The 90890-nt window shown below is 65.8% G+C and carries 93 protein-coding genes, 1 pseudogene and 1 riboswitch; of the genes and pseudogenes, 47 read left to right on the forward strand and 47 right to left on the reverse strand.

Annotated elements, in window-relative coordinates; genetic code table 11:
- Positions 1-709: flagellin (locus ACQR1B_RS31790; RefSeq protein ID WP_434875145.1), on the forward strand; the 709-nt coding region annotated here is incomplete at its 5' end.
- Between the two features lie 187 nt (positions 710-896).
- Here the strand turns inward: ACQR1B_RS31790 and flbT are convergent.
- Positions 897-1346, reverse strand: a complete 450-nt coding sequence (gene flbT / locus ACQR1B_RS31795) for a flagellar biosynthesis repressor FlbT (protein ID WP_434832333.1) — start codon at positions 1344-1346, stop codon at positions 897-899.
- 380 nt (positions 1347-1726) lie between these two features.
- On the opposite strand from flbT, the gene ACQR1B_RS31800 reads away from it, so the two are divergent.
- From ACQR1B_RS31800 to ACQR1B_RS31815, 4 genes are all read left to right on the forward strand, one after another.
- The gene (locus ACQR1B_RS31800; protein ID WP_434874903.1) at positions 1727-3274 is read left to right on the forward strand and encodes a flagellin; all 1548 of its coding nucleotides are present in this window, start codon (positions 1727-1729) and stop codon (positions 3272-3274) included.
- A gap of 228 nt (positions 3275-3502) precedes the next feature.
- Entirely contained in the window at positions 3503-5074 is a 1572-nt protein-coding gene (locus ACQR1B_RS31805) for a flagellin (protein ID WP_434837124.1), read from the forward strand.
- A gap of 331 nt (positions 5075-5405) precedes the next feature.
- A complete protein-coding gene (flaF, locus tag ACQR1B_RS31810) occupies positions 5406-5771 on the forward strand; it encodes a flagellar biosynthesis regulator FlaF (protein ID WP_434837129.1) in 366 nt (121 codons plus the stop codon).
- Positions 5772-5800: 29 nt separating this feature from the next.
- Complete coding sequence (locus tag ACQR1B_RS31815) at positions 5801-6166, forward strand: hypothetical protein (RefSeq protein WP_434837123.1); 366 nt, start codon at positions 5801-5803, stop codon at positions 6164-6166.
- A 76-nt stretch (positions 6167-6242) separates the two neighbouring features.
- On the opposite strand, the gene ACQR1B_RS31820 is transcribed toward ACQR1B_RS31815, so the two are convergent.
- From ACQR1B_RS31820 to ACQR1B_RS31835, 4 genes are all read right to left on the reverse strand, one after another.
- Complete coding sequence (locus ACQR1B_RS31820) at positions 6243-6629, reverse strand: hypothetical protein (protein WP_434837122.1); 387 nt, start codon at positions 6627-6629, stop codon at positions 6243-6245.
- A 218-nt stretch (positions 6630-6847) separates the two neighbouring features.
- Complete coding sequence (locus ACQR1B_RS31825) at positions 6848-7333, reverse strand: hypothetical protein (RefSeq protein ID WP_434837121.1); 486 nt, start codon at positions 7331-7333, stop codon at positions 6848-6850.
- Positions 7334-7384: 51 nt separating this feature from the next.
- Entirely contained in the window at positions 7385-7789 is a 405-nt protein-coding gene (flgJ, locus tag ACQR1B_RS31830) for a flagellar assembly peptidoglycan hydrolase FlgJ (protein WP_434837120.1), read from the reverse strand.
- Positions 7789-8913, reverse strand: coding sequence for a flagellar basal body P-ring protein FlgI (locus tag ACQR1B_RS31835; protein ID WP_434837119.1), 1125 nt, complete (start codon positions 8911-8913; stop codon positions 7789-7791). Before ACQR1B_RS31835 ends, flgJ begins: the two co-directional genes overlap by 1 nt.
- 269 nt (positions 8914-9182) lie before the next feature.
- On the opposite strand from ACQR1B_RS31835, the gene ACQR1B_RS31840 reads away from it, so the two are divergent.
- Positions 9183-9596, forward strand: a complete 414-nt coding sequence (locus ACQR1B_RS31840) for a flagellar assembly protein FliX (RefSeq protein WP_434837118.1) — start codon at positions 9183-9185, stop codon at positions 9594-9596.
- 16 nt (positions 9597-9612) lie between these two features.
- Here ACQR1B_RS31840 and ACQR1B_RS31845 read toward each other — a convergent pair whose 3' ends face one another.
- Entirely contained in the window at positions 9613-9987 is a 375-nt protein-coding gene (locus ACQR1B_RS31845) for a winged helix-turn-helix transcriptional regulator (RefSeq protein WP_434837117.1), read from the reverse strand.
- Between the two features lie 144 nt (positions 9988-10131).
- Here ACQR1B_RS31845 and ACQR1B_RS31850 point away from each other — a divergent pair, with 144 nt between their 5' ends.
- The 4 genes from ACQR1B_RS31850 (at position 10132) to ACQR1B_RS31865 (ending at position 14735) form a co-directional block, all read left to right on the forward strand.
- Positions 10132-10743 carry an NAD(P)-dependent oxidoreductase gene (locus ACQR1B_RS31850; RefSeq protein ID WP_434837116.1) on the forward strand — a complete coding sequence of 204 codons (612 nt, stop codon included), beginning with the start codon at positions 10132-10134 and terminating at the stop codon, positions 10741-10743.
- A gap of 228 nt (positions 10744-10971) precedes the next feature.
- Positions 10972-11337, forward strand: coding sequence for an RNA polymerase-binding protein DksA (dksA, locus tag ACQR1B_RS31855; protein ID WP_170323279.1), 366 nt, complete (start codon positions 10972-10974; stop codon positions 11335-11337).
- A gap of 352 nt (positions 11338-11689) precedes the next feature.
- Positions 11690-13762, forward strand: coding sequence for a sensor histidine kinase (locus ACQR1B_RS31860; protein WP_434837115.1), 2073 nt, complete (start codon positions 11690-11692; stop codon positions 13760-13762).
- A 181-nt stretch (positions 13763-13943) separates the two neighbouring features.
- Positions 13944-14735 carry a 2-keto-4-pentenoate hydratase gene (locus tag ACQR1B_RS31865; protein WP_434837114.1) on the forward strand — a complete coding sequence of 264 codons (792 nt, stop codon included), beginning with the start codon at positions 13944-13946 and terminating at the stop codon, positions 14733-14735.
- 38 nt (positions 14736-14773) lie between these two features.
- Here the strand turns inward: ACQR1B_RS31865 and ACQR1B_RS31870 are convergent, their stop codons facing one another.
- From ACQR1B_RS31870 to flgF, 7 genes are all read right to left on the reverse strand, one after another.
- On the reverse strand, positions 14774-14899 hold the full coding sequence (locus tag ACQR1B_RS31870; protein WP_434837113.1) for a hypothetical protein: 126 nt from the start codon (positions 14897-14899) through the stop codon (positions 14774-14776).
- Between the two features lie 152 nt (positions 14900-15051).
- A complete protein-coding gene (locus tag ACQR1B_RS31875; RefSeq protein ID WP_434837112.1) occupies positions 15052-15351 on the reverse strand; it encodes a helix-turn-helix domain-containing protein in 300 nt (99 codons plus the stop codon).
- Positions 15351-15551, reverse strand: coding sequence for a type II toxin-antitoxin system RelE/ParE family toxin (locus ACQR1B_RS31880; protein WP_434837111.1), 201 nt, complete (start codon positions 15549-15551; stop codon positions 15351-15353). Before ACQR1B_RS31880 ends, ACQR1B_RS31875 begins: the two co-directional genes overlap by 1 nt.
- A 602-nt stretch (positions 15552-16153) precedes the next feature.
- Entirely contained in the window at positions 16154-16933 is a 780-nt protein-coding gene (gene flgH, locus ACQR1B_RS31885) for a flagellar basal body L-ring protein FlgH (RefSeq protein WP_434837110.1), read from the reverse strand.
- Positions 16934-16938: 5 nt separating this feature from the next.
- The gene (flgA, locus tag ACQR1B_RS31890) at positions 16939-18003 is read right to left on the reverse strand and encodes a flagellar basal body P-ring formation chaperone FlgA (RefSeq protein WP_434837109.1); all 1065 of its coding nucleotides are present in this window, start codon (positions 18001-18003) and stop codon (positions 16939-16941) included.
- A 22-nt stretch (positions 18004-18025) separates the two neighbouring features.
- Positions 18026-18814: a flagellar basal-body rod protein FlgG gene (gene flgG / locus ACQR1B_RS31895; protein ID WP_434837108.1), complete on the reverse strand. Its 789-nt coding sequence runs from the start codon at positions 18812-18814 to the stop codon at positions 18026-18028.
- Between the two features lie 27 nt (positions 18815-18841).
- Positions 18842-19606, reverse strand: a complete 765-nt coding sequence (gene flgF, locus ACQR1B_RS31900; protein WP_434837107.1) for a flagellar basal-body rod protein FlgF — start codon at positions 19604-19606, stop codon at positions 18842-18844.
- 377 nt (positions 19607-19983) lie between these two features.
- On the opposite strand from flgF, the gene fliL reads away from it, so the two are divergent.
- The 5 genes from fliL to ACQR1B_RS31925 all read left to right on the forward strand — a co-directional run bounded on the left by fliL (position 19984) and on the right by ACQR1B_RS31925 (position 26764).
- Positions 19984-20478 (forward strand): flagellar basal body-associated protein FliL, encoded by a 495-nt coding sequence (gene fliL / locus ACQR1B_RS31905; RefSeq protein ID WP_434837106.1) that lies wholly within the window; start codon positions 19984-19986, stop codon positions 20476-20478.
- Between the two features lie 20 nt (positions 20479-20498).
- On the forward strand, positions 20499-21701 hold the full coding sequence (gene fliM / locus ACQR1B_RS31910; protein ID WP_434837105.1) for a flagellar motor switch protein FliM: 1203 nt from the start codon (positions 20499-20501) through the stop codon (positions 21699-21701).
- The gene (locus tag ACQR1B_RS31915; protein WP_434837104.1) at positions 21698-22171 is read left to right on the forward strand and encodes a DUF6468 domain-containing protein; all 474 of its coding nucleotides are present in this window, start codon (positions 21698-21700) and stop codon (positions 22169-22171) included. Before fliM ends, ACQR1B_RS31915 begins: the two co-directional genes overlap by 4 nt.
- Complete coding sequence (locus ACQR1B_RS31920; RefSeq protein WP_434837103.1) at positions 22168-22938, forward strand: MotE family protein; 771 nt, start codon at positions 22168-22170, stop codon at positions 22936-22938. The genes ACQR1B_RS31915 and ACQR1B_RS31920 overlap by 4 nt, the downstream gene beginning before the upstream one ends.
- Positions 22939-23041: 103 nt before the next feature.
- On the forward strand, positions 23042-26764 hold the full coding sequence (locus tag ACQR1B_RS31925; protein WP_434837102.1) for a tetratricopeptide repeat protein: 3723 nt from the start codon (positions 23042-23044) through the stop codon (positions 26762-26764).
- Between the two features lie 119 nt (positions 26765-26883).
- Here the strand turns inward: ACQR1B_RS31925 and ACQR1B_RS31930 are convergent, their stop codons facing one another.
- From ACQR1B_RS31930 to ACQR1B_RS31940, 3 genes are all read right to left on the reverse strand, one after another.
- Entirely contained in the window at positions 26884-27198 is a 315-nt protein-coding gene (locus tag ACQR1B_RS31930) for a hypothetical protein (RefSeq protein ID WP_434837101.1), read from the reverse strand.
- Positions 27199-27496: 298 nt separating this feature from the next.
- Positions 27497-28249, reverse strand: a complete 753-nt coding sequence (fliP, locus tag ACQR1B_RS31935; protein ID WP_434837100.1) for a flagellar type III secretion system pore protein FliP — start codon at positions 28247-28249, stop codon at positions 27497-27499.
- A complete protein-coding gene (locus tag ACQR1B_RS31940) occupies positions 28246-29355 on the reverse strand; it encodes a flagellar biosynthetic protein FliO (RefSeq protein WP_434837099.1) in 1110 nt (369 codons plus the stop codon). Before ACQR1B_RS31940 ends, fliP begins: the two co-directional genes overlap by 4 nt.
- Before the next feature lie 359 nt (positions 29356-29714).
- Between ACQR1B_RS31940 and flgB the strand changes: the two genes are divergently transcribed.
- The 10 genes from flgB to ACQR1B_RS31990 all read left to right on the forward strand — a co-directional run bounded on the left by flgB (position 29715) and on the right by ACQR1B_RS31990 (position 38918).
- Complete coding sequence (flgB, locus tag ACQR1B_RS31945) at positions 29715-30122, forward strand: flagellar basal body rod protein FlgB (protein ID WP_434837098.1); 408 nt, start codon at positions 29715-29717, stop codon at positions 30120-30122.
- A 29-nt stretch (positions 30123-30151) separates the two neighbouring features.
- Entirely contained in the window at positions 30152-30577 is a 426-nt protein-coding gene (flgC, locus tag ACQR1B_RS31950; RefSeq protein ID WP_434837097.1) for a flagellar basal body rod protein FlgC, read from the forward strand.
- Between the two features lie 16 nt (positions 30578-30593).
- Positions 30594-30950, forward strand: a complete 357-nt coding sequence (gene fliE / locus ACQR1B_RS31955) for a flagellar hook-basal body complex protein FliE (RefSeq protein ID WP_434837096.1) — start codon at positions 30594-30596, stop codon at positions 30948-30950.
- A gap of 135 nt (positions 30951-31085) precedes the next feature.
- Complete coding sequence (fliQ, locus tag ACQR1B_RS31960; protein ID WP_008965881.1) at positions 31086-31349, forward strand: flagellar biosynthesis protein FliQ; 264 nt, start codon at positions 31086-31088, stop codon at positions 31347-31349.
- A 263-nt stretch (positions 31350-31612) separates the two neighbouring features.
- Entirely contained in the window at positions 31613-32380 is a 768-nt protein-coding gene (gene fliR, locus ACQR1B_RS31965; protein ID WP_434837095.1) for a flagellar biosynthetic protein FliR, read from the forward strand.
- 12 nt (positions 32381-32392) lie between these two features.
- Complete coding sequence (gene flhB, locus ACQR1B_RS31970; protein ID WP_434837094.1) at positions 32393-33472, forward strand: flagellar biosynthesis protein FlhB; 1080 nt, start codon at positions 32393-32395, stop codon at positions 33470-33472.
- Positions 33473-33627: 155 nt separating this feature from the next.
- The gene (cckA, locus tag ACQR1B_RS31975) at positions 33628-36192 is read left to right on the forward strand and encodes a cell cycle histidine kinase CckA (protein WP_434837093.1); all 2565 of its coding nucleotides are present in this window, start codon (positions 33628-33630) and stop codon (positions 36190-36192) included.
- Positions 36193-36348: 156 nt separating this feature from the next.
- Positions 36349-37326: a Tim44 domain-containing protein gene (locus ACQR1B_RS31980; protein ID WP_434837128.1), complete on the forward strand. Its 978-nt coding sequence runs from the start codon at positions 36349-36351 to the stop codon at positions 37324-37326.
- 158 nt (positions 37327-37484) lie between these two features.
- Positions 37485-38156, forward strand: coding sequence for a lectin (locus tag ACQR1B_RS31985; protein WP_434837092.1), 672 nt, complete (start codon positions 37485-37487; stop codon positions 38154-38156).
- Positions 38157-38213: 57 nt separating this feature from the next.
- Positions 38214-38918, forward strand: coding sequence for a glutathione S-transferase (locus ACQR1B_RS31990; protein WP_434837091.1), 705 nt, complete (start codon positions 38214-38216; stop codon positions 38916-38918).
- Positions 38919-38987: 69 nt separating this feature from the next.
- On the opposite strand, the gene ACQR1B_RS31995 is transcribed toward ACQR1B_RS31990, so the two are convergent.
- Both ACQR1B_RS31995 and ACQR1B_RS32000 read right to left on the reverse strand, forming a co-directional pair.
- Complete coding sequence (locus ACQR1B_RS31995) at positions 38988-39200, reverse strand: hypothetical protein (RefSeq protein ID WP_434837090.1); 213 nt, start codon at positions 39198-39200, stop codon at positions 38988-38990.
- A gap of 162 nt (positions 39201-39362) precedes the next feature.
- Entirely contained in the window at positions 39363-39842 is a 480-nt protein-coding gene (locus tag ACQR1B_RS32000; RefSeq protein WP_434837089.1) for a hypothetical protein, read from the reverse strand.
- 152 nt (positions 39843-39994) lie between these two features.
- Between ACQR1B_RS32000 and ACQR1B_RS32005 the strand changes: the two genes are divergently transcribed.
- Positions 39995-40216 (forward strand): hypothetical protein, encoded by a 222-nt coding sequence (locus ACQR1B_RS32005; protein ID WP_434837088.1) that lies wholly within the window; start codon positions 39995-39997, stop codon positions 40214-40216.
- 7 nt (positions 40217-40223) lie between these two features.
- Positions 40224-40445, forward strand: coding sequence for a type II toxin-antitoxin system RelE/ParE family toxin (locus ACQR1B_RS32010; protein ID WP_434875146.1), 222 nt, complete (start codon positions 40224-40226; stop codon positions 40443-40445).
- A 23-nt stretch (positions 40446-40468) separates the two neighbouring features.
- On the opposite strand, the gene ACQR1B_RS32015 is transcribed toward ACQR1B_RS32010, so the two are convergent.
- A complete protein-coding gene (locus tag ACQR1B_RS32015; protein ID WP_434837086.1) occupies positions 40469-40666 on the reverse strand; it encodes a hypothetical protein in 198 nt (65 codons plus the stop codon).
- A 223-nt stretch (positions 40667-40889) separates the two neighbouring features.
- On the opposite strand from ACQR1B_RS32015, the gene ACQR1B_RS32020 reads away from it, so the two are divergent.
- From ACQR1B_RS32020 to ACQR1B_RS32035, 4 genes are all read left to right on the forward strand, one after another.
- The gene (locus tag ACQR1B_RS32020; protein ID WP_434837085.1) at positions 40890-41120 is read left to right on the forward strand and encodes a hypothetical protein; all 231 of its coding nucleotides are present in this window, start codon (positions 40890-40892) and stop codon (positions 41118-41120) included.
- Positions 41117-41401, forward strand: coding sequence for a type II toxin-antitoxin system RelE/ParE family toxin (locus tag ACQR1B_RS32025; RefSeq protein ID WP_434837084.1), 285 nt, complete (start codon positions 41117-41119; stop codon positions 41399-41401). Before ACQR1B_RS32020 ends, ACQR1B_RS32025 begins: the two co-directional genes overlap by 4 nt.
- Positions 41402-41564: 163 nt before the next feature.
- Complete coding sequence (locus ACQR1B_RS32030) at positions 41565-43220, forward strand: fumarate hydratase (RefSeq protein ID WP_434837083.1); 1656 nt, start codon at positions 41565-41567, stop codon at positions 43218-43220.
- A 320-nt stretch (positions 43221-43540) separates the two neighbouring features.
- Positions 43541-44221: a DUF429 domain-containing protein gene (locus ACQR1B_RS32035; RefSeq protein WP_434837082.1), complete on the forward strand. Its 681-nt coding sequence runs from the start codon at positions 43541-43543 to the stop codon at positions 44219-44221.
- Between the two features lie 866 nt (positions 44222-45087).
- On the opposite strand, the gene ACQR1B_RS32040 is transcribed toward ACQR1B_RS32035, so the two are convergent.
- From ACQR1B_RS32040 to ACQR1B_RS32055, 4 genes are all read right to left on the reverse strand, one after another.
- Complete coding sequence (locus ACQR1B_RS32040) at positions 45088-45384, reverse strand: hypothetical protein (RefSeq protein ID WP_434837081.1); 297 nt, start codon at positions 45382-45384, stop codon at positions 45088-45090.
- Between the two features lie 112 nt (positions 45385-45496).
- The gene (locus ACQR1B_RS32045) at positions 45497-46048 is read right to left on the reverse strand and encodes a septation protein IspZ (RefSeq protein ID WP_434837080.1); all 552 of its coding nucleotides are present in this window, start codon (positions 46046-46048) and stop codon (positions 45497-45499) included.
- A gap of 25 nt (positions 46049-46073) precedes the next feature.
- Positions 46074-46658 carry a hypothetical protein gene (locus ACQR1B_RS32050; RefSeq protein WP_434837079.1) on the reverse strand — a complete coding sequence of 195 codons (585 nt, stop codon included), beginning with the start codon at positions 46656-46658 and terminating at the stop codon, positions 46074-46076.
- Positions 46659-46781: 123 nt separating this feature from the next.
- Positions 46782-48209 (reverse strand): carotenoid oxygenase family protein, encoded by a 1428-nt coding sequence (locus tag ACQR1B_RS32055; protein ID WP_434837078.1) that lies wholly within the window; start codon positions 48207-48209, stop codon positions 46782-46784.
- 109 nt (positions 48210-48318) lie between these two features.
- Here ACQR1B_RS32055 and ACQR1B_RS32060 point away from each other — a divergent pair, with 109 nt between their 5' ends.
- From ACQR1B_RS32060 to ACQR1B_RS32070, 3 genes are all read left to right on the forward strand, one after another.
- Positions 48319-49041 carry a TetR/AcrR family transcriptional regulator gene (locus ACQR1B_RS32060; protein WP_434837077.1) on the forward strand — a complete coding sequence of 241 codons (723 nt, stop codon included), beginning with the start codon at positions 48319-48321 and terminating at the stop codon, positions 49039-49041.
- Positions 49042-49086: 45 nt separating this feature from the next.
- Positions 49087-49752 carry a DUF6321 domain-containing protein gene (locus ACQR1B_RS32065; RefSeq protein WP_434837076.1) on the forward strand — a complete coding sequence of 222 codons (666 nt, stop codon included), beginning with the start codon at positions 49087-49089 and terminating at the stop codon, positions 49750-49752.
- A 142-nt stretch (positions 49753-49894) separates the two neighbouring features.
- Positions 49895-50551, forward strand: a complete 657-nt coding sequence (locus tag ACQR1B_RS32070) for an SET domain-containing protein (protein WP_434837075.1) — start codon at positions 49895-49897, stop codon at positions 50549-50551.
- A 4-nt stretch (positions 50552-50555) separates the two neighbouring features.
- On the opposite strand, the gene ACQR1B_RS32075 is transcribed toward ACQR1B_RS32070, so the two are convergent.
- From ACQR1B_RS32075 to ACQR1B_RS32085, 3 genes are all read right to left on the reverse strand, one after another.
- A complete protein-coding gene (locus tag ACQR1B_RS32075) occupies positions 50556-51194 on the reverse strand; it encodes a class I SAM-dependent methyltransferase (RefSeq protein WP_434837074.1) in 639 nt (212 codons plus the stop codon).
- Positions 51195-51316: 122 nt separating this feature from the next.
- The gene (locus ACQR1B_RS32080; protein WP_434837073.1) at positions 51317-51715 is read right to left on the reverse strand and encodes a hypothetical protein; all 399 of its coding nucleotides are present in this window, start codon (positions 51713-51715) and stop codon (positions 51317-51319) included.
- Between the two features lie 33 nt (positions 51716-51748).
- Positions 51749-51973 (reverse strand): hypothetical protein, encoded by a 225-nt coding sequence (locus ACQR1B_RS32085; RefSeq protein ID WP_434837072.1) that lies wholly within the window; start codon positions 51971-51973, stop codon positions 51749-51751.
- A gap of 102 nt (positions 51974-52075) precedes the next feature.
- On the opposite strand from ACQR1B_RS32085, the gene ACQR1B_RS32090 reads away from it, so the two are divergent.
- Both ACQR1B_RS32090 and ACQR1B_RS32095 read left to right on the forward strand, forming a co-directional pair.
- Entirely contained in the window at positions 52076-52891 is an 816-nt protein-coding gene (locus tag ACQR1B_RS32090) for a helix-turn-helix domain-containing protein (protein ID WP_434837127.1), read from the forward strand.
- A gap of 68 nt (positions 52892-52959) precedes the next feature.
- Positions 52960-53625 (forward strand): DsbA family oxidoreductase, encoded by a 666-nt coding sequence (locus ACQR1B_RS32095; protein ID WP_434837071.1) that lies wholly within the window; start codon positions 52960-52962, stop codon positions 53623-53625.
- Here the strand turns inward: ACQR1B_RS32095 and ACQR1B_RS32100 are convergent.
- The 3 genes from ACQR1B_RS32100 to ACQR1B_RS32110 form a co-directional block, all read right to left on the reverse strand.
- Positions 53603-54838 carry a GNAT family N-acetyltransferase gene (locus tag ACQR1B_RS32100; RefSeq protein ID WP_434837070.1) on the reverse strand — a complete coding sequence of 412 codons (1236 nt, stop codon included), beginning with the start codon at positions 54836-54838 and terminating at the stop codon, positions 53603-53605. The genes ACQR1B_RS32095 and ACQR1B_RS32100 overlap by 23 nt on opposite strands.
- A 140-nt stretch (positions 54839-54978) precedes the next feature.
- Positions 54979-56025, reverse strand: coding sequence for an HD-GYP domain-containing protein (locus tag ACQR1B_RS32105; protein WP_434837069.1), 1047 nt, complete (start codon positions 56023-56025; stop codon positions 54979-54981).
- Positions 56026-56239: 214 nt separating this feature from the next.
- Positions 56240-56650, reverse strand: a complete 411-nt coding sequence (locus ACQR1B_RS32110; RefSeq protein WP_434837068.1) for a hypothetical protein — start codon at positions 56648-56650, stop codon at positions 56240-56242.
- 207 nt (positions 56651-56857) lie between these two features.
- Between ACQR1B_RS32110 and ACQR1B_RS32115 the strand changes: the two genes are divergently transcribed.
- Both ACQR1B_RS32115 and ACQR1B_RS32120 read left to right on the forward strand, forming a co-directional pair.
- Positions 56858-58372, forward strand: coding sequence for a caspase family protein (locus tag ACQR1B_RS32115; RefSeq protein ID WP_434837067.1), 1515 nt, complete (start codon positions 56858-56860; stop codon positions 58370-58372).
- Between the two features lie 226 nt (positions 58373-58598).
- Positions 58599-60638, forward strand: a complete 2040-nt coding sequence (locus tag ACQR1B_RS32120; protein ID WP_434837066.1) for a pyrroloquinoline quinone-dependent dehydrogenase — start codon at positions 58599-58601, stop codon at positions 60636-60638.
- 15 nt (positions 60639-60653) lie between these two features.
- Here the strand turns inward: ACQR1B_RS32120 and ACQR1B_RS32125 are convergent, their stop codons facing one another.
- The gene (locus ACQR1B_RS32125) at positions 60654-60905 is read right to left on the reverse strand and encodes a PilZ domain-containing protein (RefSeq protein WP_434837126.1); all 252 of its coding nucleotides are present in this window, start codon (positions 60903-60905) and stop codon (positions 60654-60656) included.
- A gap of 146 nt (positions 60906-61051) precedes the next feature.
- Positions 61052-61510 (reverse strand): PaaI family thioesterase, encoded by a 459-nt coding sequence (locus tag ACQR1B_RS32130; protein WP_434837065.1) that lies wholly within the window; start codon positions 61508-61510, stop codon positions 61052-61054.
- A gap of 325 nt (positions 61511-61835) precedes the next feature.
- Here ACQR1B_RS32130 and ACQR1B_RS32135 point away from each other — a divergent pair, with 325 nt between their 5' ends.
- Together ACQR1B_RS32135 and ACQR1B_RS32140 are read left to right on the forward strand one after the other, a co-directional pair.
- Positions 61836-62132: a hypothetical protein gene (locus ACQR1B_RS32135; RefSeq protein WP_434837064.1), complete on the forward strand. Its 297-nt coding sequence runs from the start codon at positions 61836-61838 to the stop codon at positions 62130-62132.
- 111 nt (positions 62133-62243) lie between these two features.
- Positions 62244-62474 (forward strand): hypothetical protein, encoded by a 231-nt coding sequence (locus tag ACQR1B_RS32140; protein ID WP_434837063.1) that lies wholly within the window; start codon positions 62244-62246, stop codon positions 62472-62474.
- Positions 62475-62489: 15 nt separating this feature from the next.
- Here ACQR1B_RS32140 and ACQR1B_RS32145 read toward each other — a convergent pair whose 3' ends face one another.
- The 4 genes and pseudogenes from ACQR1B_RS32145 to ACQR1B_RS32160 form a co-directional block, all read right to left on the reverse strand.
- Positions 62490-62663 (reverse strand): hypothetical protein, encoded by a 174-nt coding sequence (locus ACQR1B_RS32145; protein WP_434837062.1) that lies wholly within the window; start codon positions 62661-62663, stop codon positions 62490-62492.
- 150 nt (positions 62664-62813) lie between these two features.
- Positions 62814-63053 (reverse strand): DUF6894 family protein, encoded by a 240-nt coding sequence (locus tag ACQR1B_RS32150; protein WP_434837061.1) that lies wholly within the window; start codon positions 63051-63053, stop codon positions 62814-62816.
- 787 nt (positions 63054-63840) lie between these two features.
- Positions 63841-63993: a hypothetical protein gene (locus ACQR1B_RS32155; protein ID WP_434837060.1), complete on the reverse strand. Its 153-nt coding sequence runs from the start codon at positions 63991-63993 to the stop codon at positions 63841-63843.
- A 192-nt stretch (positions 63994-64185) separates the two neighbouring features.
- A pseudogene (locus tag ACQR1B_RS32160) lies at positions 64186-64462 on the reverse strand (hypothetical protein).
- Between the two features lie 446 nt (positions 64463-64908).
- Between ACQR1B_RS32160 and recA the strand changes: the two are divergent.
- Together recA and ACQR1B_RS32170 are read left to right on the forward strand one after the other, a co-directional pair.
- Positions 64909-65997, forward strand: coding sequence for a recombinase RecA (gene recA / locus ACQR1B_RS32165; protein WP_315739908.1), 1089 nt, complete (start codon positions 64909-64911; stop codon positions 65995-65997).
- A 334-nt stretch (positions 65998-66331) separates the two neighbouring features.
- Positions 66332-67408: a DUF1835 domain-containing protein gene (locus tag ACQR1B_RS32170; protein ID WP_434837059.1), complete on the forward strand. Its 1077-nt coding sequence runs from the start codon at positions 66332-66334 to the stop codon at positions 67406-67408.
- On the opposite strand, the gene gcvP is transcribed toward ACQR1B_RS32170, so the two are convergent.
- From gcvP to gcvT, 3 genes are all read right to left on the reverse strand, one after another.
- Positions 67387-70260, reverse strand: coding sequence for an aminomethyl-transferring glycine dehydrogenase (gene gcvP, locus ACQR1B_RS32175; RefSeq protein ID WP_434837058.1), 2874 nt, complete (start codon positions 70258-70260; stop codon positions 67387-67389). The genes ACQR1B_RS32170 and gcvP overlap by 22 nt on opposite strands.
- 147 nt (positions 70261-70407) lie before the next feature.
- Positions 70408-70773: a glycine cleavage system protein GcvH gene (gcvH, locus tag ACQR1B_RS32180; RefSeq protein ID WP_434837057.1), complete on the reverse strand. Its 366-nt coding sequence runs from the start codon at positions 70771-70773 to the stop codon at positions 70408-70410.
- Between the two features lie 24 nt (positions 70774-70797).
- Positions 70798-71952: a glycine cleavage system aminomethyltransferase GcvT gene (gcvT, locus tag ACQR1B_RS32185; RefSeq protein WP_434837056.1), complete on the reverse strand. Its 1155-nt coding sequence runs from the start codon at positions 71950-71952 to the stop codon at positions 70798-70800.
- A gap of 145 nt (positions 71953-72097) precedes the next feature.
- A riboswitch (glycine riboswitch) is annotated at positions 72098-72208 on the reverse strand.
- Positions 72209-72388: 180 nt separating this feature from the next.
- Here gcvT and alaS point away from each other — a divergent pair.
- The 3 genes from alaS (at position 72389) to ACQR1B_RS32200 (ending at position 77520) form a co-directional block, all read left to right on the forward strand.
- Positions 72389-75067, forward strand: a complete 2679-nt coding sequence (alaS, locus tag ACQR1B_RS32190; RefSeq protein WP_434837055.1) for an alanine--tRNA ligase — start codon at positions 72389-72391, stop codon at positions 75065-75067.
- Between the two features lie 2 nt (positions 75068-75069).
- Positions 75070-76299 (forward strand): cyclic nucleotide-gated ion channel, encoded by a 1230-nt coding sequence (locus ACQR1B_RS32195; protein WP_434837054.1) that lies wholly within the window; start codon positions 75070-75072, stop codon positions 76297-76299.
- 969 nt (positions 76300-77268) lie between these two features.
- On the forward strand, positions 77269-77520 hold the full coding sequence (locus tag ACQR1B_RS32200; protein ID WP_434837053.1) for a hypothetical protein: 252 nt from the start codon (positions 77269-77271) through the stop codon (positions 77518-77520).
- A 91-nt stretch (positions 77521-77611) separates the two neighbouring features.
- Here ACQR1B_RS32200 and ACQR1B_RS32205 read toward each other — a convergent pair whose 3' ends face one another.
- Positions 77612-77932: a CU044_2847 family protein gene (locus ACQR1B_RS32205; protein WP_434837052.1), complete on the reverse strand. Its 321-nt coding sequence runs from the start codon at positions 77930-77932 to the stop codon at positions 77612-77614.
- Positions 77933-77953: 21 nt separating this feature from the next.
- Here ACQR1B_RS32205 and ACQR1B_RS32210 point away from each other — a divergent pair, with 21 nt between their 5' ends.
- Positions 77954-80038, forward strand: coding sequence for a hypothetical protein (locus ACQR1B_RS32210; protein WP_434875040.1), 2085 nt, complete (start codon positions 77954-77956; stop codon positions 80036-80038).
- Positions 80039-80304: 266 nt separating this feature from the next.
- On the opposite strand, the gene ACQR1B_RS32215 is transcribed toward ACQR1B_RS32210, so the two are convergent.
- Genes ACQR1B_RS32215 through ACQR1B_RS32235 form a run of 5 tightly spaced genes read right to left on the reverse strand, consistent with a single transcriptional unit; the run spans position 80305 to position 86320 of the window.
- The gene (locus ACQR1B_RS32215) at positions 80305-80547 is read right to left on the reverse strand and encodes a formate dehydrogenase subunit delta (RefSeq protein WP_434837610.1); all 243 of its coding nucleotides are present in this window, start codon (positions 80545-80547) and stop codon (positions 80305-80307) included.
- On the reverse strand, positions 80537-81385 hold the full coding sequence (gene fdhD / locus ACQR1B_RS32220) for a formate dehydrogenase accessory sulfurtransferase FdhD (RefSeq protein WP_434837609.1): 849 nt from the start codon (positions 81383-81385) through the stop codon (positions 80537-80539). Before fdhD ends, ACQR1B_RS32215 begins: the two co-directional genes overlap by 11 nt.
- A gap of 1 nt (position 81386) precedes the next feature.
- Positions 81387-84266: a formate dehydrogenase subunit alpha gene (gene fdhF / locus ACQR1B_RS32225; RefSeq protein WP_434837608.1), complete on the reverse strand. Its 2880-nt coding sequence runs from the start codon at positions 84264-84266 to the stop codon at positions 81387-81389.
- A 24-nt stretch (positions 84267-84290) separates the two neighbouring features.
- Positions 84291-85847: a formate dehydrogenase beta subunit gene (locus ACQR1B_RS32230; RefSeq protein WP_434837607.1), complete on the reverse strand. Its 1557-nt coding sequence runs from the start codon at positions 85845-85847 to the stop codon at positions 84291-84293.
- Entirely contained in the window at positions 85844-86320 is a 477-nt protein-coding gene (locus ACQR1B_RS32235) for a formate dehydrogenase subunit gamma (protein ID WP_434837606.1), read from the reverse strand. Before ACQR1B_RS32235 ends, ACQR1B_RS32230 begins: the two co-directional genes overlap by 4 nt.
- Positions 86321-86585: 265 nt before the next feature.
- On the opposite strand from ACQR1B_RS32235, the gene ACQR1B_RS32240 reads away from it, so the two are divergent.
- Positions 86586-87479: a LysR family transcriptional regulator gene (locus ACQR1B_RS32240; protein ID WP_434837612.1), complete on the forward strand. Its 894-nt coding sequence runs from the start codon at positions 86586-86588 to the stop codon at positions 87477-87479.
- 89 nt (positions 87480-87568) lie between these two features.
- On the opposite strand, the gene ACQR1B_RS32245 is transcribed toward ACQR1B_RS32240, so the two are convergent.
- From ACQR1B_RS32245 to ACQR1B_RS32255, 3 genes are all read right to left on the reverse strand, one after another.
- A complete protein-coding gene (locus tag ACQR1B_RS32245; protein WP_434837605.1) occupies positions 87569-89515 on the reverse strand; it encodes a nitrate- and nitrite sensing domain-containing protein in 1947 nt (648 codons plus the stop codon).
- 279 nt (positions 89516-89794) lie between these two features.
- Positions 89795-90109 carry an antibiotic biosynthesis monooxygenase gene (locus ACQR1B_RS32250; RefSeq protein ID WP_434837611.1) on the reverse strand — a complete coding sequence of 105 codons (315 nt, stop codon included), beginning with the start codon at positions 90107-90109 and terminating at the stop codon, positions 89795-89797.
- A gap of 110 nt (positions 90110-90219) precedes the next feature.
- On the reverse strand, positions 90220-90771 hold the full coding sequence (locus ACQR1B_RS32255; protein ID WP_434837604.1) for an isoprenylcysteine carboxyl methyltransferase family protein: 552 nt from the start codon (positions 90769-90771) through the stop codon (positions 90220-90222).
- Positions 90772-90890 lie beyond the last annotated feature (119 nt).

The following is a 90890-nucleotide window of genomic DNA, read 5'->3' on the forward strand; positions in this document are numbered from 1 at the left end:
CAAATCGCTCAACGATCTCAACGCCAAGCTCGCGGCGAACAACCTCCAGGCCTCGATCGATACGACCGGCAAGATCACGATCTCCACCACGAACGACGCGGCGTCCGCCACGATCGGCGCGATCACTGGCACCGCGACAGCGTCCAGCCAGTCCTTCAACGGCCTGACGGCAGCGGCTCCGGTGGCTGATACGACCGCTCAGACGCAGCGGGCGAGCCTGGTCTCGCAGTACAACAACGTGCTGGCGCAGATCAATCTGACCGCGGCAGACGCCTCGTTCAACGGCGTCAACCTGTTGAACGGCGATACGCTGAAGCTGACCTTCAACGAGAACGGCAAGTCGACGCTGTCGATCACCGGTGTGACCTTCAACACCGGCGGTCTCGGTCTGTCGACCCTGACCACGGGCACCGACTTCCTCGACAACAACTCGGCGAACAAGGTGATCGGCGTGCTCAACTCGGCGAGCTCCACGCTGCGCAACGAGGCGTCGACGCTCGGTTCGAACCTGTCGGTCGTGCAGGTCCGTCAGGACTTCAACAAGAACCTGATCAACGTGCTGCAGACCGGTTCGTCGAACCTGACCCTGGCCGACACCAACGAGGAAGCGGCCAACAGCCAGGCGCTGTCGACCCGCCAGTCGATCGCGGTGTCTGCGCTGTCGCTCGCCAACCAGTCGCAGGCGAGCGTGCTGCAGCTGCTGCGCTGATCCGCACGCATCGTCATCTCGAGATCGAGGGCGGCGGGGGCAACCCCGCCGCTTTCGCGTCGGGGGAACAGGACGAGGCTCGCCGCGGCGTTGCCGGCTTGCGTCGCTCGGCGCCCGTACCATCAACGAAGAGCCCGGCTCTGCCTGCGCAGAGCCGGGCTCTTCGTTGCGGCCGGCGCCGCGGAGGTCAGGCGGCGGAGCTGACCGGCTTCGCCGACTCGTCGCCGTGCTGTTCGGCTTGTTGTTCAGCTTGGGCCTGCTCGAGCAGCTTCTTCTCGAAGGCGACGAGCTTCTTGGCTTCCTTCAGCGCCTGATAGAGATCGCCGTTGAGGATGTGGCCGTTGATGGCTTCGATGATCGGCCAGGCGCTCGGCACGGTCGTGATGATGTCGCGCAGCAGGTTGAAATAGGTGCCGTGATCCGCATCCGCGCCGGGCGAGATGTACATCAGCTGGACGGCGAGATAGACGAGCTTGGCCGGCGTGTCGGCCGTCTCCGGCGTGAGAATGTCCTTTTCGCGCAGGATCGGAATGTTGTCGCCGTCGATCAGCAGCCGCGCCCGCTGGTCGGTATTGGTGATCACGCACGAGCCGATGATGATGCGCTCATGCGGCTTCAGTTCGACTTTCAGGGCCATTCTCGTCCTCCGTTGCCGCGATCGGCGCAGTGCCGAACCTGCCCCGGCGAGGCCGGCGACCCATCGGGTGCCAGTCTAAATCGCGCGGACAGTCTGCGCCCGATCGATCGGCGCGCAGCGATCCTTTCCGAACATGGTTAACGATCGGTAAAGGGCCGTCTCGCGTGGTAAATGTTCGGTGTTTTCAACGTGATCGCTCGCGTGCGGCGGGAGCTCCGGGCGCGCCGGCGGTATCGAATGCAGCCGCCGCGGCGCGCATTTCACCGTTTGTTAGCCACTCCCTTTTACCTTGGCCGACGTCGCCCAGTCGCGAAGTCGACGCGGGCACAACCGATCCCCGAAGGGATCGGTCTGTTTGATCACACCAGAAGGGTATGAAAATGTCAGGCATTGTTCTCTCGGCGTCGGTGCGCCAGAATCTGCTTTCGCTGCAGTCCACGGCACAGCTCCTCGCCACCACCCAGAACAATCTCTCCACGGGCAAGAAGGTCAACTCGGCGCTCGACAATCCGACCAACTTCTTCACCGCCCAGGGTCTCGACAACCGCGCCTCCGACATCTCCAATCTGCTCGACGGCATCGGCAACGGCGTGCAGGTGCTGCAGGCCGCCAACACCGGCATCACCTCGCTGCAGAAGCTCGTCGACAGCGCCAAGTCGATCGCCAACCAGGTCCTGCAGAGCTCCGTCGGCTACTCCACCAAGTCGAGCGTGACCTCGACGGCGCTGACCGGCGCGACCGCCACCGACCTGCTGGCCTCCAGCGCGACCGCTGCCACCGGCACGGCCGTGCTGAACGACAACACCTCGACCGCGGTGGCGATCACCGGCTCGACCAAACTGTCGGGTACGGCGGGCACCGCCTCGAACAACCTGGCCACCGGCATCACCTCCGGTGAGACGCTGGTCGTCAACGGCACCACCTTCAGCTTCGTCACCGGCACCTCGTCGTCGGGCACCAGCATCGGCATCGGCGACAGCGTCACCAACCTGCTGTCGGCGATCCAGACGGCGACCGGCGTGACCGCGTCGATCACCGCCGGCGCGATCACCCTGACGCCGCCAGCGGCAGGATTGACGCTTTCAGGCAGCAGCGGCACCTTGGCCAAGCTCGGTCTCAGCGCGGTCGGCGACGGCCTCTCGGGGCAGACATTGACGATCGGCGCCACAGGAGGGGGCACTGCGACGAGCATCACCTTTGGTCTAGGGACAGGGCAGGTCAAATCGCTCAACGATCTCAACGCCAAGCTCGCGGCGAACAACCTCCAGGCCTCGATCGATACGACCGGCAAGATCAGCATCACCACCACGAACGACGCGGCGTCCGCCACGATCGGTACGATCGGTGGCACCGCGGCTGCGTCGAGCCAGTCCTTCAACGGCCTGACGGCGGCGGCTCCGGTGGCTGATGCGACCGCCCAGACGCAGCGGGCGAGCCTCGTGTCGCAGTACAACAACGTGCTGGCGCAGATCAACACGACGGCCGCCGACGCTTCGTTCAACGGCGTCAACCTGCTGAACGGCGATACGTTGAAGCTGACCTTCAACGAGAACGGCAAGTCGACGCTGTCGATCACCGGTGTGACCTTCAACACCGGCGGCCTCGGCCTGTCGAACCTGACGTCGGGCACCGACTTCCTCGACAACAACTCGGCGAACAGCGTGATCAGCGTGCTGAACTCGGCGAGCTCGACGCTGCGGTCGGAAGCCTCGACGCTCGGTTCGAACCTGTCGGTGGTGCAGATCCGTCAGGACTTCAACAAGAACCTGATCAACGTGCTGCAGACCGGTTCGTCGAACCTGACGCTCGCCGACACCAACGAGGAAGCGGCCAACAGCCAGGCGCTGTCGACCCGCCAGTCGATCGCGGTGTCCGCGCTGTCGCTCGCCAACCAGTCGCAGGCGAGCGTGCTGCAGCTGCTGCGCTGATCCGCAGCATCGTCATCTCGCGATCGAAGGCGGCGGGGGCAACCCCGCCGCTTTTTTGCGCCTGGTTCAAGGCGTTGGTCCGTATCAATACTGGTTTGGAAAGCACGGGGAGACCACGGCCAGCGCCGTAACCAGGCGTTAAGCAACAAATTTAAAGCGCCATTAACCATGTTTTAAAAGTACCTGTTCTAGAACCGCCTGGTGAATAACTAGGAAGGTTTCACAAACATGTCCGGTATCGTTCTTTCGGCTTCGGTTCGCCAAAACCTGCTGGCGCTGCAAAACACCGCATCGCTGCTGGCCACCACTCAAAACAACCTGGCCACCGGCAACAAGGTCAACACGGCGCTCGATAACCCCACCGAATTCTTCACCGCGCAGTCGCTCAACAACCGGGCGAGCGACATCGCCAATCTGCTCGACAGCATCGGCAACGGCGTCCAGGTTCTGCAGGCGGCGAATACCGGTCTGACCTCGCTCCAGAAGCTGGTCGACAGCGCGAAGTCGATCGCGAGCCAGGTGCTCCAGGCGCCGACCGGCTACACCACCAAGTCGAGCGTCACCTCCGCGGTGATTCCGGGCGCCACGGCGAACAACCTGCTGGGCAGTTCGTCGAACAATTTCGTCGTCGGCAGCGCCGTCAACAATGACAATCTCAGCTCGGCCGTCGCGATCACCGGCTCGACCAGGTTGTCGGGCACCGCGAGTTCGACCTCGAACGATCTGGCGACGAGCATCACGACCGGCGATACGCTGACGGTCAATGGCGTGGTGTTCACCTTCGTGGCCGGCTCGGTCTCGGCCGGCACCAACATCGGCGTCGGCGACACCGTCAGCAACCTTCTGGCTGCGATCGATTCGGTCACCGGCGCGACCGCCACGCCGTCCACGGTCACAGGCGGCCAGATATCCCTTGCGACCGGCACTGCGCAGAACCTGACCGTATCCGGAACGGCGTTGGCCAAGCTCGGATTGACCGCCGCGACTACGGCCCGAAACCCGCCGGCCTTGAGCGGGCAGACATTGACCATCACCTCGACAGGAGGCGGCGTCGCGACCAACATCACCTTCGGCACCGGTGCCTCACAGATCTCGACCTTGGCGCAGCTCAACACCGCGCTGGCCGCGAACAACCTGCAGGCAAGCCTGAGCACCACCGGTCAGCTGACGATTCTCACCACCAACGAAGCTGCGTCGTCGACGATCGGAACGGTTGCCGGATCGTCGACGGCCGCCAGCCAGGCCTTCAACGGCGTGACGGCATCGACTCCGGTGGCTGACACCAACTCGCAGACGACGCGCGCCGGGCTGATCGCGCAGTACAACAACGTGCTGGCGCAGATCGACACGACGGCACAGGACGCCTCCTTCAACGGCATCAACCTGCTCAATGGTGACACGCTGAAGCTGGTGTTCAACGAAACCGGCCGCTCGACGCTGAACATCACCGGCGTGACGTTCAACAGCACCGGTCTCGGCCTGTCCTCGCTCGTCGTCGGAACCGATTTCCTCGACAGCAATTCGGCGAACAGGGTGCTCGCCACCTTGAACAGCGCGTCGACGTCGCTCCGCTCCGAAGCGTCGTCGCTCGGTTCGAACCTCTCGATCGTGCAGATCCGCCAGGACTTCAACAAGAACCTGATCAACGTGCTGCAGACCGGCTCGTCGAACCTGACCTTGGCCGATACCAACGAGGAAGCGGCCAACAGCCAGGCGCTGTCGACGCGGCAGTCGATTGCGGTCTCCGCCCTGGCGCTGGCCAACCAGTCGCAGGCGAGCGTGCTGCAGCTGCTGCGCTGAGCGCGATGGCGCTCGAGCGGATTTCGGCGAAGCGGCGGGCCTTGCCCGCCGCTTCCGCTTTTGCGCCTGCATCTTCGCGGCTCGGCCGGCATCGCCCCGCATGCGCCGCTCCGCCGGCCGTCGATGCCGGCGAAAGCGCGCCGAATTTTTTCCTGCAATTCGAATCGCGGCGTTCGCGCCAAATTAAGGTGTCTCGCAGGCACGGTTGTTTTCGGCCTCCACTGATGCCAAGAGGCGAAATGCGCTAACACCCGCTAACCATATTTTAAATGCACGCAACGTACAAAAACTGAGCATTTGTTGGTGTCCCAGCGTCAGTCCGGAGTACTTGATGTCATATGCCGCTCAAGCCTATGCACGCACGTCGCAAACGACGGCATCACCACGGGAGATCGAAGCTCAAGCATTGCTGAAAGCGGCGCGGCAGCTGCAGGAAGTCCAGGCGAATTGGAACGGTCCCGATCGCACCATGTACAAGGCGCTGCTGTTCAACCGTCGCCTCTGGACGATCTTCATGAGCGCGATGGAAATGGACGACAACCCGAATTCGCTCGACGTCAGACAGAACATCGCCAATATCGGCGTCTTCGTCATGAAGCAGACGATCGAAATGCAGATGGATCCCGATCCGGCGAAGTTGAAGTCGCTGATCGACATCAACTGCCACATCGCGGCGGGGCTGTCCGGACGCAGTTGATCGTCTCGCAGGCGGGAAGGGGCACCATCATGGCCGGCATCACCAGCATCCTGTCTGCGTCCTACAAGTCGAACGTGCTCAGCACGGCCCGCAGCAACAGCAAGTACGTGGCGGTCGATCCGACGCTTTATCGGGGCGACTGGAGCGGAAAATATGCCAACGGCAAGTCGTTTACGGTCTCGGTGTCCGACGTCGAGGGCTTTCGCGCCAAGGTTCGCTACCAGAGCGAGGGCGCGAGCAAGTATCAGGACGTTCTGATCAAGGACAGCGCGTTCCGGATCGGCGATACCAAGTTCACGTTGACGGGCAACGGCAAGGCCCAGATCAAGAACGTGGTCACCGACGCCGCCTCCGGTCAGACCTATCTCGATACCGCCTACGCCACCCGGAGCTGATCCTTCGACACGGCCGTTCGACACGGCAGTGGCCGCCCGCGGCGACCGGCCGGGTGTCCATCCCGACTCGATGAGGTCAGGCCGTGCGGTCGGTGGCCGCCACGCGCGGCACGTCCGCCTTCTGCTGATCCTTCTGCAGATCGAGCGTGTTGAAATAGGCGCGACGGCGCAGCACCGCCTCGTCCGGATACTGAGCCACCACCTGGTCGGTCTTGCGATTGACCACCTGGAACACCAGCGCGGCAGCGGCGCGATCGTAGTAGGCTTGGTGCGATACGGACAGGGCGTTGGCAATGTTGGGCTGGACGTCATTGCGCGCGGGCGTGCTCGCGTCGGCCGCGGTCACGGTCTGGCTCGGAGGAAGATCCGTAGGAACAGCGTTCGCCACCGCCTGACTCGACGGCTGAACGATCGGCACGGACGCTGGCGTCCCAACCGGTCTCACGCTGAAATCGGAACTCATGGCAGCCTCCTCATGGCCATCGAGTCAATTCCCAACCCATCCCGCTTGCAACTATGCTGATGACCAATCAACGTCATGTTAGGAAATAGGATGAACGGCGCGTTTTGATTCACCCGGGCCTTTTAAGATTATTCGAACGTTAAACGGCGAGAGCCGCGCGGCCCGTTCGGGGCGGCGCGGCTCTGTGACCCTGGTGGCTTTGCGGGCGGAGCGGAGGCTCAGAGCGTCCGGCTGACGGCGAGCGGGGTCAGGTGGCGCGCGCCGGGCGCGGCGCGGCGTCCGCCGGCAGTATAGGTGCTCGGGATGTTCTTGCGCTGAACCTCGGCATTGACGCCGCGCACGATCTTCTCCGAGATCGCATGCGCCGTCGCCAGAACGGTCAGGTTGACCTGCAGCAGCGCCCGGAACGTATCGTGGTGGCGGTGCAGGGTGGCGAGCAGTTCCGGCGCAGTCTGCTTCATGAAGTTCTGACTGGCCTTGAGGCGGCCGACCATCGTGATGTAGTGACGCGAGAGCTCGGTCTTCTTCGGTCCGAACGCCATGCCTTCGCTCAGCTTGCCGGCGCGGACCAGCTCGGTCTCCTGCTCGATGACCGCGATCAGCTCGCTCATGACACTGACCATCTCGTCGGCGAGCGCGCGCGCCTCCGCCGCGCTCGCGGCGGCCGCATAGGTCGTTTTCTTCGCCTGGCCCTGTGCGCTCATCTCGAAACTCCTGTCGGCGTGGGGCGGTACGAACCCCCGCGATGTCTACGCTTACGTTGACGGTGTGGCATTGCCAGAATTGCTGCTCGAATTGCTGCTCTTGGCCTGCTGCAGGATCAGGGTGCGGAAGACGTCGGCGGAAATGCCGACGCCGCCGGCCTTGGCGAAGTTCTTGGAATATTCCTCCGTGAGCATCGAGCGCCAGACGCCGGTGCCGGGCGTGTTGCCGAACGGGCCGTCGCCCTTCACGCCACTGGTCATCTGCGAGAACATCGAGTTGAGGAACATCGCCTCGAAATCGGTCGCGGTCGCCTTGGCTTTTGCCTGCGCCTTGGGGGAGACCTTGGTGAGCGCTTCAGCGAGATCGAAATCGGTGCGCGGGGCGGTCGCGGCGACCGCGTGCGGCGTGCTGAGCGGAATGCGGCCCGAATAGGAGTCGACGAAGGAGGTCGCCATCACATCACCTCGATGTCGGCTTCGATCGCGCCGGCCGCCTTGATGGCCTGCAGGATGCTGATCAGGTCGCGCGGGCCGATGCCGAGGCCGTTGAGGCCGTCGACCAGCTGCTGCAGCGATACGCCATCCTTGACGACCGCGAACTTCTTGCCGTCCTCCTGGACCCCGACGCTGGTGCGCGGCGTGACCACGGTCCGGCCGCGCGACAGCGGGTTGGGCTGGCTGACCTGCGGGCTCTCCGAGATGGTGACGGTGAGGTTGCCCTGGGCCACGGCCACGGTGGCGACGCGGACGTCGCGGCCCATCACGATGATGCCGGAGCGCTCGTCGATGACGATCTTGGCGGCGAGATCCGGGTCGACCTGTAGCTGCTCGATCTCGGTCAGGAAGGCGACGACGTTGCCCTTGAACTCCGCTGGAACGCTCAGCTGCACCGTCGAGGGATCGATCGGCTCGGCGGTCTTGACGCCCAGGAAATCGTTGATCGCGGCGGCAATCCGCTTCGCGGTGGTGAAGTCGGCGTTGCGCAGCGCCAGGCGAACATTGGGCAGCCGGTTCAGCGCGAACTCGATTTCGCGCTCGATGATCGCACCATTGGCGATGCGGCCGACGGTCGGCACGCCGCGCACGATCTTGGCGGCTTCGCCCTCGGCCTGGAAGCCGGAGATCGCCAGCGAGCCCTGGGCAACAGCGTACACATTGCCGTCGGCGCCGAGCAGCGGCGTGACGAGCAGGGTGCCGCCCTGCAGGTTCTTGGCGTCGCCGAGCGCCGACACCGTCACGTCCATGCGCGTGCCTTGCGTGGCGAACGGCGGCAGGTTGCCGGTGACCATCACGGCGGCGACGTTGCCGGTGCGGATGGTGGCGCCGCGGATGTTGACGCCCATGCGCTCGAGCATCGCCTGCAGCGACTGCTTGGTGAAGGGGATGTTGTTGAGCGTGTCGCCGGTGCCGTTGAGGCCGACCACGAGGCCGTAGCCGATCAACTGGTTCTGGCGCACGCCTTCGATGTTGGCGAGATCCTTGATCCGCGAGGTCGCGTTCGCAGACATGGCAGTCGCGGCCAGCGCCAGCATGGCGGCGCAGGCGACCTGAAACAGGCGCGTAAGTCGGACGCGTCGCATCCTATGCTCCCCTCGAACTCTGCAAGTGATCACTCGGCCACTCCCATGACCGCATGATCGGCGTTAACTATGCGAGGGCCGTGCCAGCGCGATGCTCCCTGCTAACTCATTGATAGAGTGTGAAATCAACCGCGGGCCTTGTCGCGATCCGGGGTTACCCCGGAGGAACGAAGCTGCCGCCCCGGCAGAATTTGCCGGGCCATTTACGCACCGTTAACCACGACGCGGCCAATCTCCCGCCGACACGCAAAAGCCTGCGGGAGCCATCGATGCGCATCTACGGACCGAACGGCACGACGCTGACGACGTCCACGACCTCCACGCGGAAGACCTCGTCCGGCGGCTTCAAGCTGCCCGACGCCGGCACGACGCAGGACACGCGCGCGACCCTGGCGCCGAAGCAGACCGCCAATATCGACGCGCTGCTGGCGCTGCAGGGCATCGAGGAGGATCCGGCGGAGCGCCGCAAGCGCTCGGTCCAGCGCGGCAAGCGGGCGCTCGACGTGCTCGACGATCTTAAACTCTCGCTCTTGTCCGGCAAGCTCGACACCGCGATGGCGCTCCGGCTGCGCGATGCGGCGGCCGACCTGAAGCAGACCTCCGGCGACGCGGGGCTGGACACGATCCTCTCCGAGATCGAACTGCGCGTCGAGGTCGAACTCGCCAAGGCGGGGCAGGGCTAGAGACCGCGGTCGAACCTCAGGCCGCCTTCGCGGTCTGCTGGGCGTCGTAGCGCCGCTGCGCCGCCGAGACCTCCTTCAGATGGCGTTCCGCCCAGTCGCGCAGCGGATCGACGGCGGCGGCCAGGGTCAGCCCGAGCGGCGTGATCGAATATTCGACCGTCACCGGCACGGTTGCGATCGCGCGCCGCCGCACCAGCCCGTCGCGCTCCAGGCTCTTCAACACCTGCGACAGCATCTTCTGCGAAATGCCTTCGATGGCCCGGCGCAACTGATTGAAGCGCAAGGGTTCGTTGCGCAACAGGATCAGGATCAGCACGGCCCATTTGTCGCCGACGCGATCGAGGATCTGACGGGTCGGACAGTCGGCCGAATAGACGTTCGCGGTTCTCATCGGTTACTCCGGCGTGACCTGGTGGTCTCAAAGTGCTCTCTTAACACCAGCATTCATTCAGCTATCTAGTTACTATCGGATACCATAGAGCGCCGTCCAGCGCCGTGGTCCGACCGAACGATCTCGAACCTAGGAGTTGCAGCAATGAAGATCGCCATCGCCGGCGCGTCCGGCCGTGCCGGGTCGCGGATTACCGCAGAGCTCGCCAATCGCGGCCATCAGGTCACCGGCATCGCCCGGAATCCGGACAAGATCGAGACGCACGCCAACGTCACCGCGGTGAAGGGCGACGCCAACGACCGCGCCGAACTGGCACGGCTCTGGGCCGGCCACGACGTCGCGATCAGCTCGATCCATTTCTCGGCCAGCGATGCCGAGACGCTGATCGGCGCGGCCCGGGATTCCGGCGTATCGCGTTACCTCGTGGTCGGCGGCGCCGGCTCGCTGGAGGTCGCCCCCGGGGTGCGGCTGGTGACGACGCCCGGGTTTCCGGCCGCGTACAAGGCCGAGGCCGAGAAAGGGGCGGCGTTCCTCGACCGGCTGCGCCAGGAGAAGGAGCTCGACTGGACCTTCCTGTCGCCCTCGGCGATGATCGATTTCGGCGCCCGGACCGCCAAGTTCCGGCTCGGAACGGATCAGCTGCTCGTCGATACCGACGGCAAGAGCTTCATCTCGTTCGAGGACTTCGCAGTTGCGATGGCAGACGAAATCGAGCGTCCGGCGCACCGGCGGGCCCGTTTCACGGTCGGTTACTGAGGCCGTGCCCTGGCGCCCCGCCGGGAAGGGCGGAATTGCCTGGGAAACGGCCCAGGCGGCGGGGCGCCCGTCTCGATGGAAATATTGTCTGTCACATGAGGCCGCTATATAACGCGGCCGCGAACGGGCGTATTCCGTCCGCCGGTGCCGAAACCGGCGCCAGCACGTACAGATGGGCTGACCTTGGAAAAGTTGAAGAACTATAAACCTTCCGAAAAAGAGCCTTTCATGAACGAACGCCAGCGCGACTATTTCCGCGCCAAGCTGCTGGCATGGAAGGAGGAGATCCTGCGCGAATCGAAGCTCACCCTGCAGGCTCTGCAGGAGGAGAACGTGAACCATCCCGACCTCGCCGACCGCGCGTCGTCGGAGACCGACCGGGCGATCGAGCTTCGCGCCCGTGACCGCCAGCGCAAGCTGATCTCCAAGATCGACGCCGCGCTCCAGCGCATCGAAGACAACACCTACGGCTATTGCGAGGAGACCGGCGAGCCGATTTCGCTGAAGCGGCTCGAGGCCCGGCCGATTGCAACGCTGTCGGTGGAGGCGCAGGAACGCCACGAGAAGCGTGAAAAGGTCTATCGCGACGAATAACGTCGCGAGGCCGACATGATGAGTGCCAGGACTGCGGCCGTTGGCTGGCAACGGCCGCATCTCTCTGGCTTGTCTGCGCGAGCCTGCTGTCGGCTGGATGTCTGTCGATCGGGCCAGGCCACCTATGCGTTGGTCAGGGCCGTGATGAGCTCTGTGCGTGAACCAAGTCGTGGTTCACCGGCCCGGGCTTACCGACGGCCGGCAAATCCGGCGCCGTGACCGATCATCCGCCTTACTTGCGCTGACCGCGGGAACTTTTTGGCGGGACGCGAGTTGATCGCGGTTCCATCGGGGGAACGAGCCGCGGGGGACTATGCGGAAGCCGGAGATATCGACAGGCGCGCTTGGAGGCGTGGCCGAGACCCTGCAGCGCTCCTATGGCAGTCTGAGCATCAAGGGGCGCCTGTTGTTGCTGGCAGGCATCCTGTTCCTCCCCTGCGTCGGCCTGATCGCCTATGTCATCGTGTCCATGGCGCAGTCCGCCGACGCCTCGATCCGCCGCGGTCTCCTCTATGCCGCCCAGACGATCTCCGGCGCGGTCGATGCCGAGGTGCGGCGCTACCTCGCATTGGCGGAGGTGCTGGCGAAATCTCCCGACCTGAACGCGGACAGCCTGACCGACTTCGAAGCGGAAGCGCGCCGGGTGGGGGCGGTGAGCGGGGACGCCCGGATCATCGTGTCCGATGCCGGCGGACGTTTGCTGTTCAACACGATGGCGCCTGCCGGCAAGCCGCTCGGCGAGCGCACCCCGGAAGGGTTGCGTTCGCAGGACCGCGCCTTTCAGTCGGGACGGCCGCACGTTTCGGACGTCTTCATCGATCCCGGCTCCGACGAGTGGGTGGCGACGGTGGACGTTCCCGTCTTCAAGAACGGCAGGCCGTTTCGTTGCCTCTCGATCGCCATGCCGGCCGCGAACTATACCCGCCTCCTGGCCCAGCAGCGCCTGCCGGCGGACTGGCTGGTCGGCATCATCGATGCAAGCGGCCGGTACGTCTCCCGCATTCCGAAGAATGCCACCACGACGGGCCAGCCTGCGTCGGCCGGCTGGCGAGCCCACGCCGCAGCGGAAGGGATCTCGGAGTTTCCCTCGATCGAAGGCGATCGCGTGATCAACGCCAATGCGCATCCCCAGCTCAACGGCTGGACCGTCGGGGTCGGCATCAAGCAGGGCGCGTTCGCCGAGGCGATATCGTCGACGGTCAAGACGGCGACGATCGCGGCAACGACGATCTGCGCCCTGGCGCTGCTGCTCGCGGCCGGCATCGGTCGCAGCATCGCCCGGCCGCTCGGCAGCATCGCGGTCGAGAGCGCCATTCCTGGCGTGGCCGCCCCGTCCGATCCCCCCGAAGTGCGGGCGCTCAACGCACGCTTGGCCGCCGCCAAGCAGGCGGAGGCCGAGAGCGCGTACGTCCTTCAGGAAAACTTCAGGCTCCTCGCCAGGGCAAGGGACGAGTCGTCGCGCACCGCCGAGCAGCTCAAGCTCGCCGCGAAATATGGGCAGCTCGGGACCTTCATCTGGGACAGCAGCGCCAACACCAGCCACTGGTCCGGCGAGATCGAGGAGCTCTATGGCCTCAAGCCCGGCACCTTCCCCGGGACCTATGACGACTGGCTGGCGCTGGTGCATCCCGAGGATCGGGCTCATGCCGACCGCGACAACAAGCAGGCGCTGATGACGGGGGAACTCAATTCGGGATGGCGGGTGCCGCTGCCGGACGGCAGCGTTCGCTGGATCGAGGCGCGCGCCCGCATGCTGCGCGCGGAAGGCGGCGGACCCCAACAGATGATCGGCGTCAACATCGACGTGACGGCGGCCAAGGAAGCCGATCGCAAGCGCGAACTGCTGGTGCATGAGCTGGCCCATCGCGTGAAGAACAGCCTCGCCGTGGTGCAGTCGCTGGCCCACCAGTTGCTGCCGCGGCACGACGCCAAGGTCCGCGATTTCACCGCGCGGCTGCATGCGCTGGCGACGGTCCACACCAGCCTTGCCGAGAACGACTGGCAGGGCGCCGATCTCGCCGCGCTCGTCGCCGGCCAGGTGGCGCCGTTCGCCGGCGCGCCCGATCAGCTCACGACCAGCGGTCCGACCGTCCTGGTCCCGGTCGAACTGACGACCCAACTGGCGCTGGTCATTCACGAGATGGCCTGCAACGCCAGCAAATACGGCGCGCTCACCACGCCCGACGGTCGCATCGCGGTCAGCTGGTCGCTCGGCCCAGACGTTCTGCGCGTCCGCTGGGAGGAGAGCGGCGGTCCGCCGGCGCGCGAGCCGCCCGTGCTCGGCTTCGGCAGCCGGCTGCTGACGCGCACGGTCAGGCATCTGCAGCGCAGCTTCGGCGAAAGCGGGCTGACCTGTCAGTTCGAGATGCCGTGGCTCGACACCCGCAGCGAGATCCCGGCCGCGGTCGTCGGCGAGGCGACGTGAGCGATCGCGGGCGCGCGACGGTCATGAAGTACGACGCGAGCGGCCGACCGTACCGCCTCGACTTGTTGATGAAGCTGAGACGAGCTTCCAATTCTCGTTTATAAACAATTCGTTCACCATAAATCCTGCGATGCCGGTTCGGGCCGCGGACAAGGAAAATTGCGAAGGGAGTCGAACGTCCATGGAAGCTGAGGCCGCAGCGGCTGCAGCCGCCATCATCGCGCAAGCGCGCGCGGCGCGGACCCTGCTCGGGCCGTTGCCGCTCGAGCTTCAGCCTGAAGATGAACTGGCCGGTTACGTCGTTCAGCGCGCCGCGCACGCGCTGGTCGCAGCCCGTCACGGCGCCCGCGTCGGCTACAAGATCGGCTGCACCAGCAAGGTGATGCAGGACTATCTGCAGATCCCGCATCCGTGTGCCGGGGGCGTCTTCGCACATGGTGTGCATGATGGCGGCGTCAGCCTGCCGGCGGCGGGCTTCATCCGTGTCGGCGTCGAATGCGAGATCGCGATGCGGCTCGCCCGCGACCTTGCGCCATCGGGAGCGCCATTCACCGCCGAAGACGTCGCGGCGGAGGTCGGCGCCTGCCACCCAGCGATCGAGATCGTCGACGACCGCTACGTGACATGGGAGACCCTGGGCGCGCCGACCCTGATCGCCGACGACTTCTTTGCGGCAGGCTGCGTGCTTGGGGCGGCAGTCGAGCGCGCGGCGCTGCCCGACCTGCGCGGCGTGCGCGGCCGGGCGCTCATCAACGGCGAGGTGGCGGGCGAGGGCACCGGCGCCGACGTGCTCGGCCATCCCTTCCAAGCGCTCGCCTGGCTCGCCAATCACCTCGCCGCCAACGGCGAGGGGCTGAAGGCCGGCGAACTGGTGCTGACCGGCAGCCTGGTCAAGACGGTCTGGCTCGGTGCCGGCGACCGGGTGCGGATGGAGCTCGACGGCCTCGGTGCGGTCGAGATGGCGTTCGTGTAACGGTACTCGGCGGTCAGCCGGAGCGCGATCGTGCAGCCTCAGGCTGGCACCGGACATTTGACGCTGCAAGGACGCTTGCGCACCTCGGCGAGGTCGTGGGCCACCTGCAGCTCGAGCCAAGTATCGGCCGTGCTGCAGATCGCCTTCTCGAGCTTCTCCGCCATCTCCGCCGTGACGCCGCTGCGTCCGGCGATTGATGTTGTGCAGCTGCTGCCTGCTCATCCCGAGGCCCTCGGCTGCGGCCGCGATGCTGACCCCGATCTCCCCGACTGTATGCCGAGCAGCTCGCCGGGGTGGGGGATTTTCATCGGCTCAGCTATACGAGCTCCATGCGCAAATGACGGCCGACGGCTCTCGCGGCCCGTGCCAGCGTCCCGAGCGTGACCGATTCATTGTCGGGATCGAGCAGCCGGTCGAGCTGCGCACGGCTGGTTTCCATCCGCCTGGCCAGCTCGGTCTTGGAAATGGCCTCGCGCCGCATCAGGTCTTCGAGCTGTCGCACCAGCACGCGCTTGATCGCGCGCGCCGTCAGGGTCTCGTAGAGGCCCTCCTCCTTCAGGAAGTCGTCGAAGGCGGAGCCCACTTTACCCTTGCCAGCCGTCGTGCGTGTTCGCATTACGAAATTACTTTCATGCGTTTGACGGCCAAGTCGATATCGGACGTCGGCGTCCTCTGGCTTTTCTTGATGAAGGCATGAAGCAGGATCATCTTGCCCTCCAGTTCGCAAAATATCACTCGGGCGATGCGCCCCCGCGTGAGGCTGCTGCGCACTTCCCAAAGTCCCATGGCCGGCAGAGCGGAAGCCCAATGGGCCACGCGAATTCGACATCCTTGATGTCTTCGCCGACGATCCGGCGATCCTCCGCGGGCAATTCCTTGAGCCAATCTCGAACCGGCTCTCTGCCAGACGGAAGCGCATAGAAGAACGCAGGCAGTCGCTTCATCTATATGTACCATTTTCGGTACATGCTGCAATGATGAAATCGTTCGGCATGTCCAAGCAGGTCCGGTTGAGGGACGCGTGATTTGCTCCAAGCCATTCGTCTATCGTTGAAACAAAATGAGAACATTTGGAATGGGCTGCGTCAAGGACGGCTGGCCATGCCGCTCTCCCGAAACGAACACGGCCTCCGGCAGGGGAGCTACCGGAGGCCGCGTATACATTGCCCGCCGCGCCTAGGTTCGCATTGGGCAATGTGGGAGCTCGTTGTCGGGAGAAGGGCGGCGGCTGCGGGCGGCATTTGCAATGACCCGTGTCGCGCTCGGCCAATCCCTTGCCCGACCCTCCCCGCGCGGGGAGGGATTTTCGTCGTCGTCGCTTTGGTCCTTTTCCAGACTGCCCCGCGACGTCGCGGCGGCGGCTTGTCCGTGACCGGGCGTGATGGAGTCCGCCCGGTCTTGCGTTGCTGATCGCCGCCTCAGAACGGCAGCAGGATGTCCATCACCTGCTGGCCATAGCGCGGCTGCTGGACGTCGGTGATCTGGCCGCGGCCGCCGTAGGAGATGCGGGCCTGGGCGATCTTGGTGGAGTCGATCGTGTTGTCGCTCTGGATGTCCTCGGGCCGGACGATGCCGGCGACGATCAGTTCGCGGATCTCGTAATTGACCCGGATCTCCTGCTTGCCCTCGACGACGAGATTGCCGTTCGGCAGCACCTGCGTCACGACGGCGGCGACGCTCGTGGTCAGCGATTCCGAGCGCTGGATGGTGCCCTTGCCGTCGGAGGACGAGGTGCCGTCGGCGGTGAGGATGCGGCCGGGCAGCACCTTCTGCGCCTGGGCCCCGAGCGTCTGCGAGCCGATGAAGTCGGTGATCCCCGAATCCTCCTTGTTGGTGCGGCTGCGCTGGGTCTCGTTGGCGATGTTGGCCTTGTCCGAGATGCTGACGGTGACGGTCAGGAGATCGCCGACCTGGCGCGCGCGCTGGTCCTTGAAGAAGGCGCGCGAACCGTTACGCCACAACGAGTTCGGTGCGTAGGACACGGCTTCCGGCTTCGGCATCGGCATCTGCACCGGCTTGTAGCCGGGCTGGGTGGTCGGGTTGTCGATCTCGGTCAGCTTCGGGCGCTCGCCGATCTGCGTCAGCCGGTCGATCGAGGAGCATCCCCCGGCCACCGACAGCACCGCGAACGACACCGAGATCAGCGCGGCCCTCCGCAGGCTCGATGCGCCCCGATCATCAAACTTGAACTTGGACATGAAACTTACTCGGCTTTCGTGGTGGCGGAGGTGGTCAGGCGGCTGGCGACGGCAACGGGGGCGGCGATGTCGGCTTCGGAGGTCTGCGCCGGCTTGGCAACGGCGATGTCGACCGAGACCTGGCCGCGTCCAGTGACGCGGCCGGTCACGGTGCGCTTGGACTGCAGGTTGAGCACGCTGACGACATCGCCCTCGGTGCCGGATTCCAGTGCCTTGCCGCGCGTGGTGAGGTAGATGCCGGCGGTCTGATAGATCAGCGTGACGGCCTGATCGCGCTGCACCAGGTCCGGCTTGGCGAGGTCGGTGGTCTTCAGCGCCTGGCCCGCGCGCACCGCGCGGCGCATCTGCATGCCCACGGCGAGTTCGCGGGAGGCGGGCTCGCCGCCGCCGAGTTCGGCGCGCGGCCGCCGCTCGACCTGCAGGTCGCCGGACCGGATCATCTCGTTGCGGTCGATGTTGCGGGTCAGCACGACGGCTTCGACCGTCTCGATCGCGGTGCCGGTGTAGCGCAGCTTGGTCGGGCTCGCGCCATTGGCATGGCCGAGCTCGAAGGTGATGTCGAAGCGGCCGCTGCGCGGGTCGAAGCGGACGCTGGTCGGCGCCAGTGCGCCGCTGTTGGAGGCGTCGAACTTCAGGTCCTGCACCGGCTGGTCGAAGCTGACGCTGAGGTTGCTGGCGTCGCCGAGCCCGTTGCGGTGATCGAGGGCCTGGGCGACCGCCGTGCTGATCTCCCTGGCATCGATGGCGCGGGCGAGCCGCGTGACCGCGACCTCCTTGACGTCGCGGACGTCGACGCCGATGACCTGGTGGCTGCGCAGGATCGCGATCACCTGTGAGGCCGGCAGTACGCCGGTGGTGCCGAGGTCGGGCGCGCGGTAGACGGCGACGTTCGCGGCCACGCCGGCATTCTCGACCAGGTCGCCGACACGGACGATGTCGCCGGTCACGTTGACGGTCGCGCGCAGCATGGGCGCCTTGATCTGGTCGTCGGCCTCGCCGGCCAATGCCGACAGCGCGGTCGAGGCGAGCAGGGCGGCGGCCAGGAAGAAGGGGCGGGCGGTGCAGGTCATCGTCGTGATCTCCCCTCTGATCTCAGCGGAACAACGCAGTGGTCGACTGCATCATCTGGTCGGCGGCGGAGATGACCTTGGCGTTCATCTCGTAGGCGCGCTGGGCTGCGATCAGCTCGCTCATCTCGCTGACGACGTCGACATTGGCCTGCTCCAGGCTGCCCTGGGTGATGCTGCCATAGCCTTCCTGGTTGGCGACGCCGTCCTGCGGGGCGCCGGAGGAGGGCGTGTCGGTGAACTGGTTGTTGCCGACCGGCTGCAGGCCGGCCTTGTTGATGAAGCGCGTGACCTGGATCTGGCCGATGATGTTCGAGGTGGTCGAGCCCGGCAGCGTCACCGAGACCTGGCCCTGCGCGTTGACCGTGATGCCCGAGGCGTTGTTCGGGATCGTGATCGTCGGCTGCACCGGGTTGCCCTGGGCGGTGACGATGCGGCCCTGATTGTCCATCTGGAAGGTGCCGTCGCGGGTGTACTGATAGGTGCCGTCCGGCATCAGGACCTTGAAGAAGCCCTCGCCCGAGATGGCGAGGTCGAGATCGTTGCCGGTCTGCGACAGCGTGCCTTGCGTCATTGAGCGCGGCGTGCCGACGGTCTTGACGCCGCCGCCGATGTCGACGCCCACGGGCAGGATCGTGCCCTGGTCCGAGGACTGCGCGCCGACCCGGCGCATGTGCTCATAGATCAGGTCCTGGAACGCCGCCGTCTGCTTCTTGAAGCCGGTGGTGCGGAGGTTGGCGATGTTGTTGGAGATCACCTGAACGTTGAGTTCCTGTGCCGCCATTCCGGTCGCAGCGGTGTGAAGCGCCTGCATGTCACGTCTCCTTCAAGTCTGTCGCGGTCAGGCCGGAACGTCGGCGAGTTTCTCGATCGCGCTCTTGCGCAGGTCGCTCTGGACCTGCAGCATGTTGGCGACCTGGGTGTAGGCACGCATCACTTCGACCATCTTGCTCATCTCGCCGACCGCGCTGACGTTCGACTTCTCGATGTAGCCCTGCTGGACGGTCGACTTGATATCCTGCTGCGGCGTGACGCCGCCGGCGGCGGAATAGAGATTGTCGCCCTGCTTCTGCGCCTGTTGCGGGTCGGCGAAGCTGACGAGGCGCAGTTTGCCGCGGATCGAGTCGGTGCGGTTGACGCCTTCGACCACCGTCACGGTGCCGTCCGGCGAGATGTTGATGTCGTGGTCGGTCGGCTGGAACACGATCGGACCGCCGGTGCCGAGCACCGGGTCACCGGCGGTCGTGACGAGCTGGCCGAGATTGTTCATGTGCAAATTGCCGTCGCGGGTATAGCGCTCGCCGGCCGCGGTCTGCACCGTCAGGAAGCCGTCTCCCTGGATGGCGATGTCGAGCGCGTTGCCGGTGCGCTGTATCGAGCCCTGCGTGAAGTCGCGATAGGTGCCGCGGTCCTGGACGTAGGAGACCCTGCGGGCGGCGCCCGGAAAATTGTCCTCATGCGCGCCGGAGGAGAGATACTCCTCGAACAGCTGCTGATCGGCCTTGAAGCCGTTGGTGTTGACGTTGGCGACGTTGTTGGCAACGACGTCGAGTTGCCGCTCCAGCACCATCTGCCGCGACAATCCGATGAGAAGCGCATTCTCCACCGGTCGATCTCCCCTTTTAACGAATCCCGTTCGCGGCACCTCTCCCAAGGCGGTCTCGACCGGGTCTTCCAAGAACCGTTCAGCTCTCCCAAGCCGGCGGGTTCGCAAGGGGTACAGCGAAAGCCGTGCCAACTCTTAATATACAGATAAATCAATGGGTTGGATTTCGGGCTGGGGTCAGGACACCCGGCAATAACGTCTTGCTAACCATAATTGCCCGGCAAGTTTTTCCCACCGCTGGAACAAAAGAAAGCTTCCGTTAACCATTGTTACCGTAGCGTTCACTCAATGAAGCGCAGATGCGCTGGGAGCGTTGGTTTCGCGTCATCGTGCTTTCTGGCGGCATCGGTTCGACTCTCTGAGAGGATCCGAAGGCCATGGCTGAGAATGAAGGCGGGGCAGGCGAAGGCGAGGAGCAAGCAGGCTCGCCGAAGAGCAAGCTCAAGCTGATCATCATGATCGTCGGTGCGCTGGCGCTGCTCGGCGTCGGCGGTGCGGCCTATTTCTTCTTCTTCAGCCACAAGAACAACGAGCATCACGCCGAGGCGGCGCCGGCCGCGAAGCCGCCGGCCTTCGTCGAGGTGCCGGACCTGCTGGTCAATTTGGTCGGCAATCCCGGTGACCGCGTCCAGTATCTGAAAGTGAAGATCGTGCTCGAGGTGAAGGAGGAGAAGCAGGTCGAGCACATCAAGCCGACGCTGCCGCGCGTCACCGACATCTTCCAGACCTACCTGCGCGAGCTCCGGCCGAGCGACCTCAACGGCTCGGCGGGCCTGTTCCGGCTGAAGGAGGAGCTCACCAAGCGGGTCAACGTCGCGCTGGCGCCCAATCAGGTCAACGCGGTGTTGTTCAAGGAAATCGTGGTCCAGTAAGGCACGGAAGCGCAACGATCATGGCGGGCAACGACCAAGTCGACCAAGATGCGATAGCCGCGCAATGGGAAGCCTCGCTCGATTCGGAGGATCCCACGGAGGCCGCGGCAGCCGCGGCAGCCAATGAACTCACCGAATCGATGGCCCTGCAATGGGCCGCGATGGTCGAGGACGGCAGCCGCGATTTCGGCGCCACCAAGAACGGCGGCGAGCGGGTGCTGTCGCAGGAGGAGATCGACAATCTCCTCGGCTTCACCGCCGGCGAGGTCAACCTCGACGACCATTCCGGCATCCGGGCGATCATCGATTCGGCGATGGTCTCCTACGAGCGTTTGCCGATGCTCGAAATCGTCTTCGACCGCCTGGTGCGGCTGATGACGACGAGCCTGCGCAACTTCACCTCCGACAACGTCGAAGTCACGCTCGACCGCATCACCTCGGTGCGGTTCGGCGACTACATGAACTCGATCCCGCTGCCGGCGGTGCTCTCGGTCTTCAAGGCCGAGGAGTGGGAGAATTTCGGCCTCGCCACCGTCGATTCCACCCTGATCTATTCGATCATCGACGTGCTGCTCGGCGGCCGGCGCGGCACCAGCCAGATGCGCGTCGAGGGGCGTCCCTATACGACGATCGAGACCAACCTGGTGAAGCGGCTGATCGAGGTCGTGTTGTCCGACGCCGAGCAGGCGTTCCGGCCGCTGTCTCCGGTCACCTTCACCATCGACCGGCTCGAAACCAATCCGCGGTTCGCCGCGATCAGCCGCCCGGCCAATGCCGCGATCCTGGTCAAGCTGCGGATCGACATGGAGGACCGCGGCGGCAACATCGAGCTGCTGCTGCCCTATGCGACGATCGAGCCGATCCGCCCGGTCCTGCTGCAGATGTTCATGGGCGAGAAGTTCGGCCGCGACCCGGTCTGGGAAGGCCACTTCGCTACCGAGATCGCGCAGGCCGAGATCGCCGTCGATGCCGTGCTCTACGAGGCGGACGTGCCGCTGAAGCAGCTGATGAAGCTCAAGGTCGGCGACACCCTGCCGCTCGACATCCGTCCCGATGCGCTGGTCGCGGTCCGCTGCGGCAGCACGATGCTCACCGAGGGGCGGATGGGGCGGGTCGGCGACCGCGTCGCGATCCGTGTCACCAAGAATTTGCGCAAGCCCAATACGACGCTTGCAATGTTCGAAGGCTCCGAAGGTCAGAACAAGTTGATGGAGGCCCAATGAACCACTCGCTCGGATTGATCATCGAAAGCCTGGTGGCGGTGCTTCTGGTGCTCACCATCGGCTATTGCATGCTGCTCAACGCCAGGCTGAAGCGGCTGAAGGCCGACGAGCATTCGCTCAAGGCCGTCATCGCGGAGCTGATCACCGCGACCGAGATCGCCGAGCGGGCGATCGGCGGCCTCAAGCTCGCGGTGCGCGACGTCAACGACAATCTCGGCAATCAGCTCGCCGCGGCGACGCAGATGTCCGATCAGTTGAAGAAGCAGCTCGCCGAGAGCGACGGCGTGGTGCGCCGGCTGTCGCGGATCGCGAGCGCCGCGCGTCCCATCACCTCGCCTGAAGCCGCGCCCGAGCCGGCGCCGGTGCCGGCCATCACCGCCGAGCCGGTCCGCGTTTCCGGTGCCAAGGCGGTTGCCGCCGCGGCCCAGGCATTCTCCGAACGTCGAAGGACCGGTGGCCTTGCCGCATGAATGCGTTCCGTAACATCCGCGTCATTCCCGTCGTCCTGATTGCGGTGGCCTGCCTCGCGGTCCTGAAGGTGGCCGGCCTCGTCATCGACGGCGGCTATGTGTTCGACTACGACCCGCAGTCCTCGAAGCGGTCCTGGGCCCAGGAGAACCTGGGCTATCCGGGCCGCGAGGACAATGACATCGTCACCGGCTCGACCCACGGCGCGCCCAAGGAGAAGAAGGAGGAGGCCCCGAAGCCCGCCGCTCCCGACACCAAGCCCGATGGCGTCGTGATCCGGCCCGAGGAGAATCAGCAGCAGGTCTCGCCGGCAGAGAAGGCGATTCTTGAGCGGTTGCAGTCCCGCCGCCAGGAGCTCGACGCGCGCCAGCGCGAGATCGACATCCGCGAGAGCCTGTTGCGCGCGGCCGAGCAGCGCATCCAGTCCAAGACCGAGGAGATGAAGGCGATCGAGGGGCGCATCTCCGGCGCGCAGGCCGCCAAGGCCGAGGCCGACAACGCCCGCTTCAAGAGCATCGTCACGATGTACGAAGGCATGAAGCCGAAGGACGCCGCCAAGGTGTTCGACCGGCTCGACATGTCGGTGCTGCTCGAGATCGCCTCACAGATCGCGCCGCGCAAGATGTCGGACATTCTCGGCCTGATGACGCCGGAAGCCGCCGAGCGCCTCACGGTCGAGCTGGCGCGCCGGGCCGGCGCCGACCGGCCCGAGGTGAGCGCCGAGCTGCCGAAGATCGAAGGCAAGATCGTGCCGGTGAGAGGCAATTGAGCCGCATGTTTAATGCGCCCTTAAACGCCGGCTTCTAGATTTCCGGCGTGGCGGGGCACGCGGATCCGTCACGGTGCGGATGTCGAACTGGAAGCTTGTGACCATGGTGCGCACGATTCCCATTGGATTGCGGTCGCGGGCTCGCGCGCGCATCCGCGCCGGCCTCGCCCTGCTGTCGGCCGTCGTGATCGGGCTGATGCTGTCGACGGTCGCGGCCGGCGCCGCATCGGTGCCGGGCGAGGCGAGCCTGTCGGCACAGAACGGCTATGCGCGGCTGGTGCTGAAATTCGCAGAGGACGTCGGCGTCGACGTCACCACGGCCGGCTCGATCCTGCTGGTCCGGTTCGACCGGCCCGCCAACGTTCCGATCGACCGCTGGGTCGATGCGGCGCCCGACTACATCTCCTCGGCGCGCGGCGACCCGGACGGCTCGGCGCTGCGGCTGTCGCTGTCGCGCAAGGTGCGCGTCAACACCATGACGGCGGGCGAGCGCGTCTTCATCGATCTCTTGCCGGACAGCTGGACCGGCCCGCCGCCGCCGCTTCCGGCCGAAGTCGTGCGCGAACTCGCCGAACGCGCCCGCGCCGCGGAACGGGCGCTGCGGCTGCAGCGTGCCGAGGCGGAATCGAAGCGGCGGCCGCCGATCCGCGTCCGCGCCCTGGTGCAGCCGACCTTCGTGCGCTTCGTGTTCGAGATTCCCGACGGCGTCGGCGTCTCCTCGGTGCTCAACGACCAGAAGCTGTCGCTGTTCTTGACCGTGCCGCTCAACTTCGATCTCGCCGACGCCAAGATCGTCGCGCCGCCGAACGTCGCCGCGATCAACCAGCGCATCGACGGCATCAAGACCGTGGTCGAGATCGGCCTGATCGGCGAGGTCGACGTCCACGCCTTCCGCGAGGAGAAGAACTACAACATCGACATCGCCTATGTGCAGCCCGACAAGAAGGTGGCCGCGGTGTCTTCGGACACGCTGCCCGGCGCCAAGGCCGCGTCTGCCGAGAAGTCCAATGCCGACAACGCAAAGCCCGCGGCGCAGCCCGACATCGTGCAGCCGACCTCCGAGACCATCGCCAAGGAGATGAAGGCGGAGGCCAAGCCCGCGCCCGCGATCGCCGCTCCGGCCACGGAGCCGGCAGCCGAGCCGGCGCCGCCCGCATCAGCGGCTGCGCCGCCCGCGCCGGCAACGAAACCGGAAGCCGCTGCCGAGGCCGCCAAGTCCGAGCCTGCCAAGTCCGAGCCTGCCAAGTCCGAGCCTGCCAAGTCCGAGCCTGCCAAGCCGGAGGCGCCGAAGCCCGAGGTGGCGACGTCGGAAGCTGCCAAGCCCGAAGCTGCCAAGCCCGAAGCCGCCAAGCCGGCGGAGAAGCCGGCCAACGGCGCCGCTACCCTGGAGGCGCTGCGCGACAGCGAGGGCCTGCGGCTCACCTTCGGCTTCGGCCAGGTCACGCCGGCAGCGCTGTTCCGCCGCGGCGACACCGTGTGGATGGTGTTCGATTCCACCAAGCCGGTCGATGTCGAGCCGATCCGCGCCAAGGGCGGCGCCATCATCGGCGAGGTCAACCGGATGCCGCTCGACAACGGGCAGGCGATCCGCATCCGTCTCAACCGGCCGCAGATGCATTCGCTCGGCAGCGAGGACGGCGGGCGCAGCTGGACGCTGTCGTTCGCCGACAAGGGCCAGGCCATTCAGCAGCCGCTGATGGTGATGCGCAACGTCACCGATCCCGCGCTCGCCAACGTCATGGTGCCGCTCGCCAACCCGGGGGCGGGACTGCTGCACCGGCTGACCGATCCCGACGCCGGCGACACGCTGCTGGTGGTGACGGCGCCGCCGCCGATCCGCGGCTTCATCAAGCGCCAGGACCTCGTCGATCTGTCGCTGCTCGATTCCGTCCACGGCATCGCGGTGCGTCCGAACTCGGAGGACATCGCCGTCGAGATCGCGCCCGACAAGGTGATCCTGGGGCGGCCCGGCGGCCTGACGCTGTCGTCGATCGGCTTCTCGCCGGAGCGGGCGCCGACCGCCGTCAGGCCGATGTTCGACATCGACGAATGGCAGCAGAACCAGGCACAGCCCTTCGTGTCGCGCCAGGACCTGCTGATCAAGGCGGCTGCGAGCGCCGAGCCGGAGCGGCGGGCCCAGGCACGCCTGGCGCTGGCGCGCTTCTACATGGCGCGCGGGATGTATCCGGAGGCGCGCGGCATCACCAACCTGATGATCTCCGACGGCGATCCGCGCACCGACGAGACCGCGATGCTGATGATCCATGCGGTCGCCAGCATCCTGATGGGACGTCCTGACCAGGGCCTCAAGGATCTCGGCAATTCGTCGATCGGCAACAATTTCGACTCGCAGATGTGGAAGGGGCTGGCCTATGCGCGGCAGGGCAAGTTCGCCGACGCGCGCGAGAAGCTGAAGAACGTCGAATTCGCCATCGCCTCGCTGCCGCTCGACCTGCAGCGCATCGTGATCGCCGATGCGATGAAGTCGGCGCTCGAGATCAAGGATTTCGCCGGCGCCGCCAAGCGGCGCGCCGAGCTCGACGTGATCGGGGTGCCGCCGGACATGAAACCCGACGTGGCCGTGCTGCGCGGCCGGCTCGCCGAGGCAATGGCGCAGGAGAAGGACGCGCTCGACGAATATCGCTCCGCCATCAACTCCAACGACCGCCTGGCGGCCGCGGAAGCCAAGCTGTTCGAGATCAAGCTGTTGCAGAAGCGCGGCGAGATCAAGCCGGCCGATGCGCTCAAGGAGCTGGAGACCTTGCAGGCGATCTGGCGCGGCGACGCGATCGAGGTGCAGGCCTTGCAGATGATGTCGCAGCTCTATGAGGAGGCCGGGCGCTATGCGGATTCGCTCGAAGCGGCACGCATGGCGACCCGCCTGATGCCCAACTCCGACATGGCGCGCCAGGCCCAGGATAACGCCCAGCGGCTGTTCTCGCAGCTGTTCCTCAACGGCAAGGCCGACGAGATGCCGCCGGTCGATGCGCTCAGCATCTTCTATGGCTTCCGCGAACTGACCCCGATCGGCCGGCGCGGCGACGAGATGATCCGCAAGCTGGCCGACCGCCTGGTCGGCATCGACCTGCTCGACCAGGCCGCCGAGCTCCTGCAGTATCAGGTCGACCACCGCCTCGAAGGCGCCGCGCGCGCCCAGGTCGCGGCGCGTCTGGCGATGGTCTATTTGACCAACCGCAAGCCGGACCGCGCCATCGAGGCGCTGCGCAGCACCCGTATCGCCGATCTTTCCGGCGAGCTGCGCCAGCAGCGCCTGCTGCTCGAGGCGCGCGCCAACAGCGACATCGGACGTCACGACCTCGGGCTCGACATCATCACCAATGTCGGCGGACGCGAGGCGATCCGGCTGCGCTCGGACATCTACTGGGCGTCGCGGCGCTGGCGCGAGGCCTCCGAGCAGATCGAGCTGTATTACGGCGACCGCTGGCGCGATTTCCGTCCGCTCAATCCGGCCGAGCGCGGCGACATCCTGCGCGCCGTCGTAGGCTATGCGCTGGCGGACGACGCCATCGGTCTCGCCCGTTTCCGCGAGAAGTATGCGCCGCTGATGACCGGCGAGGCCGACAAGATCGCCTTCGACGTCGCCAGCAAACCGGCCAGCGGCTCGAGCGCCGAGTTTGCCCAGATCGCCAAGATGGCGGCCAGCGTCGATACGCTCGACGGCTTCCTGCGCGACATGAAGGCGCGCTTCCCCGATGCCACCGGCAAGGCGCCGGAGGTCGGCAAGGACGCCGCCAAGATGGAATCGGAGTCCACGGCCGGCCTGCCGCGCATCATGGGCGTGAAGCAGGCGATCGCCGGCCGCTGACGGTCGTGACGTGGCCAGCGGCCGTCGACCCTGCTTCGTCGAACCGCGCGCGATGAGCCGCGCGTTCGTCTCAGTGTTCCTCGTTCGATGAGGAAAAATTCCCGATCTGGCCGGTGTGTTCAGCCCAAAACATCGTCGTAAGTTTCTGGCTTCACCGTCGGGGCGCAACCCGTTACCATCCACTCATTCATCATCTTTCCAAGACCCCACTTCAGTCTCCGGTTCCCCCACGGGCCGGAGACTTTCTTTTGCGCGGAAGGATGGCGGAGGCCGGCGTGCGGGCTGGCTGCCCGATATGAAATCCCGGACGACCGCAAATGCGCGCTCGGGCTCACCAATACGACGCCATGGCCGCAATCGGCGATGCGCTCGAAGCGTACGATGTCGCTGCGGAGCGCGGCGGTGATTGCGGCCTGGTTCTCGATCGGCACCATTGGATCGTCCTCGCCGCGAAGGCGGGCGTCTCGAAGGGCGAGGCAAAGATTCTTGGCCTCATGGTTCGAGACGCGCCGCGTACGACGGTCGTACCAAACACAGCCGATCGGCGCGGCGCTCCTCACCATGAGGGGCCGGTCCCGAAACCGGCGCGGCGCGTTGACTGTAAGCAGCGAGCACATGGAGAGGAGCGAGCCCCGAAACGGCGCTGCAGATCGACCATGAGCGGTGTGCTCATGGAGGGGGTCGCAGCAAGGCCACGCTATCGCCGGCCTCGATGATCGCGGTTGCGGCTGTCTACCCGCCGTAGCTCTGCACCAGGCTGCCGGCCACCAACGACCAGCCGTCGACCAGCACGAAGAAGATCAGCTTGAACGGCAGCGACACGACGACCGGCGGCAGCATCATCATGCCCATCGACATCAGCACCGAGGCGACGACGAGGTCGATGATCAGGAACGGCAGGAACAACAGGAAGCCGATCTCGAAGGCGCGCTTCAGCTCGGAGATCATGAAGGCCGGCACCAGGATGCGCAGCGACAGTTCGTCGGGCGTCGCCGGCGGTGCCTCGCCGGAGAGGTCCATGAACAGTTTGAGGTCCTTCTCGCGGACGTTCTTCTGCATGAAGCCGCGCAGCGGCACCGAGGCGCGTTGCAGCGCGTCTTCGACGCCGATCTGATTCTCGACCAGCGGCCGGACGCCGTCCTCGTAGGATTTCTGCAGCACCGGGCCCATCACGAACGCGGTCAGGAACATCGCGAGCGCGATGATGACCGAGTTGGGAGGCGCGGTTGCCGTGCCCATCGCGGTCCGCAGCAGCGACAGCACGACGACGATGCGGGTGAACGACGTCATCATGATCAGGATCGACGGCGCGATCGACAGCACCGTGAGCAGGGCGATCAATTGGACCGCCCGCTCGGTGACGCCGCCGTTGCCGGGACCGAGATTGATGCTGATGTCCTGCGCAGCCGCGCTCCCCGCGAACGCGCCGGCGGCAATCAGGACAGCGATGAAGACAACTCTACGCGGGAAGCGGTGCGATCTCACTGAGAGGACTTTGGACGTCCGAGCAGCGAAGCCATCTCGTCCTCCAGGTTTTCGAAGCTGGTCTTGGCAGGACCGGCAGGCGCGGCCGGCGCCGGCTCGCCGCGCGCAGCCGGCCTGAGCGCTGCGGGGCCGCCGGGCGCAGCGGCCGGCTCGGCCGTCGGACGCCGAAGCGCCGCCTCGAGCCGTTGCGCCATTTCCGCCAGATTGGCTTCGGCGCTCTGATCGGTCGGCGGCGACGGCGGCGGGGCAGGGGGAGCCGGCGGGCCCGCGGGAAGTGGCGGCGCGGCAACGCGCTCGGCGGGCTCGACACGTTCGGCGGTCCGTATCGGCGGCAGCCGGGGGGCTTCCGGCGGGCGCGGCGCCTCGGCCTGCCGCTGCGGTTCGGCCTGGCGTTGCGCCTCGGCCTGGCGCTGCGGCTCAGACTGGCGCTGCGGCTCAGACTGGCGCTGCGGCTCTGCGGGCCGCAGCGGGCGCGGCATCATCGGCTCGGTTCTGGCTGCCATTCGCTCGGGCATCCGCTCCGGGCGCGGCTCGTCGTTTCCACGCGGCTGGACATCCTGGCGCGCGGCCGGGCGACGCGGCAGGATCGGCGGCTCGGGCGGAAATGCCGGCGGCGGTTCGCGGCGGTCGGCCGCGGCCGGCGCGGTCCGGCGGACCTCGTCGATGAACGACGGCCGCAGCGGACGGGGCGGCGGCTCGGAGACCGAAGGTTCGGGAAGCTCGGCCGGCTCGGGTTTCGGCTCGTTGTCGGTCCAGGATGGCGTGTCCGCGACCGGAGCGATGCGCGCCGCCGGCGGCTCGGCATTGAGGCCCGGCCGCTGCGGCAACTGCTCGCGTGCCGGCATGGCGCGCACGATGTTCGATTCGATGACGATGTCGCTCGGCCCGCCGATCATCAGCAGATGTTCGATGTTGTCACGGCGCACCAGCACGAGACGGCGGCGGCCATCGACGGCAGCGGCATCGATCACGGCAAGCCGGGGCATGCGGCCGCGATTCGGGTTCGTGCCGAGGCGAGTGCCCGCGAATCGCCGAACCAGCCACGCGGCAAGCCCTATCAGTGCCAGCACGGCTACGAATGCGAAGAAGAACGTCAGCGCCTGCATCTCTGTCCCCGGCAAATACCGCGTCCTTTCGAAGTCTCTCCTCTGTCCGACGCAACGGGCGTCAGTGAACGAGGCCTTTCAGAACCGGAACCAACCTATTAACGCGAAACGGCAGGAACTGCCGCCCGGTATCTTAATAACCCATGAATCGGTCGGGCCAAAACGACTTCTTGGCCGGGCAATCCGTCCCGCTTTGATCCATCCACGAGGCCGGAGGCCGGCACTTTCCTAAGAAAGTGTCAAACCCCGGGATAGTCCCGGGGTGCAGCGCGCCGTTTCTTAACTCCCTGTTAACCATATGCACGGCAATTTCTACCTACCCAAAGATGTCCGATAGTCGGACGGAACGGAGTAGTGCCATGGCCATCAACGATCTGCCCGTGTTGTCGGCGTTGCGCACCAAGATGCAATGGCACCAGGAGCGTCAGCGCGTGCTGTCCGAAAACGTCTCCAACTCCGACACGCCGAACTTCAAGCCGAAGGATCTGGTCGAGCCGAAATTCGATTCGGCGGGCCAGGCCGTCGGGGGCTTCGCATCGCTGTCGCTGACGCGCACCAGCGCGGCGCACATCATGCCGGCTTCCGGAGGAAGCGCCAGCTTCGACCAGAAAAGCAAGGTCGGATTTCAGACGAGGCCGGCCGGCAACGCGGTCAGCCTCGAAGAGGAGATGCTGAAGGTCTCCGCCAACCAGATGGACTACGCCGCCGCGACGTCGCTCTACGGCAAGAGCCTGCACCTGTTGAAGACGGCGATCGGCAAGGGCTGAGCCCGCGCCAAGGACGGAGACCGACAAGCATGGCAAACGATTCCAGCGATTTCCTCCGCTCGATGACCATCGCAACCTCCGGCCTGCGTGCGCAGGCGGGGCGTATGCGCGTCATTTCCGAGAACATCGCCAATGCCGATTCCACCGCCGGCAAGGCCGGCGGCGATCCGTATCGCCGCAAGGTCCCGACATTCACTTCGGCGCTCGACCGTGCGCTCGACGCCAAGGTGGTGGCGCTCGGCAAGGTGGTGCCCGATCAATCTTCGTTCCGCGTCAAATACGATCCGAGTAACCCGGCCGCGGACGCGTCCGGCAATGTCAAGTACCCCAACGTCAATCCGCTCATCGAGATGACCGACATGCGTGATGCACAGCGGTCCTACGAGGCGAATTTGAACATCATCGGCGCCACGCGCCGCATGATTCAACGCACACTCGACATTCTGAAGACCTAGGACAGGAACGAAAGTCATGGCCTCCCCAATCTCCGCAGCGAATGCCTATGCGAATTCCGCCCGCGTGCTCGACACCAGCGGTTCGGGCAATGCCTTCGGTGGTCTTGCGCGCGTGCGCGACGTTCTCGGTAACGGTGCCGGCGCCGACAAGGGGGGTCCCTCGTTCAGCGCGGTGCTGAAGGATGCGATCGGCAGCGTCATGGAGGCCGGGCGCAAGTCGGACAGCCAGGCGGTCGCGATGGCCTCGGGCAGGGCGAACGTGATGGATGTCGTCACGGCGGTCGCCGAGACCGACGTCGCGGTGTCGACGCTGGTCTCGGTCCGCGACCGCGTGATCCAGGCCTATGAAGACGTGATGAAGATGACGATCTGAGCTCGCTTGCGAGCGCATCGGGCGTGACGCGCGGGGACGTGTCACGCCGCAAGACCTGCGGGGCCGGAGCTACCGGAGCCGTGTGCAATGAGAGGCGCCGACCAGGTGCCGACCGACCATGAGGGGCGACAGGACATGACCGGAGCTGAAACGCTCGACGTGGCGCGCGATGCGATCTGGACGATCGTGCTGGTGTCCTCGCCGCTGATGGTGGTCGGGCTCGTGGTCGGCGTGGTCGTGTCGCTGTTCCAGGCGCTGACGCAGATCCAGGAGCAGACGCTGGTGTTCGTGCCGAAGATCATCGCGATCTTCGTGACCCTGCTGCTCGCGCTGCCGTTCATGGCCGACGCGCTGCATTCGCACATGATGCGGATCTCGTCGCGAATCATCGGCGGATGAGGCAATGTCCGGCGCGGCAGAGCCGTCCTTTGCAGGGGCGCTTCGACCGGTCGTGAGGAGCAGTGCGGGGGGCGCTGCTGCTTTCGACCGCGCCGGAGCGGCGTTTGCGCTCGGCTCGTCTCTGCTTACCTCTTCTCTGCTCACCTCTTCTCCGGTCACCTCATCTCTCGTCTCCACCTGGGAGGCGACCGCTCGGGAGGCGACCTCTTCGCAGACCGGCATGTCGCTTCAGCCCGCGGCCATCCGGCCCGGGACCGCGGACGATGCGCATCGACATCTCGTTTCTTCCGACGCTGGCGGCCGTGTTCATGCTGGCCTTCGCCCGCATCGGCGCGATGGTGATGCTGATGCCGGGGCTCGGCGAGGTCAGCATTCCCGTCCGCGTCAAGCTCTCCGCGGCGCTGCTGCTGACGATGGTCGTGCTGCCGCTGCACCGGCAGGCCTATCAGGTCGACCTGCAGGCGCTGGCGCCGCTGCTGGTGATGATGGTGCACGAGATCGTGATCGGCATCGTGCTGGGCGCGACCGCGCGGGTGACGCTGTCGGCGCTGCAGGTCGCCGGCGCCGTCATCGCCCAGCAGATGGGGCTGGGCTTCGTCACCGCGGTCGATCCGACGCAGGGGCAGCAGGGCGTCCTGATCGGCAACTTTCTCACCATGCTCGGCGTGACGCTGCTGTTCTCGACCGACAGCCATCATCTGGTGATCGCCGCGCTCAGCGACAGCTACAAGATCTTCGCGCCGGGCGAACTGATCCCGAGCGGCGACGTCGCCTCGCTGGCGACCAAGGCCTTTGCCGCCGCCTTCAAGATCGGCCTGCAACTGTCGGCGCCGTTCCTGGTGTTCGGCCTGGTCTTCAACATCGGGCTCGGCGTGCTGGCGCGGCTGATGCCGCAGATGCAGGTCTATTTCGTCGGCGCGCCGCTCTCGATCCTGATCGGTTTCCTGATCTTCGCGCTGGTGCTGGCCGCGATGATGGGCACGTTTCTCGGCTATTTCGAGGGCGTCCTGCACGAGTTGATGCCGCGGTAGGGAGCCCGCCCGATGGCCGGTGAGGACGACTCCGAGGACAAAACAGAAGACCCGACGCAAAAACGCCTCGACCAGGCGCTCGAGCGCGGCGACGTCGTCAAGAGCCAGGAGCTCAACACCTGGTTCGTGATCGCCGCCGCGACGCTGGTGATGTCGACCTTCTCGGGTTCGATCGGCACCGCGGTGCTGGTGCCGCTGCGCAACCTCATCGCCAATTCCTGGATGATCCATACCGACGGCGCCGGCCTGCTCGCGCTTGCGCGCAGCCTGTCGTTCACCGTGATCGCCGCGATCGGCGTGCCGATCCTGATGGTGATGCTGGCGGCAATCGCCGGCAACATGATGCAGCACCGCCTGGTGTGGTCGGGCGAGCCGCTGAAGCCGACCTTCAGCAAGATCTCGCCGCTGGCCGGAGCCAAGCGGCTGTTCGGCAAGCAGGCCGCGGTCAACTTCGCCAAGGGCATCTTCAAGCTGGCGCTGCTCGGCACGGTCATGGTCATGATCCTGTGGCCGGAGCGGCTGCGGCTGGAATCGCTGCTCCACCTCGACGTCGGCGAGCTGCTCGGCGTGACGATGTCGCTGACCAAGCATCTGATGGGATCGGTAGTCGCGCTGCTCGCGCTGGTCGCGATCGGCGATTATCTATTCCAGTACCGCCAATGGTACGAGCGCCAGAAGATGTCGCTGCAGGAGATGAAGGAGGAGTTCAAGCAGTCGGAAGGCGATCCGCACGTCAAGGGCCGCATCCGGCAGATCCGCCAGCAGCGCATGAAGAAGCGCATGATGGCCGCGGTTCCCAAGGCCTCCGTGATCATCACCAACCCGACCCACTACTCGGTCGCGCTGTCCTACGAGCGCGGCATGTCGGCGCCGGTCTGCGTCGCCAAGGGCGTCGACAACATCGCCTTCAAGATCCGCGAGATCGCCAAGGCGCACGACATCCCGATCGTCGAGAACGTGCCGCTGGCGCGCGCGCTGTATGCCACGGTCGAGATCGACGAGGAGATCCCGGTGGAACATTATCACGCCGTCGCGGAGATCATCGGCTACGTGATGGGGCTTCGGCGCAACCTCTCGGGACGTCCGCAATGACAACCGATTCGGTCCGGGACCCGGCCGCAAAATACGGATAAATCATGGAATATCGGCTTGATGGGCTTGCGCTTGACCCGTCGATTCAGGCAGGTGGAAGCGGGGCCCGCGCGGATCGACCGAGGTCCCCAGCCGACAGGTCGCGTCCTTTTGCCATGAGCGCCGAACCAGACAACGATGCGTCACCGGACCAGGTGAACCTGCCGGAGCGGCCGCGCCGCGGCGGCAGCATCGTGCTGATTCTGCTGGTGGCGTTCGGCCTCGTCGCGGTGGCGATCGCGCTGATGACGATCGGCCGGGCCCAGGCTCAGCCCTACATTCTCGGCCTGCTGTCGCTGCTCGCCACCGTCGGTCTGTTCAACCTGTTCGCCTTCGCCGCCGGCATCGTCCGCTTCGCCGACCGCGCCACCGACGATCCGGTGATGAACGCCATCGCCGACCACGCCCTCGACGGGCTCGCGGTGACCGATCCGCGCGGCCATGTCGTGTATGCCAACGCCGCCTATCTCGGCATGACGGGAGCCGCGACCGCGCAGGAGGCGCGTCCGGTCGAGCGCGTCTTCATCGGCAATCCCGACGTCTCCGAAGCCGTGTTCCGCCTGCTCAAGGCCGCGCGCGAAGGCAAGCGGCAGCAGGAGGAGGTGCGCATCACCGCGGCCGAGGGCGGCCAGGGCCGCTGGCTGCGCATGCGCGTGCGCCCGCTCGGCCAGACCAAGCGCCACGCCAGATATGCGGTGTGGTCGATCGCCGACATCACGCGCGACCGCGAACGCCAGGAGGACGTGTTCCAGGAGCTGCAGCACGCGATCGAATATCTCGACCATGCGCCGTGCGGCTTCTTCTCGGTCAATCCCGAAGGCAATCTCGTCTACGTCAACGCCACGCTCGCCAACTGGCTCGACTATGATCTCGCCGAGATCGGCTCGGGCGGCCTGAAGCTCGCCGACGTCGTCTCCGGCGACGGCGCCTCGCTGCTGAGTTCGATCGTCGCGGTGCCCGGCGAGGTCCGCACCGAGGTGTTCGACATCGACCTGAAGATGCGCGGCGGCAAGACCATGCCGGCGCGGCTCTATCACAAGCTCGCCTTCGGTGCCGACGGCAAGCCCGGCTCGTCACGCACCCTGGTCATCAGCCGCGCCCGCGACGAGCGCTCCGATCCGGAGCGCGCCGCCGAGGTGCGCTTCATGCGCTTCTTCGACCACACCCCGATGGCGATCGCCACCGTCGACCGCGGCGGCGCCGTCGTGCGCGCCAATGCGCGCTACGCCAAGCTGGCGCAGAGCGTCAGCGGTGACGTGGCGGCGGCGAAGTCGATCTTCCGCACCGTCAGCCAGCGCGACCGGCATCTCCTGATCGCCGCGATCAACCAGGCCGCGGAAGGGCAGGCGGACATTCCGCCGGTCGAGGTGATGCTGGAGGGCGCGAAGGAGCGCTTCGGCCAGTTCTTCGTCACCGCCGTCGACGAGGACGAGCGCGAGACCGAGGCTGCGATCGTCTACCTGCTCGAGACCACCGAGCGGCGCGCGCTGGAGAACCAGATCAACCAGTCGCAGAAGATGGAGATGGTCGGCCAGCTCGCCGGCGGCATCGCCCACGACTTCAACAACGTGCTCTCGGCCATCATGATGGCCAACGACTTCCTGCTGAACGCGCACAAGCCGACCGACCCGTCGTTCCAGGACATCATGCAGATCAAGCAGAACGCGACCCGCGCCGCCACTTTGGTGCGGCAGCTGCTCGCGTTCTCGCGCCGCCAGACCCTGCGGCCGCAGGTGCTCGATCTCGGCGATGCGCTGTCGGACCTGACGATGCTGCTGCGCCGGCTGATCGGCGAGAAGGTCAAGCTCGACCTGGCGCACGGCCGCGACCTGTGGCCGGTCAAGGTCGACGTCTCGCAGTTCGAGCAGGTGATCGTGAACCTCGCCGTCAACGCCCGCGACGCCATGCCGGACGGCGGCAAGCTCGCGGTGCGCACCGGCAACATGCCGGCCGACGAGGTCGCGCACGGCGCCTACAAGGGCATGCCGGTCGCCGACTATGTGCGGATCGAGATCAGCGACACCGGCACCGGTATCCCGGCCGAGATCCGCGAGAAGATCTTCGAGCCGTTCTTCTCGACCAAGGAGGTCGGCAAGGGCACCGGCCTCGGCCTGTCGACGGTCTACGGCATCATCAAGCAGACCGGCGGCTTCATCTATGTCGACAGCGAGCTCGGCAAGGGCACCTCGTTCCAGATCTTCCTGCCGCGCCACCACGTGGTGCCGGAGGTGCAGGCCGAGCCGCAAGCCGTCAACGGTGCCGCCAAGGAGCCGACCGCAGCCGAGCCGAAGCCGCGCGCGGACCTGACCGGGCAGGGCACCATCCTGCTGGTCGAGGACGAGGAGGGCCTGCGGGCGCTGAACGCGCGCGGCCTGCGCTCGCGCGGCTACAGCGTCATCGAGGCCTCGAACGGCATCGAGGCGATGGAGGCGCTGGAGGAGTGCAACGGCGAGCTCGACCTCGTGGTCTCGGACGTCGTGATGCCGGAGATGGACGGTCCGACGCTGCTCAAGGTGATGCGCGAGAAGAATCCGGAGATCAAGATCATCTTCGTCTCGGGCTATGCCGAGGATGCGTTCGAGAAGAGCCTGCCGGAGAATCAGCAGTTCGCGTTCCTGCCAAAACCCTTCACGCTCAGCCAGCTGGTCGCGGCGGTGAAGGAAACCATGGCGCCGCAATAGGTTACCTCTGAACCCTGGCAAGGTGGGCGAGCGCCTTCATCCCGCGACCCAGAGCCGCAGCCGCGCGGCCTCGTGCCGCCTTCCCTTTTCGTGGGTTGTGCCCATCTTACAGGCATCCCCATTCCGGGGACTCGATGGGAAACACAGATGAGCTTCATGCAGCGCAAAAGCGGCCTCCTCAAGGCGATGGCCGTGGCCCTTTCATTGGCGCTGCCGACGGTGCTCGCCGTCTCGGCAGCTGACGCCCGGATCGGCGGCGGCTCCAGCTCGGGCTCCCGCGGCACGCGTACATTCTCCGCGCCGCCTCCGACGTCGACCGCGCCGGGATCGGCGTCCCAGTTCAACCGCACCCTGACCCAGCCGGGCCAGCCTGGCGGCCTCAACACGGCTGCTGCGCCCGCGCGCGGCGGCCTGTTCGGTGGCCGGGCCGGCGGCCTGCTCGGCGGTCTCGCCGCCGGCTTCCTCGGCGCGGGCCTGTTCGGCATGCTGTTCGGCGGCGGCCTGTTCTCCGGCCTGGGCGGCTTCGCCTCGATCATCGGCCTGATCCTGCAGGTCCTGCTGGTGGTATTCCTGGTGCGGATGGCGATGGCCTGGTGGCAGCGCCGCAACCAGCCGGCCTATGCGAGCGGCCCGGCGCCGACGCCGGCCGACGGCCAGTCGAGCTTCCGCTCGGGCCTGAGCGGCCTCGGCGGTGGTTTTGGCGGCTTCGGTGGCGGAAGCAACACGCCGCCGCTGCAGGTCCTGCCGGCGGACTATGAGGCGTTCGAGCGGCTGCTCGGCGAGATCCAGTCCGCCTGGTCGAGCGAGGATGTCGGCCGCCTGCGGCTGCTGTCGACGCCCGAGATGGCCTCGTATTTCGAGCGCGATCTCGAGCAGAACCAGGCCCGCGGCGTGGTCAACAAGGTCACGGGCGTCAAGCTGCTGCAGGGCGATCTCGCCGAATCCTGGCGCGAGAACGGCGCCGACTACGCCACGGTGGCGATGCGCTTCACCCTGGTCGACAAGACCACCGAGCGCGCCTCGGGCCGCGTGGTCGAAGGCTCCGACCAGCCGCAGGAGGTCACGGAGATCTGGACCTTCCTGCGCCACCCCGGCGCCGACTGGCAGCTCTCGGCGATCCAGCAGGTCAGCTGAGCCGGTTCGAAGACGATCATCGGGCGCCGCGGAGCCATCCGCGGCGCCTTTGCCTTGTGCGGCCGGTCCGGAATATTCTGCCCCCGCACGGGTTCCCTAAGCTCGAATGACATCGCGCCCAAGCGATGCGCCGGCCACGTCCGCCAGGGAGGACATCCATGATTTCGATTCGCAGCCTCACCATCATCGGCGGCATGCTGCTCGCCGCAGTCTCCGCGGGACCCGCGTCCGCTGACAGCGCCGACATGAGCTTCTTCCTGACCAGCGCCGGCCCCGGCAATGGCGGCAATCTCGGCGGCCTCGCGGGCGCCGACAAGCACTGCCAGACCCTGGCGCAGGCAGCCGGCGCCGGCGGCAGGACGTGGCGCGCCTATCTCTCCACCCAGGCGGCCGATGGCCAGCCGGCGGTGAATGCACGCGACCGTATCGGCAAGGGGCCGTGGCAGAACGCCAAGGGGGTCGTGATCGCCAAGGACGTCACTGAACTGCACGGCGCCAACAACCTTAGCAAGCAGACGGCGCTGAGCGAGAAGGGCGAAATCATCAACGGCCGCGGCGATACGCCGAATCGCCACGACGTGCTGACCGGCTCGCAGGCCGACGGGACGGCGTTCGCCGCCGGCGAGGACCGCACCTGCCGCAACTGGACGAGTTCGACGCAGGGCGCCGCCATGGTCGGCCATTCCGACCGCATCGGCCTGCGCGACGACGAGCCGTCGAAATCGTGGAACACCTCGCATCCGTCGCGCGGTCCCGACGGCGGCTGTTCCCAGGCCGATCTGAAGAGCACCGGCGGCGACGGGCTGCTATACTGCTTCGCGGCGAACTGACGACCCGCGTCCTCTCCGTCGCATCAACGTGTGGGCGCATCAGACCGAGGATGGCCCATGCGTTACGAACTCTATTACTGGCCCATGATCCAGGGCCGGGGTGAATATGTGCGGCTCGCGCTGGAGGAGGCGGGGGCCGCCTATCGCGACGTGGCGCGCGAGGACGGCCTGGCTGCGATGACCGCGATGCTGGAGGCCGACAGCGACACGCCGCCGTTTGCGCCGCCGTTCCTGAAAGCAGGCCGCCGAATCATCGGCCAGACCGCCAACATCCTGTTGTTCCTCGGCCCCCGCCACGGCCTCGCGCCGAAGGCCGAGGCAGGCCAGCTCTGGCTGCATCAGTTGCAGCTCACCCTGACCGACTTCGTCGTCGAAATCCACGACACCCACCATCCCCTCGGACCGACGCTGTACTACGAGGACCAGCGCGCGCCCGCGAAGAAACGCACCGCCGAGTTCTGGAGCGAGCGGGTGGCGAAATTCCTGGGATATTTCGAAAGCATCATCGGACAGAACGGCGGCGCCTACGTCACGGGCCGCCGGCTCACTTACGTCGACCTGTCGCTGTTCCAGATCATCGCCGGGCTGCGCTACGCCTTCCCGAACCGCATGACGGCGTTCGAGCGCAACATCCCCGGCCTCGTCGCGCTGCACGACCGCGTCGCCGCAAGGCCGAAGATCGCGGCGTATCTGGCCAGCGAGCGCCGCATCCCCTTCAACGAAGAGGGCATCTTCCGCCACTACAAGGCGCTGGATGCGTGAGCCCGACACGTATGACGGCGCACGCCGAACGCGCCGCCGTCATACGAAGTTGGCCTGAGGGTGGGGTCTTCAGGCGATGATGTCGACGCGCGTGCCCTGGCCGGGCGGCAGCGGCGGACGCGAAGCCTTGTTCTCGGCAGCGTTTTCGTCGCCGGTCTTGTCCGGCTTGAACGACTGCGTCTGTTGGCTCTGCGCCTGCTGCGTCTGAGTCTTGTTCGTCTCGATCGAGACCGGCGGCGGTGATGGCGGCGCGGACGACGACGAAACGCTCGAAACGGACATGGTCCAGCTCCTCGCTTGGTGTTGGGACCAGCGTGGCCATGTCCGACGAATGTTTCGTCAACCGGATCGATCGAATTGTCTGCAACTGTGGGTGGCGCCCACGAATAGTGAACGGCTCGCTGATGTCGGCGCGGAAACGCCGGGTGATCGATTGACGCCGGCCTACTGATCCTTGCTGCGGGTGATCGTGATCGAGGACTCGGACTTGGTCCTGGCGCAGCGCATGTCGAGCCGGCGGTAGCGGCTGGCGACGTCGTCGCCGCGGAAGATCCCCAGCCGGCGGTAGCAACGACTGACGCCGCGCGCCATGTCGTCCTTCGGCAGGGTGAAAACGATCGCCGCCGCGCTCGCCATCAGTTCGACGAAGGCCGGCGGCGGCTTGCGGTCGGTCTTGCCGAACAGCTGGCTGCTGAAGTTCTTGGACGAGCAGCCGAGCGTGATCTCGCGCGCCTTGGGATGGGCGAGATAGACGGTGCCGGCGGCGGTCTGGCCGATCCGGATGCCGTCGATGCCGTTCTTCAATTCCTTGGCGAGATCGTCGCAGCGATCGGCCCGCGCGGCCTGCGGCAGGAGCACCGCGCTGAACGCAACGAGAATAGCCAGCACGGCCGAGCGGCCAAATGAGCAAAGAGTTGAACGCATTCAAAATACCCCCACGCCATTGAAGCGTGCACGGCCGGGTCATGCAAGCGCGGATGCGGCCGGTCAGGGCATCGGGCAGGCGAGTGTGACAAACCGGCGTCCGTTGCCGAGCTTTGCTTTCCGCCCGCGACTGAAACTGCTATATCTGGTACATGACCAAATTGCTCGAGCAGGCTTTGCAAGAGGTTCAGCGGCTGTCGGCCGATGATCAAAATGCCGCGGCCAGCGCGCTCCTCGACTATGTCAGGCACATGCGCGACGTCCGGCTGACGGATGCACAGCTGGACGAAGTGCGCCGCCGGAGGGCCGATCCGGATCGAAAAATCGTATCTCACGCCGAGGCGCGGGAACGCATCAAGAGACTGGGGCCCTGATCGTTCGATGAAGCTCGTTTTCGATGATCAGGCCCTTGCCGATATCGAGAATATCTACAGCTGGATTTCACAGGATAGTCCCGCGACAGCGAAGACGGTGGTCGATCGACTGTTCAGCAGCATCGAGTTGTTGATCTCTTTTCCACTGATTGGCCGCGCAGGTCGCGACCCCCGGGACATTCGAATGGGTCGTTCCGCGACTGCCCTATATCGTCATCTACGAACTTGATCAGGTTGCGAGGCAGGTGCCGATCACGGCGGTTTTTCACGGCGCGCAGGATCGCCAAGATGACGCCATGGACTCGTGATGTTCTCGGCAGGTTTCCCGGCGCAACGCCTCCGCAGGTCCGCTGGGGCGCCGGCGGCGGTCCGGATGCCGTCGATGCCGTTCTTCAATTCCTTGGCGAGGTCGTCGCAGCGATCGGCCCGCGCCGCCTTCGTCAGCAGCACGCGCTCGGCGCAACGAGGATGGCAACAACGGCCGAGCGGCCCAATGAACAAAGAGTTGAACGCAATCGAAATATCCCCGCGCCATTGAAGCGTGCACGAGGGACGGCATGCAAGCGCGGATGGGACAGGCCACAGCAGCCGGCAGGCGAGTGTGACAAACCGGCGTCCGTCCGCGCCATGGGCTGTTCTTCCCGCCCGCGACTGAAGCTGCTATGTTCCGGCGATGAGCAAGCCGCAGGTGAAAGACATGCTGGATCGCGTCCTGACCTGGTCGAGCGATCGGCAGGATGATGCAGCCGAAATCCTGGCGCTCATGGAGGCGCAGGATCAGGCTGGCTACCATCTGACAGATGAGCAGGTGCGGGAGATTGAGCGGCGTCGCCGCGATGGCATCGCTTCTCATTTGACGTTGGACGATTTCAACGCGCGGATCGACCGCCTGCTCGGTGAATGAAGATCGTCATCCACGAGGCGGCCGTCGCCGATCTCGAAGCGATCTTCGCGTGGATTTCTCACGACAGTCCTAAAGCCGCAGCCGCAGTGGTCCGGCGTATCCGGACTCGCATCAATATTCTCGGGCGGCCCGGGCTCGCTCGCATCGGGCGTCCGGGATTGACTCCGGGAACCAGAGAGCTGGTCGAGGGACCCTATATCGTAGTCTATGAGGTCGATGCGCCGGCCCAACAGATCACGGTGCTCGCCGTCGTTCACGGCGCGAGGGACCGTCAGCGCTGACAGCGCCATCCCCCCGCCGAACACCCTCAATTCAGACCAAAGTAGGCATGGCGCGGCCCCGTATTGGCCATGCCCATACATATGTTGCACCTCGGCACCCGGGTCGATATCAGACCTGTCAAGACCGCTTTGGGCGGCCACTTTAGAACCCCACGAGCTCGCCATGAACGCGCCCTCCGCTTTCCCCGACCAGTCCAAGCCCGTCCCGCCCTACAAGCACACGCCGCTGTTTCCGCTGGGGCCGGACACCACGCCCTACAAGAAGATCACGGCCGAGGGCGTGCGGATCGAGAACGTCTTGGGGCGCGACATGCTGGTGGTGTCGCGCGACGCGCTGCGGACCTTGTCTGAGGCCGCCTTCGGCGAGATCAACCATTTCCTGCGTCCCGGCCATCTCAAGCAGCTGCGCAGCATCCTGGACGATCCGGAAGCCAGCCCAAACGACAAGTTCGTCGCGCTCGACTTCCTGAAGAACGCCAACATCTCCGCCGGCGGCGTGCTGCCGATGTGCCAGGATACCGGCACCGCGATCATCATGGGCAAGAAGGGCTGCAACGTCATCACCGACGGTGACGACGAGGCGGCGCTCAGCCAAGGCGCGCGCGATGCGTATCTGCGCCGGAATCTGCGCTACTCGCAGGTCGCGCCGCTCAGCATGTACGAAGAGAAGAACACCGCCAACAACATGCCGGCGCAGACCGAGATCTATGCCGAGGGTGAGGACGCCTACAAGTTCATGTTCATGGCCAAGGGCGGCGGCTCGGCCAACAAGAGTTTTCTGTTCCAGGCCACGCCCTCGGTGCTGACCAAGGACCGGCTGCTGGCGTTCCTGAAGGAGAAGATCCTGACGCTCGGCACCGCCGCGTGCCCGCCTTATCATCTCGCGATCGTGATCGGCGGCACCTCGGCCGAGCTGTGCATGAAGACGGTGAAGCTCGCTTCCGCGCGCTATCTCGACGCGCTGCCGACCCAGGGCTCGGCGGACGGCAACGCCTTCCGCGACCTGGAGATGGAGCAGGAGATCCACAAGATGACGCAGAGCCTCGGCGTCGGGGCTCAGTTCGGCGGCAAGTATTTCTGCCACGACGTCCGCGTCATCCGCATGCCGCGCCACGGCGCGTCGCTCCCGATCGGGCTCGGCGTGTCCTGTTCGGCCGACCGCCAGGTGCTCGGCAAGATCACCAAGGACGGCGTCTATCTCGAGGAGCTTGAGCATCACCCGGCGCAGTATTTGCCGGAGGTCGAGCAGGCGCTCGGCGGCGAGGTCGTGAAGATCGATCTGAACCAGCCGATGAAGGACATCCTCGCCACGCTGTCGACGAACCCGATCAAGACCCGGCTGTCGCTGACCGGCACCATGATCGTCGCCCGCGATGCCGCGCACGCCAAGCTGCGCGAGCGCCTCGATCGCGGCGAGCCGCTGCCGGACTACTTCGAGAACCATCCGGTGTACTACGCCGGTCCCGCCAAGACCCCGGAGGGCTATGCCTCCGGCGCATTCGGCCCGACCACGGCAGGCCGCATGGATTCCTTCGTCGATCAGTTCCAGGCCGCGGGCGGCTCCATGGTGATGGTCGCCAAGGGCAACCGCGCGCCGGCCGTGCGCGAAGCCTGCAAGAAGCACGGCGGCTTCTATCTCGGCTCGATCGGCGGCGCTGCCGCGAACCTCGCCGAGCACTGCATCAAGAAGGTCGAGGTGCTCGAATATCCCGAGCTCGGCATGGAAGCCATCTGGCGCATCGAGGTGGTGGATTTTCCGGCCTTCATCATCATCGACGACAAGGGCAACGACTTCTTCAAGGAGCTCAACCTCGGCTGAGGTGAGGCGGGGAGCAGTGTTTTTGCAGCGGCCGGGAGCGATCCCGGCCGTTGGCGTGTGAGGAGTGAGTGAAGGATCGAATTTGTTGTGACGTGTGCGTCTGCCTGCCAAGACGGCGGTGCACCCTCTCCCCTTGTGGGAGAGGGTGGTATGATCGCGCACGGGCGCGATCATACCGGGTGAGAGGTTTGTCTCCGCGAAGACAGTGCTCGCGGAGAGAGACCCCTCACCCGAGTGAGTTCGACGCTGGCGTCGGTGTAGCCCTCTCCCACAAGGGGAGAGGGCGCAGTCATTCGCACTTGTGAGCGAGAAACCGCAACTTGCACGCTCAACGCATCCTCGGCCTCGATGGATTCCGCAACGGCTGGGTCGCCGTGTCGATCGCGGGGGACCGGCGCAGCATCAGCTTCCCCGCCGACATCTCCACCGCGCTCGCGGCCCCCTTCACCCGCGCGGCCATCGATATCCCCATCGGCATGACTGACGACGGTGCCCGCGATTGCGACGAGCTCGCCCGCGAAAAACTCGCGCCGCATCGCTCGCGCGTGTTCACCGGCGCGCGGCGCTGGCTCTGGGAGAACTACACGGACCCGGACGCTGCCAATGCGGAGGCCAAGCGGCGCGGTCAAAAAGGGGCCTCGCGCCAGCTCTGGCATCTCGGCCGCAAGATCATGGAGGTCGATGCTTACGTCCGTGCGCATCGCGACCGCGACATCCGCGAGGCCCATCCCGAACTGGTGTTCCTGCGCCTCAACGGCGCGCCGCTGCCGTCGAAGAAGACGAAGGAGGGGGCTGCACTGCGCCGCGAGCTATTAGTTGCAGCAGGCTTCGTCGAGATCGACGACTGGGCGACCCGCGCCCGCCGTGGCACCGGCGCCAAGCTCGACGATGTGCTCGACGCCTGCGCGGTGGCGCTCGCCGCCCGCGATTGTGCCGGCTGCCTGCCGGACGGCGAGCCGCCGCCCGATCCGCATGACGTGGGGATGCAGATCTGGTTCTGAGCGGTGCACACAGCAGCAGCCTCGCTCTCCGTCGTCATTGCGGGGCGACGCGCGCAGCGCGGCGAGCCTGGAATGACGGAGGAGTGACCTCGCGCACCGGCCGGACGGATCATTCCGGGTGGACGCCTCTCGCCTCATATTCTGATAAAAATAAATACCTTGCTATTTTTCGGAAAACATGATTTCCTCTCGCCATCCCGCCTCACTTGCTGAGGGGCGTTGCGCGCGATCGTCACGACACGCGAGGCGGGGAGGCGATGGCCGCTGATTGCCGCAGCGTGGGGGAAAGCCTGCGCGGACGAACGGCGATGGGCGGACGTGAAGTCGCGTGGTCCTGGCGCCCCGACGCTGGCGTCAAGTCCGGAGGTCATGATGATCCTTCGGGCGACGGTGGCTAACAGGCCGGACACCGGGGAGAGCGCGAAGTAAACGTGAAAACCATCGCGCAGGGAAGGCCGGGCGTTTTCCGGCTGCACCTGTGGTACCTGCCGCCTGCATTTTCTTCCGCAGGCGGGCCGCAGGCGTCAGCCGACGCCTGGCCTTCCCTGCGCCCTCTGCACTTGAAGAGGGGCATGCCGATGCATCACTCGGGCGTTGATCGCCGCGAGGCTGCGAACGCGTGTCCAGGCTGTTTGAGATGTGAAGCGGGAATGCCACGACCAAAATCGGTGTCGTCAAGGGCAAGCCATGAGCGCGCGATAGCGCGATCATGGCGCCGACCCGGGACCCATCACGCCGCGGCCGTCGTAATGGGCGAAAAGCTAATGGCCGGCGTGCCTCGAACCGCTCCCTGTGGGTATGGGTCCCGGCTCGAGGCCGGGACGACAGCGAAGCGTGTCGGTACAGTGGGCCAATTGGGAAGAGGATCAGCCGCGCTCGCCGGTGAAAGGGAAGCTGCCCATGAAGCCGATCCCCATCTCGCCGGAGATGGTGTCGCCGGACACCTTGCCCTTGAAGTCGAGCGTCAGCGGCATCGGGCTGGTGATCGAGACCTTCCAGGCCACGTCGTCACCGTTCACGGTGCCGTCGAAGATCTCGGCGGAATCGCCCTCTGCGGCCTGGGTCCCGGTCAGCGTCGAGCCTGCGCTCGTCAGGCTGAGGGTCGCGCTGCGCTCACCCATCGGCGTGTTCAAGGTCAGATTCCAGTTGCCGTCCACAGCCATCGATCATCCTCCTGGCGTTGCCATCCCGGGCCCCGAAGCATTCTGCGAGGTCGCCTCGGGGCGCCCCTATAGCGCATCTTGGCTGATAAGCCCAATGCGGCGAACGGTTGCGTCACGCCCGTGCGGCGCGGATGCGATTGGCCACCACGAAGCGGAAGGCGATGAACTGCAGCGCGAAGGCCGCGACCTTGGCGCCGCCGGCGATCACGGTAATGTACAGCACCCACAGCTTGATGTCCCCGGTCATGGCGACCGCGATGGTGCCGAGGCCGAGCGCGAACATCAGCGCCGCCCAGGCGTAGCCGGCGACGGTGACGTATTCCGGGATGGTCGCCGACACGATCGGCGGCACATAGCGCAGCATCCAGCCGCGCTTGAGCATGACGAGGCCGATGGCGAAATGGCCGATCGCGGGCTTGGCGAACATGAAGCGCGGGTCGTTGGTCAGAAGCGTGACACCGCCGAGCACGATGACGAGGCCGACGCTGGCATAGGCCATGAAGCTGAGGCTCACGCCTCGGATGCGCGCCCAGACCACCTGGACCACCGCGACGGCGACCGCGGCCGCCGTCGCCAGCACGACGTTGTCGGTGGCGATATACAGGATGAAGAAGACTGCAGCCGACAGGAAGTCGGCCATCAGTTTGGTAAACACGTCCTTCACGCACGTCTCCTTGGGGCACACCCCATCACAAATCCTGGACGGACATTGCGGCCGCAGTCCGTGCGGCGATGTCTCTCGTCTTACGATACTCAGGATACCAGCGCGTGAAATAAAGTGCACTGTTGCGGGCGGCAAAGGCGATGGCGAGGCCGCTCCAATAGGGCAGGCCGGGAACGTAGAGCGTCATCAGGTTGCCGACGATCATCAGCAGCGCCGACAGCGTCCAGGCACCGGTGATGACGTAATTGGCACGCAGAAAGCCCGGAATCGCCGCTGTTTCCGGCGGGACCACCTCGAGCGCATATTGCAGCGTGAAAGGCGCGCGCAGCAGCATCGAGCCGAGCGACAGCGCGAAAATGCCGCAGTCCACCGCGAGCCGCACCGCCGACGCACTCATCGCGGGATCGACGAGGCCGAGGTAGGCGGCTACGCCGGCGAACACGATCGCCGAGCCAAGGCCGAGAATCTTGATCGATCGCCCCTTCGCGGCGTCCAGCGCGACCACGGCCAGGCACAGCGCCGCGGCCACGGCCAGGCTGAGCGTGGCCGAGACCACCATCATCAGCGCAGCGTAGACGCCATAGGGCGCGAGAATGAGAAAGATCGTCATCGACGGCTGCTCCCGAGCCAATCTTTACAGTGCAAAGATAAGTACGGGGCGAGGGGTGCCCGGTCAAGTGAAATCTTGACAGTGTCAAAATATCGTGAAATATGGTGATTTAATAAAGTATTATCAATGGTTTGGAGTCTTTTCGTCGACCCAATTGCCATGGAAGCCGTCGGGCACGCGGTGGCCGAGATGGACCAGCGCGACCGGCCCGCTGCCGATGTCGGTGGCATTGAGGACCGCGAGGTCGGAGGTGTTGGTCGATGCACGCCAGACCACGGTCAGCAGCCAGCCGTCGCCTTCGGCGGCCTCACGGCTGCGCGGCACGAACACCGGCTCGGACAGGCTGTCGCCGTCCGGCAGGAGCCAGGTCGCGCGGCGGGTGCCGGCGCCGTCGACATGCGCGAGGCCGGAGAGCGCGCCGAACAGCGGCCCGTCTGGATTGGCGCAGGCGTACCAGCCGTGATGGCTCGTAAGGCCCGCGCGGCGGTCGTCGATGCGGGGGAATTCGCCGGTGAGGTCGTCGAGAATGGTCTGCGAGAAGCGATCGCTGTTGCCGGCGAGATCGAAGCTCCAGCGGCACAGCCGGGCGCGCGACTTCGCCGGATCGGTCGGCCGGCCGTCGGGATGTGGAAACAGCGGCGCTTCCTCGAACTGCATGACGTCGGCGACGATGCGGCTGCCATCGTCCCAGGCATTCATGATGTGGAAGACGTAGCAGGCGTCACCGCGAAACCAGACGATGTCCTTGATGTCGCCGCTGCGCTTCATCACACCGACATGGGCGCCCTTGTCGGGCTCCCACGCATAAGGCGGCTTGCCCGACATCGCGCGCTGCATGCTGCCGGTGATCGGCAGGATTGGAAACAGCACGTGGTTGGCCGTGACGATGAAGTCGTGCACCATGCTGGCATAGGGCGCCTCGAAGCGGTTGAGGCGGGTCAGTTTGCCGGCGGCATCGATGGTGCCGTAGGACAGCGCCGGCGTCAGCGGGCCGGCGGCGTTGTAGCCGAAGAACAGCAATTCGCCGGTGACCGGATCGGTCTTCGGATGCGCGGTGAAGGTGCCGCGCAGCCGGCCGCCGAAATCCTGATAGCCTGTTGTCTCCAGCGTGACCGGCTCGATCTCGGTCGGCAGATGCGCCTCCTCGAGTGCGAGCAGGCGGCCGGCATGGGCGATGATGTTGGTGTTGGCGACGCCGCCATCCGTGACGTCGGCCGGCGCGTCCGCCAGCCTGCGGCCGAAGCCGCCGAACAGCGCGCGTCCCGCGCGGCGCTCGGCCGCGAATTTCGGCGTGCGGATCCAGCGGTTGCGATAGGACGCGCGGCCGTTCTCCAGGTGGAAGGCGTGCAGCATGCCGTCGCCGACGAACCAGTGGGAGCCGGGCGACTCGAATTGCGGGTTGGGGCCGTTGCGATAGAGCGTGCCGTTCAGCTCGCGCGGCAACTCGCCGGTGATCCTGAGGAACGGCGCGTCGCATTCGAACGGGATCGGCGCGAGATTGCTGCGCTCGCTGCGGCTCTGCCGGGCGGTCGTCGGCGAGGCGTCGTTCATGGCCGTTCCTCCATTTTATCTTTACGATGTAAAGATAAAGCTAGCTGGCGACCAAGGCGGGGTCAAGCCAAATCTTTACGCTGTCAAAATTGCTTGTATAAGGAGGCTCATGACCAGCAAGACGGAACAGGTTCGGGCGCGGCCCCGACGCATCGCGACATCAGCGGCACGGACGCGGGCGCGGCGTGCCGCCAATGCCGCGGGCGAGGCGGCGACCCCCTATCACCACGGCGCATTGCGCGATGCGCTGCTGGAAGCGGCCGAGCGGGTGCTGGAGCGCGACGGGCTCGCCGGGCTCACCTTGCGCGCAGTGGCGCGCGAGGCCGGCGTATCGCATGCAGCGCCGACGCATCATTTCAAGGATCTGACCGGTCTCGTCAGCGAACTCGCCGCGATCGGCTTTGCTCGCTTCAACGCGGCGATGAACGCGGCGGGCGAGCAGCCGGGCACGCCGGTGGAGCGTGCGATGGCGCGGGCCCGCACCTATGTCGCCTATGCGCAGGCCAATCCCGGCATGTACGGGCTGATGTTCCGCACCGAGCGTCTCGACTACTCGCGACCGTCGCTGCACGAGGCGGCCGAGGCCTCCTTCGCCGGATTGGCAGGCTCGGTGGCGGCACGCAGCGAAGGCCAGGTCGGCAACGAGGAGCTGTCGCTCGATCAGGCCGCTGCCATCGCCCGCGCCTGGTCGCTGGTACACGGCTACACCATGCTGCTGCTCGATGGCCGCCTCGCCGACATCCTGCGCCGCTCGCCTGTCGGCACCAACGCCGAATCACTCTTGGAGGCGATGCTGAAGGCCACCATTCCGAAGTTGCCGCCGGGCGCCTAAGTCCGCCGCGGGAAACAAAGGCGCGGCGTCGTGCGTTGATCGCCCATGGCACGGACACCGCGAGCTCCCTGGAACAAGGCCAATCCGCGCAAGCGCGCCGGCAAGGCCTCCACCCATTTCTCCCCCGCCGAAAAGGCCAAGGCAAAGGCCCGCGCGCGACGGGCCGGGCGGCGCTACCCCAACCTGGTCGACAACATGCGTGTCGCGGCCAAGAAGAAGATATCCAAGACCAGGGCCAGCGGCCGCAAGCGCACCGCGACATCCAAGGCGAAGACCGCAACGAAGAAGACAAAGACCGAGACGCGCGCTGCGTCGTCGGCAACGAAGCGCTCGGCCAAGTCTGGCGCGGCTCGCTCCAAAGCGCGAACGAGCGCCGCGCAGCAGAAGGATCCGCGCGGCGGCCTCACCGCGGCGGGACGCCGGGCGTTCGCCGAACGCGAGGGCGCGCATCTCAAGCCCGGCGTGACCAAGAAGATGTCGGACATGACGGCGCAGGAGATGCGCCGCAAAGGCAGCTGGGCGGTGCGCTTCTACGGGCGCAAGCCGTTGCCGCCGCTGGTCGATGCCAAGGGCCGTCCGACGCGGCTCGCGTTGTCGGCCCATGCCTGGGGCGAGCCGGTGCCGCGAACGGTCGCTGCCGCGCGCCGAATTGCAGCGAAGGGCGAGCGGCTGCTCGCACGCTATCGTCGTCTCAAGGAGCAGGGCACCTGATCCGCCGCAGACATCAGGAACCCGTCGCCTTCCGAGTATGCAAGCTGGGGAAGGATCGCCGCAAAGGCCGGAAACACCTGACAGCGCCGTAAAATTATCCTAGAACGACAGCCTCGCGACGTCCACCTATCAGCTCCCGGTCATGCCTGCCATCCCGTCGACCAAACCCTATCGCATCGGCCGCTCCAAGACGGGGCTCGGCCTGTTCGCCACCAAGCCGATCAAGAAGGGCACCAAGATCGTCCGCTATTTCGGTCCGCTACTGGACTCGAAGAAGGCGGAGGATGACGCGATCGAGAACAAATATCTGTTCGAGCTCGACAAGCGCTGGACCATCGACGGCTCGATCCGCGAGAACGTCGCGCGCTACATCAATCATTCCTGCAAGCCGAACGCCGAATCAGACGTCAAGCCGCGCAAGAAGAAGATCGTCATCCGCGCCATCAAGGACATCGAGCCGGGCGAAGAGATCAACTACGATTACGGCACCGACTACTTCAAGGCCTATCTGAAGCCGATCGGCTGCAAATGCGAGGCCTGCGAGAAGAAGCGGGCGAAGAAGAAGGCCGAGGCGCGCGCCGAGCGGGCGCAGGCGAAGGCGAAGGACGAGCGCAAGGCCAAGAAGAAGGCCGAGAAGCTCACGAAGGACAAGGCCGGGCAGCGCGCCAAGGCCAGATCCAAGTCGGGCGGCGAGATGACGCGCGGCACGGCCAAGACGCGCAGGCCGGTGACCGGCAAGCGGGGCAAGACAAAATCCGCCCCCGCCAAGACGCTGACCCGCCAGGCGAAGGCGGCCTGAACCGTCAGTCTGTGGACGAAGCCTCTCGAGGTCGTTTCGCGAAGGCCAGCGTCGTCCAGGTCACGCCGGCCGCCCGGTTCTCCGCACCGAGCGACGCGCCGTGACGGTTGAGCTCGAGGGTCAGCGCCAGCTGCCGGGCGGGCCCGATAATCGTCTGGGCATCGACCTCGAACATGCGGCGGCCGGGCGGCACTGGTCCATGCCGCAACGTCATGATCAGCATTCCGCCGGGCGCGACCCGTGCAGCGATGTTGGGCAGAGCCCGCCGCCGCTGCGCGTCGTCGAGATGCATCAGGACGGCGGTCAACATCACGAGATCGAACTGCTCTTCACGAGCCGCCAGCGCTGCGAGATCCGGCAGGCTGTCATCGATCCAGGTGATCGCCGGGGAGACATGCAGCTGCATTGCGCGGAGGCGTAGCGCTGCGGTCGGCTCGACGGCCACCACCCGATGCCCAAGGCTCGCAAGCCAGGCCGCGTCGCGCCCGGTGCCTGCCCCGATGTCGAGCACTTGGGCGGGCGGCTTCGGCAGCAAATGAAGTACGGCCGAATGGGCTTGCTCCGACGGGATGCTCTCATAACGAACGAAGAGGCTGTCGGCCTCCGCGGCGTAACCCTCCGTTCCGCTCACATGGGCCGGCATCGCTGATCTCCTGTCGGCCTTCGATTATGCAGAAATGTTTCGCCGACGCATGGAAAAAGATCGATTCGGCTCAAGCGCCGGCACGCTCGATCGCGATCGCCGGCGCTCAACACCGATCCGCGTCACACCGAGACCGGGTCGGCACTCCGGCGCAGGCCGATATATTGCAGCTCGGCGAACACGCCCGTGCCGACCGCCTGCGCCGCCACGACGATCTCGCCCAGCACGTTCGGCGTGACGAGGCCCGAGAACAAGAGCGCGATGCTGCCGACGGTCCAAGCCGCGTTGCCGGCGATGACCAGCAGGATCAGCGGCTTTGGCACGATCGGCCGCGAACCCAGCCAGCCGACGAAGCTCGCGTAGACGATCAGGAATAGGCCGGTCTCACGCAGCATTGCGTCGGGCAACTGCAGCATTCCTGCCAACGGCGAGGCGCCGAAAGTGAGCGCCAGCCCGGCGATGCCGCTGAACGCAGCATCGGCGATCAAGGCGCGGCGGAGCAGGGGGGACGAGGTGATCATGTCGGGTCTCCTTCGGTTGAGGTGAGAGGCGGTTCAACGGAACCAGGCCAGGAGCTGACGTCGCAGGCGTGCCGGGCGCAGCGAGCGTGCCGCCCGGGTTTCGAACGCCTGCACCCGCGCGTAGACGAGGCTGCCCGTGCTGTGCAGCAGCGGCTCCGGCACGTTGAGCGAACGCGCCAGCAGTGATGTCGCGAGGCCGGCCATCCACCGGCTGGCTGCAGTGAATGGAAATTCCTCGGGTTGGCGCTGCCTGCTCATTGTCATCTCCTGTGATGCGAATGATGATCTGCAGCGGGAGGCAATTCGATTACCTCGCACGTCATGGAGACGCTGACGTGTGCGTGATAAGTCTGGTTCATGATGAGCCAGCTCGCTTCGGCGCGCGCCGACCGCGCCAAACCCGTCCATGTCGGCGCGCATCTGCGGCAATGGCGGCAGCGCCGGCATCTCAGCCAGCTCGACCTCGCGCTGGAGGCCGAGATCTCGGCGCGCCATCTGAGCTTCGTGGAGACCGGCCGTGCCGCGCCGTCGCGCGACATGGTCCTCAAGCTGGCGGAGCGATTGGACGTGCCCCTGCGTGAACGCAACGTGCTGCTGGTGGCGGCCGGCTACGCGCCGGCGTTCCAGCAGCGTCCGCTCGATGATCCCGCGCTGAAGCCCGCCCGCGAGGCGATGTCCCTCGTGCTCAAGGCGCATGAGCCGAACCCGGCACTCGCCGTCGACCGGTACTGGAGCCTCGTTGGGGCAAACCGGATGATCGCGCCGCTGCTGGCGGGGATCCCGGATCGGCTGCTCGCCCCGCCGCTGAACGTGCTGCGGGTCGCGTTCCATCCCGAGGGGCTGGCGTCGCGGACGGTGAACCTCGCCGAATGGTGCGGGCATCTCCTGGAGCGGCTGCACCGGCAATGCGAGGCGACCGCCGATGCCGATTTGCTCAGGCTGTATGAGGAGCTGAAATCCTATCCGATCCCGGCGCGGTCGGCGCCGCTCGCGGCCGACAGCGTCGCGATCCCGCTGCGGCTGCGGGTCGGCACCGAGGTACTGAGCTTCTTCTCGACCACGATGGTGTTCGGCACGCCCGTCGACATCACGCTGTCCGAGCTGGCGCTGGAGACCTTCTTCCCGGCGGATGATCTCACCGCCGTCAGGCTGAAGGAGATGGCTCCCGCGCCGTGACCGCGCTTGTGTTGGGCGGGCACCGGCTTATCTTGGGCGGGTCGAAAAGCGAACCTGGAGCGAGGCGCATGGGCACCTTGAAGCCGCTGATCATCGATGTCGTCTCCGACGTCGTCTGTCCCTGGTGCTACATCGGCAAGAAGCGCATCGAGGACGCGCTGGAGCTGGTGCCGGACGTGCCGGTCGAACTCAACTTCCGGCCTTACTTTCTCAATCCCTGGGTGCCGCGCGAGGGCATCAGCCGCGAGCAGTACCTGACCACCAAGTTCGGATCGGTCGAGGCCTACAAGGGCATCGCCGGCCGCGTGGTCGCTGCCGCCGAGCAGGAGGGGCTGAGCTATCATCCCGACAAGGTCGCACGCCAACCGAACACGATCGATTGCCATCGGCTGATCCGCTGGGCCGGCGAGATCGGCAAGGCGCCCGAGATGAAGCAGCGGCTGATGGAGTTGTATTTCCGCGACGGCGGCGACCTCACCGACGTCGAGGTGCTGGTAAAGGCCGCAGCCGATTGTGGGCTCGATGCCCAGGTGGTTCGCAAGATGCTTGCGACCGACGAGGACGTGGCGCTGGTGTCGGCGCAGGCGCAGGAGGCCGCCGAGAAGGGCATCTCCGGCGTGCCGACCTACGTGTTCGCGCAGAAATATGCCGTCTCGGGCGCGCAGGATCCGCAGATGCTGGCGCGCGCCATCCGCCAGGTGTCGGCAGAGGTCAACGCTGAGGCGGCGGAGTAGCGGTCCGGCCGTCGCGCCAATTGCGGATTGCGTGGACGGCGCGGCGTGCAAGGCTCAGGCTCTCGCGACGCGCAACCAGCGCGGCATGGATGAGCTCGACGATCGGATCGCGCGGGTAGAGCGGGACCAGCACGTCGCCGATCGCGAGCCGGCCGCGCCAGATCGGATTGATCATGGGATGATCTGGACCGGCGGTGGAATCGGCGGAGCTGATCGTCGGATCGCCGCAGAGATGACGCGTCAAATCCAGCGTCAGCTGGACGCCCGGCGAATGTTTCGCGAAGCGTTCGTCGACGCCGAGCTTGAAGAAGAAGGCGCGGTCCTGATGGCGCAGCACCACGCCGGCCGCAACGGTGGTGTCTCCGGCCACGAGGCTGACGATCTCGCAGGCCCTGTCTTGAGCGAGCGCAGGAGCGGCGCGCCGGATGAACGCCGCGTCGCCGTCGTGCTGGATCAGCGCCGTGCCGCGGCGTCCCTTCCAACCGCTGGCCTCCAGCGTGAGGAAGGTTTCGAGTGCGGCTGCGACCTCACCGGGCGTGCGCGCGACCGCGAAACGGACCTCGCCGTGCTCGGCCAGCCGATGACGCAGGCGGCGCAGCTCCTTCAGCTTCTTGGTGCCGAGCGCATCATGGAGCACCGTCTCGCCGTCCCCGGTCGCATCGAGAAACGCGCGCTGATGGGATTGCAGAATGCGCGGTCGCAGCCCGTCGCGACGGAGCACGGCGTCGAACGCCTGCATCACGGATCCTGCGACCGACATGTCGCGGAGCAGGATGGCACGCGCGACCGTTCCGCGGGCCGTGTCGAGCAGATCGGCGGCCGCCCGCTCGGCGTCATCGCGATCGAGCAGCGGCGTGCACAGCGTGCCGTAGGGATGGCCGCTGGCGAGCGCGGGCAGCGGCAGCCTGCAGGCGCGCCACAGCGATGTGACGGGCATCAGGCCGATGAGACGTGACGGCTGATCCTCGTGCCAGGCGCCGAGCGCCGAAGTGTCGGTGCGATCGCGCGCGGAGGCATTCACCGCGCGCTCCCAGCCGGGCAGATAGTAGCCGTTCGGCTCCAGCGCGCGCTCGGCCAGGTGCTGCCAGGCTGATGGTGACACGGCTTCGAGCGGAACGCATCGCGCCGCCGGCGCCAGTGCGCCCGGGGCTGCTCGGCGCCCCTCCGCGGCGGATGAAGCATGTGCAATCGCACGATCGATGATCTCGGCCACGTCCGGATGGTCCCCCTGCCGCGCGTTCGGCCGCGCAGCCCAGTTGGATGGTATGACAGAGCTGACAAGATAGGCCTTGCCGGTCAGCTAAGATTCGCGCGGCCGCGTTAGCGGCGCATTCACCATGGCCGCGGCTCGGATCAGCGGATCAGCGCGACGTTGCGGAAAGCGCCGACCAGGGGCTTCTCAAGCTTGCCCTCCATGCCCTGGAGAATCTCGTAGGCCTTCTCGCGCGCCATCACCGGCTTGTAGCTGCGATATTCGATCAGCGCGGAGAAGATGTCCGAGATGGTGAGAATGCGCGTCAGATCGGGAATGCTGTCGGCCATCAGCCCGTCCGGATAGCCGCTGCCGTCGAGAAATTCGTGATGGTGACGAACGGCGTCGAGCACCTCCTCGGTGATCGACGCATTGTCCTTCAGCGCGTCGTAGCCGGCCGCCGGATGGGTTTCGACCAGCGCGCGTTCCTTGACGTCGAGCCGGCCCGGCTTGTCGAGGATCGTCAGCGGGATCTTCGCCTTGCCGATGTCGTGGAACATCGCAGCCATGTACAGCCGCTCCAGATCGGAGCTGTGGACGCCAAGGCTCAAACCGAAATCCACCGTAATGCCGGTCACCAGCAGGCAGTGCTGATAAGTGCCTTCATGGTGCCGGCGGACGGTCGTGAGCCAGTCGGACAGGCCGTTCTCGGCGATGCATTCCGCAATATGCTTGCCGGCCCGTCGCGTCTCCTCGATGTCGATCTCGGCACCGCCAAGCACGGCCGCGAACATCGATGCGATGGAGGCCGCTCCTGAGAACGCCGCCTGCCGATTGTCGGCCGCGACGCTCGTGGCCGCCGTGCTCGGTCGTCCGTCCAGCAGCTTTCCGAGCAATTGATTGCGACTCGGTGTCGCCGACAACACGGTTGTGGCGCCCAGCGCAAAGGCCTGCACGGTCGACAGGCGCGATTTGTGGTTGGTCAGAAAAATACGGCGAGGAATGCGCGCGAGCTTGTCCGAGATCCCCTTCAATGCCGCAATGTTGTCGACGTCGCGCAAGTCCGCCGCCACCACGATGGCGTCGATATCGCGGCCTCGGACGTCGGCGTCACCGATCATTTCCGATGTCAGCGAGCATTGCTCGGCCAGCAGGCCGCGGAGCAGAGCAAGCTTGGCTACGTCATCGCCGACGAGGTGAACGTGCATGAAGAACCAGGTCCAATGGTCATTCCGAGCTCTCGATCGGGCATGATTTTCCCGTGGATTCGTTAAATTTGAGCCATTCGTTCGCTATGCGGTTGCTGATTTGCATTAGTTAATAACTAACAATTCGTAGCTGCGACGGTAGTCCCTTGCCGCATATGCGCGTTCGCAATCAGCTCCGGTTGGCTTCCGCGAATCTAATCGCCTTTTGATTGAATCATTTCGTCTGCATGATGGCCGTGTAGGTCGCGGACATACAGTCGTCGCCTGGGGCCGCGCGCCGCCGGTCAATGATCTCATCCTGCCTGATGGTCAGCCGGTAAGTCTGGCGCCGAAGCGGAGCGCCCGTCACCGAAATGAGCTGGGCTCGCACGCAGGCCGTCCATGCATCGCCGCGATCGGTGCGCTTGGCGGATGTGGTCTCGAGATCGCGCGGCAGCGACGTGGCGACGAAGAGCGTGTCGAGGTTCTTGCGGACGAGACGTGCAACGTCGGGAGGAGCTTCGGGCGGCGGCGGCTCGGGTTCCCTCACGCGCATGAATGCGGGCAGACGCGATTGGCTGTCCGCGGCGCAGCCTGCCAGGAGCAGCGCTGCGAGCAGCCCCACACGCGATGACATCAGCCGCATTTTCGACTCACCCCCATGCGGCGCGGACGCTATTGCGCGATCGCGGCAATGCTGCGGGAATCTCGTGCAGCAACGATGTCCGAACGAGGTGCGGATGTTGCGGCGAGATCATGTCGAGCCGGCCGCGCGGCATTTTGCGACCCGCAGTGAACCGGGCCGAGAACTGGCTCGACCAACTGGCACGTCATGAGCCAAATGGAGATTGCCATGTTTCGCCACGCGCTGAGGGCCGCCTTGCTGGCGGGCAGTCTGTTCGCTGGTCTGACGCCGGCATTGGCCGAAAGCAGCAGGCTCGCTTTGGTGATCGGGCAGTCGGCCTATCGTTCGGTGACGCCGTTGCCGAACCCTGCGAATGACGCCAATGCCATGGCGAAAATGCTGGGCGAGGCCGGCTTCGATGTCACGAGGGCGGCCGATCTGTCGCAGCGGGATCTCAATCGCGAGGTCGGCGATTTCGCCGCCAAGATCGCGAGCAAGGGGCCCGACACGGTGGCGCTGGTGTTCTATGCCGGTCACGGCCTGCAGATCGACGGCGAGAACTACCTGGTGCCCGTGGACGTCGATCCGCGCCGCGAGGCCGACATTCCGCTGCAGGCCGTGCGTCTCAACGATCTTCTGAATACGCTGAATTCAGTGCCGAGCCGGATGCGCATCCTGCTGCTCGATGCCTGCCGCAACAATCCGTTTCCGGCGATCAATCAGAATGCGGGCCGCGGCCTCGCGCTGGTCGACACCAAGACCGGAGCGCCGGGCACGTTCCTGTCCTACTCGACATCGCCCGGCGCGGAAGCCGAGGACGGCACCGGCGCCAACAGCCCTTACACCACGGCGCTGCTGGAGGCGGCGCGGGAGCCGGGCCTGCCGATCGAGCAGGCCTTCAAGCGCGTGCGCGTGGCCGTGAACAAGGTCACCGAGGGCCGGCAGACGCCGTGGGATTCGTCGTCGCTGACGGAAGATTTCCGCTTCGTGGTCTCGGCAGGTGCGAGCGCGGCCAATGCCGGTCCGCGGCCGGTGGTCGCCAAGCGCAGCGTCGACGAATGGAAGCGCAGCCTGCAGGGCAAGCCGATCGAGTCCGCCAACGAGATCATCGTCGGCGACGGCAGCGTCGAGGCCTATGAGGCCTTCGTCGCGCTCTACACCGCGCCGCCCTATGGTCCGCAGGCGCGGGAATGGCTCGACCTGCACAACAGGATGGCGGCCTGGAACGAAGCGGTGCTGATCAACACCGTCGCGTCCTATCAGGAGTTTCTCGTGCGCTATCCCGACAGCGATCTGACGCCGACCGCGCGCAAGCTGATCGAACGCCTGCGCAATAGGCCAATCGTGACGCCCGTCGTCGCCGCGGCCAATGCGGCGATCCCGCCGGTGAATGCAGCGGCCCCGGCGCCGCCGCCGGTGGTGCCGGCGAACGTCGCGCTCGGGCCGACCTGTCCGTGCTCGCAGACGCCGCCGGCCCGCAAGTCGGAGACGCCCAAGCGGGTCGAGGAGAAGCCGGTCAGGAAGCGCGACGAGGATCCGCCGAAGCGGGCCGGCCGGACGCCGCGCCGCGATCCCGGCGACGACGTCGTGGTCTACGCGCCGCCGCCCCCGCCGCGCGAGTACTATGGTCCGCCGGTGCGCGTGGTGCCGCCGGTCAGTATCGGAATCGGCGGCGGCTATGGCGGCGGTGGCTACGGCCGGGGCCCCCAGACCTATCCAACGCGGCGCGGTTACGGATACTGAGGGCGCGCCGGCATTCGCGAGGGCGGTCGTCCGGAAGGGCGGCCGCTTTCAGTTTTGCCGATCGCGAATGCTCACTGGCATCTGTCCGATCCAGCCGTCGGTCCCAGGATCTTTCCGCTCATCCCGCTGTATCCTCCGCTCGTCCCATTCTGCTTGGACCACGTCTTCGCCGCGGCTTTCATGTCGCAGTGCGTCGCGTTCGACGTCGTGGAGAGTGGACCGGATCATGTCGTTACATCGCAGCGCCATCGCGGTCGTTGTCATCTGGGCGCACACGGTGTCCGCACCAGCGCTGGCCTGGCAGCATTGGGGCGGCGATGCCGGTGGAACGCGGTTCTCGCCGCTGGCGCAGATCACGCCGGCCAACGTCGACAATCTGGTGCGGGCCTGGGAGTTTCACACCGGCGACAGCGAGAGCCGGCCGCCTGCGGCGGCGCTCCGCACCAAGTTCGAGGCGACGCCGCTGCTGGTCGAGGACAGCCTCGTCGTCTGCACGCCTTTCAACGAGGTGATCGCGCTCGATCCCGCCACCGGCGCGCAGAAATGGCGCTACGATCCCAAGGTCGGCAATGGTCAACGGCCAGCCAATCGCTATGCATGCCGGGGAATCGCTCACTGGCTCGACGAGCGGGCGCCGGCCGATGCGGCGTGTCGCAGCCGCCTGTTCATGGGCACGGTCGACGCCAGGCTGATCGCGCTCGACGCGCGGACGGGGCGGCCCTGCGCGGACTTCGGGACTGATGGCGCGGTGCGCATCGACGTTGGCATGGATCTGCTGTGGCCGGGCGAGTTTCAGGTCACCTCTGCGCCGGTGACGGGACGGGGAATCGTGGTGGTCGGCTCGTCGATCGCCGACAATGCGCGCGTCGATGCGCCTGCCGGCACCGTACGCGGCTTCGATGCGCGCAGCGGTGAGCTGCGCTGGAGCTTCGATCCACTGATCCATGACGGCATCACGGCCGGCCACGCCAATGTCTGGGCGCCGATGTCGGTCGATGAGGAACGCGGCTTCGTGTTTCTGCCGACCTCCTCGCCCAGTCCCGATTTCTTCGGTGGCGCGCGTCCCGGCGACAACCGCCATTCCGATTCCGTCGTCGCTTTGCGGATCGAGACCGGTGCGCTCGCCTGGTCATTCCAGACCACCCATCACGATGTCTGGGACTATGACCTGCCGGCGCAGCCGACACTGGCGCGGCTCGAGACGGGGCAGGGTGCGCGCGACGTCGTGATGCAGCCGACCAAGCAGGGCTATGTGTTCGTGCTCGACCGCGAGACCGGAGAACCGGTCTGGCCCGTGGAGGAGCACGCGGTGCCGCAGGGCGCGGTCGAGGGCGAGGTTCTGTCGCCGACCCAGCCATTCCCGACCCATGTGCCGCCGCTGCTGGCGCAGCGCTTCGCGCCGGAGGACATCTTCCGGGCCTTGCCGCGCGCGATCGATTCCTCCTGCGACGATCAGCTCGCCGGCTTGCGCAACGACGGTCTGTACACGCCGCCGACGACGCAGGGCACGCTGCTCTATCCGATGACCGGCGGCGGCGTGAACTGGGGCGGGGCGGCGTTCGATCCGGTGCATCAGATCCTTTACGCCAATGTCAGCCGCGCCGTTCACATCATCAGGCTGATCCCGCGCGATGAGGCCGACCGGATGACGCCGCCGCGCGGTGTCGATCTGGGATTGCAGCGTGGCGCGCCGTTCGCGGTCACGCGGGTGGTCGCGATGTCCAGGCTCGGACTGCTGTGCAACCGGCCGCCCTGGGGTGAGATGGTGGCGGTCGATCTGAAGGCCGGGAGAATCCTGTGGCGGTCGACGGTCGGCACCACCGAGGACCGCGCGCCGCTCGGGCTCGCGTTCAAATGGGGCACGCCGCTCGTCAACGGTGTCGTCGTCACGGCCGGCGGGCTCGTCTTCACCGGCGCGATGGACGCCTATCTGCGCGCCTTCGATGCCGGCACGGGCGGGGAGTTGTGGCAGGGCCGGCTGCCGGCGCCGGGCGTCGCCAACCCGATGACCTATGAATGGAAGGGCGAACAATATGTGGTGATCGCGGCCGGTGGCCATTCCGAGGCCGGCACCACGCTCGGCGACAGCGTTGTGGCTTTCCGGCTGGCGCGGGCGGGGGAGGCGCCGTCGTGGCGGTCACGGACGATCGACCGACCGGGCGGACGGTTTACCGGCGGTCTCCTGGCGGCAGGCGGTCTGCTCGCGCTCCTGGCACTCGGGCTCCTGGCACTCGCGGTTCCGCGCTGGCGGACGCCGCGGAGCTAGGCCTCTCGCATCCCGTCAGTCGAAGGCGACGCCGATCCGCTTGTCGTGGCTCCACACGGCGTGGCAGCGCCGCGTGAACTTGTCCGCCGGGATCACCAGCGTGAAGGCTTCGGGCAGCCCGACCGGGCTGACCACCTCGACCCGCGCACCGCTGTCCGACATGTTGCGGACCATGCAATCGACGGCGCCGCCGCCATCGAATGCCAGTCTGCCTTGCTTCAGCACCCGATGCCGGGGTGCGATCCGTTTGTTGTCTGTCTCGATCATCGCCTGTAGCCTGGTGTTGAATGCCGTCACCTTTCGCGTCAAAAGCGAGTAAAATAGATCAGGCCCGAGTTTCATTGCGATGAATCCGGCTCGCTGAGGCCGGGCCATCCTCTTCACCTTTCGTTAAATCTCCGTGGCCGTATGGATCAGAGCATCGCGAAGGCGCTGGAGACCATCGCCGCCGGCTTGCCGTCGGTCGCGCCGGTCAGCGTGACCCGGCCGAAGCTCATCGTCCGCCCCATCCGGACCACGCGTGCCTCTGCCAGCACGTCGGAGGAGGCGATGGCGCGCATGAAATGCGTGGTCTGGTCGACCGTGGTCATCGGCCGGTAGCCGCCGCTCGCGGTCACCATCGCGATCACCATCGCAGTATCGGCGAAGGCCATCAGCGCCTGACCGCAGACGACGCCATTGTCACGGCACAGCCGGGGCGAGAACGGCATGCGTAGAATGGCGCCCGGCTCGCCTTGCGCTGAGGGAGCGATGGTCTCGACGAGCAACGCGAGATCCTTGATCCAGGGGGCGAGCACGTCATCCAGGATGCGTCCCGCCTGATCGATGGTGAAGTCCGGAGTGTCGTTCGGCACGAGGGCAAGTCCTCCCATGTTTGGTGATCGGCTCGCTCCGCCGGGCGGCGCGGGCGGTCCGTCCTGGCCGCGGGTGGCCGCCGACCCGCGGCTTGAAAAGGCCGGAGTCGGAATCCTATGATGAATGGTGACGAGGCGACAGGTCCGAGGCGGCGGATGAGATGTGCCGGCGAGGGTGTCCGTCGCGGCCGGGTTGGAGGGGGATACTGCCTGGGGACCTCCGGTGCCGAAGGCTTGCTGCTCGAGCACGTGTGGCTCGAGACTTGTGGCCCGAGACCTGTGGCCTGAGACTTGGCGCATGGCGAGGCGATGATATAAGGCGGCTGATACCGGGGAGTAACCAATGAAGAAGCTGATCGTGACGATGACGGTCGCCTTGCTGACCGGCTGGGCCGTTCCGGCGATGGCGCAGATGCCGAACATCAACCTGCTCGCGGACGGTCCGTCCAAGACCCCCGAGGAACGGGAGGCGGAAGCGGCGCGTGACAAGGCCTACCGCGATACCATGCGCAAGATCCCTGACGCCAAGACCAGTGCCGATCCCTGGGGCAATGTGCGCGCGGTGGAACAGCCGAAAGCGGCGCCTGCGGTGAAGACCACGGCGGCCAAGAAGCCGAAGACCGGCGCCAGCACCAACTGATCGGGCTCAGTCGGGCAGGGCGCCTGTCACGCCGCGAGCGTCGATGACCCGACTCGGATTCCGCGCGGCCTCGTCTATATTGACGGGGTGGCAACGCGTTGGAGTTCGTCGATGGGGTTGCGCCCGCGGGACATTGCCAGCCGGATGGCGGCCCGGCGCCAGAGGAGCGACGGCTACGTGCGCGACACGTTCACGCTGCCGCGCGAGGAGGCGCGCGCGAGGGCGCGCGACTATCTGACGCGCTATCCCAAGGCCGGCTATATGAGCGCCGTGGAAAGCTGGCGCGAGCTGCCCGATGGCGCCATCGAGTTCACCATGCGCCGATTGCCGAGCGCAGATTGAGCTGCCGACGGCCGCTCAATCCCGTTCGCCGAGCAGCTTGCGGGTGTCGCGGTTGATGAAATGAAGCCGGGTGCAGGCCTTGCAGACCACGGTTTCATACGCGGACGCGGGGTCGCCGGGCCTTGGCTCTTCCAGCCAATGCTGCACGTTCATCCCGGTACGCGGGCATTTGAAGATCAGATTACCCATACAAATTTAAGTGTCAGCCAGGATGGGTACTGGCTTATTGATCTGGATCAAGAGTGCCTGCCGAAATGACAGGCAGTCGTATTCGTCAAAAGGTTGATAAGTCTTGATTATGCAATTAATGGTGGCGCTCGTCGCCGCCGGCATCCGATGTCAGGCCTGATCGAGCGATTCGGCGACGATGCGGATGCGGAAGATCGGCTGCTTATCCTCGTCCAGCAACTCCATCTGCCACTCGGAGTTTTCGGCGAGCTTGCGCGAGATGCTGCTGGCCATGTCGGCGCAGACAGTGGTCATCTCTTTCCAGGCTGCATTACGATCGGCACACTCGGTCCCATACTCGGACGCGCCTGAGAAGTGGCCATTACGGATACGGAAGAAATAGAGCGGCATTTGCCAAACCGGTGACCCCTGACCGCCCCAGGCCGCTGAATTTGATGAACGCAACGTAAATGGAAGCGGAAAACCCCCCTGGATCAATTCCGGTAAAATACGGTCGGTTGTGGTGCCGGCTGTTAGTTGTCGCCGCTCAACGCCAGGGTGCGGTGCGTATGCACGACCCGACGCCGCATTCGAGCCGAAACGAATGAGCCTCGGATCGCCGCGATCCGAGGCTCGGCGTCAACGTCGCAGCTTCCCCGCGAGGGCAGTTCGGCAATGACAAAGTCATGTTACTGCGAAAGCCAATTGCCCACCTTGCGTCAAATCAAGGCGACCGGTGGCAGGCCGACTCCTAATAGATTTCGTGTCGACGAAGTGAGAGACGCCATGACGGTGCGCCGTGCTGCAAGACGTCGAAAGCCCTGGACCTGGATCCAGGGCTTTCTTTCGGCGCGGATGGTTTTCAGGGCCCAGCGCCTACGGATGACGGAAGCCTGCAGCTATCCTGCACAGCTATCCAGCACATGGCTCGGAAGTCGACGCACATCAGTCACGAGAATGGGCCGGGGTCGATATGCGCCAGCTACCATCGGAAACGAACAAACAAATTCGGGGCTGATCAAAATCTGTCTTGACGTTTGACGACCCGACTTCAGTACCACAACCAAACGTTTATGACAATGGCCGTGGTACGCCGGGGTTTTCGCGGCTGCGGAGGCGCGTGAGCGACATCACGCCCATTCCCCCAGGAAACGGTCGGCCGACGTCCGGCTGACTCGTCAGCGACGAATGGAAAAAATCATCCGTTTCCATCCCGGCCGTTCGGCAATCCTGTTTGTCTGACGACCATCATATGGCGCAATTCGAGCAGCCGGTTCTTCAGTCCGGAACCGGCGACGGGAACGGCCTCGTTGTTCTCGCTGCTGTCACGATGGGTGGCAATGATCAGCATGCTTGTCATGTTGATAGCAGATTTTGGAACTCATCAGTCGGGCCGTCGCGTGCGATGAGGCTTCGCTGCACGAAAACGATGCGCCTGCTCAGCTGATGAGCCGAACAAAAGCAGAAGAGATGCGGGAACTTCGTTCCCCTAAGGAGAACCACGGACTTGGAGTGTTCCTACGCGCGCGGAAGTCTGGTCGCTTCATGGAAAAGTCTTGACGAGCACGATCGGGCCGACGATGGCGGCATTGAACGCCGCGAGATCCTGGCTCGGAATCCAGTACTCGAGATGATCGCGTCCGCCGGCCTCGCGCACTTCGTAGCGATCGATGAAACCGCGCAGCACGTCGAAGCGCAGGACATGACCGCTGCCGCTGGCCGGCACGTTCCAGTCGCGCGCGATCTTCACCGCGTAGTCCTCGGTCAGCACCGGATAGAAGATCGGTTGCTCGGGCAGGCGCGGCGGAAAATGCGCGCATGCCCGACGCAGCGGTCGACGCGAGTTCCTGCAGGCCCACGGGACGCCACAGCGTGACGGTCAGGTCGGCGGTCGGGGTCGTCATGGGTCCTGAAAGGATAGGCTCGAAGAGGACAAGCAACTGGCCGATCTCGGATGAAATAAGAACGGACGGATTTGCAAGATCCGACATGTTGCAATTTATGGTTGAATTCGCTTTGCGGCGAGACAGGAGATGTTCGACCGCGCGGGCGGTCTCGTCCCGATCAGCGATCGTCGCCCTGGGCGTGACCTTGGGCGGTTCGGCTCGCGGGACCCGCCGACGCTCGCCGAAGCTGTGAACGGCAGCGGAATGAGCAAAAGAACATATTGCGAACATGGAACAGATCGAGTACATTCACCTCAAGATTGCTGCCGACCTCGTTAACCATTTGTCCCGCCCGCGAATCCCCGCCATAAGGAGCGCCAATGTCCGCCACCGCCCTGCGTATCGTCGAAGGTTCCTCAATGGATAAGAGTAAGGCGCTCTCTGCTGCGCTGTCCCAGATCGAACGTCAGTTCGGCAAGGGCTCGGTGATGAAGCTGGGCAAGAACGACCGCTCGATGGATGTCGAGACGGTGTCGACCGGGTCGCTCGGGCTCGACATCGCGCTCGGGATCGGCGGGCTGCCGAAAGGGCGCGTGGTCGAGATCTACGGGCCGGAATCGTCGGGCAAGACCACCCTGGCGCTGCACACCGTGGCCGAGGCCCAGAAGAAGGGCGGCATCTGCGCCTTCATCGATGCCGAGCATGCGCTCGATCCGGTCTATGCGCGCAAGCTGGGCGTCAACATCGACGAACTCCTGATCTCGCAGCCCGACACCGGCGAGCAGGCGCTGGAGATCTGCGACACGCTGGTGCGTTCGGGGGCGGTCGACGTGCTCGTCGTCGACTCCGTCGCGGCGCTGGTGCCCAAGGCCGAGCTCGAGGGCGAGATGGGCGAGTCGCTGCCCGGCCTGCAGGCCCGGCTGATGAGCCAGGCGCTGCGCAAGCTGACCGCCTCGATCAACAAATCCCACACCATGGTGATCTTCATCAACCAGATCCGCATGAAGATCGGTGTGATGTACGGCTCGCCGGAGACCACCACCGGCGGCAACGCGCTGAAGTTCTATGCCTCGGTGCGCCTCGACATCCGCCGTATCGGCGCGATCAAGGAGCGCGACGAGGTGATCGGCAACACCACCCGCGTCAAGGTCGTGAAGAACAAGTTGGCGCCGCCGTTCAAGCAGGTCGAATTTGACATCATGTACGGCGAGGGCGTGTCCAAGATGGGCGAGATCCTCGATCTCGGCGTCAAGGCCGGCATCGTCGAAAAGTCGGGCGCCTGGTTCTCCTATGACAGCCAGCGGCTCGGGCAGGGGCGCGAGAACTCGAAGTCGTTCCTCAAGGCCAATCCCGACATGACTGCGAAGATCGAAGCCGCGATCCGCCAGAACTCCGGCCTGATCGCCGAGCAGATCCTGGCCGGCAATGCCGAGCGCGATGCCGACGGCGAGGAGCCGGCCGAGGAGTAGGACGACGACCGCAGCGGGCGCCGTGGACGTCGCGTTGATGACGTTCCGGCGCCGGCCGCTTGTCCATGTGTCCCGCTCGGGCGGTCTGCGTCCCTTGAGTGGCCGTGTTTTGACGGCAGGGGCGCATGCGTTCGGGAACGCCTGATCCGTCCCGGATTGGAACACGTGAATCTTGGATAGACCGGCTGACCGGATTCCCGCGGCTGATGGGTTGCCTCGACGTGCCGGCACGGATTTTTGGCGCCGGCACCGATCGCGAGCGTACTGATACCGCCGGACTGACAGCCCCGTACTGAAGTGGCCGGCCCAGCCGGACCATGACGGAGCCAAGCGAATGACGCGCCTCATTCTCACGGCCGATGATTCCGGCGCCGGCACGCTACGGAGAGCCGGAATTGCCAATCTGGTGGTGCCTATTCTTCACCGTTTCGTCTGGGGCCCCCTGCCGTCCGTTGCCGAACTCTCCACTTTTCTCGGCCAGCGCGCCCCGCGACGGAAGAGGGGGCATTGGCTGGATTTTGCCTCGCGCCGCGAGTTGATGGCGGCGGGCGTGCGGAGCCAGGGCTTCCTCGAACTCGTCGACTGCTGCGATCGTGTCGAGCTCTGGATGGACACAAGGCCAAACGACCAGTTGGTCCTCATCTGGCTGTTGGACTATCTGCGCGATCACGCGGAGATCGCGACGAGGATCGTGTTGCGGCATGTCGATACACCGCTCCATGCTCCGGCCGGACAGCTCGGCGGTCAGACGATTGGCGTCGAGCTGTCACGTGAGCATCTCGACCTGGGTCATCGTGCATGGCGGGCCTTTCGGGCACCGACACCGCAGGCCTGGTTCGATCTGTTGAAGCAGGACCTCAGTCCGCTGCCGCAGCTTCGGCGCTGCGTGCAGGAGATGCTCGATGAGCTTCCCGGCGCCGCAACCGGCCTCGGCGCATCGGAACTGAGAATCCTGGAGTTGCTGTCAGCCGGCTATCGGCGCCCACTCGAGCTGTTGCCGCACCACCGGGAGCGCTTTCAGCGGCGGGTGTTCGACTACTGGGAAGGAGGCGCGTTGCTCGACAGTCTGGCGCTGGCGCGCGTGCCTGCCATTTCGGGGCTCGCCGAATGGCCGTTCTCGGTCGAGATGCACCATGCTCGTGAAAGCTTCGACCGCTACAAGTCCAGCGCGCTGTCGCTGACGCCTCTCGGCAAGGCAATCCTTGCCGGCGAGGAGGATTACAGGAGCCATAATGTGATCCGGCGCTGGTGGGGCGGCACCGAATTGACCAACGCCAATCTCTGGCGTTGGCACGGGGTGCTGATCGCTCCGGACGCCCCTGACACGCCCGGCGTCATTGAATGCCGGGAGCCGTGGCGCTCGATCGATTGGAGCGTGAGCGAGGCAGCCTACTCTGCCGCCTCCGCGTAGTCGCCGACCGGCGGGCACGAGCACACCAGGTTGCGGTCGCCATAGACGTTGTCGACGCGGCCCACCGGGCACCAGTATTTGTCGGTGCGCGAGGTGCCGGCCGGGAAGCAGCCTTCGCTGCGGCGATAGGCCCGGTTCCAGTCGTCATCGGCGATGTCGTGCACGGTGTGCGGCGCATTACGCAGCGGCGAGGCTTCGATCTTGAAGCGGCCCTGTTCGACCTCGGCGATCTCCTTGCGGATCGCGATCATGGCGTCGCAGAAGCGGTCGAGCTCGGCCTTGGATTCCGACTCGGTCGGCTCGATCATCAGGGTGCCCGCGACGGGGAAGCTCATGGTCGGCGCGTGGAAGCCGTAGTCGATCAGCCGCTTGGCGATGTCGTCGACGGTGACGCCGCTGCTCGGCTTGAGCGGCCTGGGATCGATGATGCATTCATGCGCGACGCGGCCACGTTCGTTGCGGTAGAGCACCGGGAAGTGCGGATCGAGCCGCGCCGCCACGTAGTTGGCGTTGAGGATCGCGATTTCGGTGGCCCGCGTCAGGCCCTCGCCGCCCATCAGCAGCATGTAGATGTAGGAGATGGTCAGGATCGACGCCGAGCCGTAGGGCGCCGCCGAGACCGGCCCGACAGGGTGCGCCACGGTTCCGTCCGTTGCGGGATGTCCCGGCAGGAACGGCGCCAGATGCGCCTTGACGCCGATTGGGCCCATGCCCGGGCCGCCGCCGCCATGCGGAATGCAGAACGTCTTGTGCAAGTTGAAATGGCTGACGTCGGCGCCGTAATCGCCGGGCCGGGACAGGCCGACCTGCGCATTGAGATTGGCGCCGTCGAGATAGACCTGACCGCCATGGGCATGGACGATGTCGCAGATGTCGCGGATGTGCTCCTCGAACACGCCATGCGTCGAGGGATAGGTGATCATGATCGCCGCGAGCTTGGCGCTGTGCGCCTCCGCCTTGGCCTTGAGATCGCCAAGGTCGACATTGCCGTTCGCATCGCAGCCGACCACGATCACCTCCATGCCGACCATGTGCGCGGAGGCCGGATTGGTGCCGTGGGCGGAGGAGGGGATCAGGCAGATCGTGCGATGGCCCTCGCCGCGCGCGGCATGATAGCCCCGTATCGCCAAAAGCCCGGCATATTCGCCCTGTGCGCCGGAGTTCGGCTGCAGCGATACCGCGTCATAGCCGGAGATCCGGCACAGCCAGTCCCGCAGAACCGCAAACATCGTGTGATAGCCGGCCGCCTGGGCCCGCGGCACGAACGGATGCAGGCTGGAAAATTCCGGCCAGGTCAGCGGAATCATTTCGGTGGTCGCGTTCAGCTTCATCGTGCAGGAGCCGAGCGGAATCATCGCGCGGTCGAGCGCGAGGTCGCGGTCGGCGAGCTTGCGCAGATAGCGCAGCATCTCGGTCTCCGAGCGATGCGCATGGAACACCGGATGGGTGAGGTACGGCCGCTGCCGCTTGAGCTCGGCCGGCAGCGCATCGCGCGCCTCGGCCGCGATCGCGGCGTAGGACAGCTCGCCGCCGAAGGCGCGCCAGACGGCTTCAACGACGTCGGCCGTGGTGGTCTCGTCGAGCGCGATCCGCAGCCGGCTGCCGTCGCGCCCGAGATTGATCTGCTCGGATTCGGTGCGTGCGATGATCGCATCGCACTTGTTGCCCGCTTCGACGGTGACCGTGTCGAAGAACGTCTCGCTGGCCGGCGCAAAGCCGAGCTTGCGCAGGCCCGCCGCCAGCACTGCCGTCCGCCGATGAACGTTGCGGGCAATCGATTTGAGCCCCTCCGGCCCATGATAGACCGCATACATCGCGGCGATCACCGCCAGCAGCACCTGCGCGGTGCAGATGTTCGACGTCGCCTTCTCGCGGCGGATATGCTGCTCGCGGGTCTGCAGCGCCAGGCGATAGGCGGGGGCCCCGCGCGAATCGACGGAGAGGCCGACGATGCGGCCGGGCAGCGAGCGCTTCAGCGCGTCGCGCACCGCCATATAGGCGGCATGCGGTCCGCCATAGCCCATCGGCACGCCGAAGCGCTGCGCCGAGCCGATCGCGATGTCGGCGCCGAGCTCACCCGGCGAGGCGATCAATGTCAGCGCCAGCAGGTCGGCGGCGAGGATCGCGAGCGCGCCCTTGTCGTGCAGTTTGGCGATGGCGGCGCGCGGATCACGCAGGGCGCCGGTCGTATCGGGATATTGCAGCAGGCCGCCGAACACCTCGGCGCCGTCCAGATCCGTGGCGGGATCGCCGACGATCAGGTGCCAGCCGAGCGGCTCGGCGCGGGTGCGCAGCACCGCCAGCGTCTGCGGGTGCACGTTCTGGTCGACGAAGAACGCCTTGGTCTTGGCGCGCGCCGAGCGCTCGGCCAGCGCCATGGCCTCGGCCGCCGCGGTGGCCTCGTCGAGCAGCGAGGCGTTGGCGACATCGAGCCCGGTGAGGTCGCAGATCATGGTCTGGAAGTTGAACAGCGCCTCCAGGCGGCCCTGGCTGATCTCGGGCTGGTAGGGCGTATAGGCCGTGTACCAGGCCGGGTTCTCCAGGATGTTGCGCTGGATCACCGCCGGCATGTGCGTGCCGGAATAGCCCTGGCCGATCAGCGAGGTGAAGACCTGGTTCTGCGCCGCCAGCGCGCGCATGTGCGACAGCGCCTCGGTCTCGCTCAGCGCGTCGCCCAGATCGAGCGGCGTGGCCTGCCGGATCGTATCGGGCAGGGTCTGTCCCATCAGCTCCGACACGCTCTTCGCGCCCACGGTCTCCAGCATCGCGGCGACATCGCGCGGTGAGGGTCCGATATGGCGGCGGGCGAAGCTGGTGGCGGCATCATCGAGCGGCTTGAGCGGCGTGGTCATGAGCAATCCTCTATGCCTCGTCATGCCCCGCGCAGGCGGGGCATCCAGTCAACATTGATGGCGAGATCAGGCGGAAGGTGCGCGGCGTACTGGATCGCCCGGTCAAGCCGGGCGATGACAGTGGTGTTGGCCGCCGCATCCGACGTCTCACGCCGTATGCGCCTTGTAGGCAGCCTCATCCATCAGGCCGCCGAGTTCGCCCTTGTCGGCGATCTTCACCTTGAAGAACCAGGCCATGCCGCCGGCGTCGGTGTTGACCAGCGCCGGCTCGTCGACGATCGCCTGGTTGACCTCGACGACCTCGCCGGTGATCGGGGCGTAGACGTCGGAAGCGGCCTTGACCGATTCGACCACGGCGGCGGCTTCCGCCTTCGTCAGCGCGCGGCCGACCTGCGGCAGCTCCACGAACACGACGTCGCCGAGCTGCGCCTGGGCATAGTCGGTGATGCCGATGGTGGCGACATCGCCTTCGATGCTGAGCCATTCATGGTCGGAGGTGTAGAGCGTGGTCATGGACGTCCTTCAGCGCTTGCAGGGTCAACGTTTGTAGGTGTTGGGGACGAAAGGCATGGCGGCGACGCGCAGCGGCAGACGCTGCCCGCGCACATCGGCGAACAGCTGGGTGTCAACAGCGGCCAGGGTGGTCGGCACATAGCCCATCGCGACCGGCGCATTCAGCGTCGGGCCGAAGCCGCCCGAGGTGACCTTGCCGACCGGCTCGCTGGCGTCGGCCGTGGCGAACAGTGTCGCACCCTCGCGCACCGGTGCACGGCCCTCGGGCCTGAGCCCGACACGGCGGCGGGCTGCGCCACCGTCGAACTGCGCCAGGATCCTGTCGGCCCCGGGAAAGCCGCCGGCGCGCGCGCCGCCGCTGCGGCGGACCTTCTGCACCGACCATTCCAGCGCCGCCTCGACCGGCGTCGTCGTGGTGTCGATGTCGTGACCGTACAGGCAGAGCCCGGCCTCGAGCCGCAGGCTGTCGCGGGCGCCGAGCCCGATTGGAAGCACGTGCTGGTCCGACAGCAGCGCCTCGGCGAGTTGCTCGGCGCTGCCGGTGGGGACCGAGATTTCGTAGCCGTCCTCGCCGGTATAGCCGGAACGCGAGACGTAGCAGGCGAGCCCATCGACCGTGCGCGGTCCCGCATCCATGAACCGCATGCCGTCGGCATCTGCACAGAATTTGGTCAGCACCGACGCGGCCTTCGGTCCCTGCAGCGCCAGCAGCGCGCGGTCGGTCAGCGGCTGCACCTCGCAGACGTCGGACAGGCCGTCGCGCAAGAGCTGGATATCGGCGTCCTTGCAGGCAGCATTGACGACCAGCAGCAGGTGCTCGCCGAAATTCGCCACCATGAGGTCGTCGAGGATGCCGCCATCGGCGTTGGTGAACTGGGCATAGCGCTGGCGGCCGGGCGGAATGCCGATGATGTCCTGAGGCACCAGCCGCTCCAGCGCAGCTGCGGCGTCGGCCACCTTGCCGGATTTCGGGACCAGCGCGACCTGACCCATGTGGGAGACGTCGAACAGGCCGGCGGCGCTGCGGGTATGGAGATGCTCCTTGAGCACGCCGGGCGCGTATTGCACCGGCATCTCATAGCCCGCAAAGGGCACTATCTTGCCGCCGAGGCTGACATGTAGCGCATGCAGCGGCGTTCGCTTGAGAGAAATGGAGGGAGCAGCAGCCGGTTCAGCCATCGATCAGGGGTCCTCGCGCGGTTTCCCGGGACCAGTCCCGAAAAACGTCACCGAAGCCCCATCTGTCGCTGTGCCTGAGAGTATTATCCCGTCGGCGGACGCATCCCGGTCAAAGCCGGACTTACGTCTCTTTCCAGATGCAATAGCAGTCGCGAGGGTCCTTTTGCCTGAGAGTTTCCGGGGCGGTTGCTCCTTCGGCGCCGACCCCTGAAGTTCAACCAGAACCTCAAGAGACGGTCTCTCCCGACGCGACTGTCGTCAGTGCCCGGACAAAACACCAGCTCACGGGTGCTGTCAACGCGTCACCATGGCTTTCAACCAGCTTTAGGAGCCGTGCAGCAACCCCATGATGTTTCTGCACAGTTTCTGGACACGCGAAGGCCCCTTGTCTAAAAGCGATTCCGCCGAATTCCCGGATTTGTTCGATTGGATTGCTATGAGCGGCGTCAACGAGATCAGGTCGACCTTCCTCAATTTCTTCGCCAAGAACGGCCACGAGATCGTGCCGTCCTCGCCGCTCGTGCCGCGCAACGACCCGACCCTGATGTTCACGAACGCCGGCATGGTGCAGTTCAAGAACGTCTTCACCGGCGTCGAGAAGCGGCCCTACAACCGCGCCACCACGTCGCAGAAATGCGTGCGCGCCGGCGGCAAGCACAACGACCTCGACAATGTCGGCTACACCGCCCGGCATCACACCTTCTTCGAGATGCTCGGCAACTTCTCCTTCGGCGACTACTTCAAGGAGAACGCCATCGAGCTCGCCTGGAAGCTCGTCACCAAGGAGTTCGGCCTCCCGAAGGACAAGCTGACCGCGACCGTCTATATCGACGACGACGAGGCGTTCGGCCTGTGGAAGAAGATCGCGGGCCTGCCTGAGTCGCGCATCATCCGCATCGCCGGCTCGGACAATTTCTGGCAGATGGGCGACACCGGCCCGTGCGGCCCGTGCTCGGAGATCTTCTACGACCACGGCGACAAGATCTGGGGCGGCCCGCCGGGCTCGCCGGAGCAGGACGGCGACCGCTTCATCGAGATCTGGAACCTCGTGTTCATGCAGTATGAGCAGCTCGAGGGCGGGGTCCGCAATCCGCTGCCGAAGCCGTCGATCGACACCGGCGCCGGCCTGGAGCGCGTCGCTGCCGTGCTGCAGGGCAAGCACGACAATTACGACATCGACCTGTTCGTCGCGCTGATCCGGGCGATCGCCGACCTCACCAACGCCGATCCGCAGGGGCCGCAGAAGGCGTCGCTCCGCGTCATCGCCGACCATCTGCGCGCCTCGTCGTTCCTGATCTCGGACGGCGTGCTGCCGTCGAACGAGGGCCGCGGCTACGTGCTGCGCCGGATCATGCGCCGCGCGATGCGCCATGCCCAGCTGCTCGGCGCCCGCGAGCCCTTGATGCACAAGCTCGTCGGCACGCTCTCCCGCGAGATGGGCCAGGCCTATCCGGAGCTGATCCGCGCGGAGTCGCTGATCAAGGAGACTTTGCGGTTGGAAGAGACCCGCTTCCGCAAGACCTTGGAGCGCGGCCTTGCCATCCTCGACGAGAAGTCGGCGACGCTTACCAAGGGTGACATGTTCGACGGCGACGTCGCCTTCACGCTGTACGACACCTACGGCTTCCCGCTCGATCTGACGCAGGACGCGCTGAAGTCGCGCGGCATCAGCGTCGATCAGGCCTCCTTCACCGATGCCATGGACCGCCAGCGCGCCAAGGCGCGCGCCGCCTGGGCCGGTAGCGGCGAGGCTGCGACCGAAGACATTTGGTTCCCGCTGCGCGAGAAGCTCGGCGCCACCGAGTTCCTCGGCTATGAGACCGAGACCGCGGAAGGCGCGGTCACGGCGCTGGTCAAGGACGGCGCCGAGGTCGAGAGCCTGAAGGCGGGCGAGAGCGGCGCGATCGTGCTCAACCAGACCCCGTTCTATGGCGAATCCGGCGGCCAGGTCGGCGACACCGGCGTGCTGACCGGCGACGGCGTGCGCATCCGCATCACCGACACCCAGAAGAAGGCCGGCGACCTGTTCGTCCACATCGGCACGGTGGAGCAGGGCACGCTCAAGCTCGGCACCGCGCTGCAGCTCGACGTCGATCACGGCCGCCGCAGCGCGATCCGCGCCAACCATTCGGCCACTCACATCCTCCACGAGGCGCTGCGCCTGGTGCTCGGCGACCACATCGCCCAGCGCGGCTCGCTGGTCTCGCCCGACCGGCTGCGCTTCGACTTCGTCCATCCGAAGCCGATCACCGCGGAGGAGCTTGCCCGCGTCGAGGACATCGCCAACGACGTCGTGCTGGAGAATGCCGAGGTCACGACCCGGCTGATGGGGCTGGACGATGCCCGCGAGGCCGGTGCGCGGGCGCTGTTCGGCGAGAAATATGGCGACGAGGTCCGCGTCGTCTCGATGGGCAACGCCGCGCGCGAGCAGGGCTCGAACGCGATGGGCTGGTCGGTCGAGCTGTGCGGCGGCACCCATGTGAAGCGCACCGGCGACATCGGCTTGATCGCGGTGACATCAGAAAGCGCGGTCGCCTCGGGCGTCCGCCGCATCGAGGCGCTGACGGCGCGCGGTGCGCGCGCCCATGCCAACCACAATCTCTCGCTGGCCAAGGCCGCCGCGGCCGAGCTGCGCACCACCGTCGACGAGGTGCCGGCGCGCATCACCGCCCTGATGGAGGAGCGCAAGAAGCTCGAGCGCGAGCTGTCGGACGCGCGCAAGAAGCTTGCGATGGGCGGCGGCACTGCTGCAGGCGGAGCCGCCTCTGGCATCCGCGAGGTCAACGGCATCAAGCTGATGGCCCGTGCGGTCGATGGCGTCGAGGTGAAGGATCTCAAGTCGCTCGTCGACGAGGCCAAGAAGCAGCTCGGCTCCGGCATCGTCGCCATCGTCGGCCGCGCCGAGGACGGCAAGGCCGGCGTCGTCGTGGGCGTCACCGCCGATCTCACGCCGCGCTTCAACGCCGTCGAGCTGGTGCGCGCTGCCTCGGAGGCGCTGGGCGGCAAGGGCGGCGGCGGTCGTCCCGACATGGCTCAGGCCGGTGGCCCGGACGGGTCCAAGGCGGACGCTGCGCTGGCCGCGATCGAGAGCGCGATCAGCAAGACCGCCGGCTGACCGTGCCGGCGTCCGGCCCCGGGAGCAGCATTCGCGATCCCGATCTGCGGGACCGGCTCTACGAGCTGCTCGAGCACGACCATTTGCCGCTCTCGGTCGGCTCGCGCTTCGTGCGCATGGTCGTCATCGTGATCTTCGCCGACGTGCTGGCGACGATCCTGGCGTCCGTGCCGCATCTCGATGCCCGGTTCGGGCCGACCTTCACCGCGGTGAAGGTCATGGCCATCCTGGTGTTCGGCTTCGAATATGTCGCGCGCCTCTGGAGCGTCGCCGGCCACACGCCGCGCCAGGTCTCGGCGGCGCGCGACCGTTTCGACTACGCGTTCTCCGCGCTCGGCATCATCGACCTCTGTGCCTTTCTGCCGGCCGCGCTCGTGCTGGCTTTCGGCGACCACGCCACGCTCGCGATGCTCAGCGTGCTGCCGTTCCTCAAGCTCGTGCGCTACTCGCCGGCAATGCGCTCGCTGCTCGCCGCGATCCAGGCCGAGCGCCGCACCCTGGTCGGCTGCATCGTGATCCTGATCGGCGCGGTGCTGCTGTTCGCCTCGCTGCTCTACGCGGTCGAGCGTGACGTGCAGCCCGACAAGTTCGGTACCATTCCCGATGCGATGTGGTGGGCGATCGTGACGCTCGGCACCGTCGGCTATGGCGATGTCGTCCCGGTGACCTCGCTCGGCAAGGCGATCTCGGTGTTCACCATCGTCGGCGGCCTCGCCATGATCGCGCTGCCGGTCGCCATCATCTCCAACGCCTTTGCTGACGAGGTGAAGCGGCGCGACTTCGTCGTCACCTGGGGCATGCTGGCGCGGGTGCCGTTGTTCTCGCATCTCTCCGCATCCGAGATCGCCGATATCATGCGGCTGCTGCGGGCCCGCACGATCGAGGCCGATGAGATCCTGGTGCGCCGCGGCGACGTCGCCTCGTCGATGTATTTCATCACCGCCGGCGAGGTCGAGATCGAGCTGCCGGCGCAATGCGTGCGGCTTGCCGACGGCACCTTCTTCGGCGAGATCGCGCTGCTGCACCGGACCAAGCGCTCGGGCACCGTCAAGGCGCTGCGCAAGACCCGGCTGCTGGTGCTCGACGCCCAGGATTTCCACGCCCTGATCGCCCGCATGCCCGCGCTCGCCGCACACGTGAAGACCACGGCCAAGGCCCGCATGGCCGACACCGGGGACCTCGCGATCGCCGAACTGTCCCAGGCCGAGCACGACGACCAGCTAGGCGGATAGGGGCGGGCGCGTTCCGCTGCCACCCTCCCCTAGAGGGGCAGGGCTATCGCATATGGCGATCGCAGTTTTGCGCTCGTCTCTCACCACGTCGTCATGGCCGGGCTTGTCCCGGCCATCCACGTCGTCCGGCGTGCTGAGAAAGACGTGGATGCCCGGGACAAGCCCGGGCATGACGGAGTAACTAACTTACGGGTTCGTTTGCTGCGACGGCCTAGAATATCCATATGCGATGGCCTGCCCTCCAGGGGAGGGAGGGTGAGAGCGAGATCGCCTCACGTCCAATGGAGCTCGCAAGTGTCGCTGAGTTGCGTCATACGCGAACTCATGAGTTCATCCAACGAGTCAAACAGCTAGGCATGCGCTCGCGGTCCCGCGGCGTGTAGCGCCCGGGGAATGCGGAAGGCGTCGGCCCTCGAATAGCGATGAGGGCGCAGGGAATGCCGGGTGATGGCCTCACCCATGGCCCGCCTGCGGAAAAAATTGCAGGCGGCAGGTACCACAGGTGCCGCCGGATCACCCCGGCATTCCCTGCGCGATGGTTTTAACGCTTATACGCGATCTCCTCGGTGCACCGGGCTTGTTGGCCACCGTTCGCCACAAGGCGCTTGCGCGCATTGCGCTGGACACCAGCATCGGGGTGTCAGGACCACGCGACTTCACGTCCGCGCGCGCATCATTCGTCCACGCTCAAAAGCGCGCTGATGCCCTCGCGTCCACCGCATTGCCGGTCCAACGTGTCGTGACGACGCGTACGCCCCTCATCCGGACCGGAACGTCGGCAACATACGCTCAATACTGATTATCGGAAGCGAATTATTTCTGCACGAGCCTCTTGAAATGGACGATGTGATTGAGACGAATGATGAAAAGAGAATTTCGGCGCGTGAACCTGGAACGACAATAATCGCGATATCCGCCTTTGATTCATGAGATCGCGACCCGACGGGCAAATCAATGGAGAACGCACCAATGAGTCAGACGATTGCGGCGGCGGGCAACACGGAAGTGCCGGCTTATCTCACACTTATCAATCTCGGATATAAGGTCGATCGTGGGAGGGAAAGCGACTACGAACCGTGGATCGCCGAAATTGGAACGCTGAAACTGGTCGCCCACGATCTGCTGCAACTCGTCGGTCTGTCACTGTTGTACCGCGAGCGCGCTAACGATTGGCATGCGGCCGATGAAGAGATTGAAGCATTTCTCGCTCGCTTCAGCTGACGTCAGGCTTCAGCCCGCAGCGCGGATCAAAAGCTCTGTGCGTCGGTACGGAGACTTGGCAAATGACCCACGACGGTTGGCCCTCGCGCAACTACTTCTCCTTCTCCCAAGATAGCTTGACCTTGAATTCGGCTTCACCTTCCCCCGACACGATCCAGAGATCGCATTCGCCGCTCAGGGAGGCCCCGAATTCCATTTCGACCTTGTCCGGCCGGTGCGCCATGCTGCCCACGGACTGTTCGAGCACCTTGACCAGTTCAGCCAGTGACCCCAGCGCGTCCCTGAAGCGGTCGCCGGTTGCCTTCGCAATCTCATCCCCGATGCCGACCTCGGACAACCCCGTTGCCGCGCCGTGGCCGCCAAAAAGGACCTTCCGCCCTCCGGGTAACTCCACTACCATTCGCGCAGGCATTGTATTTCCTCCCGATCCGCAATGATTGAGCAGAGCCTAGTATACATCTACGCGGTGCAGCCGGCGCAACGATTTGTCGGCTGCGGCGCGCTGGTCGAGGGCGGCTATATTGCGACCTGCCGCCACGTCTGGACCATGGCGACGGCCGCAGCCGCGAAGGCTGATCCGGGTGTGCCGCTGCGGGTCGAGATCGAATATCCGCGGGCCAAACAGGACGGAAAGGCGGTACGACATTTGGCCTCGCTCGCGGATCCCTGCGGCTATGACGTTGATCTGGTCCTGCTGCTGCCCGACGACTATCCGATGACCGGCAGCACGTTTCTGCAGGTCGCCTTCAAGGAAGGTAACGAGGTCGGACCGGCGAGTGCGATTGCGGGGATCGTTGGCCGAGATCCGCGAAGACCCGGCATTGTGCGGGAACAATGTATCGATGGAAAGATCCACGCTCACATCGATCCGGATTGGCGGCGTCAGTTTACGGGTGAGAACCCATCGAGTTACTGGTTCACCGAGGGATCGAGCGGCTCACCGGTGTTTCTTGCCCATGCCCAGCAGTTGGCCGGCATCGTCAGCCTGTCGGAGCTTGGAGCAAACGACGGCAATAGCCACCTGCACGAGGCCTTCGTCATCCCCGGCACGATCATCCGCTCGCATCTGTCGCAGCTGATAGCCCGGCCGACGGCCGAGAAGCACCATCTGAAGCGCGCCGATCTGCAGACGATTCTCGACAAGATGCAGTTATCAGACGTTCCCTTGGCGGAGCTTCCGCAACAGTTGGAAAACTTCATCGACGGTGCGTTGGCTCGGGCCGCCGAACCCGTGGTCTCCTCGAACGAAGGCCGCGACATCGATGCAACCATCGAAGCTTCCCGGGCCAAGCTCAAGATGCTGGATACGACGGGCGCGAGGACAATGCTGGCGACCAAGATCCAGGAAGAGGAGGACGCCAGGACCAGACGTCTATTGCCGCTGCTCAAGGAACGCGCCGCGATCGAGCGGCTGGATTTCGACCATGAGGCGGCGAAGGCTACGCTTGCCGAAGTCACCCATCTTGTACCCGACGATGTCTGGGCGTGGATCGAGCTTGGGGACCTCTGGGCGATGACGGGTCCCTTAAACCGGGCGGAGGAAGCTTACCGCAAGGCAGAGGCAGCAGCAGCGAGCATCGGGGACGAACGCGAGCTATCAGTTGTGTTTGGAAATTTGGGCGACGTGCAGGTGGAGCAGGGCGACCTCGCGGGCGCGCTGAAATCCTACACCGACAGCCTCGCCATTGCCGACCGGCTGGCGAAATCCGACGCCGGCAACGCCGGCTGGCAGCGCGATCTCTCGGTGTCCTTCATCAAGATCGGCGACGTGCAGGTGGCGCAGGGCGACCTCGCGGGCGCGCTGAAATCCTACACCGACGGCCTCGTCATTGCTGATCGGCTGGCGAAATCCGACCCCGGCAACGCCGGCTGGCAGCGCGATCTCTCGGTGTCCTTCAATAAGGTCGGCGACGTGCAGGTGGCGCAGGGCGACCTCGCGGGCGCGCTGAAATCCTACACCGACAGCCTCGCCATCAGAGACCGGCTGGCGAAATCCGACCCCGGCAACGCCGGCTGGCAGCGCGATCTCTTGGTGTCCTTCATCAAGATCGGCGACGTGCAGGTGGCGCAGGGCGACCTCGCGGGCGCGCTGAAATCCTACACCGACAGCCTCGTCATTGCTGATCGGCTGGCGAAATCCGACCCCGGCAACGCCGGCTGGCAGCGCGATCTCTCGGTGTCCTTCGATAATGTCGGCGACGTGCAGGTGGCGCAGGGCGACCTCGCGGGCGCGCTGAAATCCTACACCGACAGCCTCGCCATTGCCGACCGGCTGGCGAAATCCGACCCCGGCAACGCCGGCTGGCAGCGCGATCTCTCGGTGTCCTTCAATAAGGTCGGCGACGTGCAGGTGGAGCAGGGCGACCTCGCGGGCGCGCTGAAATCCTACACCGACAGCCTCGCCATCAGAGACCGGCTGGCGAAATCCGACCCCGGCAACGCCGGCTGGCAGCGCGATCTCTCGCAAGTGCAGCGTAAACTCGCTAACGCTTCGAAAAAGGCTGGGAGAGAGAAATAGCCGGGTCACGGGGAGGAAGGAAGGTTGAGCTCATACTTCACCCTCAACAGGATTGCACCTGACGATTCGATCCGACCTTACCGTTCGGGAGAATCGGATCATCGATGCCACTGCTGAGACGCTGAGGCCAGATGAGTGAAGCGACATCCGGGGTCAACCGCACGCTCAATGGGCAGGAGAGGCTGGTTCCGCATGTCGCGTCCGCCTGCGCCCTTTGGGCTCAGGCGTCGCTCATGCGGGCTACGGGACAGTGCCCGCCAATCGCGTTACGCCTTCTCCTTCGCGATCGCGGCGTCCTTCAGCCGGCCGATCGCTTCCTTGACGTCCGGATCGAGGCCGGCGCCGCCGGAATCGTGGTGGGCGTAGATCGTCTTGAGCATGCGCGGATCCCAGAACTTCTTGATATGCTCGGCGATGCCGCTCACGGCCCGCTCGCCGCCCTGGCTCTGGAAGAACTTGCCGATCTGGTTTGCCATGTAGACGAGGCGGTCGTGGGTGCTATGCGACATGGGGCGTGTCCGTCTGAGATGATTGCGCGCGCGTCTCGGCGCTCGCGACGATGCGGTCGGGATGGGTGAAGATTTCGAAGCCGTCGTTGCGGGCCACCGCGATCAGGGTGATGCCGGCGGCCTCGGCCATGCGGATGGCGAGCGCGGTCGGCGCGGAGACCGCAACCAGCACGGGCGCGCCCATCGCGGCGGCCTTCTGCACCAGTTCGACCGAGACGCGGCTCGTCATGATCGCGAGGCCGTCGCTGGCCGAGCAGCGCGCCTGCGCCAGGTGGCCGGCGAGCTTGTCGAGCGCGTTGTGGCGGCCGACATCCTCGCGAAGTGCGACGATGCCGCGCGCAGGTGTCCAGAATGCCGCGGCGTGCACCGCGCGGGTCTCGTGATTGAGCTTCTGCAGCGGCTCGATCGCGGCGAGCGCCGTCATGACGTCGCGCGGCGCGAAGCGCCGGCCTGGGGGCACGCGCGCCGCCGGCCGCACCGCCTCCGTGATCGAGTCGATGCCGCACAGGCCGCAGCCGGTGGGCCCGGCGAGACTGCGCCGGCGCTCCGCCATCCGTGCAGCAAGCTCGGGCGGCAGCCACATCCGAAGCTCGGTGCCCTCAGCGAGCTCGACGACATCGAGCGAGATGATGTCGTCGCGGCTCGCGATGATGCCCTCGTTCAGGCTGAAGCCAAGCGCGAAGTCGCTGAGATCCTGCGGCGTCGCCATCATGACGGCCTGGGTGCCGCCATTGTAGGTCAGCGCGACCGCGGTCTCCTCCGGGACGCGGCGGTAGCCCTCGGAGAGGGCCCCGTCGCGCCAGACCAGACGATCCGCGATGCGCACTGCATCGGCCATGCTACTCCGCCGCCTCCACGATCGGGGCGATGCGGCGCGAGTTGCGGGCCTGCTCGTCATAGGCCTTCTGCCACTCCGACGGACCGTTGGACGGCGAGATCTGCACCGCCGTGACCTTGTACTCCGGACAATTGGTCGCCCAGTCGGAGTAATCCGTGGTGATGACGTTGGCCTGGGTCAGCGGGTGGTGGAACGTGGTGTAGACCACGCCCGGCGCCACGCGCTCCGAGATCAGCGCATGCAAGGTGGTCTCGCCGGCACGGCTGGTCAGCCGTACCCAGTCGCCGTCGCGGATGCCGCGCTGCTCGGCGTCGTGCGGATGGATTTCCAGCACGTCCTCGCCATGCCACACCACGTTGTCGGTACGCCGCGTCTGGGCGCCGACGTTGTACTGCGACAGGATGCGGCCGGTGGTGAGCAGGAGCGGGAAGCGCGGGCCGGTGCGCTCGTCGGTCGCGACGTATTCGGTGACCACGAACTTGCCCTTGCCGCGGACGAAGCCGTCGACATGCATGATCGGCGAGCCCTCGGGGAACTTTTCGTTGCAGGGCCACTGCACCGAGCCCATCTCCTCGAGCTTCTGATAGGAGACGCCAGTGAAGGTCGGCGTCAGCGCCGCGATCTCGTCCATGATCTCCGAGGGATGGCTGTACTTCATCTCGAAGCCCATCGCCTTGGCCAGCCCGATCGTGACCTCCCAGTCGGCGAGACCGTTGCGCGGGCTCATCACCTTGCGCACGCGCTGGATGCGGCGCTCGGCATTGGTGAAGGTGCCGTCCTTCTCCAGGAAGGTCGAGCCCGGAAGGAAGACGTGGGCGTAGTTGGCGGTCTCGTTCAGGAACAAGTCCTGCACGATGACGCATTCCATCGACGACAGCGCCTGAACCACATGGGTGGTGTTGGGATCGGACTGCAGGATGTCCTCGCCCTGCACGTAGAGGCCCATGAAGGTGCCGTCGATCGCCGAGTCGAACATGTTGGGGATGCGCAGGCCCGGCTCAGGGTTGAGCTTGACGTTCCACATCGCCTCGAACTGGTCGCGCACGGCGTCGCCCGAGATGTGCCGGTAGCCGGGCAGCTCGTGCGGGAACGAGCCCATGTCGCAGGAGCCCTGCACGTTGTTCTGGCCGCGCAGCGGGTTCACGCCGACGCCGCGGCGGCCGATATTGCCGGTCGCCATCGCGAGGTTGGCGATCGCGATCACCGTGGTCGAGCCCTGGCTGTGCTCGGTGACGCCCAATCCGTAATAGATCGCGCCATTGCCGCCGGTGGCATAGAGCCGTGCCGCGCCGCGGATCGCTTCCGGATCGACGCCAGAGATCTTGGCAATCGCCTCGGGGCTGTTCTTCTCCTGCGAGACGAACTCGGCCCAGTCCTGGAACTCGCTCCAGTCGCAGCGCTCGCGCACGAAGGCTTCGTTGACCAGGCCTTCGGTCACGATCACATGCGCCAGCGCGGTCATGATCGCGACGTTGGTGCCGGGCAGCAGCGGCAGATGATAGTCGGCCTTGACGTGGGCCGACTGCACCAGGTCGATCTTGCGCGGATCGACCACGATCAGCCGGGCGCCCTCGCGCAGCCGCTTCTTCATGCGCGAGCCGAACACCGGGTGCGCGTCGGTCGGATTGGCGCCGATCACCATGATGACGTCGGAATCTTCGACCGAGTCGAAGTCCTGGGTGCCGGCGGAGGTGCCAAAGGTGGTGGCCAGACCATAGCCGGTCGGCGAGTGGCAGACGCGGGCGCAGGTGTCGACGTTGTTGTTGCCGAAGCCGCCGCGGATCAGCTTCTGAACGAGGTAGGTCTCCTCGTTGGTGCAACGGGAGGAGGTGATGCCGCCGATTGAGTCGCGGCCGTACTTGGCCTGGATGCCGCGCATCTTCTGGGCCGCGAAGCTGAAGGCCTCGTCATAGGAGACCTCGCGCCAGGGCTGGTCGATGGTGTCGCGGATCATCGGCTTGAGGATGCGCTCCTTGTGGGTCGCATAGCCCCAGGCAAAGCGGCCCTTGACGCAGGAATGGCCGCGATTGGCCTTGCCGTCCTTATAGGGCACCATGCGCACGACTTCCTCGCCGCGCATCTCCGCCTTGAAGGTGCAGCCGACACCGCAATAGGCGCAGGTGGTGACCGCCGAATGCTCGGGCTGCCCGATCTCGATCACGCTCTTCTCGGTCAGGGTCGCGGTCGGGCAGGCCTGCACGCAGGCGCCGCAGGACACGCATTCGGAGCCTAAGAAGCTCTCGCTCATGCCCGGCGACACCCGGCTGTCGAAGCCGCGGCCCGAGATCGTCAGCGCGAACGTGCCTTGCACCTCCTCGCAGGCGCGGACGCAGCGCGAGCAGACGATGCACTTGGAGGGATCGTAGGTGAAATAGGGGTTGGACTCGTCCTTCGGCAGCCAGGCCGGGTTGGCCTCGCCGCAGGCGTCGGCAAACACGTGGTTGTCGCCCTTGTAGCCGTAGCGGACGTCGCGCAGGCCGACCGCGCCGGCCATGTCCTGCAGCTCGCAATCGCCATTGGCGGCGCAGGTCAGGCAGTCGAGCGGATGGTCGGAGATGTAGAGCTCCATCACGCCCTTGCGGATCTTCTTCAGCCGCTCGGTCTGGGTGTGGACGACGAGCCCGGCCGCGACCGGCGTGGTGCAGGACGCCGGCGTGCCGTTGCGGCCCTCGATCTCGACGAGGCAGAGCCGGCAGGAGCCGAACGCATCGACCATGTCGGTCGCGCACAGTTTCGGAATCTGCGTGCCGGCCTCCATGGCCGCGCGCATGATCGAGGTGCCCTCGGGAACGGTGATGCTCTGGCCGTCGATGGTCAAGGTGACCATCTTCTCGGACTTGGAGAGCGGGGTGCCGTAATCGGTTTCGTGGATGAGCGACATGGCCGTGTCCTTGTTCCCGAATGTCTATTCCGCAGCCTGCAGGCGCGGTTGCCGAGGACCGAAATCCTCGCGAAAGTGTTTCAGCGCCGAGAGCACAGGGTAGGGCGTGAAGCCGCCAAGTGCACAGAGCGATCCAAGCTTCATAGTGCCGCAGAGGTCCTCGACGAGGGCGATGTTCTCGGACACGCGCTCGCCGCGGCGGATCTTGTCGATGGTCTCGGCGCCGCGCGTCGAGCCGATGCGGCAGGGCGTGCACTTGCCGCAGGATTCGATGGCGCAGAACTCCATCGCGAAGCGCGCCTGCTTCGACATGTCGACGGTGTCGTCGAACACGACGATGCCGCCATGGCCGATCAGGCCCTCCTTGGCGGCGAACGCCTCGTAGTCGAACGGCGTGTCGAACAGCGCGCGCGGGAAATAGGCGCCGAGCGGGCCGCCGACCTGCACCGCGCGCACCGGGCGGCCGGTGAAGGTGCCGCCGCCGATGTCGTCGACGAGTTCGCCGAGCGTGATACCGAACGCGGTCTCGAACAGGCCGCCGAACTTGACGTTGCCGGCGATCTGGATCGGCATCGTGCCGCGCGAGCGCCCCATGCCGAAATCGGCATAGGCCTTGGCGCCCTCATCGAGGATGAAGGGGATGGCGGCGAACGACAGCAGGTTGTTGACCACGGTCGGCTTGCCGAACAGGCCGTGATGCGCGGGCAGCGGCGGCTTGGCGCGGACCAGGCCGCGCTTGCCTTCGAGACTCTCCATCAGCGCGGTCTCTTCGCCGCAGACATAGGCGCCGGCGCCGGTGCGGACCTCGAGATCGAACGTATAATTCGAGCCCGCGATCCTGTCGCCGAGCAGGCCGGCGGTCCTGGCGATCTCGATCGCCTTGGTCATGGTCGCGATCGCGTGCGGATATTCCGAGCGCGTGTAGATGTAGCCCTTGGTGGCGCCCACCGCGAGGCCGCAGATGGTCATGCCTTCGATCAGCACGAAGGGATCGCCTTCCATCAGCATGCGGTCGGCGAAGGTGCCGCTGTCGCCCTCGTCGGCGTTGCAGATGACGTATTTGCGGTCGGCCGCCGTCTGCGCCACGGTCTTCCACTTGATGCCGGTGGGGAAGCCGGCACCGCCGCGGCCGCGCAGGCCCGAGGTCGTGACCTCGGCGATGACGGCGTCGGGCGTCAGCGACAGGGCGCGGGTCAGGCCCTTGTAGCCGCCATGGACGCGGTAGTCGTGGAGCGACAGCGGATCGACGATGCCGCAGCGGGCGAAGGTGAGGCGGGTCTGCCGCTTCAGCCACGGGATCTCCTCGGTCAAGCCGAGCGACAATTTATGCGGCTTGTCGGCGATGAGGGCGTCGAGCAGCGAGGGGACGTCGTCCGTGGTCACCGGGCCGAAGCCGAAGCGGCCCTGCGCCGTCGCCAGTTCGACGAGAGGCTCCAGCCAGTACAACCCGCGAGATCCATTCCTCACGATCTGAATTTCGACACCCCGCTGCAGCGCTGCAGTGTGCAGCGCGTGCGCAACCTCGTCGGCGCCGACTGCGAGTGCGCCGGCATCACACGGGACAAATAGACGCAGGCTCATCGTTGGACCTCCGAAACCAGGGCGTCGATGCGCGCCTCGTCGAGGCGGCCGACCAGACGTCCATCGATCATGGCCGACGGCGCGGTCGCGCACAGGCCAAGGCAGTAGATCGGTTCCAGCGTCACGCGGTCGTCGGCCGTCGTGTTGCCGATGGCGATGCCGAGCTTCGCTTCGGCGCGGGCGGCGAGCGCATCGCCGCCGGCAGCCTGGCACGCCTCGGCGCGGCACAGCTTCAGCACGTGACGGCCGGCCTTCTTGGCGCGGAAATCATGGTAGAACGTGAATACGCCGTAAACCTCGGCGCGCGAGAGGTTCAGGGCCGAAGCGATCATCGGGATGGCATCCTCGGGCACGTAGCCGAATGCCTCCTGCAACGCATGGAGGATGGGCAAGGTTGCTCCCTCCAGCTTGCTATGTTCGGCGATGATTTCGGCGCCGCGCGCCGCGTCCCAAGTCTCGTACACCGGCGTCATCCTGATCCCGATTCATGCGTTGCGATCGTTTCGCATATCTGAATTGGAATTGCTCCAGATATCAATAAAGCAGTCCCGTGCTGCGATAGCGAAATGCAATCGAGAGCAATCGCTCAAAGTTGACTAAAAACGGGCGCTCGCGCGACCGGGGCGCGGCCGCGTTTTACCATGTCCGCGCCATCGTCGTCGTGGTAGGGTTTGGTCGTGGCCGGTGACGCCGGAAACGTGCAGGACCAGGCTGTTCAACCGCTGGAAGGCCGACCTCTTGATCGACAAGCTCGAACTGCTGTTGGCGCTGGCCAAGGAGCGTCATTTCGGCCGGGCGGCGGAGACGTGCGGCGTCACCCAGCCGACCATGTCGACCAGCATCAAGCAGCTCGAAGAGATCCTCGGGGTGATGCTGGTCCAGCGCGGCTCGCGGTTCCAGGGATTCACGCCGGAAGGCGAGCGCACGCTTGACTGGGCGCGCCGCATCGTCGGCGACTTCCGCGCGATGCGCCAGGAGATCAACGGGCTCAAGGACAAGCTGTCCGGGGAGATCCGCATTGCGGCGGTGCCGACCGTGCTGGGCATGGTGGCGTCGCTGACGACCCCGTTCCGCGCGCGTCATCCGGACGTGCGGTTCCGCATCATGTCGTGCACATCGGCGGACGTGCTCGGCCTGCTGGAGAACCTCGAGGTCGATGCCGGGCTGACCTACATCGAGAACGAGCCGATCGGCCGTGTCAGAACCATCCCGCTCTACAACGAGAGTTACCGGCTGCTGACTGCGCCGGACGGCATGTTCGGCGATCGCGAGCAGGTGACGTGGCAGGAGGTCGGACAGGTCCCGCTGTGCCTGCTGACGCCCGACATGCAGAACCGCCGCATCATCGACCGCGCGCTGCGCGCCGCCGGCAACGAGGTGACGCCGACGCTCACCTCGAATTCGCTGCTCGTGCTCTACACCCATGTGAAGACCGGACGCTGGGCCAGCGTCATGCCGGCCAAGCTCGCCGAGACGTTGGGCCTCGCCGACAAGGTGCGCTCGATCCCGATCATCGATCCCGTGATCAACTACCAGATTGGCCTCGTCATCCCGCAGCGCGACCCGATGACGCCGCTGATCGCCGCACTGGTCCAGATCGCCCGCGAGGTCGCGCCGAGTTTGCAGGTGTGAGGCGCGACCCTGGCGTTCCGAGAAGTCCGCGGCGCCGATGACGAGACCCGTCGGCCCTTTTTGCAAAGCCGTTCTTCGGATCGGCCGTGCTAGTGTGCGGCATGTGTGGAGACGTAACCTGAGCCTTCCTGGCGACCGAGGAGGCCGGCCACGAGGTTCAGTCCTGATGCGCTGCGAGCAGGGGCATCCCTCCACTCCGGCAACGAGACGCAGAAGATCGTCCCGCCGCCTGGAGCGGCCTCAAATTCGATGTTGCCTCCAAGCCGGATCATGATCTGTTTGGCGATGCTGAGGCCGAGTCCGATGCCGCCCTTCTCTCGATGATCCGTGGCGTCGATCTGGACGAATTTCTCGAAGATGCGTTCCTTGAATTCGGACGGAATGCCCTTGCCATGATCGCGCACGGCGATTTGAACGGTGCCGGCCCTGCGCGTCACGTTGACGTTCACCTCTGAGTCGGGCGGCGAGAACTTGATGGCGTTGGACAGCAGGTTGGTGATCACCTGGACCAGGCGGTCGGGATCGGCCATGACCATGGCACTGACCGCGCCGTCGTCCAGCACGAGCTTCACGCTCGCGCCGCGGGCCATCTCATGGCTTGCGTCGATGGACTGCTGGATCAATTGACGGACGTCGACCACGCCGAGCTCGAATACCATCGTGCCGGAATCGATCTTGTTGATGTCCAGGATGTCGTTGACGATCCGGACCAGCCGCTTGCAGTTCGCCAGTGCGATGCCCAGGAGTCGCGAGACCGGCGACGGCTGTGATTTGGCGATCATGCCGGTCACCAGGCCGATTGCGCCCGAGATGGCCGTCAGCGGGGTGCGCAATTCGTGGCTGACGGTCGCGATGAATTCATTGCGCAGCCGCTCCTCGCGCTCGACATTGTCGCGGAAGCGCGCGATGGCGCGGGCGACGATCCCGATCTCGTCTTGACGCTCGACCGCTTCGAACTTGACCGACATGTCACCCGAGGCCAGCCGGTTGGCGTCGGACACCAGTTCGGTGATGGGCCGGGTAATGCTCCGGATCACCGTCCAGAGCGCGGCGCCTACGCCGGCCAGCATCAGCAGAATGCTGATCGCCAAAGCGCGCAGTTTTCCGGTGGCATCCGCAACGATCGCGTGTGCGTCGTCTTTCACCTGCTTGGCGAGTTGGAGTTTGGCGGCCTTGATCAACTCGATGCGCGCGCTCGCCGCATCGAACCAGCGCATGGGCGTCACCGGCTGCGCCAGCGGCGCGCTCAGCGAACGACCGGCCAGCTCTCTCATGTCCTCGACGATCTTGCTCTCGTCTGCATTGGGAATCCGCGCGAGGGCTTCGCCAGCGGGCCCGCCGATGAGATTGGAGGCGAGCTTCATGAAGCCCTGTTGCCCGCCGCGAAAGCGCACAAACTCCTCGAAGGTCTTCGGTTCGAACTGTTGTGTCGCGAAGCCGCGCCCGCCGAAGGCCCGCTCCAGGCCGGCCTGTTCCTGCGATTCGGCCAGCGCGACGAGTCCAATCAGTTGACGCGTCGTCGCGCTGTTTTTCAGCGTGTACGCCACATGGTAGATGACGGCGGAAACGTCATCGACAATTCTGGCATAGCGTTCGACCGCCTCGATACCGTCAATGGAGCGCCGGTCGACGGCAAGGCGGAGCTCTGCGAGCGCCCGCTCCGCCCCGAGGCCGTTGCGAAGCGCGTTGATTTGTTCCGAGGAGGGCCTGAGCTCCTCGAGCGCCGCCACCTCCTGCTTGACGGACTGCAGCGCAAGGTCGGTCCTTCTGCGTTGCGCGAGCACGTTCTCTCGGGCGAGACTGCTTTCGGTCGACAGCGCGAGGAGGGTCAATCCTCGTTCGCGCTGAACGCTATCGACCAGCCCGGACACCAGCGGCATGGCTGCGCAGATTTGTCCGACCTCAAGCGCCTCGTCGCGCCCTCCGATCGCTTCGGCGAGGTTGGCCGCCGCAAGGAAGAGAAACGCGACGGTCGGAATGGCGCCGACGGCCGCGACGCGTATGCCGATCGAGTGGTTCGCCAGCAGTCTGAACATGCGGCCTGCCCGGTATGCAGTGTTCGAACCCTGCAGCCGATCTTCGTCGATCGGCCTATGGAACTTCGAAACAATGGGTTAATGCCGGGTGAAAGCTGCGTCGCGTGCAACTACGGCGTTTGACGCCGGCGCGATCGGTAAGGCAGGCGATGCACGGATGCGAATGGTTGCGACGCGGCGGCGGCCCGAGGCAACGTCCCGGTCCCGAAAGCCCCCCGCGGGCGGTCCCACGCGGCCGAAAGCGAAGCTGTCGCGCAACCGATACCGATCTCGCCGCGATCACGGTCGGGCTTGGACGCGCAGCTCGTACTGTTCGGCGTGCGGTTCAAAGCGACTGAGCAGCTGGCGCGCGGCCGGCGGCACGACGGCTTCCTTGGACGGCCCGGCGAAACGGACGACAGCGTCGTCGTCGATGAAAGTCATGATTGTCACGAACTCGGTTTCGGTCTCCAACCGTCGGCGCAGCAGCTCGATGCCGAGGAAGCCGGGAATGGCGTGATCCTTGATCCCGGGAAAGATCGTCGACCGCAGCAGCTCCTCATAGGCATCGGCATTCGCCGGCGTGGTCCAGCCGCGCCAGATACGCTTGAGCATCATTGGGTCCCCTTCGGGTGAGATGGTCACCCCTGGGGTGTTGCACAGCCCTGCGGTCCGGGACTTGCTCAAAATTGCGATTCTGCGGCGACGGTCAAAGAAGCGCGCCGTCAATATGCCGCGAACGTGTCGCGCATGATCTTCTCCTCCTGCCGGATGCGCAGCGTCAGCGGCACGGCATAGATGATCAGTCCGACGACCAACGTGACATAGGCGTGCAGGGTCAGCGCATAGCCGATCAGTTCGGGCAGAATGTTGAGGAAGTAATTCGGATGGCGGACGATCCGGAACAGCGGGTGCGTCACCAGGGCATGGTCGCGCGCGATCATCAGCTTGACCGTCCAGAACCGGCCCAGCAGTTGCGACACCACCAGCAGCATCACTGCGCCAAACAGGTAGATCACGAATCCGGTGATGCTGACGGCGTCGAACGGAGCATCGCGAACGATGCCCTCGGCCGTCGCGGTGAGATAGAAGGCGACATGGGCGATCGCGAGCCAGCGCGACACCGAGGCGCCGTATTCGGTCGCGCCGTCGGCGCGCAGCCGCTTCTCGTTGCGGATGGAGACAGCGAGCATGGCGAAGCGGTAGGCAAAGGCGACGACGATGAAGGCGATGATCACGCGCAAGGTCCTTATCATGAACTGTAGATAGATACCCATAGCCTGTGTCGTCGCGCTGATGAAAGCAGGTTGTTGATTTGGCCGACGAGGCTGGGCAAGAATTCCGGGCTTTTCCGTTGAGCTGCGTGTACGATTTGTCACATCATGAATCGAACTTT

It is taken from the genome of Bradyrhizobium oligotrophicum (assembly GCF_051168495.1).
Taxonomy (GTDB): Bacteria; Pseudomonadota; Alphaproteobacteria; order Rhizobiales; family Xanthobacteraceae; genus Bradyrhizobium; species Bradyrhizobium oligotrophicum_A.

Bases quoted from the DNA above. Each gene is read 5' to 3' on its own strand.
- flbT (WP_434832333.1), bottom strand. From the start codon at position 1,346: ATGGCCCTGAAAGTCGAACTGAAGCCGCATGAGCGCATCATCATCGGC.
- ACQR1B_RS31800 (WP_434874903.1), top strand. From the start codon at position 1,727: ATGTCAGGCATTGTTCTCTCGGCGTCGGTGCGCCAGAATCTGCTTTCG.
- ACQR1B_RS31805 (WP_434837124.1), top strand. From the start codon at position 3,503: ATGTCCGGTATCGTTCTTTCGGCTTCGGTTCGCCAAAACCTGCTGGCG.
- flaF (WP_434837129.1), top strand. From the start codon at position 5,406: ATGTCATATGCCGCTCAAGCCTATGCACGCACGTCGCAAACGACGGCA.
- ACQR1B_RS31815 (WP_434837123.1), top strand. From the start codon at position 5,801: ATGGCCGGCATCACCAGCATCCTGTCTGCGTCCTACAAGTCGAACGTG.
- ACQR1B_RS31820 (WP_434837122.1), bottom strand. From the start codon at position 6,629: ATGAGTTCCGATTTCAGCGTGAGACCGGTTGGGACGCCAGCGTCCGTG.
- ACQR1B_RS31825 (WP_434837121.1), bottom strand. From the start codon at position 7,333: ATGAGCGCACAGGGCCAGGCGAAGAAAACGACCTATGCGGCCGCCGCG.
- flgJ (WP_434837120.1), bottom strand. From the start codon at position 7,789: ATGGCGACCTCCTTCGTCGACTCCTATTCGGGCCGCATTCCGCTCAGC.
- ACQR1B_RS31835 (WP_434837119.1), bottom strand. From the start codon at position 8,913: ATGCGACGCGTCCGACTTACGCGCCTGTTTCAGGTCGCCTGCGCCGCC.
- ACQR1B_RS31840 (WP_434837118.1), top strand. From the start codon at position 9,183: ATGCGCATCTACGGACCGAACGGCACGACGCTGACGACGTCCACGACC.
- ACQR1B_RS31845 (WP_434837117.1), bottom strand. From the start codon at position 9,987: ATGAGAACCGCGAACGTCTATTCGGCCGACTGTCCGACCCGTCAGATC.
- ACQR1B_RS31850 (WP_434837116.1), top strand. From the start codon at position 10,132: ATGAAGATCGCCATCGCCGGCGCGTCCGGCCGTGCCGGGTCGCGGATT.
- dksA (WP_170323279.1), top strand. From the start codon at position 10,972: ATGAACGAACGCCAGCGCGACTATTTCCGCGCCAAGCTGCTGGCATGG.
- ACQR1B_RS31865 (WP_434837114.1), top strand. From the start codon at position 13,944: ATGGAAGCTGAGGCCGCAGCGGCTGCAGCCGCCATCATCGCGCAAGCG.
- ACQR1B_RS31870 (WP_434837113.1), bottom strand. From the start codon at position 14,899: ATGGCGGAGAAGCTCGAGAAGGCGATCTGCAGCACGGCCGATACTTGG.
- ACQR1B_RS31875 (WP_434837112.1), bottom strand. From the start codon at position 15,351: ATGCGAACACGCACGACGGCTGGCAAGGGTAAAGTGGGCTCCGCCTTC.
- flgH (WP_434837110.1), bottom strand. From the start codon at position 16,933: ATGTCCAAGTTCAAGTTTGATGATCGGGGCGCATCGAGCCTGCGGAGG.
- flgA (WP_434837109.1), bottom strand. From the start codon at position 18,003: ATGACCTGCACCGCCCGCCCCTTCTTCCTGGCCGCCGCCCTGCTCGCC.
- flgG (WP_434837108.1), bottom strand. From the start codon at position 18,814: ATGCAGGCGCTTCACACCGCTGCGACCGGAATGGCGGCACAGGAACTC.
- fliL (WP_434837106.1), top strand. From the start codon at position 19,984: ATGGCTGAGAATGAAGGCGGGGCAGGCGAAGGCGAGGAGCAAGCAGGC.
- fliM (WP_434837105.1), top strand. From the start codon at position 20,499: ATGGCGGGCAACGACCAAGTCGACCAAGATGCGATAGCCGCGCAATGG.
- ACQR1B_RS31915 (WP_434837104.1), top strand. From the start codon at position 21,698: ATGAACCACTCGCTCGGATTGATCATCGAAAGCCTGGTGGCGGTGCTT.
- ACQR1B_RS31920 (WP_434837103.1), top strand. From the start codon at position 22,168: ATGAATGCGTTCCGTAACATCCGCGTCATTCCCGTCGTCCTGATTGCG.
- ACQR1B_RS31925 (WP_434837102.1), top strand. From the start codon at position 23,042: ATGGTGCGCACGATTCCCATTGGATTGCGGTCGCGGGCTCGCGCGCGC.
- ACQR1B_RS31930 (WP_434837101.1), bottom strand. From the start codon at position 27,198: ATGGTGCCGATCGAGAACCAGGCCGCAATCACCGCCGCGCTCCGCAGC.
- ACQR1B_RS31940 (WP_434837099.1), bottom strand. From the start codon at position 29,355: ATGCAGGCGCTGACGTTCTTCTTCGCATTCGTAGCCGTGCTGGCACTG.
- flgB (WP_434837098.1), top strand. From the start codon at position 29,715: ATGGCCATCAACGATCTGCCCGTGTTGTCGGCGTTGCGCACCAAGATG.
- flgC (WP_434837097.1), top strand. From the start codon at position 30,152: ATGGCAAACGATTCCAGCGATTTCCTCCGCTCGATGACCATCGCAACC.
- fliE (WP_434837096.1), top strand. From the start codon at position 30,594: ATGGCCTCCCCAATCTCCGCAGCGAATGCCTATGCGAATTCCGCCCGC.
- fliQ (WP_008965881.1), top strand. From the start codon at position 31,086: ATGACCGGAGCTGAAACGCTCGACGTGGCGCGCGATGCGATCTGGACG.
- fliR (WP_434837095.1), top strand. From the start codon at position 31,613: ATGCGCATCGACATCTCGTTTCTTCCGACGCTGGCGGCCGTGTTCATG.
- flhB (WP_434837094.1), top strand. From the start codon at position 32,393: ATGGCCGGTGAGGACGACTCCGAGGACAAAACAGAAGACCCGACGCAA.
- cckA (WP_434837093.1), top strand. From the start codon at position 33,628: ATGAGCGCCGAACCAGACAACGATGCGTCACCGGACCAGGTGAACCTG.
- ACQR1B_RS31980 (WP_434837128.1), top strand. From the start codon at position 36,349: ATGCAGCGCAAAAGCGGCCTCCTCAAGGCGATGGCCGTGGCCCTTTCA.
- ACQR1B_RS31985 (WP_434837092.1), top strand. From the start codon at position 37,485: ATGATTTCGATTCGCAGCCTCACCATCATCGGCGGCATGCTGCTCGCC.
- ACQR1B_RS31990 (WP_434837091.1), top strand. From the start codon at position 38,214: ATGCGTTACGAACTCTATTACTGGCCCATGATCCAGGGCCGGGGTGAA.
- ACQR1B_RS31995 (WP_434837090.1), bottom strand. From the start codon at position 39,200: ATGTCCGTTTCGAGCGTTTCGTCGTCGTCCGCGCCGCCATCACCGCCG.
- ACQR1B_RS32000 (WP_434837089.1), bottom strand. From the start codon at position 39,842: ATGCGTTCAACTCTTTGCTCATTTGGCCGCTCGGCCGTGCTGGCTATT.
- ACQR1B_RS32005 (WP_434837088.1), top strand. From the start codon at position 39,995: ATGACCAAATTGCTCGAGCAGGCTTTGCAAGAGGTTCAGCGGCTGTCG.
- ACQR1B_RS32010 (WP_434875146.1), top strand. From the start codon at position 40,224: ATGAAGCTCGTTTTCGATGATCAGGCCCTTGCCGATATCGAGAATATC.
- ACQR1B_RS32020 (WP_434837085.1), top strand. From the start codon at position 40,890: ATGAGCAAGCCGCAGGTGAAAGACATGCTGGATCGCGTCCTGACCTGG.
- ACQR1B_RS32025 (WP_434837084.1), top strand. From the start codon at position 41,117: ATGAAGATCGTCATCCACGAGGCGGCCGTCGCCGATCTCGAAGCGATC.
- ACQR1B_RS32030 (WP_434837083.1), top strand. From the start codon at position 41,565: ATGAACGCGCCCTCCGCTTTCCCCGACCAGTCCAAGCCCGTCCCGCCC.
- ACQR1B_RS32040 (WP_434837081.1), bottom strand. From the start codon at position 45,384: ATGGCTGTGGACGGCAACTGGAATCTGACCTTGAACACGCCGATGGGT.
- ACQR1B_RS32050 (WP_434837079.1), bottom strand. From the start codon at position 46,658: ATGACGATCTTTCTCATTCTCGCGCCCTATGGCGTCTACGCTGCGCTG.
- ACQR1B_RS32055 (WP_434837078.1), bottom strand. From the start codon at position 48,209: ATGAACGACGCCTCGCCGACGACCGCCCGGCAGAGCCGCAGCGAGCGC.
- ACQR1B_RS32060 (WP_434837077.1), top strand. From the start codon at position 48,319: ATGACCAGCAAGACGGAACAGGTTCGGGCGCGGCCCCGACGCATCGCG.
- ACQR1B_RS32065 (WP_434837076.1), top strand. From the start codon at position 49,087: ATGGCACGGACACCGCGAGCTCCCTGGAACAAGGCCAATCCGCGCAAG.
- ACQR1B_RS32070 (WP_434837075.1), top strand. From the start codon at position 49,895: ATGCCTGCCATCCCGTCGACCAAACCCTATCGCATCGGCCGCTCCAAG.
- ACQR1B_RS32075 (WP_434837074.1), bottom strand. From the start codon at position 51,194: ATGCCGGCCCATGTGAGCGGAACGGAGGGTTACGCCGCGGAGGCCGAC.
- ACQR1B_RS32080 (WP_434837073.1), bottom strand. From the start codon at position 51,715: ATGATCACCTCGTCCCCCCTGCTCCGCCGCGCCTTGATCGCCGATGCT.
- ACQR1B_RS32085 (WP_434837072.1), bottom strand. From the start codon at position 51,973: ATGAGCAGGCAGCGCCAACCCGAGGAATTTCCATTCACTGCAGCCAGC.
- ACQR1B_RS32090 (WP_434837127.1), top strand. From the start codon at position 52,076: ATGAGCCAGCTCGCTTCGGCGCGCGCCGACCGCGCCAAACCCGTCCAT.
- ACQR1B_RS32095 (WP_434837071.1), top strand. From the start codon at position 52,960: ATGGGCACCTTGAAGCCGCTGATCATCGATGTCGTCTCCGACGTCGTC.
- ACQR1B_RS32105 (WP_434837069.1), bottom strand. From the start codon at position 56,025: ATGCACGTTCACCTCGTCGGCGATGACGTAGCCAAGCTTGCTCTGCTC.
- ACQR1B_RS32110 (WP_434837068.1), bottom strand. From the start codon at position 56,650: ATGCGGCTGATGTCATCGCGTGTGGGGCTGCTCGCAGCGCTGCTCCTG.
- ACQR1B_RS32115 (WP_434837067.1), top strand. From the start codon at position 56,858: ATGTTTCGCCACGCGCTGAGGGCCGCCTTGCTGGCGGGCAGTCTGTTC.
- ACQR1B_RS32120 (WP_434837066.1), top strand. From the start codon at position 58,599: ATGTCGTTACATCGCAGCGCCATCGCGGTCGTTGTCATCTGGGCGCAC.
- ACQR1B_RS32125 (WP_434837126.1), bottom strand. From the start codon at position 60,905: ATGATCGAGACAGACAACAAACGGATCGCACCCCGGCATCGGGTGCTG.
- ACQR1B_RS32130 (WP_434837065.1), bottom strand. From the start codon at position 61,510: ATGGGAGGACTTGCCCTCGTGCCGAACGACACTCCGGACTTCACCATC.
- ACQR1B_RS32135 (WP_434837064.1), top strand. From the start codon at position 61,836: ATGAAGAAGCTGATCGTGACGATGACGGTCGCCTTGCTGACCGGCTGG.
- ACQR1B_RS32140 (WP_434837063.1), top strand. From the start codon at position 62,244: ATGGGGTTGCGCCCGCGGGACATTGCCAGCCGGATGGCGGCCCGGCGC.
- ACQR1B_RS32145 (WP_434837062.1), bottom strand. From the start codon at position 62,663: ATGGGTAATCTGATCTTCAAATGCCCGCGTACCGGGATGAACGTGCAG.
- ACQR1B_RS32150 (WP_434837061.1), bottom strand. From the start codon at position 63,053: ATGCCGCTCTATTTCTTCCGTATCCGTAATGGCCACTTCTCAGGCGCG.
- ACQR1B_RS32155 (WP_434837060.1), bottom strand. From the start codon at position 63,993: ATGCTGATCATTGCCACCCATCGTGACAGCAGCGAGAACAACGAGGCC.
- recA (WP_315739908.1), top strand. From the start codon at position 64,909: ATGTCCGCCACCGCCCTGCGTATCGTCGAAGGTTCCTCAATGGATAAG.
- ACQR1B_RS32170 (WP_434837059.1), top strand. From the start codon at position 66,332: ATGACGCGCCTCATTCTCACGGCCGATGATTCCGGCGCCGGCACGCTA.
- gcvP (WP_434837058.1), bottom strand. From the start codon at position 70,260: ATGACCACGCCGCTCAAGCCGCTCGATGATGCCGCCACCAGCTTCGCC.
- gcvH (WP_434837057.1), bottom strand. From the start codon at position 70,773: ATGACCACGCTCTACACCTCCGACCATGAATGGCTCAGCATCGAAGGC.
- gcvT (WP_434837056.1), bottom strand. From the start codon at position 71,952: ATGGCTGAACCGGCTGCTGCTCCCTCCATTTCTCTCAAGCGAACGCCG.
- alaS (WP_434837055.1), top strand. From the start codon at position 72,389: ATGAGCGGCGTCAACGAGATCAGGTCGACCTTCCTCAATTTCTTCGCC.
- ACQR1B_RS32200 (WP_434837053.1), top strand. From the start codon at position 77,269: ATGAGTCAGACGATTGCGGCGGCGGGCAACACGGAAGTGCCGGCTTAT.
- ACQR1B_RS32205 (WP_434837052.1), bottom strand. From the start codon at position 77,932: ATGCCTGCGCGAATGGTAGTGGAGTTACCCGGAGGGCGGAAGGTCCTT.
- ACQR1B_RS32210 (WP_434875040.1), top strand. From the start codon at position 77,954: ATGATTGAGCAGAGCCTAGTATACATCTACGCGGTGCAGCCGGCGCAA.
- ACQR1B_RS32215 (WP_434837610.1), bottom strand. From the start codon at position 80,547: ATGTCGCATAGCACCCACGACCGCCTCGTCTACATGGCAAACCAGATC.
- fdhD (WP_434837609.1), bottom strand. From the start codon at position 81,385: ATGGCCGATGCAGTGCGCATCGCGGATCGTCTGGTCTGGCGCGACGGG.
- fdhF (WP_434837608.1), bottom strand. From the start codon at position 84,266: ATGTCGCTCATCCACGAAACCGATTACGGCACCCCGCTCTCCAAGTCC.
- ACQR1B_RS32230 (WP_434837607.1), bottom strand. From the start codon at position 85,847: ATGAGCCTGCGTCTATTTGTCCCGTGTGATGCCGGCGCACTCGCAGTC.
- ACQR1B_RS32235 (WP_434837606.1), bottom strand. From the start codon at position 86,320: ATGACGCCGGTGTACGAGACTTGGGACGCGGCGCGCGGCGCCGAAATC.
- ACQR1B_RS32245 (WP_434837605.1), bottom strand. From the start codon at position 89,515: ATGTTCAGACTGCTGGCGAACCACTCGATCGGCATACGCGTCGCGGCC.
- ACQR1B_RS32250 (WP_434837611.1), bottom strand. From the start codon at position 90,109: ATGCTCAAGCGTATCTGGCGCGGCTGGACCACGCCGGCGAATGCCGAT.
- ACQR1B_RS32255 (WP_434837604.1), bottom strand. From the start codon at position 90,771: ATGGGTATCTATCTACAGTTCATGATAAGGACCTTGCGCGTGATCATC.